This window comes from Streptomyces sp. 4F14 (genome assembly GCF_048159485.1).
Taxonomy (GTDB): domain Bacteria; phylum Actinomycetota; class Actinomycetes; order Streptomycetales; family Streptomycetaceae; genus Streptomyces.
This window is the reverse complement of record NZ_JBLRVY010000040.1, coordinates 1-105,040: the sequence shown is the minus strand read 5'-3', so window position 1 is coordinate 105,040 and position 105,040 is coordinate 1. Positions and strand designations below refer to the sequence as shown.

Annotated in this window: 104 protein-coding genes, 5 tRNA genes and 1 pseudogene; 51 read left to right on the top strand and 59 right to left on the bottom strand. The window is 70.8% G+C overall.

The annotated features are described in order from the left end of the window. Window positions 1-129: 129 nt before the first annotated feature. Complete coding sequence (locus tag ACLZOT_RS44670) at window positions 130-1,005, top strand: DUF4429 domain-containing protein (RefSeq protein WP_416974989.1); 876 nt, start codon at window positions 130-132, stop codon at window positions 1,003-1,005. Window positions 1,006-1,077: 72 nt separating this feature from the next. On the opposite strand, the gene ACLZOT_RS44665 is transcribed toward ACLZOT_RS44670, so the two are convergent. Beyond that, window positions 1,078-2,643: a purple acid phosphatase family protein gene (locus ACLZOT_RS44665; RefSeq protein ID WP_416974988.1), complete on the bottom strand. Its 1,566-nt coding sequence runs from the start codon at window positions 2,641-2,643 to the stop codon at window positions 1,078-1,080. Window positions 2,644-2,829: 186 nt separating this feature from the next. Between ACLZOT_RS44665 and ACLZOT_RS44660 the strand changes: the two genes are divergently transcribed. Both ACLZOT_RS44660 and glmS read left to right on the top strand, forming a co-directional pair. Beyond that, window positions 2,830-3,087 (top strand): hypothetical protein, encoded by a 258-nt coding sequence (locus ACLZOT_RS44660; RefSeq protein ID WP_416974987.1) that lies wholly within the window; start codon window positions 2,830-2,832, stop codon window positions 3,085-3,087. Between the two features lie 13 nt (window positions 3,088-3,100). After that, on the top strand, window positions 3,101-4,918 hold the full coding sequence (glmS, locus tag ACLZOT_RS44655) for a glutamine--fructose-6-phosphate transaminase (isomerizing) (protein WP_416974986.1): 1,818 nt from the start codon (window positions 3,101-3,103) through the stop codon (window positions 4,916-4,918). A gap of 182 nt (window positions 4,919-5,100) precedes the next feature. On the opposite strand, the gene ACLZOT_RS44650 is transcribed toward glmS, so the two are convergent. Both ACLZOT_RS44650 and ACLZOT_RS44645 read right to left on the bottom strand, forming a co-directional pair. Further along, the gene (locus ACLZOT_RS44650) at window positions 5,101-5,676 is read right to left on the bottom strand and encodes a GPR1/FUN34/YaaH family transporter (protein WP_416974985.1); all 576 of its coding nucleotides are present in this window, start codon (window positions 5,674-5,676) and stop codon (window positions 5,101-5,103) included. A 148-nt stretch (window positions 5,677-5,824) separates the two neighbouring features. Continuing rightward, window positions 5,825-6,352 carry a universal stress protein gene (locus tag ACLZOT_RS44645; protein WP_416974984.1) on the bottom strand — a complete coding sequence of 176 codons (528 nt, stop codon included), beginning with the start codon at window positions 6,350-6,352 and terminating at the stop codon, window positions 5,825-5,827. A gap of 324 nt (window positions 6,353-6,676) precedes the next feature. Between ACLZOT_RS44645 and ACLZOT_RS44640 the strand changes: the two genes are divergently transcribed. From ACLZOT_RS44640 to ACLZOT_RS44625, 4 genes are all read left to right on the top strand, one after another. Next, on the top strand, window positions 6,677-7,012 hold the full coding sequence (locus ACLZOT_RS44640; RefSeq protein WP_416974983.1) for a hypothetical protein: 336 nt from the start codon (window positions 6,677-6,679) through the stop codon (window positions 7,010-7,012). Window positions 7,013-7,389: 377 nt separating this feature from the next. Beyond that, window positions 7,390-8,634, top strand: coding sequence for a helix-turn-helix domain-containing protein (locus ACLZOT_RS44635; RefSeq protein WP_416974982.1), 1,245 nt, complete (start codon window positions 7,390-7,392; stop codon window positions 8,632-8,634). A 163-nt stretch (window positions 8,635-8,797) separates the two neighbouring features. Beyond that, a complete protein-coding gene (orn, locus tag ACLZOT_RS44630; RefSeq protein ID WP_416974981.1) occupies window positions 8,798-9,400 on the top strand; it encodes an oligoribonuclease in 603 nt (200 codons plus the stop codon). A gap of 111 nt (window positions 9,401-9,511) precedes the next feature. Further along, window positions 9,512-9,584: transfer RNA gene (locus tag ACLZOT_RS44625), tRNA-His, on the top strand. A gap of 556 nt (window positions 9,585-10,140) precedes the next feature. On the opposite strand, the gene ACLZOT_RS44620 is transcribed toward ACLZOT_RS44625, so the two are convergent. Continuing rightward, entirely contained in the window at window positions 10,141-10,926 is a 786-nt protein-coding gene (locus tag ACLZOT_RS44620) for a serine/threonine protein kinase (protein WP_416974980.1), read from the bottom strand. Between the two features lie 234 nt (window positions 10,927-11,160). Here ACLZOT_RS44620 and ACLZOT_RS44615 point away from each other — a divergent pair, with 234 nt between their 5' ends. Continuing rightward, the gene (locus ACLZOT_RS44615; protein ID WP_416974979.1) at window positions 11,161-11,400 is read left to right on the top strand and encodes a hypothetical protein; all 240 of its coding nucleotides are present in this window, start codon (window positions 11,161-11,163) and stop codon (window positions 11,398-11,400) included. Window positions 11,401-11,413: 13 nt separating this feature from the next. On the opposite strand, the gene ACLZOT_RS44610 is transcribed toward ACLZOT_RS44615, so the two are convergent. Next, on the bottom strand, window positions 11,414-12,460 hold the full coding sequence (locus tag ACLZOT_RS44610; RefSeq protein ID WP_416974978.1) for a LacI family DNA-binding transcriptional regulator: 1,047 nt from the start codon (window positions 12,458-12,460) through the stop codon (window positions 11,414-11,416). Between the two features lie 349 nt (window positions 12,461-12,809). Between ACLZOT_RS44610 and ACLZOT_RS44605 the strand changes: the two genes are divergently transcribed. From ACLZOT_RS44605 to ACLZOT_RS44590, 4 genes are all read left to right on the top strand, one after another. Continuing rightward, window positions 12,810-14,147, top strand: a complete 1,338-nt coding sequence (locus tag ACLZOT_RS44605; RefSeq protein ID WP_416974977.1) for an ABC transporter substrate-binding protein — start codon at window positions 12,810-12,812, stop codon at window positions 14,145-14,147. A gap of 5 nt (window positions 14,148-14,152) precedes the next feature. Beyond that, the gene (locus tag ACLZOT_RS44600) at window positions 14,153-15,166 is read left to right on the top strand and encodes a carbohydrate ABC transporter permease (RefSeq protein ID WP_416974976.1); all 1,014 of its coding nucleotides are present in this window, start codon (window positions 14,153-14,155) and stop codon (window positions 15,164-15,166) included. Window positions 15,167-15,176: 10 nt separating this feature from the next. Then, window positions 15,177-16,085: a carbohydrate ABC transporter permease gene (locus ACLZOT_RS44595; RefSeq protein ID WP_416974975.1), complete on the top strand. Its 909-nt coding sequence runs from the start codon at window positions 15,177-15,179 to the stop codon at window positions 16,083-16,085. A gap of 200 nt (window positions 16,086-16,285) precedes the next feature. Then, the gene (locus tag ACLZOT_RS44590) at window positions 16,286-17,731 is read left to right on the top strand and encodes a GH1 family beta-glucosidase (protein WP_416974974.1); all 1,446 of its coding nucleotides are present in this window, start codon (window positions 16,286-16,288) and stop codon (window positions 17,729-17,731) included. A gap of 90 nt (window positions 17,732-17,821) precedes the next feature. Here the strand turns inward: ACLZOT_RS44590 and ACLZOT_RS44585 are convergent, their stop codons facing one another. Together ACLZOT_RS44585 and ACLZOT_RS44580 are read right to left on the bottom strand one after the other, a co-directional pair. Continuing rightward, window positions 17,822-18,685, bottom strand: coding sequence for a spermidine synthase (locus ACLZOT_RS44585; RefSeq protein ID WP_416974973.1), 864 nt, complete (start codon window positions 18,683-18,685; stop codon window positions 17,822-17,824). 163 nt (window positions 18,686-18,848) lie between these two features. Further along, window positions 18,849-19,238, bottom strand: a complete 390-nt coding sequence (locus ACLZOT_RS44580; protein ID WP_416974972.1) for a hypothetical protein — start codon at window positions 19,236-19,238, stop codon at window positions 18,849-18,851. Between the two features lie 284 nt (window positions 19,239-19,522). Between ACLZOT_RS44580 and ACLZOT_RS44575 the strand changes: the two genes are divergently transcribed. Beyond that, entirely contained in the window at window positions 19,523-20,983 is a 1,461-nt protein-coding gene (locus ACLZOT_RS44575) for a hypothetical protein (protein WP_416974971.1), read from the top strand. Between the two features lie 188 nt (window positions 20,984-21,171). Here ACLZOT_RS44575 and ACLZOT_RS44570 read toward each other — a convergent pair whose 3' ends face one another. After that, complete coding sequence (locus tag ACLZOT_RS44570; RefSeq protein WP_416974970.1) at window positions 21,172-21,765, bottom strand: histidine phosphatase family protein; 594 nt, start codon at window positions 21,763-21,765, stop codon at window positions 21,172-21,174. Window positions 21,766-21,954: 189 nt separating this feature from the next. On the opposite strand from ACLZOT_RS44570, the gene ACLZOT_RS44565 reads away from it, so the two are divergent. From ACLZOT_RS44565 to ACLZOT_RS44530, 8 genes are all read left to right on the top strand, one after another. Continuing rightward, window positions 21,955-22,896, top strand: a complete 942-nt coding sequence (locus ACLZOT_RS44565; protein WP_416974969.1) for a phosphatase PAP2 family protein — start codon at window positions 21,955-21,957, stop codon at window positions 22,894-22,896. Continuing rightward, on the top strand, window positions 22,847-24,019 hold the full coding sequence (locus tag ACLZOT_RS44560) for a hypothetical protein (protein ID WP_416974993.1): 1,173 nt from the start codon (window positions 22,847-22,849) through the stop codon (window positions 24,017-24,019). The genes ACLZOT_RS44565 and ACLZOT_RS44560 overlap by 50 nt, the downstream gene beginning before the upstream one ends. Next, on the top strand, window positions 24,010-25,599 hold the full coding sequence (locus tag ACLZOT_RS44555) for a hypothetical protein (RefSeq protein ID WP_416974968.1): 1,590 nt from the start codon (window positions 24,010-24,012) through the stop codon (window positions 25,597-25,599). The genes ACLZOT_RS44560 and ACLZOT_RS44555 overlap by 10 nt, the downstream gene beginning before the upstream one ends. Then, complete coding sequence (locus ACLZOT_RS44550; RefSeq protein ID WP_416974967.1) at window positions 25,596-26,930, top strand: AAA domain-containing protein; 1,335 nt, start codon at window positions 25,596-25,598, stop codon at window positions 26,928-26,930. The genes ACLZOT_RS44555 and ACLZOT_RS44550 overlap by 4 nt, the downstream gene beginning before the upstream one ends. Beyond that, on the top strand, window positions 26,927-27,100 hold the full coding sequence (locus tag ACLZOT_RS44545) for a hypothetical protein (protein WP_416974966.1): 174 nt from the start codon (window positions 26,927-26,929) through the stop codon (window positions 27,098-27,100). Before ACLZOT_RS44550 ends, ACLZOT_RS44545 begins: the two co-directional genes overlap by 4 nt. Window positions 27,101-27,229: 129 nt before the next feature. Further along, window positions 27,230-27,610, top strand: a complete 381-nt coding sequence (locus tag ACLZOT_RS44540; RefSeq protein WP_416974965.1) for a hypothetical protein — start codon at window positions 27,230-27,232, stop codon at window positions 27,608-27,610. Between the two features lie 178 nt (window positions 27,611-27,788). Next, window positions 27,789-28,373 carry a bifunctional DNA primase/polymerase gene (locus ACLZOT_RS44535; protein WP_416974964.1) on the top strand — a complete coding sequence of 195 codons (585 nt, stop codon included), beginning with the start codon at window positions 27,789-27,791 and terminating at the stop codon, window positions 28,371-28,373. Beyond that, window positions 28,364-28,437, top strand: a tRNA-Lys gene (locus ACLZOT_RS44530). Before ACLZOT_RS44535 ends, ACLZOT_RS44530 begins: the two co-directional genes overlap by 10 nt. An 89-nt stretch (window positions 28,438-28,526) precedes the next feature. On the opposite strand, the gene ACLZOT_RS44525 is transcribed toward ACLZOT_RS44530, so the two are convergent. Then, window positions 28,527-29,801, bottom strand: a complete 1,275-nt coding sequence (locus tag ACLZOT_RS44525) for a M6 family metalloprotease domain-containing protein (RefSeq protein WP_416974963.1) — start codon at window positions 29,799-29,801, stop codon at window positions 28,527-28,529. A 330-nt stretch (window positions 29,802-30,131) separates the two neighbouring features. Between ACLZOT_RS44525 and ACLZOT_RS44520 the strand changes: the two genes are divergently transcribed. Continuing rightward, window positions 30,132-32,006, top strand: a complete 1,875-nt coding sequence (locus tag ACLZOT_RS44520; RefSeq protein WP_416974962.1) for a putative bifunctional diguanylate cyclase/phosphodiesterase — start codon at window positions 30,132-30,134, stop codon at window positions 32,004-32,006. Between the two features lie 1,294 nt (window positions 32,007-33,300). Here ACLZOT_RS44520 and ACLZOT_RS44515 read toward each other — a convergent pair. From ACLZOT_RS44515 to ACLZOT_RS44505, 3 genes are all read right to left on the bottom strand, one after another. Then, on the bottom strand, window positions 33,301-34,383 hold the full coding sequence (locus ACLZOT_RS44515) for an LLM class flavin-dependent oxidoreductase (protein ID WP_416974961.1): 1,083 nt from the start codon (window positions 34,381-34,383) through the stop codon (window positions 33,301-33,303). A 115-nt stretch (window positions 34,384-34,498) separates the two neighbouring features. Then, on the bottom strand, window positions 34,499-34,702 hold the full coding sequence (locus ACLZOT_RS44510) for a hypothetical protein (RefSeq protein WP_416974960.1): 204 nt from the start codon (window positions 34,700-34,702) through the stop codon (window positions 34,499-34,501). Window positions 34,703-34,837: 135 nt separating this feature from the next. Beyond that, window positions 34,838-35,491, bottom strand: coding sequence for a decarboxylase (locus ACLZOT_RS44505; protein WP_416974959.1), 654 nt, complete (start codon window positions 35,489-35,491; stop codon window positions 34,838-34,840). Window positions 35,492-35,749: 258 nt separating this feature from the next. Here ACLZOT_RS44505 and ACLZOT_RS44500 point away from each other — a divergent pair, with 258 nt between their 5' ends. The 3 genes from ACLZOT_RS44500 to ACLZOT_RS44490 all read left to right on the top strand — a co-directional run bounded on the left by ACLZOT_RS44500 (window position 35,750) and on the right by ACLZOT_RS44490 (window position 37,873). Further along, window positions 35,750-36,697, top strand: coding sequence for a D-2-hydroxyacid dehydrogenase (locus tag ACLZOT_RS44500; RefSeq protein ID WP_416974958.1), 948 nt, complete (start codon window positions 35,750-35,752; stop codon window positions 36,695-36,697). A 264-nt stretch (window positions 36,698-36,961) separates the two neighbouring features. After that, on the top strand, window positions 36,962-37,720 hold the full coding sequence (locus ACLZOT_RS44495; RefSeq protein ID WP_416974957.1) for an IclR family transcriptional regulator: 759 nt from the start codon (window positions 36,962-36,964) through the stop codon (window positions 37,718-37,720). Between the two features lie 79 nt (window positions 37,721-37,799). Continuing rightward, a tRNA-Lys gene (locus ACLZOT_RS44490) sits at window positions 37,800-37,873 on the top strand. Here the strand turns inward: ACLZOT_RS44490 and ACLZOT_RS44485 are convergent. The 4 genes from ACLZOT_RS44485 to ACLZOT_RS44470 all read right to left on the bottom strand — a co-directional run bounded on the left by ACLZOT_RS44485 (window position 37,839) and on the right by ACLZOT_RS44470 (window position 42,748). Beyond that, entirely contained in the window at window positions 37,839-39,488 is a 1,650-nt protein-coding gene (locus ACLZOT_RS44485; protein ID WP_416974956.1) for an AMP-binding protein, read from the bottom strand. The two genes, ACLZOT_RS44490 and ACLZOT_RS44485, sit on opposite strands and share 35 nt — an antisense overlap. Before the next feature lie 40 nt (window positions 39,489-39,528). After that, window positions 39,529-40,047, bottom strand: a complete 519-nt coding sequence (locus ACLZOT_RS44480; protein ID WP_416974955.1) for a DUF3592 domain-containing protein — start codon at window positions 40,045-40,047, stop codon at window positions 39,529-39,531. A gap of 166 nt (window positions 40,048-40,213) precedes the next feature. After that, window positions 40,214-41,392: an SPFH domain-containing protein gene (locus ACLZOT_RS44475; RefSeq protein ID WP_416974954.1), complete on the bottom strand. Its 1,179-nt coding sequence runs from the start codon at window positions 41,390-41,392 to the stop codon at window positions 40,214-40,216. Between the two features lie 72 nt (window positions 41,393-41,464). Continuing rightward, window positions 41,465-42,748 carry a peptidoglycan-binding protein gene (locus ACLZOT_RS44470; protein ID WP_416974953.1) on the bottom strand — a complete coding sequence of 428 codons (1,284 nt, stop codon included), beginning with the start codon at window positions 42,746-42,748 and terminating at the stop codon, window positions 41,465-41,467. A gap of 185 nt (window positions 42,749-42,933) precedes the next feature. Here ACLZOT_RS44470 and ACLZOT_RS44465 point away from each other — a divergent pair. Beyond that, window positions 42,934-43,007, top strand: a tRNA-Lys gene (locus ACLZOT_RS44465). Window positions 43,008-43,124: 117 nt separating this feature from the next. Further along, on the top strand, window positions 43,125-43,925 hold the full coding sequence (locus ACLZOT_RS44460) for a GAF and ANTAR domain-containing protein (RefSeq protein WP_416974952.1): 801 nt from the start codon (window positions 43,125-43,127) through the stop codon (window positions 43,923-43,925). Window positions 43,926-44,229: 304 nt separating this feature from the next. Here the strand turns inward: ACLZOT_RS44460 and ACLZOT_RS44455 are convergent, their stop codons facing one another. The 5 genes from ACLZOT_RS44455 to ACLZOT_RS44435 all read right to left on the bottom strand — a co-directional run bounded on the left by ACLZOT_RS44455 (window position 44,230) and on the right by ACLZOT_RS44435 (window position 48,872). Then, window positions 44,230-44,886, bottom strand: a complete 657-nt coding sequence (locus ACLZOT_RS44455; protein WP_416974951.1) for a class F sortase — start codon at window positions 44,884-44,886, stop codon at window positions 44,230-44,232. Between the two features lie 3 nt (window positions 44,887-44,889). Beyond that, entirely contained in the window at window positions 44,890-45,648 is a 759-nt protein-coding gene (locus ACLZOT_RS44450; RefSeq protein WP_416974950.1) for a hypothetical protein, read from the bottom strand. A gap of 95 nt (window positions 45,649-45,743) precedes the next feature. Then, the gene (locus tag ACLZOT_RS44445) at window positions 45,744-46,523 is read right to left on the bottom strand and encodes an HAD-IIA family hydrolase (RefSeq protein ID WP_416974949.1); all 780 of its coding nucleotides are present in this window, start codon (window positions 46,521-46,523) and stop codon (window positions 45,744-45,746) included. A gap of 230 nt (window positions 46,524-46,753) precedes the next feature. Further along, window positions 46,754-47,587, bottom strand: coding sequence for a hypothetical protein (locus ACLZOT_RS44440; protein WP_416974948.1), 834 nt, complete (start codon window positions 47,585-47,587; stop codon window positions 46,754-46,756). 217 nt (window positions 47,588-47,804) lie between these two features. After that, a complete protein-coding gene (locus ACLZOT_RS44435; RefSeq protein WP_416974947.1) occupies window positions 47,805-48,872 on the bottom strand; it encodes an ROK family transcriptional regulator in 1,068 nt (355 codons plus the stop codon). A gap of 56 nt (window positions 48,873-48,928) precedes the next feature. Here ACLZOT_RS44435 and ACLZOT_RS44430 point away from each other — a divergent pair, with 56 nt between their 5' ends. After that, a complete protein-coding gene (locus tag ACLZOT_RS44430; RefSeq protein ID WP_416974946.1) occupies window positions 48,929-50,008 on the top strand; it encodes a Gfo/Idh/MocA family oxidoreductase in 1,080 nt (359 codons plus the stop codon). Beyond that, entirely contained in the window at window positions 50,008-50,499 is a 492-nt protein-coding gene (locus tag ACLZOT_RS44425; protein ID WP_416974945.1) for a heme-degrading domain-containing protein, read from the top strand. Before ACLZOT_RS44430 ends, ACLZOT_RS44425 begins: the two co-directional genes overlap by 1 nt. Before the next feature lie 4 nt (window positions 50,500-50,503). Here ACLZOT_RS44425 and ACLZOT_RS44420 read toward each other — a convergent pair whose 3' ends face one another. From ACLZOT_RS44420 to ACLZOT_RS44405, 4 genes are all read right to left on the bottom strand, one after another. After that, window positions 50,504-51,361 (bottom strand): fumarylacetoacetate hydrolase family protein, encoded by an 858-nt coding sequence (locus ACLZOT_RS44420; RefSeq protein ID WP_416974944.1) that lies wholly within the window; start codon window positions 51,359-51,361, stop codon window positions 50,504-50,506. A 135-nt stretch (window positions 51,362-51,496) separates the two neighbouring features. Further along, window positions 51,497-52,204 carry a YidC/Oxa1 family membrane protein insertase gene (locus ACLZOT_RS44415; protein WP_416974943.1) on the bottom strand — a complete coding sequence of 236 codons (708 nt, stop codon included), beginning with the start codon at window positions 52,202-52,204 and terminating at the stop codon, window positions 51,497-51,499. 134 nt (window positions 52,205-52,338) lie between these two features. Beyond that, on the bottom strand, window positions 52,339-52,653 hold the full coding sequence (locus ACLZOT_RS44410; protein WP_416974942.1) for a DUF6412 domain-containing protein: 315 nt from the start codon (window positions 52,651-52,653) through the stop codon (window positions 52,339-52,341). A gap of 158 nt (window positions 52,654-52,811) precedes the next feature. Beyond that, complete coding sequence (locus tag ACLZOT_RS44405; protein ID WP_416974941.1) at window positions 52,812-53,585, bottom strand: class E sortase; 774 nt, start codon at window positions 53,583-53,585, stop codon at window positions 52,812-52,814. 294 nt (window positions 53,586-53,879) lie between these two features. Here ACLZOT_RS44405 and ACLZOT_RS44400 point away from each other — a divergent pair, with 294 nt between their 5' ends. The 5 genes from ACLZOT_RS44400 (at window position 53,880) to ACLZOT_RS44380 (ending at window position 61,660) form a co-directional block, all read left to right on the top strand. Then, on the top strand, window positions 53,880-55,355 hold the full coding sequence (locus ACLZOT_RS44400; protein WP_416974940.1) for a beta-1,6-galactanase: 1,476 nt from the start codon (window positions 53,880-53,882) through the stop codon (window positions 55,353-55,355). A gap of 102 nt (window positions 55,356-55,457) precedes the next feature. Then, window positions 55,458-56,480: an SEC-C metal-binding domain-containing protein gene (locus tag ACLZOT_RS44395; RefSeq protein ID WP_416974939.1), complete on the top strand. Its 1,023-nt coding sequence runs from the start codon at window positions 55,458-55,460 to the stop codon at window positions 56,478-56,480. A gap of 139 nt (window positions 56,481-56,619) precedes the next feature. After that, a complete protein-coding gene (locus ACLZOT_RS44390; protein WP_416974938.1) occupies window positions 56,620-58,182 on the top strand; it encodes an ATP-binding protein in 1,563 nt (520 codons plus the stop codon). Window positions 58,183-58,270: 88 nt separating this feature from the next. After that, a complete protein-coding gene (locus ACLZOT_RS44385; RefSeq protein ID WP_416974992.1) occupies window positions 58,271-61,165 on the top strand; it encodes a Z1 domain-containing protein in 2,895 nt (964 codons plus the stop codon). A 30-nt stretch (window positions 61,166-61,195) separates the two neighbouring features. Further along, window positions 61,196-61,660 carry a very short patch repair endonuclease gene (locus ACLZOT_RS44380; protein ID WP_416974937.1) on the top strand — a complete coding sequence of 155 codons (465 nt, stop codon included), beginning with the start codon at window positions 61,196-61,198 and terminating at the stop codon, window positions 61,658-61,660. Here ACLZOT_RS44380 and ACLZOT_RS44375 read toward each other — a convergent pair. The 4 genes from ACLZOT_RS44375 to ACLZOT_RS44360 all read right to left on the bottom strand — a co-directional run bounded on the left by ACLZOT_RS44375 (window position 61,589) and on the right by ACLZOT_RS44360 (window position 67,110). Continuing rightward, the gene (locus tag ACLZOT_RS44375; RefSeq protein ID WP_416974936.1) at window positions 61,589-62,935 is read right to left on the bottom strand and encodes a DNA cytosine methyltransferase; all 1,347 of its coding nucleotides are present in this window, start codon (window positions 62,933-62,935) and stop codon (window positions 61,589-61,591) included. The genes ACLZOT_RS44380 and ACLZOT_RS44375 overlap by 72 nt on opposite strands. A 181-nt stretch (window positions 62,936-63,116) precedes the next feature. Continuing rightward, entirely contained in the window at window positions 63,117-64,922 is a 1,806-nt protein-coding gene (locus ACLZOT_RS44370) for a DEAD/DEAH box helicase (RefSeq protein WP_416974935.1), read from the bottom strand. Further along, the gene (locus tag ACLZOT_RS44365) at window positions 64,919-66,364 is read right to left on the bottom strand and encodes a hypothetical protein (RefSeq protein ID WP_416974934.1); all 1,446 of its coding nucleotides are present in this window, start codon (window positions 66,362-66,364) and stop codon (window positions 64,919-64,921) included. Before ACLZOT_RS44365 ends, ACLZOT_RS44370 begins: the two co-directional genes overlap by 4 nt. Window positions 66,365-66,411: 47 nt before the next feature. Continuing rightward, a complete protein-coding gene (locus ACLZOT_RS44360; RefSeq protein WP_416974933.1) occupies window positions 66,412-67,110 on the bottom strand; it encodes a hypothetical protein in 699 nt (232 codons plus the stop codon). 344 nt (window positions 67,111-67,454) lie between these two features. Between ACLZOT_RS44360 and ACLZOT_RS44355 the strand changes: the two genes are divergently transcribed. Then, window positions 67,455-68,468 (top strand): hypothetical protein, encoded by a 1,014-nt coding sequence (locus tag ACLZOT_RS44355; protein ID WP_416974932.1) that lies wholly within the window; start codon window positions 67,455-67,457, stop codon window positions 68,466-68,468. On the opposite strand, the gene ACLZOT_RS44350 is transcribed toward ACLZOT_RS44355, so the two are convergent. Then, the gene (locus tag ACLZOT_RS44350) at window positions 68,438-69,049 is read right to left on the bottom strand and encodes an ATP-binding protein (RefSeq protein ID WP_416974931.1); all 612 of its coding nucleotides are present in this window, start codon (window positions 69,047-69,049) and stop codon (window positions 68,438-68,440) included. The two genes, ACLZOT_RS44355 and ACLZOT_RS44350, sit on opposite strands and share 31 nt — an antisense overlap. 230 nt (window positions 69,050-69,279) lie before the next feature. On the opposite strand from ACLZOT_RS44350, the gene ACLZOT_RS44345 reads away from it, so the two are divergent. The 4 genes from ACLZOT_RS44345 (at window position 69,280) to ACLZOT_RS44330 (ending at window position 71,490) form a co-directional block, all read left to right on the top strand. Beyond that, complete coding sequence (locus ACLZOT_RS44345) at window positions 69,280-70,125, top strand: helix-turn-helix domain-containing protein (RefSeq protein ID WP_416974930.1); 846 nt, start codon at window positions 69,280-69,282, stop codon at window positions 70,123-70,125. Then, window positions 70,126-70,311: a DUF397 domain-containing protein gene (locus tag ACLZOT_RS44340; RefSeq protein WP_416974929.1), complete on the top strand. Its 186-nt coding sequence runs from the start codon at window positions 70,126-70,128 to the stop codon at window positions 70,309-70,311. It begins immediately after the preceding gene. A 37-nt stretch (window positions 70,312-70,348) separates the two neighbouring features. Further along, on the top strand, window positions 70,349-71,248 hold the full coding sequence (locus tag ACLZOT_RS44335) for an arginase family protein (RefSeq protein ID WP_416974928.1): 900 nt from the start codon (window positions 70,349-70,351) through the stop codon (window positions 71,246-71,248). Between the two features lie 74 nt (window positions 71,249-71,322). Beyond that, complete coding sequence (locus tag ACLZOT_RS44330; protein WP_416974991.1) at window positions 71,323-71,490, top strand: hypothetical protein; 168 nt, start codon at window positions 71,323-71,325, stop codon at window positions 71,488-71,490. On the opposite strand, the gene ACLZOT_RS44325 is transcribed toward ACLZOT_RS44330, so the two are convergent. The 3 genes from ACLZOT_RS44325 to ACLZOT_RS44315 all read right to left on the bottom strand — a co-directional run bounded on the left by ACLZOT_RS44325 (window position 71,453) and on the right by ACLZOT_RS44315 (window position 73,177). Next, window positions 71,453-71,707, bottom strand: coding sequence for a hypothetical protein (locus ACLZOT_RS44325; RefSeq protein ID WP_416974927.1), 255 nt, complete (start codon window positions 71,705-71,707; stop codon window positions 71,453-71,455). The genes ACLZOT_RS44330 and ACLZOT_RS44325 overlap by 38 nt on opposite strands. Next, window positions 71,704-72,528: an alpha/beta fold hydrolase gene (locus ACLZOT_RS44320; protein WP_416974926.1), complete on the bottom strand. Its 825-nt coding sequence runs from the start codon at window positions 72,526-72,528 to the stop codon at window positions 71,704-71,706. Before ACLZOT_RS44320 ends, ACLZOT_RS44325 begins: the two co-directional genes overlap by 4 nt. A gap of 151 nt (window positions 72,529-72,679) precedes the next feature. Beyond that, window positions 72,680-73,177 carry a DUF2267 domain-containing protein gene (locus tag ACLZOT_RS44315; RefSeq protein WP_416974925.1) on the bottom strand — a complete coding sequence of 166 codons (498 nt, stop codon included), beginning with the start codon at window positions 73,175-73,177 and terminating at the stop codon, window positions 72,680-72,682. Window positions 73,178-73,334: 157 nt separating this feature from the next. Between ACLZOT_RS44315 and ACLZOT_RS44310 the strand changes: the two genes are divergently transcribed. After that, window positions 73,335-73,640 (top strand): hypothetical protein, encoded by a 306-nt coding sequence (locus tag ACLZOT_RS44310; protein WP_055724870.1) that lies wholly within the window; start codon window positions 73,335-73,337, stop codon window positions 73,638-73,640. 146 nt (window positions 73,641-73,786) lie between these two features. Here the strand turns inward: ACLZOT_RS44310 and ACLZOT_RS44305 are convergent, their stop codons facing one another. After that, window positions 73,787-74,767 carry a GlxA family transcriptional regulator gene (locus ACLZOT_RS44305; RefSeq protein ID WP_416974924.1) on the bottom strand — a complete coding sequence of 327 codons (981 nt, stop codon included), beginning with the start codon at window positions 74,765-74,767 and terminating at the stop codon, window positions 73,787-73,789. A gap of 49 nt (window positions 74,768-74,816) precedes the next feature. Beyond that, a complete protein-coding gene (locus ACLZOT_RS44300) occupies window positions 74,817-75,266 on the bottom strand; it encodes a hypothetical protein (RefSeq protein WP_416974923.1) in 450 nt (149 codons plus the stop codon). Between the two features lie 221 nt (window positions 75,267-75,487). On the opposite strand from ACLZOT_RS44300, the gene ACLZOT_RS44295 reads away from it, so the two are divergent. After that, a complete protein-coding gene (locus tag ACLZOT_RS44295; RefSeq protein ID WP_416974922.1) occupies window positions 75,488-76,993 on the top strand; it encodes an alginate lyase family protein in 1,506 nt (501 codons plus the stop codon). 96 nt (window positions 76,994-77,089) lie between these two features. Here the strand turns inward: ACLZOT_RS44295 and ACLZOT_RS44290 are convergent, their stop codons facing one another. From ACLZOT_RS44290 to ACLZOT_RS44270, 5 genes are all read right to left on the bottom strand, one after another. Beyond that, on the bottom strand, window positions 77,090-78,418 hold the full coding sequence (locus ACLZOT_RS44290) for a DUF445 domain-containing protein (protein WP_416974921.1): 1,329 nt from the start codon (window positions 78,416-78,418) through the stop codon (window positions 77,090-77,092). 91 nt (window positions 78,419-78,509) lie between these two features. Continuing rightward, entirely contained in the window at window positions 78,510-79,283 is a 774-nt protein-coding gene (locus ACLZOT_RS44285) for a DUF1707 SHOCT-like domain-containing protein (protein WP_416974920.1), read from the bottom strand. Between the two features lie 32 nt (window positions 79,284-79,315). After that, window positions 79,316-80,311 carry an ABC transporter ATP-binding protein gene (locus ACLZOT_RS44280; protein ID WP_416974919.1) on the bottom strand — a complete coding sequence of 332 codons (996 nt, stop codon included), beginning with the start codon at window positions 80,309-80,311 and terminating at the stop codon, window positions 79,316-79,318. Between the two features lie 3 nt (window positions 80,312-80,314). After that, complete coding sequence (locus ACLZOT_RS44275; RefSeq protein ID WP_416974918.1) at window positions 80,315-81,205, bottom strand: ABC transporter permease; 891 nt, start codon at window positions 81,203-81,205, stop codon at window positions 80,315-80,317. Further along, a complete protein-coding gene (locus tag ACLZOT_RS44270; protein ID WP_416974917.1) occupies window positions 81,198-82,004 on the bottom strand; it encodes an ABC transporter permease in 807 nt (268 codons plus the stop codon). Before ACLZOT_RS44270 ends, ACLZOT_RS44275 begins: the two co-directional genes overlap by 8 nt. 318 nt (window positions 82,005-82,322) lie before the next feature. Between ACLZOT_RS44270 and ACLZOT_RS44265 the strand changes: the two genes are divergently transcribed. Then, a complete protein-coding gene (locus ACLZOT_RS44265) occupies window positions 82,323-84,761 on the top strand; it encodes a transglycosylase domain-containing protein (protein ID WP_416974916.1) in 2,439 nt (812 codons plus the stop codon). Window positions 84,762-84,794: 33 nt separating this feature from the next. Here the strand turns inward: ACLZOT_RS44265 and ACLZOT_RS44260 are convergent, their stop codons facing one another. From ACLZOT_RS44260 to ACLZOT_RS44250, 3 genes are all read right to left on the bottom strand, one after another. Further along, window positions 84,795-85,115, bottom strand: coding sequence for a DMT family transporter (locus tag ACLZOT_RS44260; protein WP_416974915.1), 321 nt, complete (start codon window positions 85,113-85,115; stop codon window positions 84,795-84,797). A 162-nt stretch (window positions 85,116-85,277) separates the two neighbouring features. Continuing rightward, entirely contained in the window at window positions 85,278-85,580 is a 303-nt protein-coding gene (locus ACLZOT_RS44255; protein ID WP_416974990.1) for a GroES family chaperonin, read from the bottom strand. A 98-nt stretch (window positions 85,581-85,678) separates the two neighbouring features. Continuing rightward, complete coding sequence (locus ACLZOT_RS44250; RefSeq protein ID WP_416974914.1) at window positions 85,679-86,017, bottom strand: DUF3618 domain-containing protein; 339 nt, start codon at window positions 86,015-86,017, stop codon at window positions 85,679-85,681. Between the two features lie 110 nt (window positions 86,018-86,127). Here ACLZOT_RS44250 and bcp point away from each other — a divergent pair, with 110 nt between their 5' ends. Further along, window positions 86,128-86,595: a thioredoxin-dependent thiol peroxidase gene (gene bcp, locus ACLZOT_RS44245; RefSeq protein ID WP_416974913.1), complete on the top strand. Its 468-nt coding sequence runs from the start codon at window positions 86,128-86,130 to the stop codon at window positions 86,593-86,595. A gap of 104 nt (window positions 86,596-86,699) precedes the next feature. Continuing rightward, window positions 86,700-86,783 (top strand) — tRNA-Leu (locus ACLZOT_RS44240). A 48-nt stretch (window positions 86,784-86,831) separates the two neighbouring features. Here ACLZOT_RS44240 and rdgB read toward each other — a convergent pair. The 4 genes from rdgB to ACLZOT_RS44220 form a co-directional block, all read right to left on the bottom strand. After that, the gene (rdgB, locus tag ACLZOT_RS44235) at window positions 86,832-87,434 is read right to left on the bottom strand and encodes an RdgB/HAM1 family non-canonical purine NTP pyrophosphatase (RefSeq protein ID WP_416974912.1); all 603 of its coding nucleotides are present in this window, start codon (window positions 87,432-87,434) and stop codon (window positions 86,832-86,834) included. Between the two features lie 392 nt (window positions 87,435-87,826). Beyond that, a complete protein-coding gene (locus ACLZOT_RS44230) occupies window positions 87,827-88,231 on the bottom strand; it encodes a hypothetical protein (RefSeq protein ID WP_416974911.1) in 405 nt (134 codons plus the stop codon). 150 nt (window positions 88,232-88,381) lie between these two features. Then, a complete protein-coding gene (rph, locus tag ACLZOT_RS44225; RefSeq protein WP_416974910.1) occupies window positions 88,382-89,119 on the bottom strand; it encodes a ribonuclease PH in 738 nt (245 codons plus the stop codon). 102 nt (window positions 89,120-89,221) lie between these two features. Beyond that, window positions 89,222-89,455 carry a glucose PTS transporter subunit EIIB gene (locus tag ACLZOT_RS44220; RefSeq protein ID WP_416974909.1) on the bottom strand — a complete coding sequence of 78 codons (234 nt, stop codon included), beginning with the start codon at window positions 89,453-89,455 and terminating at the stop codon, window positions 89,222-89,224. Between the two features lie 127 nt (window positions 89,456-89,582). Between ACLZOT_RS44220 and ACLZOT_RS44215 the strand changes: the two genes are divergently transcribed. Both ACLZOT_RS44215 and ACLZOT_RS44210 read left to right on the top strand, forming a co-directional pair. Next, a complete protein-coding gene (locus ACLZOT_RS44215; protein ID WP_416974908.1) occupies window positions 89,583-90,869 on the top strand; it encodes a PTS transporter subunit EIIC in 1,287 nt (428 codons plus the stop codon). Between the two features lie 117 nt (window positions 90,870-90,986). After that, window positions 90,987-92,243, top strand: coding sequence for a PTS transporter subunit EIIC (locus ACLZOT_RS44210; protein WP_416974907.1), 1,257 nt, complete (start codon window positions 90,987-90,989; stop codon window positions 92,241-92,243). Window positions 92,244-92,319: 76 nt separating this feature from the next. On the opposite strand, the gene ACLZOT_RS44205 is transcribed toward ACLZOT_RS44210, so the two are convergent. Next, window positions 92,320-93,072: an MBL fold metallo-hydrolase gene (locus ACLZOT_RS44205; RefSeq protein WP_416974906.1), complete on the bottom strand. Its 753-nt coding sequence runs from the start codon at window positions 93,070-93,072 to the stop codon at window positions 92,320-92,322. A gap of 349 nt (window positions 93,073-93,421) precedes the next feature. Here ACLZOT_RS44205 and ACLZOT_RS44200 point away from each other — a divergent pair, with 349 nt between their 5' ends. Beyond that, the gene (locus ACLZOT_RS44200; RefSeq protein ID WP_416974905.1) at window positions 93,422-93,823 is read left to right on the top strand and encodes a type II toxin-antitoxin system PemK/MazF family toxin; all 402 of its coding nucleotides are present in this window, start codon (window positions 93,422-93,424) and stop codon (window positions 93,821-93,823) included. Window positions 93,824-93,845: 22 nt separating this feature from the next. On the opposite strand, the gene ACLZOT_RS44195 is transcribed toward ACLZOT_RS44200, so the two are convergent. The 7 genes from ACLZOT_RS44195 to clpS all read right to left on the bottom strand — a co-directional run bounded on the left by ACLZOT_RS44195 (window position 93,846) and on the right by clpS (window position 99,705). After that, window positions 93,846-94,796 (bottom strand): PLP-dependent cysteine synthase family protein, encoded by a 951-nt coding sequence (locus ACLZOT_RS44195; RefSeq protein ID WP_416974904.1) that lies wholly within the window; start codon window positions 94,794-94,796, stop codon window positions 93,846-93,848. Window positions 94,797-94,803: 7 nt separating this feature from the next. Continuing rightward, window positions 94,804-95,091 carry a MoaD/ThiS family protein gene (locus tag ACLZOT_RS44190; RefSeq protein ID WP_416974903.1) on the bottom strand — a complete coding sequence of 96 codons (288 nt, stop codon included), beginning with the start codon at window positions 95,089-95,091 and terminating at the stop codon, window positions 94,804-94,806. A 275-nt stretch (window positions 95,092-95,366) separates the two neighbouring features. Next, window positions 95,367-96,383, bottom strand: a complete 1,017-nt coding sequence (locus ACLZOT_RS44185; protein ID WP_416974902.1) for a LacI family DNA-binding transcriptional regulator — start codon at window positions 96,381-96,383, stop codon at window positions 95,367-95,369. A gap of 57 nt (window positions 96,384-96,440) precedes the next feature. After that, the gene (locus ACLZOT_RS44180) at window positions 96,441-96,863 is read right to left on the bottom strand and encodes a Mov34/MPN/PAD-1 family protein (RefSeq protein WP_075734909.1); all 423 of its coding nucleotides are present in this window, start codon (window positions 96,861-96,863) and stop codon (window positions 96,441-96,443) included. Window positions 96,864-96,965: 102 nt separating this feature from the next. Continuing rightward, window positions 96,966-98,396: an amino acid permease gene (locus ACLZOT_RS44175; protein WP_416974901.1), complete on the bottom strand. Its 1,431-nt coding sequence runs from the start codon at window positions 98,394-98,396 to the stop codon at window positions 96,966-96,968. A 371-nt stretch (window positions 98,397-98,767) separates the two neighbouring features. Further along, window positions 98,768-99,355, bottom strand: a complete 588-nt coding sequence (locus tag ACLZOT_RS44170; protein ID WP_416974900.1) for a DUF2017 domain-containing protein — start codon at window positions 99,353-99,355, stop codon at window positions 98,768-98,770. Window positions 99,356-99,387: 32 nt separating this feature from the next. After that, window positions 99,388-99,705 (bottom strand): ATP-dependent Clp protease adapter ClpS, encoded by a 318-nt coding sequence (clpS, locus tag ACLZOT_RS44165; protein WP_010356283.1) that lies wholly within the window; start codon window positions 99,703-99,705, stop codon window positions 99,388-99,390. A 56-nt stretch (window positions 99,706-99,761) separates the two neighbouring features. Here clpS and ACLZOT_RS44160 point away from each other — a divergent pair, with 56 nt between their 5' ends. From ACLZOT_RS44160 to ACLZOT_RS44145, 4 genes are all read left to right on the top strand, one after another. After that, a complete protein-coding gene (locus tag ACLZOT_RS44160; RefSeq protein WP_416974899.1) occupies window positions 99,762-101,108 on the top strand; it encodes a nicotinate phosphoribosyltransferase in 1,347 nt (448 codons plus the stop codon). A gap of 68 nt (window positions 101,109-101,176) precedes the next feature. Then, the gene (locus ACLZOT_RS44155; protein WP_416974898.1) at window positions 101,177-101,764 is read left to right on the top strand and encodes a nicotinamidase; all 588 of its coding nucleotides are present in this window, start codon (window positions 101,177-101,179) and stop codon (window positions 101,762-101,764) included. A 107-nt stretch (window positions 101,765-101,871) separates the two neighbouring features. Continuing rightward, window positions 101,872-102,078, top strand: a complete 207-nt coding sequence (locus ACLZOT_RS44150; RefSeq protein WP_416974897.1) for a cold-shock protein — start codon at window positions 101,872-101,874, stop codon at window positions 102,076-102,078. 103 nt (window positions 102,079-102,181) lie between these two features. After that, window positions 102,182-102,829, top strand: coding sequence for a dihydrofolate reductase family protein (locus tag ACLZOT_RS44145; protein WP_416974896.1), 648 nt, complete (start codon window positions 102,182-102,184; stop codon window positions 102,827-102,829). A 25-nt stretch (window positions 102,830-102,854) separates the two neighbouring features. Here the strand turns inward: ACLZOT_RS44145 and ACLZOT_RS44140 are convergent, their stop codons facing one another. The 4 genes and pseudogenes from ACLZOT_RS44140 to ACLZOT_RS44125 all read right to left on the bottom strand — a co-directional run. After that, entirely contained in the window at window positions 102,855-103,886 is a 1,032-nt protein-coding gene (locus ACLZOT_RS44140; protein WP_416974895.1) for an alpha/beta fold hydrolase, read from the bottom strand. A gap of 16 nt (window positions 103,887-103,902) precedes the next feature. Beyond that, on the bottom strand, window positions 103,903-104,253 hold the full coding sequence (locus ACLZOT_RS44135) for a hypothetical protein (protein ID WP_416974894.1): 351 nt from the start codon (window positions 104,251-104,253) through the stop codon (window positions 103,903-103,905). 13 nt (window positions 104,254-104,266) lie between these two features. Beyond that, complete coding sequence (locus tag ACLZOT_RS44130) at window positions 104,267-104,767, bottom strand: TetR/AcrR family transcriptional regulator (RefSeq protein WP_416974893.1); 501 nt, start codon at window positions 104,765-104,767, stop codon at window positions 104,267-104,269. Between the two features lie 85 nt (window positions 104,768-104,852). Further along, window positions 104,853-104,969, bottom strand: a pseudogene (locus tag ACLZOT_RS44125) (aminoglycoside phosphotransferase family protein); the annotation flags it as partial. Window positions 104,970-105,040: the final 71 nt, after the last annotated feature.

Sequence of the window (105,040 nt, the reverse complement as noted above, 5' to 3'; positions counted from 1 at the left end):
CCCCCGGCTCCCCCCCCCCCGCTGGGGTGCCCCGGCGAAAGCCGGGCGGGGGGGTAGTTTCCACCCGGGGGGGCCCCCCCGGCGGGGGCCGGGGGGGCCCCCCGCCCACTTCTGATGGACAATCATGGCATGGCGGAAATCATCCAGAAGGACGGCACCTGGGTCTTCGACGGCGACCGGCTGCGGCTGACGCCCGGCCATGACAAGAACGTGAGCCTGCTCCGCAAGGAACTGGGTGAACTCACCGTCCCCCTGGAGGCGTTGGCCGGTGTCTCCTTCGAACAGGGCAAGAAGAACGGCCGGTTGAGACTGCGTCTGCGCGACGGCGCCGACCCCCTGCTGCTGGCCGCGGCGGGCCGGCTCGCCGAACCCCACGACCCCTATCAACTCGTCGTCGAGTCCGACCGGTACGGCGTCGCCGAGTACCTGGTGGACGAGGTCCGCAACGCGCTGCTCCTGGAGCAGGTGCCGGGCACCCCGGTGGACGCCTTCCTGCTGCCGGGTCCCGCCGTACCGCTCTCGGTGTCCGCCGGGGACGGCAGCGCGAGCTTCGACGGGGACGTCGTACGGCTGGAGTGGAACTGGAAGACCGAGGACGCCAAGTCGGCTTCCGGGACACGGCAGTTGGCGATCGGTGACGTCCTCGGCGTGGAGTGGCAGCCGGCCGCCGGGCTGGAGAACGGGTATCTGCGCTTCACGGTCCGGGGCGCCGCCACGAAGGCGCCGCCGAAGTACGACCCCAACGCCGTCGAGCTGTGGGGGTTCAAGAAGGACCCGCTGATGGCGCTGGTCGCGGCGGCGGTCCAGGCGCGGCTGCCGCATCCGGCGGCGGGGCCGGTTGCCGCGCCTGCCCCTGACGCACCATCAACTCCCTCTCGGCCCAGTGGTGATGACCACGACGCGCTGCTGCGGCGGCTTCGGGAGCTGGGCGAGCTGCACCGGGACGGCGTGTTGACGGAGGAGGAGTTCACCATGGCCAAGCAGGCGATTCTCAAACGACTCTGACGTCCCGTCATGCCGTAGAAGAACCGCCTGCCGCTCAACTCACCTGTGCGCCCCGCCTTCTGGGCACACAGCTCACTTCGCGCGACGCGCCACCGTGAAGTGGTCGACCTGCTCGCCGGTCTCGGCGATCCCGCGCACGGTCAGCGTCGCCGTACGGCCCTTCGCGGCCGGGGTGACATCGACGCGCAGGAACGAGTAGTCGAGGTAGCGCACGCGCGACCAGGTGACCGTCTCGTCGACCTTGCCGTCCTTGGTGTTGATGAAGGAGGCGACGGAGTCGACCTCGTTCTCGTGGCCCTCGTAGGACAGCGGCGCGGTGAACGCGTACAGGCTGCGGCCGGCCGCGCCCGCGGTGACGTAGACGACGCCGTCGGTCTCGGGGTAGGCCGTACCGCCGATCGGGAGCTTCTTGGTGACCGCGCCCTTCTTGATGACGTCGGTGCGCTCGTACTGGTGGTTGTGGCCGTTGATGACCAGGTCCACGGTGTACTTCTCGAACAGCGGCACCCACTCCTGCCGGACCCCGCCCTCGGAGGCGTGCGCGGTGGAGGTGCAGTAGGCGCAGTGGTGGAAGAAGACGACGACGAAGTCGATGTCCTTCGAGGCGCGGTACTTCTTCAGCTGCGCCTCCAGCCATTTGGTCTGAGTCCCGCCGGAGATACCGAGGTTGGCCGGGATCTCGAACGAGATGTCGTTGGCGTCGAGGGAGATGATCGCCGTGTTGCCGTAGGTGAAGGTGTAGACGCCCGGCAGGTTCTTCTTGTCGGGGCCGTTGTCGGGGAGGTTCCAGCGGGCCTCCTCGCCGCCGTAACCGTTGGGCGAGTACCAGGCTTCCATGTCGTGGTTGCCGTAGGCCGGCATCCACGGAACGGACTTGGCGACCGACTCGGTCTGCGCGAGGAACTGGTCCCACACGCGCGAGTCGAAGCCGGTGTCGGCGCTCTTGCCGGCGCCGGTCGGGTCGGCGTACGCGATGTCGCCGGCGTGCAGGTGGAAGGCCGGATTCTGGCCCAGGAGAAGGGAGTTGTTGGCGAGGCCGTGGTAGCTGACGCCCTCGTCGCCGAACGCGGTGAAGGTGAACGGCGCCTTGTGGGCGGGGGCGGTGGTGAACGTGCCCAGGGTGCCCAGGAGATGGGGCGCGGCCGGGTCGAAGCCGGCGTGGCCGACGCCGTAGTAGTACGTCTTGCCGGGGCGCAGGTGGGTCAGCTTGGCGTGCAGGTAGTACTGGGTGTGGTCGCCGCTGGCGCCGACGCCGGCCGGGGTGTACAGCGTGCGGACCTCGGCGTCGATCTTGCGGGAGAGGTCCCAGGGGTGGGCGCCGATGCGGATGTACGGCTTCTTGACGGCGACCGGGACCTGCCAGGAGACGGTGATCTCGGTGCGGGGGTCGTTGCCGTAGGCGAGGTGGCGGCCGAAGGGGGCGACGAGCGAGCCGTCGACCTTCTCCGTAGCTCCCTGGTACGACGGGGTGCGGGGTGCGGCCTGGGCGGTGGCGCCCGGCACGAAGACGCCGCCGGCGACGGCGCCGAGGGTCACGGCGCCGCCTCTCATCATCGACCGGCGGGAGAACTTGGCGCGCAGGTACTCGTGCTGCTCCGCCATCGTCATGCGGGCGGCGAGCTGCTCGGGTACGCCCATGCGAGGAGTGTCCATGAGGTCTGAAATTCGTCCTTCTGAGCGACGGGCCGCAAGACACCGGATGGATGAATCCCGAACAAGGGCTCATGAGACCTTCAACGTTCGCCTATGAATCACCCATCAAGGCGTGCCCGAAATCGGGCAGGTTTCTTGCGAAAGGCGCTTCCTTACCCCAGGATCTACCGGGTGCACGACGAACTCGTTGATCATCTGACGCGGTCCACCCCCCTGAGCCGGGGCGAGGCGCTGCGGGTGATCCAGGACGTGCTCGCCTACTTCGACGAGACGACGGGGGACTACGTCCGTCGCCGCCACCGCGAGCTCCAGGCGCAGGGCCTGGTGAACGCGGAGATCTTCGAGCGGATCGAGGCGGACCTGAAGTACAGGGCGGTCGCGCCGCCGGAGCTCTCCCTCCGGCAGTTGCGCCGCATCATCTACGGCTGAGGAATACCTGTATATGTGCGGAATTGTCGGATACATCGGCAAGCGTGATGTGGCCCCTCTCCTCCTGGAGGGCCTCCAGCGGCTGGAGTACCGGGGGTACGACTCGGCGGGCATCGTCGTCTCCTCCCCGAAGTCGGCCGGTCTGAAGGTCGTCAAGGCCAAGGGCCGCGTCCGTGACCTGGAGGCCAAGGTCCCGGCGCGCTTCAAGGGCACCACCGGCATCGCGCACACCCGCTGGGCCACCCACGGCGCCCCCTCCGACGTGAACGCGCACCCGCACCTCTCGGCCGACCTGAGCGTCGCCGTCGTCCACAACGGCATCATCGACAACGCCTCCGACCTGCGGCGCAAACTGGAGGCGGACGGCGTCGAGTTCCTCTCCGAGACCGACACCGAGGTCCTCACCCACCTGATCGCCCGCTCGCAGGCCGAGAAGCTGGAGGACAAGGTCCGCGACGCCCTGCGCCTGGTCGAGGGCACGTACGGCATCGCCGTCATGCACGCCGACTTCCCCGACCGCATCGTCGTCGCCCGCAACGGCTCCCCGGTCGTCCTCGGCATCGGCGAGAAGGAGATGTTCGTCGCCTCGGACATCGCCGCGCTGGTCGCGCATACCCGTCAGGTGGTAACGCTGGACGACGGCGAGATGGCCACCCTGAAGGCGGACGACTTCCGTACGTACACCACGGAGGGGACCCGTACTACTTCAGAGCCGACGACCGTCGAGTGGGAGGCCGCCTCCTACGACATGGGCGGCCACGACACCTACATGCACAAGGAGATCCACGAGCAGGCCGAGGCCGTCGACCGCGTCCTGCGCGGCCGGATCGACGACCGCTTCTCCACCGTCCACCTCGGCGGCCTCAACCTCGACGCGCGCGAGGCCCGGCAGATCCGGCGCGTGAAGATCCTCGGCTGCGGCACCTCGTACCACGCGGGCATGATCGGCGCCCAGATGATCGAGGAGCTGGCCCGCATCCCCGCCGACGCCGAGCCGGCTTCCGAGTTCCGCTACCGCAACGCGGTCGTCGACCCCGACACCCTGTACATCGCCGTCTCCCAGTCCGGCGAGACGTACGACGTCCTCGCGGCCGTCCAGGAGCTGAAGCGCAAGGGCGCGCGCGTCCTCGGCGTCGTCAACGTCGTCGGCTCGGCGATCGCCCGCGAGGCCGACGGCGGCATCTACGTGCACGCCGGCCCCGAGGTCTGCGTCGTCTCCACCAAGTGCTTCACGAACACGACGGTGGCGTTCGCGCTGCTGGCCCTGCACCTGGGCCGCACGCGTGACCTGTCGGTGCGCGACGGCAAGCGGATCATCGAGGGGCTGCGCAAACTCCCGGGCCAGATCGCGGAGATCATGGCGAACGAGGCCGAGTACGAGAAGCTGGCGGCCGAGTTGGCGGAGGCCCGCTCGATGCTGTTCATCGGGCGCGTGCGCGGTTACCCCGTCGCCCGGGAGGCGTCCCTCAAGCTCAAGGAGGTCTCCTACATCCACGCCGAGGCGTACCCCGCCTCGGAGTTGAAGCACGGGCCCCTCGCGCTCATCGAGCCCGCCCTCCCGACGGTCGCCATCGTCCCCGACGACGACCTGCTGGAGAAGAACCGCGCCGCCCTGGAGGAGATCAAGGCCCGCAGCGGCCGGATCGTCGCCGTCGCCCACCGCGACCAGGAGAAGGCCGACCGCACGATCGTCGTCCCGAAGAACGAGGACGAGCTGGACCCGATCCTGATGGGCATCCCGCTCCAACTCCTCGCGTACTACACGGCGAAGGCCCTGGGCAGGGACATCGACAAGCCGCGCAACCTGGCGAAGTCGGTGACGGTCGAGTAGAGATTTTTTCGCCCCCGACCGCCGAAGCGATAATTGAGGAACCCCCGCGGCGAGCAACCAGGTCCGCGAGAGCGGCGCCGGTTTAGGCGCAAAGGCAGGAACGGGTCCCCGGTGATGCCACCTTCACCGGGGACCCGTTCATAGGTGCCGGGGACGCCCAACTCCCCGGCTGCGGCTGCCTTTTAGCCGGTGGCCGTCACCCCCCGGCCGGCAGCGCGTCCACGTCGGGGCAGGGCGGTGGGCCAGTGGGCCAACGCAGCTGTCGCGGCGTACCAGGCGACCGCGCCCGCCGCTACGGCGAACCAACCGCCCACCTTCGCAAGGGAGTCGGGGCCCCACAGCCGCGCTACGGCCATCAGGACCAGCGCGACGAGGAACAACCCGTAGGTCCCCTGGGTGAGTTGGTCCCCGCCGGAGACCGTGAGGGACAGGGCGATGAGCGCGAACAGCAGCAGGAACAACCCGGCCGCGTTGTCGGAGACCTGGTTGCCGGCGGACACGGCCCAGGTGAACCAGAACGCCCCGACGGCCACGAACCCGGTCCCGTTCAGGGTGTCGTGGTCCCGGAAGGCGAAGAGTCCGGCGACGAAGAGGGTGACGCCGCCGACGTAGTGGGCGACGGAGACGGCGTCGGCCGCCGAGACCCCGTCGATGACATCGGCGTACCCGAGCCCGAAGGCCAACAGGGTGACGGCGAGGGCGAGTCGGCCGGCGATCGTGGAGGTGCCTGTGATTCCCGCAGAGACGTCGTTGGCCACGGCGGGGCTCCCTTCAAGCATGTGCAGTTGTGCGGTGTGCGATATATGCCCTTCACAAAGGCACGAACACCTCTACGCGCCGGTAGCTTCATGCCTCCGCACAAGCCTGACCTCAGGAGTCACCCGTCCCTCAAAAGGCTTACGGGTCCTACGGGATGACGACCACGGGCCGCTGCGCGCGCTTCGCGAGCCGCCCCGCGACGGAGCCGAAGATCCGGCCCACGATGCCGTGCGTGGAGCCGACGACGATCGCGTCCGCCTCGTACTCCCGCCCCACCTCTTCGAGTTCGTGGCAGATGTCACCGCCGCGCTCGACGAGGATCCACGGCACCTCCGACAGGTACTCCGCGCAGGCGAGTTCGAGGCCGAGGACCTCGGTGCGGTGGTCGGGGACGTCGACGAAGACCGGGGGCTCGCAGCCCGCCCACACGGTCGTGGGCAGCCGGTTGGCGACGTGGACGATGATCAGACCCGCACGGGAGCGGTGGGCCATGCCGATGGCGTACGCGAGGGCCCGCTCGCTCGACGTGGAGCCGTCGAAGCCGACGACGACGCCGTGCTTGAAGGCGGGATCGCAGGTGGGACGTGCTTCTTCCGCCGCCAGGGGCTCGGCCGCCGTAGGGTCGGCGACGGGCCGCTTGCGGTCTGCGGGTTCGAAGAATTCGTGACCGGCCATGACTGTCTCGGCGTATCGATCCTTGTGATGGGAGGGCGACAGGAGCGGCGGAGCTGTTGTCCGGGAATCATCTTCCCAACCCCATACCCCCAAGGGTACGGCGGCACGCCTCCTCAGCCCATATCCCGCGCCCGTCCGGTGGGGGGTTCCAGGGAGCATGCACGAGGTGGCGCCCGTAACGCAATGGTTGCTGCCCCGTACAGGCGGTTTGCACAGGAATCACTGACGCGGCCCCTACACCCGAGTGACCGACCGGTCGAACAGGCGTTGAACCCGGTGACCGGCCGCCCCCACCGACCGCACCCGGGAGACAGGAAGACCGCCATGCCCGTACCCCGTAGTACCTCCGAGGGACCCCCGGGGTCCGCCGAGGACCGGACGACCGATCTCATCCGTTGGGCGGTCTTCTCCTGTCTCCTCGTACCCGTAGTACTCCTTTGGTACGGCACCTCGCTCGGCGGCACCGCCGGCACCGCGCTGGGGCTGGCCGCCGTGACCGCCGTGTGCCGGGTGCTGCTGCGGCAGTCGGAGCGCTGCGAGGCGCGTGTGCTCGCCGAGGAACGCGCCCCGCACACGCACCACCACAGGCGCCCCCCGCGTGCGGGCGCGGGCGCGCACCGAGGCGGACGTCACACCGGGGGAGGGTCACCGGTCGGTTGACCGGTTTCCGCGCACAACCACATCGCTTTTCAGCCAACTTCCCGTACCTGTGCATCAGGTGCGCCAAACACCCCCTACCCCCCGTTTGACCTGCACGGAAAGGGTCTCAGAGACCCCCCGCACCCTACGCAGATTGGCCACTGCCCCGAGGCGCACTTCCCTACGCGTCGTCCTAGTGCAACGCTTCGTGATCGAATGCTTCACGCCAAGTTGCCATGTCGACAATGCGCCGGGTGGAGAACTGGCCACCGCGGCACGACGCGACACAGTAGATTCGATCTTGACTGTCTACGGCGGGGGACTCGTGCAGGACCGAGGGGAAACGTGCAGGAGCGACACAACCGAGGAGCCGCGACCACCGAGGGGGGCTTAGCAGGATGAGCCACGACTCCACTGCCGCGCCGGAAGCCGCTGCCCGGAAGCTTTCCGGGCGCCGCCGCAAGGAGATCGTCGCGGTGCTGCTGTTCAGCGGCGGCCCCATATTCGAGAGTTCCATACCGCTGTCGGTGTTCGGCATCGACCGCCAGGACGCCGGCGTACCGCGCTACCGCCTGCTGGTGTGCGCCGGCGAGGACGGCCCGCTGCGGACCACGGGGGGCCTGGAACTCACCGCGCCACACGGTCTGGAGGCGATCTCCCGCGCCGGGACGGTCGTCGTACCGGCCTGGCGCTCGATCACCGCGCCACCGCCCGAGGAGGCGCTCGACGCGCTGCGCCGGGCACATGAGGAGGGAGCCCGCATCGTCGGGCTCTGCACGGGCGCCTTCGTCCTCGCGGCCGCCGGGCTGCTGGACGGCCGTCCGGCGACCACCCACTGGATGTACGCGCCGACCCTGGCGAAGCGTTATCCGTCGGTGCACGTCGATCCGAGAGAGCTGTTCGTCGACGACGGCGACGTCCTCACGTCCGCCGGTACGGCGGCCGGGATCGACCTGTGCCTGCACATCGTGCGCACGGACCACGGCAACGAGGCGGCCGGCGCGCTGGCTCGCCGGCTCGTCGTCCCGCCGCGCCGCTCGGGCGGTCAGGAGCGCTATCTCGACCGGTCTTTACCCGAGGAGATCGGAGCCGACCCGCTCGCCGAGGTCGTCTCCTGGGCGCTGGAACACCTCCACGAACAGTTCGACGTGGAGACGCTCGCCGCCCGCGCGTACATGAGCCGGCGCACGTTCGACCGCCGGTTCCGCTCGCTGACCGGCAGCGCGCCGCTGCAGTGGCTGATCACCCAACGGGTGCTCCAGGCACAGCGGTTGCTGGAGACGTCCGACTACTCGGTGGACGAGGTCGCGGGCCGCTGCGGCTTCCGCTCACCGGTGGCGCTGCGCGGGCACTTCCGCCGCCAGCTCGGCTCCTCGCCGGCCGCGTACCGCGCCGCGTACCGGGCCCGCCGTCCGCAGAGCGAACGCCAGCTGGACAGCGATCCCGCCCCGGCCCCGCTGGGCCCGCCGTCCCCGGGGCTGCACCCCGAGCCGCCGGTCCCGCTCCAGGCCCGCCGTACGGCGTCCGTCGGGTCCCCGGCGGGTGCCGGGCTCTCCCCGGACCACGCGGTCTCCCGCGAACGGGACCGGGATCCGTACGCCACCGCCCGCGCGGCCCTGCCGGGGCAGCGCAGCGGAACGTGAGCCCGGCGGCCGGTCGACCGGTCTGATGCCTGGCCCGGAAGGGGTAGTCCTTCCGGGCCAGGCTTCTGTACGTCTCGGGAGGTACCTCTCAAGGGGTACTACCGGGGAGCTGCCCCAGGTCGGGGTACACCCGATCGGTGGATGTCAGCCTTAGGGTGGACGCATGAACGATCGCATGGTGTGGATCGACTGCGAGATGACCGGCCTCTCGCTGTCCGACGACGCTCTCATCGAGGTTGCCGCCCTCGTCACCGACTCCGAGCTGAACGTGCTCGGCGAGGGGGTCGACATCGTCGTCCGCCCGCCGGACGCGGCGCTGGAGACGATGCCGGAGGTGGTGCGTCAGATGCACACCTCGTCCGGACTGCTCGCCGAGCTCGCGGGCGGTACGACGCTGGCGGACGCCGAGGCGCAGGTCCTCGCGTACATCCGCGAGCACGTGAAGGAGCCCGGCAAGGCGCCGCTGTGCGGCAACTCCGTCGGCACCGACCGCGGCTTCCTCTCCCGGGACATGCCCGCGCTGGAGTCCTACCTCCACTACCGCATCGTCGACGTCTCCTCCGTCAAGGAGCTGGCCCGGCGCTGGTACCCGCGCGCCTACTTCAACAGCCCGGAGAAGAACGGCAACCACCGCGCCCTCGCCGACATCCGCGAATCCATCGCGGAACTCCGCTACTACCGCGACGCGATCTTCGTCCCCCAGCCCGGGCCCGACTCGGACACCGCGAAGTCCATCGCCGCACGGCACGTCCTACCTGCGAGCTAGTCCTCAGGTCCCCTTCGAAGGGGCGCCGCGAAACCCGTGCGCGAGCACCCCTTCGGACCCTGTACACTTTTTCTCGGCCGGTAGGAGAGAAACACTCCGACGCCGGACATGGTGGGTGTAGCTCAGCTGGTAGAGCACCTGGTTGTGGTCCAGGATGCCGCGGGTTCGAGTCCCGTCACTCACCCTGAAGTATTGAGGGCCGATCCGCTCAGGCGGGTCGGCCCTCAGTCGTATGCTCCCCCGCGAGGCTCTGGCCCGGGTCGCGCCCGCCGGACAGGCGGCCGGCTCCGCGTTCGAGGTGGAGGTCGCCCGGCTGCTCGCCGTGGCCGGTGCTCCGGTGAGTGAGCTCGATCACCGGGTCGAACCGCGCGTCCGGGTACGTGACGGGTTCGCCGTCTCGCCCTGGACGTACTACGAGCCCACGGGCGCGGAGATCGCGCCGGACGCCTACGCCGACGTCCTCATCCGGCACCACACCGCCCTGCGCCGGATCACCCTGGACGTGCCCCACGTCACCGAGCGCGCCGCCACGGCGTTGCGGGAGGTGACCCAGGGGTGTCCCGAACTCCCTCACGCCGAACGGGAGTTCCTGGTCGGTGCGCTGCGTGGACTGGGCGCTGTTCTCGGCGTGGCGCTGGCGGCCGGACGACCGGATGCCCGATCGGGAACGCCTGCGGGTGGAGGGGCTGGAGAAGGTGCGAGCGGCTCTCGATCGCTGTGGAACGGCGGGGAGTTGAGCATCAGGCTGCCTGGGCCGAAGCCCTCCGCCACTCCCCCGCCAGCTCCCGTACGTCCGCGAACCGCTCCCCCGGCTCCTCGTGGGTCGCCCGCTCGACCACCGCGAACTGCTCCGCCGTCCCCCGCCATCCGCGCTCGTCCTCGCCCGCGTCCAGCAGGAGGCGTACGGCTCTGCCGAGGACGTACACCGTCGTGCGGGAGTCGATGCGGGCGCCTCGGTGCCATTCCTCGGGGGCCATGAAGCGGCGGGAGCCGGGGAGGCGGGCGGCGGTCAGGCGGAGGGGGGACGGGCGGTACTCGTCGAGGTCGATGAGGTGGAGGGCGGCGCCGTCGAAGTCGTAGAGGAGGGCGCCGTCGTAGAAGTCGACGGGCTGCCAGCCGGCCGACTCCACGGCGAGGTGGGCGTCCAGGAGGGTGTCCAGGGCCCGGTGGACCTCGGGGAGCGGCAACCGGCGGAAGCGGGTGCGGTGTTCGGGGGTGTAGAGGAGGCCGCCGTCCCGCCAGGGCATCACCGCCGCCGGGCCCAGCCGGTGGAGCTGGGGGACTATCGCGGGGTGACGTACGGCTCGGTGGAAGCGCCAGGCCCGGGCCAGGGTGCGGTGGGCCTCGGGGGTCGTGAGGGTCTTCACGAACCAGCGTTCGCCGCTCGGGAGGCGTACCCCGTAGGAGGTACATCCCGAGTCCTGTTCCGGGGCGGTGAAGCGGCGGAAGACCTCGCCGATACCTGAGAGGTAGCTCTCCAGGGGGACGGGGAGATCGTCGAGGTCCAGGAGGGGGTGCGGGGGCATGGCGGGGAGTGTTCCAGGGGCCCGACGGGGTCGTCCAGCGAGAAACTGCCGGGTCACGGCGGGGGTCGTATCGTCGAGGTAGGAGCCGTTCGTGTGGTTGGGAGGCTCGCCATGTCGTACCAGGGATGGACCAGTCCTACGCCGCCACCTGCCGCACCCCGCGGGCGTGCCCGTCGTAGACGCCGGCCCCGGTGGCGGGCGCTCACGTGGGTGATCCTGGGGTTCAACGCACTGATGCTCGTATGGCTCGTCAACGGGATCGACGACGCGTCCGATGAGGGCAAGGACTGCGGGGCCGATGAGCTGTGTCAGAACGCCAACGACCTCGGGACCGCCATCGGCGCCGGGTTCATCCTCTTCATCTGGGTCGCCGGAGCCGTCATCCTCGGCGTCATCTGGCTCGTCACCAACAAGTCCTCCGGCCGACCGGCACGACGCCCGCCGGACTCCCCGCCACCACCCGCGCGCTGGTGAATGAACCCCGCCCTCAGGAAGACGCCCGCACCACCAGCTCCGTAGCCACCACGATCTGCCTCCGCTCCAGCCCCCGCGACACCGCCGGGCGCCGGTCCGCGATCTCGGTCAGGAGGAGGTCCAGCATGTGCCGGCCCATCTCCTCGATCGGCTGGCGGACGCTGGTGAGGGGCGGCTCCATGTGCCGGGCGATGGCGGAGTCGTCGTACCCCACGAGAGCTACGTCGTGAGGGGTACCGCGGCCGGCCTCGCGCAGCGCCTGGCGGGCGCCGGCGGCCATGACGTCGGAGCCGGCGAAGACGGCGTCCAGGAGAGGGGCGCGGGCGAGGAGGCGCTGGGCGGCGCGGTAACCGCTCTCCTCCGTGAAGTCCCCGGCCTCGATGAGCGGCTCCCGGCCCGCGTCCTCCATCGCGTCCCGGTAGCCGTCGACGCGCCGCTGCGCGCCGTACACGTCCGGCAGGCCGGTGATGTGGGCGATGCGTTCGCGGCCCCGCGAGAGCAAATGCTCGACGGCGGAGCGGCCGCCGCCGTAGTTGTCGGAGTCGACGGACGGCAGGGTCTCGGCGGCGGAGCGGGGGCCGCTGATGACGGAGGGGATCTCCAGCTGGGCGAGCAGGTCGGGGAGGGGGTCGTCGGCGTGCACGGAGACGAGCAGGACGCCGTCGACGCGGTGCGCGGCGAGGTACTGCGCGAGGCGTTTGCGCTCCCGGTCGTTGCCCGCGAAGATCAGTAGCAACTGCATCTCGGTGTCGGAGAGTTCGGCGCCGACGCCGCGCAGGATGTCGGAGAAGTACGGCTCGGAGAAGAACCGCGTCTCGGGCTCGGGGACGACGAGCGCTATCGCGTCGGTGCGGTTCGCGGCGAGCGCGCGGGCGGCGGTGTTCGGGACGTACCCCAGCTCCGCGACGGCGGCCTCGACGGCGGCGCGGGTGGCGTCGGAGACCCGGGGGGAGCCGTTGATCACCCGGGAGACGGTGCCCCGGCCGACGCCCGCGCGGGCGGCCACCTCCTCAAGGGTCGGGCGGCCACCGCTGCGGCCCCGCGCTCCGTGGGTTGCCATGGGCCCCGCCTTCCCTCGATCGCTACGCACTGGCCTGGAATCTAACAGCCCTGTCCTGACATGAAACGGCCCGCACCGCACCCTCGCCAGCGGGACCCGCCCGGCCGAAAACCGACGGGTCCCGCTTCCAGTTAACGTCCCGATAACTGAACGCATCTCTCCGCGTCGACTCCCTTGACACCCCCGCCGGAACCGACGACTCTTCAACACATCACTTGTGGGAGCGCTCCCACACTACCTGACACATACACATCCCGCACGTTCCCCACCCGAGCCGCAGCGAGAAAAGTACGGGTCCAACCATGCAAGTTGGCCGGGGGTCGGCACGTCAGGGCAACAGGAGGACGCAATGCGAGCACGTTCCCGAACCTCCCGTCGGGTGGTGGTCCTGGCGGCTGCCGTGTCGTTGGGCGCCGGGCTGCTGGCCGGCTGTGCAGACGACGGCGACAACGCATCCAGCGATCCGTCGGCGTCGTCCGGCGGCGGTGGCGGCAAGGGGCAGACGACGATCACCCTCGGACTCTTCGGCACCCAGGGCTTCAAGGAGGCCGGTCTCTACACCGAGTACGAGAAGCTCCACCCGGACATCAAGATCCAGGAGAACGTGGTCGAGCGGAACGAGAACTACTACCCGGCGCTGCTCAACCACCTCACCACCAACGCCGGTCTGATGGACGTCCAGGCCATCGAGGTCGGCAACATCGCGGAGATCGTCGCGACGCAGGCCGACAAGTTCGAGGACATCGGCAAGGCCGAGGGCGTCGTCAAGAGCAACTGGCTGGACTGGAAGTGGGCGCAGTCCACCACCAAGGACGGCAGGACGATCGCCCTGGGTACGGACGTCGGCCCGACCGGCATCTGCTACCGCAAGGACCTCTTCGCGGCGGCGGGGCTGCCCACCGACCGCGCCCAGGTCGCCCAACTGTGGGCGGGGGACTGGAAGAAGGTCATCAGCGTCGGCGAGCGGTACAAGTCCAAGGCCCCGAGCGGGACTTACTTCATGGACTCGCCCGGCGGACTGTTCAACGCCATCACCGGCAGCCAGAAGGAGAAGTTCTACAACACGTCCGGCGAGGTCGTCTACAAGACCAACCCCGCGGTGCGCGCCGCGTTCGACATCGCCGGAGAGGCCGCCCAGAAGGGCCTGGTCCAGCCGGTGACCCAGTTCCAGACCGGGTGGGACCAGAGCATCGCCAACAACAAGTTCGCGGCGATCACCTGCCCGCCGTGGATGCTCGGCTACCTGAAGGGCAAGTCGAAGCCCGAGGCGGTCGGCAAGTGGGACGTCGCGCAGGCGCCGCAGGCCGGCAACTGGGGCGGCACCTTCCTCGGCGTCCCCAAGACCAGCAAGAACGTCAAGGAGGCCGAGGCGCTGGTGACTTGGCTGACCCAGCCCGCGCAGCTCGCCAAGCTCTTCGCCATCCAGGGCAGCGTCCCGAGCACGCCCGCGGCGTACACGATGCCCCAGGTCATCGCCGGCAAGAACGAGATGACCGGTGACGCCCCGATCGGCCAGATCTTCACCGAGGCCGCCAAGAACATCCCGGTCCAGCCGATCGGCCCGAAGGACCAGATCATCCAGCAGGGCATGACCGACAACGGCGTGTTCCTGGTGACGAAGGGCAAGTCGATCCAGGAGGCATGGGACACCGCCACCAAGACCATCGACAACAACCTGGACAAGTGACCCGCATGGCCAGTCATGACACCGCCGCGCCCCCCGCGAAGGGGGGCGCGGCCCCGGGCCGCCCCGCGCCCGGTGAGCTCTCCGAGGCGGAGAAGAAGCGCCGGGCCCGGCTCTCGCGGCGCTGGCAGCGGGACATCAAGTGGAGCCCGTACACGTTCGTCTCGCCGTTCTTCCTGCTCTTCCTGGCCTTCGGGCTGTTCCCGCTGATCTACACCGGCTGGGCCTCGCTGCACCAGGTGGAGCTGACCGCGCCCACCGACATGAAGTGGGTGGGGCTGCGCAACTACACGCGGATCTTCGACGACGACTTCTTCTGGAACGCGGCGAAGAACACGCTGACGATCGGCATCATCTCGACCGTCCCGCAGCTGCTGATGGCCCTGGGGATCGCGCACATCCTCAACTACCGGCTGCGCGCCTCGACTTTCTACCGTGTGGTGATCCTCGCGCCGTACGCGACGTCGATCGCCGCCGCCTCGCTCGTCTTCGTGCTGCTCTTCGGGCGCGACTACGGGATGATCAACTGGGCCCTGGATCTGGTGGGTTTCGGCCCGGTGGACTGGCAGGGCGACAAGTGGCCCTCGCAGATCGCCGTTTCGACGATCATCATCTGGCGGTGGACCGGCTACAACGCGCTGATCTACCTGGCCGCGATGCAGGCGATCCCCAACGACCTCTACGAATCGGCCGCGTTGGACGGCGCGAGCCGCTGGCAGCAGTTCATCCACGTGACGCTGCCGTCGCTGCGGCCGACGATCCTGTTCACGGTCGTCGTCTCCACGATCGGCGCGAGCCAGGTCTTCGGCGAGCCCCTGCTGTTCGACCCGAACAAGGGAGCGTCGGGCGGCGGGGAGCACCAGTTCCAGACGCTCGGCCTCTATCTGTACGAACAGGGCTGGGTCAACCAGCACTTGGGCCGCGCCTCGGCGATCGCCTGGACGATGTTCCTGATCCTCATCGTGATCGGCATCGTCAACTACGTCATCTCGCGCCGCCTGCGCGCCAGCAGTGGCAGTTAGGAGTACGACGGTGACGACGACGTTGCCCAAACCCGTCCCGGAGGAGACGGCACCCAGGCCGACGCGCCGCCGACTCGCCAAGTCGGGCCGCGCGGGAGGGCAGTTGCACGGCGGCCCGATCGCCTACATCATCCTCGGGCTGTTCACGTTCGGCTCGCTGGCCCCGCTGATCTGGACCGCGATCGCCGCCTCCCGGGACACCAACCGGCTGGCCCAGACGCCGCCCCCGTTCTGGTTCGGCTCGAACCTCTTCAAGAACCTCGACAAGGCGTGGACGGACGCCAACCTGGGCAAGGCGTTCCTCAACACCACGATCGTGGCCGGGACTTCAGCGATCACCATCGTGATCCTGTCGACGATCGCCGGGTTCGCGTTCGCCAAACTCCGCTTCCGGGGGCGGGGCGCGATGATGCTGATCGTCATCGGCACGATGATGGTGCCGCCCCAACTCAGCATCATCCCGCTGTACATGATGGTCGCGAAGCTGGAGTGGACCGACCAGCTCCAGTCCGTGATCCTGCCCTCGCTGGTGAGCGCCTTCGGGGTGTTCTTCATGCGGCAGTACCTGATCCAGGCGCTGCCCGACGAACTCATCGAGGCCGCGCGGGTGGACGGGGCGAGCAGCTGGCGGATCATCTGGCACGTCGTGTTCCCCGCGGCGCGGCCCGCGATGGCCGTGCTCGGCATGCTGACGTTCGTGCAGTCCTGGAACGACTTCCTGTGGCCGTTCCTCGTCCTGAGCCAGACCGGCAACCCCACGGTCCAGGTCGCCCTGGCCGGTCTCGGCCGCGGCTACACCCCCGACCAGTCCCTCATCATGGCCGGCGCCTTCCTCGGCACGGTCCCCCTGCTGATCGTCTTCGCCGTCTTCGGCAAGCAGATCGTGGGCGGGATCATGCAGGGGGCGGTCAAAGGCTGAGCGGGCGCAGGGAGTCGACGGAGTCGGCCGTACCCCGTACCGAACCGGATACGGCCGACTCCCCCGGCTCCCGGGCCTGTTGCCCCCGGCAGGCCCGACTCCTCTTCCCTGTCCCCCACTTCAGTCCCCCAACAGGCTCACCCCCACCATCCCCCCGCCACTCTCCGTCGGTCTCGACGACCACCTATGGGAGCGCTTCCATGTCTGAGCCCATTACACCTGTCACCTTCCCCTCCACCTTCCTCTGGGGCGCCGCCACCTCCGCGTACCAGATCGAGGGGGCGGTACGGGAAGGCGGCCGCACCCCGTCGATCTGGGACACCTTCAGCCACACACCGGGGAAGACCGCCGCCGGTGAGACCGGTGACATCGCTGTCGACCACTACCACCGCTACCGCGACGACGTGGCGCTGATGGCGGACATGGGCCTCACCTCGTACCGCTTCTCCGTCTCCTGGTCGCGGGTGCAGCCCACCGGGCGCGGGCCCGCCGTCCAGGTCGGCCTGGACTTCTACCGGCGGCTCGTGGACGAGCTGCTCGCGGCCGGGATCAAACCGGCGCTCACGCTCTACCACTGGGACCTGCCGCAGGAGCTGGAGGACGCGGGCGGCTGGCCGGCCCGGGACACGGCGCTGCGGTTCGCGGAGTACGCGCAGATCGTCGGCGAGGCGCTCGGCGACCGGGTGGAGCAGTGGATCACCCTCAACGAGCCCTGGTGCAGCGCCTTTCTGGGGTACGGCTCCGGGGTCCACGCGCCCGGGCGCACCGACCAGGCGGCGGCGCTGAAGGCGGCCCACCATCTCAACCTCGGCCACGGGCTTGCCACTTCGGCGCTGCGGTCGGTGATGCCGGCCCGCAACTCGGTGGCGCTCAGCCTCAACTCCCATGTCGTACGGTCCCTTTCGCAGGATCCCGCCGATCTCGCGGCGGCCCGCAAGATCGACGACCTGGCGAACGGGACCTTCCACGGGCCGATCCTGCACGGCGCCTACCCGGAGAGCCTGATCGCGGCGACCTCCTCCGTCACCGACTGGTCCTTCGTGCAGCACGGCGATCTGCGCACCGCGAACCAGCCGCTGGACGCGCTCGGGCTCAACTACTACGCCCCGACGCTGGTCTCGGCGGGCGGGACGCCGACGAAGGCGCGGCGGGCCGACGGGCACGGGGCCAGCGAGCACACGCCCTGGCCGGGCGCCGACGACGTCGCCTTCCACCAGACGCCGGGCGAGCGGACGGAGATGGGCTGGACCATCGACGCGAGCGGGCTGCACGAGCTGATCATGCGCTACACCCGGGAGGCGCCCGGGCTGCCCCTCTACATCACCGAGAACGGCGCGGCGTACGACGACAAGCCCGACCCCGAGGGCCGCGTCCACGACCCCGAGCGGATCTCCTACCTCCACGCCCACCTCGCCGCGATCCGCCACGCCCTCGCGGACGGGGCGGACGTCCGCGGGTACTACCTGTGGTCGCTGCTGGACAACTTCGAGTGGTCCTACGGGTACGGGAAGCGGTTCGGGGCGGTGTACGTGGACTACGCCACGCTGGGGCGGACGCCGAAGTCGAGCGCGCGGTGGTACGGGCAGGTCGCCCGGACCGGGGTGCTGCCGGGGCTGGAGGCGGTGTCCGGGGAGGGCGGGGTCTAGTACCCGGGCTACCTGAGCGGTAGTCCGGAGGTACTACGGGTACGCGGGGTGCGGCGCGTGGAGGGGACGCGCCGTGCCCCGTCCGTGCCGTCAGGTGAACGCCGACGCGGGTGGGGCCGGGGAGGGGACCGCCGACGCGTCCGTGACCGGCGTCGCGCCGCCCGTGAAGTCCGTGAGGGCGCGGCCGTGCTCGACGCGGACGGGGTGGGGGTCGGTGGCGGCCCGGCGGGTGAGTTCGGGGACCGGGAGCGGGGCGTCGCAGGCGGCGAGGATCGCGTTGCCGAAGCGTCTGCCGCGCAGGACCGTGGGGTCCGCGAGGAGGGCCAGGTGCGCGAAGCGGGAGGCCGCGGTGGCGACCTGGGCGCGCAGGTGGGCCAGCGGCGGGCCGTCCGCGAGGTTCGCGGCGTAGACCGCGCCCGGGCGCAGCGTACGGCGGACCTCGTCGAGGAACTCCGCCGACGTCAGGTGCGCCGGGGTGCGCGCGCCGCTGAAGACGTCGGCGATCACCAGGTCCGCCCAGCCGTCGGGGACCTTCGCGAGCCCTTCGCGCGCGTCGGTCGAGCGGATCCGGATCCGGGCCGCCGGGTCCAGCGGGAGCTGCCTGCGCACGAACTGGACGAGGCGCGCGTCCCGCTCGACGACCTGCTGGGTGGACCGGGGGCGCGTCGCGGCGACGTACCGCGCGAGCGTGAGCCCGCCGCCGCCGAGGTGTACGGCGTGGATCGGCTTGCCCGGCGGTGCGACGAGGTCGATGACGTGCCCCAGCCTGCGCTGGTACTCGAACGACAGGAACCCGGGGTCGTCGAGGTCGACGTGCGACTGCGGGGCCTCGTCGATGAACAGCGTCCACGCGCGCGCCCGGTCCCGGTCGGGCACCAGCCGCGCCAGCCCGCCGTCGACCTCCTCGGCCACTCCCGCGACGTCCGCCCGCCGCCCGCCCTTGCCCTTCGCCATGGCCCCATCCTCGCAGCCCTGGCCGACATGTGCCGCTGCCGCCTTCCGGCCTGTGGATAACTCAGGCCGGAAGGGGTGAGGTACCGGGTGCACCAGCGCCTTTCCCCTGAGGTTTCCGCTGAGGTTTCCCCTGAAGGACCGTTTCCGCTCCCCCAGGGTGAAGTCAGCGGCAGTTGTCCGCCGCCTCGATGAGGCGGGCCGCCTCGCCCAGGGCCCGGCGCAGTTGCGCGGGGTCGGTGGCGAGGTCGGTGTCGCCGGGTGGGAGGAGCCAGTCGGAGCCTTCCACCGGGGGATCGGGGGCGAGCCGCAGGCCGCGGCCGTCCGTCTCCGTGCAGGTGCTGCCGGGGACGTCCCAGGCGGCGGCCGTGCCCGGGGGGACGAGGAAGCCGAGGGTGCGGCCGTCGTCGTCGTGCAGGACGGGCCCGACCGCGTCGCGGGCGCCGCGGCGGAGGATGTCGACCGCCTCCAGGCCCTGGCGCGTCGGCACCGTCACGAGATCGCACGGCGCCGCCGACGGCGTCGTACAGGGGTCGTTGCTCTGGCTGGTCTCCATGCCGGCCTCCACCGCGCAGCCCGATTGCAGTCCACAGCGTTCAACGCGCCACCGCGTCAACGGCTACGGCGGAAGTCAGCCGCAAAGGATGGCACTTCATGGCAGATCGCGCATGAGATATCCGGTTTGTAGCCAAATCCTGTGTGGCGACCCCGGAACAGCAGGTACGTTCTTGCCCGCCGGAAACAGTTGGATACGGCCGTTACAGCCTGATACAGGGCTTTACTCGGCCAATTCTCCCTGAAACCGGCATGGTTCGACGGTTCGCACGAGAGGACCCGGCCATGGCGTCGTCAACGGTGACCCCACCCCGTCCCGACCGGCCCGCACGCCCCAATCACGCCTTCCGGCGCCTGCGCGGACAGCGCTCGCCCGCCGAGTTCGCCGCCCTGGTGCGGCGGGCCGCGCGGGAGATCGGGGAGCGGGTCAGTTGTGACGCGCGCTACATCGGGCGGGTCGAGGCGGGCGAGATCCGCTGCCCCAACTACGCGTACGAACGGGTGTTCCTGCACATGTTCCCCGGCCGCACGCTCACCGACCTGGGTTTCGCCCCCCGCGCGTCCGTACGCGGCCGCGGGGCGCGCGCCCCCGAGAACGCGCCCCGCGCGCACATCCCGTCCCCCGCACGCACCACCGCGTACGCGCGGGGGACGGATGAACCGCGCGCGACGGGTCACCCGTATGACACGCAGGACCCGTACGACACGCACCACGACCACGAGGAGAGCGACGTGCTGCGTCGCGCATTCATGACCGGCGGGGGCGCCACCGTGGCGGCCGTCTCGCTGGGCTCCCTGGGCCTCGCCACCGACGCGTACGCCTCCGGACGGCCCCCGCGCCGCGCCGGAGCGGGCGAGGCGGGCGCCCTGGAGGAAGCGGTCCGCAGAATCCGCCTGCTGGACGACCGGCACGGCGCGGACAGCCTGTACCGGCGTGCCGCCGAGCCGCTGCGCGCCGCGTACGCGCTGCTGGACGCCGGCACCACCCGCCGGACGACCGCGGACCGGCTGTACTCCGGCGCCGGGGAACTGGCCATCTCGGTGGGCTGGCTGGCCCACGACTCCGGGCGGTACGAGGAGGCCCGCTCGCACTACGCGGAGGCGCTGGCGACCGCCCGGATGACCGGCGACCGCGCGCTGGAGGCGCACGCCTTCTGCAACACGGCGTTCCTCTCGCGCGACACCGGGCGCCCGCGCGAGGCGGTGCGCGCGGCGCAGGCCGCCCAGCGTGTCGCGCGCCCGCTGGGCTCCGACCGGCTGCTGTCCCTGCTGGCCCTCAGGGAGGCCGGCGGCTGGGCCGGGCTCGGGGACCTGACGGGCTGCACGCAGGCGCTCACGCGTGCGCACGCCCTGTACGAGCGAGGCCCCTCGGACGCCGACCCCGAGTGGATGAGCTTCTACGGGGCGGCGGAGCTGGCGAGCCTGGAGGCGCAGTGCTGGTCCGCCCTGGGCGACTGGTCCCGGGCCGCCCGGCGCGCGCACGACGCCGCCGACCTCCAGGACGCCGACTTCAGCCGGAACATGGCCCTGTACACGGCCGAGCTGGCCGACGACCTCGCGCGCGACGGGCGTCCCGACGAGGCCGCGCGCGCGGGCCTGCGGGTCCTGGACCTGCTGGGCAACGTCCAGTCGTCGCGGATCCGGGCGATGCTGGGCGACACCGCGCGCGTGCTGCTCCCGCACCGCAGGACGCCGGACGTCTCGGAGTTCCTGGAGCGGCGGGTGCCGCGTCCCAGGAGGCTGTGACACGCGCGCGGGGGTGGCGTCCTCAGCGGCGGCGGGCTCGGCGGCCGTCGGGCTGTGACGCGCGGGGGGGGTGGCGGCGGTCTGCGGCCTGTCGACGTCGGCCTCGCCCTTGCGGCACGCGCGCGGGGTGGCGCCTTTGCGGTGCCCCGCGCGCGGGTGGCGTGGATGATCGGGCGGTGCCGGGGTACCTACGAGAGGTGTCCCAGGTCGTTCCAGCTCTCGATCGCCGGCTCCCCGTAGGCCCAGCCCAGCACCGACAGAGAGGTCGGGTTCAGCCGTATCCGGGCCGCGAAGTCCAGCGGCAGCCCGAGCCAGCGGGCCCCTATGGAGCGAAGGATGTGCCCGTGGGCGAAGACCAGGACGTCCCGGTCGGCCTCGCGCGCCCAGGCGACGACGTCGTCCGCGCGCGCGGTCACCTCGGCGAGGCTCTCCCCCTCGGGCACGCCGTCGCGCCAGATGAGCCACCCGGGGCGGACGGCCTGGATCTCGGCGGGCGTGAGGCCCTCGTACGCGCCGTAGTCCCACTCCATGAGCGTGTCCCACTCGCGCGCGCGGTCCCCGAACCCGGCGATGTCGCACGTCTCGCGCGCGCGGGCCAGCGGGCTCGTGCGGATCTCGGCCCCGGCGAGAGCGTCGTACGGCGTCCTGTGGAGCCGTTCACCGAGCAGCTTGGCGCCTCGGCGGCCCTCCTCCAGGAGGGGGACGTCGGTCCTGCCGGTGTGCTTCCCGGACAGCGACCAGGCGGTCTGCCCGTGCCGGGCCAACAGGATGCGCGGTGCCATGAGGGACCTTTCCGGGAGAAAAACAGAGGCGGAACTTCTCCATCATCGCGCACCGTGGATCAGGGCAACCCGGCGGGCGATCTCGACGTCTTCACTGGCCGAGGGCGCCCGGTCCGGGCGCGCACATACGCCGTAAAGTGACACGTCCGCACGGCATGGCCGCCACGAATCGGAAGGGGAGGCGATCGGATGCCGAAGACCAAGACACCGGGCACCCAGGAGGCCCCTCCGGGGCGGCTGCGCTGGTGGACGGAGCTGCCGCTGATCCTGCTGGTGTACGCCTGCTACTCGGGCGGCCGCCTCCTCGCGCGCGGGGACGTCTCGACGGCCGTGGACCACGGCCTGACGATCCTCAGGATCGAGAAGGCGCTGCACCTCAACGCGGAGCACCCGCTGAACCGGCTGTTCACGCGCGAGGCGTGGATCGGCGTCCCGGCGGACTTCTGGTACGCGTCGCTGCACTACGTGGTGACCCCGGTGATCCTGGTCTGGCTCTTCCGCTCGCGCGCGGTGCGCTACCGGGCGGCGCGCACGTGGCTGATGACGTCCACGTTCATCGGCCTGATCGGCTTCACGCTGCTGCCGACCTGCCCGCCCCGGCTGCTGGACGCGGGGCACGGCTTCGTGGACACGATGGCGCAGTACAGCTCGTACGGCTGGTGGGGCGGCGAGGCGAGCGCCCCACGAGGGCTCGGCGGCATGACGAACCAGTACGCGGCGATGCCGAGCCTGCACGTGGGCTGGGCGCTGTGGTGCGGGGTCATGCTGTGGCGGTTCGGCGGGTCTCGGTGGACGAAGGCGGCCGGCGTGGCCTACCCGCTGATCACGACGATCGTGGTCATGGGCACGGCCAACCACTACTTCCTCGACGCGGTCGCGGGGGCCGCCGTGATGGGCGTCGGGCTGCTGCTGACGCCGTTCGTGACGCGCGGCGCCAACCGCCTCAAGTCCCGTTTCCTGCCGGTCGGGACGCGTGTCGCACCGGCCTCGCAGGCACCACGGACCCCGATTGTCAGTGCTGGATGCCAGACTTCGACGGGTGAGCACTTCTCCCGGCCCCGCGACTCCCGAGCCGAGCCGAGTGCCTCCCCCGCGGACGCGGGGGACGGCGCTCCGGCACCAGCTCGCTGAGCTGCGCGGACCCGATGTCCCGGCCAAGGCGCTGGACGCCCGAGCCCTCGCGGCGCTCGCCGCGAACCCCGGGTGCGGGCGGCGCGCGCTCCTGGACGGCGCGGGGGTGGACAAGACGGCGCTGGCGAGCGCGCTGGGTTCGCCCGCGGTCTTCGGCCAGTCCCAGTTCGCGCTGACGCGCGGGAACGCGTTCGAGGCGAAGGTCAAGGCCGACGGCGGCGCGGAACTCCTGCGCCTGGCGCACGCGGCGCTGGACGCGTCCGCCGAGCCGCCCGTCTCGGCGGCCGTCCCGGACCTGACGGCCGCGGGCCCCGAGGGGCGTACGGCGCGGACGGCGCTGGCGCTGCGGGAGGCGTACACCGCGCGGGGAACGCCAGGAACCTGGACGCTGCTGGACCACCCGATGCTCGCGCTGGACGTCGCCGGTTCGCCGGCCTTCCTGGAGCCGGACGCGGTGGTCGTGCACCCGGACGGGACGTGGACGGTCGTCGAGATCAAGTCGTTCCCGATGCTGGACGGTTCGGCGGACCCGGCGAAGGTGGGCGCGGCGGCCCGGCAGGCGGCGGTGTACGTACTGGCGCTGGAGCAGGTCGCCGCACACCTGCCGGTGCCCCCGCGCGTGCGCCACAGCATCCTGCTGGTCTGCCCGAGGAACTTCTCCAACCTCCCGACGGCGTCCGCGGTCGACGTCCGCAAGCAGCGCGCGGTGACGGCCCGCCAACTGGCCCGCCTCACGCGCATCGAGGAGATCGCCGCCGGCCTCCCCGAGGGCACCTGCTTCGCCCCGGGCCTGCCCGCCGAGCAGCTCACGGCGGCCGTCGAGTCGGTCCCCGCGACGTACTCGCCGGAGTGCCTCGCCACCTGCGAGCTCGCCTTCCACTGCCGGGCCCGCTCCCGCGAGGCGGGCGCCGTCACGACGCTGGGCCGGTCGATCCGGGCGGAGCTGGGCGGGCTGAGCCGGGTGGAGGACGTCCTGGCCGCCGCGCGCGGCGAGGAGGGCGACCCCGGGGATCCCGCCGTGGCCGCCCGGCGCCGGGCGGCGGAGCTGCGCGCCGAGGCGCTGGCGGGAGCGGTCGCCGGCGACCCGGTGAACCTCCCTCGCGAGGTGACCCCATGTCCCTGATCTCCACCCTCGCGCGCCTGGAGGCCGACTCCACGGGCCGCGCGCAGCCGACGGCGACCGTCCGGCACCGGCACCTGTCCGACCGCCCCATGGTGCTGGTCCCGTTGATCACGGGCGGCGAGGCGGGGGCGCCGCTCGGCGCGCTGGTGGGGACGGACCGCGACGCCCCGCACCTGCTCGCCGTACCGCAGCCGCGCAACCCGGAGCTGCGGTTCGCGTTCCTGACGCGGCTCGCCGACGTCGTCCTGCCGTACATCGACGGGTACGGCGACCTGGTGGAGGCAGCCGAGCGGAACGAGACCGACCCGGAGACCGGCAAGCGCGTCAAGGTCGAGGTCGAGCTGTGCGCGGACGCGCCGCAGCTGATCGTGCCGAGCCGGGGCGGCGTGGACCTGCTGCGGCTGCTGGGGCGGTCGATGCGGTTCCGGCGTACGGCGGAGCAGGATCCCGAGGCGCCCTATCCGGCGCCCCCGTACGTGCCGTTGCTGGGGCGCTGGCTGACGCACTACGCGGAGCGCGCGCGGGTGCCGGGGTCGTCGCTGCTGCTGGCGCTGACGGACGTCCTGGCGCTGCACTGGGCGACGGGGCAGTCCTCGCTGGAGGACCAGCACCTGGGGTCGCTGCTGGCGTGGATCGACCCCCCGGAGGGCGGCTCCGGCGCGCGGGAGGCGCTGCGGGTGGAGCTGGCGCGCGACGCGGACGGCCAGTTGGCGCACCCCCCGGCGGGGCCCGCGACCGACCCGGCGTTCGACAACAAGCTGCTGGCGCCGGCGATCGAGCGCTACGACCGCGCGCGGACGGCGTTCGTCGTCGCCGAGGACGGCGTGGAGGCCGACGACCGGCTCGGCGCGCTGGCCGTCGCCGAGGAGCGGGTCCGGGAGCTGGTGCTGAGCCGGACCCTGCCGACCTGGGAGCGCGTGTGGCGGGGCCTGGACCTGCTGCGGGAGCTGCCGCCGGGGGCGCACGTCGAGGAGCGGTGGACGCGCGACCGCTGGTCGTTCACCGGCCACCGCGACCGCGTGCGCGCGGGCGAGCCGCCGCAGCCGCGCCGGGACGACGCGGTGACGGCCGCGAACAAGCTGGCCACCCGCGAACGCGAGCAGGCCCGCCTGGACGCGCAGGAGGCGCTGGACGACCCGCTGGTGATGGCCGGCCGGCGGCTGTCCGGGGAGGCGTTCGCCGGGGAGGTCGTGGACGTCGAGATGGCGTACAGCGAGGGCCGCTCCCCGCGCCCGCGCCCGCTGGTGACCGTCCGCACCGACGACCGTCCGTATCTGGGCGAGCGCGCGAAGGTGTACCGCTCCCTCGCGGGCAAGCCCCAGTCCGCCGAGTTCGTCGGCGCCGAGGCGGACGGCGTCCTGACGCTGCGCCTGCTCGACAGGATGGGCCGCGGCAAGGAGCCCGACCAGGGCTCCGTGCCCGAGAAGGGCGACCGCCTCTGCTGGACCACGTTCGAGCACGAGCAGCGCGGCGGAGCCAAGCTTCCCGACCCCGAGGACACGCCGTGGACCCACGGCGGCCCGCCGGGCGAGCCGGTGCTCGAAGCGGCCGACCCGGTGACCGAGGAGGACGTCCTGTGACCACCGTCTTCGACCCCGGTACGGCCGCCGCCCAGGCCACCGACGCGATCCTGCGCGACACCCTGCACGGCACCGCGCGCGGGGTCGTCGTCGACTCGCCCCCGGGCGCCGGGAAGTCCACGCTCGTCGTGCGCGCGGCGCTCGAACTCGCGGACGCCGGCCGCCCCTTGATGGTCGTCGCGCAGACGAACGCGCAGGTGGACGACCTGGTCCTGCGGCTCGCGGAGAAGGCGCCGGAGCTGCCGGTGGGCCGGCTGCACAGCAGTGACACGGACGCGTACGACAAGGCGCTGGACGAGCTGCCGTACGTACGGACGTCGGCGAAGGCGGCGGACCTCGCGGGGCTGCCGGTGGTGATCTCGACGGCCGCGAAGTGGGCGCACGTGAAGGTCGACGAGCCGTGGCGGCACGCGATCGTGGACGAGGCGTACCAGATGCGCTCGGACGGGCTGCTGGCCGTCGCCGGGCTGTTCGAGCGGGCGCTGTTCGTGGGCGACCCGGGCCAGTTGGACCCGTTCGCGATCGTCGGCAGCGAGCAGTGGGCGGGGCTGTCGTACGACCCGTCCGCATCGGCCGTGACGACCCTGCTGGCGCACAACCCGGGGCTCCCCCAGCACCGCCTGCCGGTGTCCTGGCGGCTCCCGGCGTCGGCCGCGCCGCTGGTGTCGGACGCGTTCTACCCGTACACGCCGTTCCGCAGCGGCACCGCGCACGCGGACCGGCGCCTGACGTTCGCCGTGCCGTCCGACGGCTCGGGCCCCGACCGGGTCATCGACGAGGCCGCGGAGTCCGGCTGGGGCCTGCTGGAGCTGCCCGCGCGCCACACCCCGCGCACCGACCCGGAGGCCGTCCGCGCGGTCGCCACGGTCGTACGGCGCCTGCTGGACCGGGGCGGCGCGGCGACGTCCGAGCGCTCGCCGGACCCGGCGCCCGTGACGGCCGCGCGGATCGCCGTCGGGACGGCCCACCGCGACCAGGCGGCGGCCGTCCGCGCGGCCCTCGCGGACCTGGGCGTGAGCGACGTCACGGTGGACACCGCGAACCGCCTCCAGGGCATGGAGTTCGACGTCACGGTCATCCTCCACCCGCTCTCCGGCCGCCCCGACGCGACGGCCTTCCACCTGGAGACGGGCCGCCTGTGCGTACTGACGTCCCGTCACCGGCACGCGTGCGTGGTGGTGTGCCGGGAGGGCGTGAGCGACCTGCTGGACGACTACCCGTCCACGGAGCCGGTGCAGTTGGGGACGCTGGTGAAGTTCCCTGATGGCTGGGAGGCGAACCACGCGGTGCTGGGGCATCTCGCGGAGCACCGGGTGCGCTGGCGGCCATGACCGGCACGCCGTCTCCCGCCCGTCCCGCGGCGAGCACCACGCCGCCCAACTGCCGGACGGAGTCCGGCACGCCGCCGGAGGCGGCCATGGGAAACAGCCCTGATGGCTGGGAGGCGAACCACGCGGTGCTGGGGCATCTCGCGGAGCACCGGGTGCGCTGGAAACCCTGACCGCACGCGCGCGGGAACACCCGTCGCTTCTCGCGCGTTGGTTCTCGGGGTCATCGTCCGAGTGCCTCTTGCGGAGGCGGGGGACAATGGAGGGTGGTCCGGAATCGCACCGTACGAGGAGGAGAAGACATGGCGGAGCCCACGCCGCGTCGGAACGAACCGCGGCGACGCCCCGCGCCCCTGCTCTTCGAGCCCGCGGCGGCGGCCGGGGACCCGGAGCACTTCTTCGACCTGGAGTCGATCGACGACCCCGCCGCGCTGTTCGCGCGCGCGAGCGAGCTGGCACAGGCGTTCCGGGCCGCTGCGGACCGGGCGTCGGAGTTCCAGGCCATGGCCGCGGCACAGCTCGCCGATCCCCGGCGGTTCGACCGGCTGACGCCGGCGGACATCGCGGAGCGGGCGGAGTGGACCGAGGACTACGCGCGCAAGGTCGTGGAGTTCGGGCGGGACCTGCTGCGCGGGGAGGGCGAGAGCGCCGGGGAGAGCCACAGCCGGGTGGAGCCCATCTGAGCGGGCCGCTACGTCGGTACGGCATCGAGCCGTCGGTACGGCATCGTCCCGGCGTACCCCGCAGCTCCAGCCGTCCGGCATATGCCAGGCGCGCAAGATACCCCCTGTCCCGCCGCCGCGTCCCGGTTTCCCGCAACTCTCCGAGATCTCCCGCTCACCCCCGGTAGATCTTTTCTCCATGAGCGGCTCTTGGGACGAAGACGACGGGATCGGCGGGGTCACCCCGGACGGCGCGGCGTGGCTGGCCTCGGCGGGGGCGCACCCGCGCAGCCTGCTGTCCTTCTGGGAGGAGCGGCCGGACGCGCCGGTCGTACTGTCGTGCGGCGCGGTGTTCGACGTCGTGAGCACGGCGGCGGTGTTCGGCAGACGGATGCTGGACCGCCTGTGGGGCGAGGGGGAGGGCACGGGCCCGGTGGCGGTCTTCCGTGGCCGGATGCTGCTGTTCGCGGCCCCGGGGACGGCCCAGCGCCTGCCGTCGCTGCTGTCCTGGGAGGAGTGGGGCGGCGACAGCAGCCGTACGGCATGCCTGCCGCCGCTGCTGTGCCACGGTCCCGGGGACGCGATCACCGTCCCGCCGGTCGCCGGGGAGGCCACCGCGGCGGCCCGCTGGCTGGTCGCGCCGGACACGCGGCACCCCTGGCTGCCGGGGGCGGAGATCCTGCTGTGGGCGGCGGTGCGGGCCGCGCGGGCGGCCGTACGGTTATCGATTTCGCCGCTTCCCGATCAGGGTGCTAAGGTCTACGACGTCAGCAGGCGCCGCTAGCTCAGTTGGTTAGAGCAGCTGACTCTTAATCAGCGGGTCCGGGGTTCGAGTCCCTGGCGGCGCACTTGACGGAAAGGCCCCTCGCGGAAGCGGGGGGCCTTTCGCGTGCCTTCTTGTCCGATTCGCACCCCCTACTTGAGGGGTAGTGCGGGACTACCGTGGCGTGATCCGCACCGTCCACGCCCCGGAAGCCGTACGACCCTCCACCTCAAGTCGTACCGCCCGCTCCCCCGGCAGGGCCGGCACGGTGAAGCTCTCGCCCGTCCCGACCGGCGCGTCGGCGAGCGGCGGGTACACGGAGCGCTCCCAGCACGCCTCGCTGCGCGGGTGCGCGTCGACGACCTCGACGGGGCCGCGCCCGGAGTCCGCCGTACTGCGCACCCGGTAGACGAGCACCCCGGTGCGGCAGGCGGCCGTGTCGTCGCCGACGGGGCCGCGCGCCTCGAAGGCGAGCGCGCTGCCCGCGCCGGTGCGCACCACCGCGAGCTTCGTCCCGTTGCCGAGCCCGAAGGCCGGGGAGCCGGAGGCGCGGGTGATGGGTACGCCGGGGCCGGCGCCCAGCGGTTCCAGGGTGAGGCGGGTCGTCCCGACGTCCCGGACGCAGACCACCTGGCGGGGCTGGAGCCAGCCCAGCTTCCACTTGTGCCAGCCGAACAGGTCCGGCGCCAGCCCGAACTGGCTGCCCATCAGGTCCCAGTCGCCGACGTAGGTGTCCCAGTCGCCCTTGCCGTCGGCGGGCCGGTGGTACAGGTCGGGGAGGTCGAAGACGTGCCCGGTCTCGTGCGCGAGGACCAGCCGGTCCGGGGGGTGCTGCTCGAAGACGGTGACGACCCTCCGGATGTCGACGCCGTCGGCCCTGAGAGGGACGTCGAGGTTGACTACTTTCGTCGCGTCGGAGTCGACGCCGGGCGCGTCGGGGTCGGCGACGAAGTAGACGACGTCGTACCGGGAGAAGTCGGTGCGCGGGTCGGCGGCGGCGAGCGCGTCGCGCAGGTAGGCGGCGCGGTGCTCGGCGTTCCAGTCGCGCTGTATGGCGTACGCGGTGGACGGCTTCGGCATGCGGATCCACCGCTTGAGGGGGTGGGCGCGCAGCGCGAAGCGGCCGTAGGAGGCGCGGCGGAAGAAGTCGGAGGTGGCCGGGAAGTGGTCGGCGGCGAGTTCGGCGGGGGTGGTGAGCGGGCGGCTGTCGGGGAAGGACAGGAAGACCATCACCGCGTCGAGGGAGCGGGCCGGGCGCGGATAGGCGGCGTTCCAGGTGTCGAGGCCCTCGGAGTGGTGGGCGGTGGTGCGGGTGAGGGCGCAGGGGGCGGTGGAGAAGGGTTCGGCCACCGAGGGGGCGCCCGCGAGGGAGGTCGCGGCGAGCGCGCAGAGCGTGGTGCACACGGCCGCCGATTTGCGCAGTCGGGGGCGCGGGAGCGGACGCGGCACGAGGACCTCCGGAGGCGGGCGGTTCTGGGGACACCTCCACCCACCCTGTACGGATTTGTCATACCGCGCCCTGTTTGCCTGCCCCGGAAGAGTGAGCGGTATGACATACCGAGGGACCCTCGACACCCCGGAACACTCACGGAACGTCACATGTGGTCGCAGGTCCGCAGAACCGGTCCCGCTGCGGGCAGAAACGATCTGTCAGAAGAGTGGGTAGGTCATGGACACTTGGCAGTGGCTGCGGTGGTCCGGGCCCAGCCTCTATGATCGGCACACTTTCCTGACACTTTCCTGCGCGGACAGAGATCGAGTGCACTGCGGGAGCGAGCGGTGAGCGGAACGTCCGAAGGGCCGACGCCCGCGGCAGACCTCGACCGGTCCGCCGTTACAGAGAGTGACACTTTGGCATCGGATGGTGCCCGAGGGCTGAACGGCGCCCTCGGCCCGTCCGCCTATCAGGCGGTCTTCGCCGCGTCCCCCTCGGCCATGGCCGTCGTGGGGCGCGACGGGCTGATCGTCTCCGTCAACGCGGCCCTCGGGGAGATCCTCGGGGCCGACCCCGGCGGGCTGGTCGGGCGGGTCGCCGCCGACCTCCTCGACCTCGCGTCCGACGCGCGCACCTGGCACGCGTACCGCGAGGTGCTCTGCGGTCGGCAGGCCGAACTCCGGTGCGCCCGGCGGCTCAAGCAGCCCGACGGGCGGGCCGTGTGGGCGCGGGTCACCGTGTCGCCCCTCGGCGGCGACACGCCCGGGGTGCTGCTGTCGGTCGCCGACATCAGCGCGCGGCGCGAACTCCAGGCGCGGCTGCGCCATCTCCAGATGCACGATCCGGTGACCCGGCTCCCCAACAGGGCTCTGTTCTTCGAGCGGTTGTCGGCCGCACTGGAGCCCGACGCCTACGAACGGGGCGGCACCGGGCGGATCGGGCTGTGCTACCTCGACCTCGACGGCTTCAAGGCCGTCAACGACACACTCGGGCACCGGGTCGGCGACCGGCTGCTCGCCGCCGTCGCCGACCGGCTCAACTCCTGCGCGGAGGAGGCGGGTCGGGCCAGAGCGGCGGCTCCGCTCGTCGCGCGGCTCGGCGGGGACGAGTTCGCGCTCCTCGTCGCGGACTCCACGGGCACCGACCAGCTCGCGGAGTTGGCCGAGGCCGTCCTCAAGTCCCTTCAGGCGCCCTTCGATCTGGACGGGCAGCGGCTCAACGTCACCGCGTCCATCGGGGTCGTGGAGCGGCACGCGGCGGGGACGACGGCAACGGGCCTCGTCCAGGCGGCCGATACGACGCTGTACTGGGCCAAGGTCGACGGGAAGTCCCGGTGGACGCTGTTCGATCCCGAGCGCAACGCGCATCTGATGACCCGTCAAGCCCTCGCCTCCACCCTCCGGCCCGCCATCGAGCGGGGTGAATTCGTGCTGGAGTACCAGCCGTTGGTCGGCATGTCCGACGGACGGCTGCGTGGCGTCGAGGCGTTGGTGCGCTGGGACCATCCGCGGTTCGGCCTGTTGCCGCCGAATCGGTTCGTCGGGCTCGCCGAGGAGGACGGGTCCATCGTGCCGCTCGGGCGGTGGGTGCTCGCCAGCGCCTGCCGGCAGGCCCGGCGCTGGCAGCTCGACCGTCCCGACGAGACGCCCCTGTTCGTCAGCGTCAACGTCGCCGTCCGGCAGGTGTGGGACTCCGACCTCGTCGCGGACGTCGCGGAGATCCTCGCGGAGACCGAACTCGCGCCGGGGCTCCTCCAGTTGGAGCTGACCGAGTCCGCGGTCATGGGGTCCGCCGGGCGTCCCCTCCAGGCCCTCCAGGCGCTCAGCGACATGGGCGTCCGCATCGCCATCGACGACTTCGGGACGGGGTACTCCAACCTCGCCTACCTGAGCCGTCTGCCGGTGTCCGTGCTGAAGCTGGACGGCTCCTTCGTCCGCGGCTTCCAGTACGACGGCTCCGGGGCGCCGCCCAACCCCGCCGACGAGGTCGTCGTCGAGGCCATGATCGACCTCGCCCACCGGCTGGGGCTGACGGTCACCGCCGAATGCGTCGAAACGGCTTCCCAGGCAGCGCGGTTGAGGCGGATCGGGTGCGATACGGGGCAGGGGTGGCTGTACTCCCGGCCGGTGTCGGCGGAACGGATCGCGGAGCTGCACGGGGGTGGGGCGGAGGGGCCGGGGACGAATGGGGAGGTACGGGGGAGGGCTGTGCGGCCGTAGGGGTGGGGAGTTGGGGCGGCCGAGCGAGAGGGGGCAGTGCGGGGAGTTGAGCGGGATGGGTGGCCGGCGTCGGGCGGTCGGGGAGGAAGGCCGACCGGCGTGGGGGTGAGGAATCGGCGTCCGTCTGGTGAAAGGGGGTGGTCGGCGCGGGAGTTGGGGGCTCGGGGTGGTGTCGGTGGGTCGGTGCGGGGGCGGGTCGACGTGCGGGGCTGGGGTTGAGTGGTTGGTGTCGGGCGGGTCGGGAAGAGGGCTGGTCGGTGCGGGAGTTGAGGTGGGGGCGGTGTCGGCCGATCAGGGAAGAGGGTTGGTTGGCGCGGGAGTTGAGGTGAGGGTCGGTGTCGGCCGGCCAGGGAGGAGGGGTAGTCGAGGCGGGCAAGGGGGGCCGGTTCCGGGCTGACAGGGAAGGAAGGGACGCCGCGCGGGCGTCGAGGGTGGAGCTGGTGTCCGCGGGTCGGGGCGGGTGGCTCGTGAGCCGGTCGGTGAAAGGGGCTTGCCTGAGCGGGAGTTGTGCGTGGGCGTGGTCGATGTGGGCGGGCGGGTTCGAGGGGGCGTCGGTGTACGGGTGGGGCGTCGGTGTTCCCTGCCGGTCGGTGGACTTCGGGAGTTATTCGGCCAACCATCCGTGTACGCCCCGCCTCACGCCGCCCGCCTCTCACAACTCACGTTGCTCATCGCGGGGTTGCCGGGCCCTCGCCGCATCACGCTCCGCGATCGGTGCCGCGAACCCAGGGCTCCCGCTCTGCGCCGCCGACCACGTACGCCTCGTACGGCACCGGGTTCCCGCGGACACCTCTCGTCAACTCGCGCCGGGGGCCTTTCCGTTGGCGAACCGCCGGGCACGGCTTCACGCGCACGGCACCGTCTCACGCGCGGCACGCCACTCCCGTACGGCGAGAGCAGCTCTGGCTTCGGGGGATGCCGCTGCACGCAACCCGCCTCGCCGCCAGAGCCTCACCGGCGACGTCCGGGACGGCACGCCTCGCCCCACACCGACCCTGCCTCGCCAGGCACTTCGTCCAGCTACGCACGGCGCGGCGCCTCACGCCTCGTACCGGCCCGGCATCGGCAACACAACGCCGAACGCGACTCCACCCTCGCCCTCCACGCCGTCAACTCACCGGCTCCTGGCTCCCGGCCAGAGGCTCGCCCAGCGGCACGCAACGCAGCGCCGCCCCTCCCCCACACCGGCAACGCAGTTCCGAACGCAACTCCCCCCGGACAACGCGACGCCGAGCGATCACCCCGCCCGGCGCCGCCGACGCCTCTCCCCCGGACCCCGGTGAGCCCGCCCCCTTCACGCCGTAGGCAACCCGTACGCGTCCGCGATCAACTCGTACGACCGCACCCGCAGTTCACCCCGATGCGCATGGCTCGTCAGCATCAACTCGTCCGCTCCCGTGCGCTTCTGGAGGTCGTCGAGGCCGGTGCGGACCTCCTCGGCATGGCCGTGGATGATGTTGGCGTTCCAGGAGTTGATGAAGTCGGCTTCCATGTCGGTGAGTTGGTGGGCCTCGGCCTCCTCGGGGGAGGGGAAGAGCCCGGGGCGGCCGGTGCGGAGGCGGACCATGTTGAGGCCGGCGGCGAGGAGTTGGCGCCGGGCCTCGGCCTCGTCGTCGGCGGCGAGGACGGAGACGCCGATGAGGGCGTAGGGCGCGTCGAGGACCGCGGAGGGTTTGAAGGACTCGCGGTAGAGGTCGAGCGCGGGGACGGTGTTCTGCGCGGAGAAGTGGTGCGCGAACGCGAAGGGCAGGCCGAGGATCCCGGCGAGCCGGGCGCTGAAGCCGGAGGACCCGAGGAGCCAGACGGGCGGCCGGTGGGGGGACTGGACGCCGCCGGGCGCGCTGCCCTGGACGGGCCCGGGGATGGCGTGGATCCGGGAGTAGGGGTGCCCGTCGGGAAAGTCGTCGTCGAGGAAGCGCGTCAACTCGGCGAGCTGCTCGGGGAAGTCGTCCGCGCCTTCGTGGAGCCGGTCGGTGCGGCGCAGCGCCGCCGCGGTGGCCCCGTCCGTGCCGGGCGCGCGCCCGAGCCCGAGGTCGACGCGGTTGGGCGCGAGCGCCTCCAGTGTCCCGAACTGTTCGGCGATGACGAGGGGCGCGTGGTTGGGGAGCATGACGCCGCCGGAGCCGAGGCGGATGCGCTCGGTGTGGGCGGCGAGGTGGGCGAGGATCACGGCGGGCGAGGACGAGGCGACGCCCGGCATGGAGTGGTGCTCGGCGACCCAGTACCGGTGGAACCCGCGCCGCTCGGTGTACTTCGCCAGCTCCACGCTGGTGCGCAGCGCGTCGCTCGCCGTCCGCCCGCTGCCGACGGTCACCAGGTCCAGTACGGAGAGGGGTACGGGCGCCTCGCCCTGAACCGTGCCGCGGATCTCGTCCACCGTTTGCCTCCTGCGTCGCGTCGTCGGCTGCCTTCCCGGCGATAACAGGAGACTGTCCCCGCTTATTCCCGGTTCCGCCCTCCCACTCCCCCTGAGGTACTACCCGGGTACTACCTCAGCCCCGTCCGCCCGAGGACGCGACGAGCCCCTCACCCCCGTACACCGACTCGTACAGCACGAGGTGGACCTCGTGGCCCGCACGTATGACGTCCCCCTGCCGGCACGCCCGTTTCCGCACCGCCGGGTCGGTGACGACGGCGGGACCGAGCCCGGCGTCGATCAGCCGGTATCCGGTGCGGCCGGCCGCGCGGTCGCGCACGCGCCGTATCTCCAGGATGGGCCGCACCGAACGCGTACGGCGCGCGCCCGGTCGCGGCCGACCCACAGCGAGCCGAGCGCGATGACCGCCGCCGCGACGGCCATGACCGTCTCAGCCCGCGAACCGGCCCCCCGCTCAGACCTGCACGACCGGCTCCCGTGTGAACAGGGTGCCCAGCTCGGGCGCGTTGACGCGCCGGTCCGTCAGCCGCAGCGCCTCCCAGGCGGTGACCTGGTGGGCCGTGAGAACGGGCTTGCCCAACTGCCGTTCCAACGCGGCCAGTCGGGACACCGTGCGGGCGGACGTGTCCGGCAGGACCAGCGCCTGCGCGTCCTCGTGCGCGGCGGGGTGCACGGACGCGGCCAGGTCCTCGCCGAGCGGCGCCGTACAGATCACGCTCACCCCGCCCGCCCGCAGGAACGCCGTGAAGGCGGCGTCCTCGTGCGCGGTGACCACGGCGACCCGGGTCACCCCGAGTTCGCGGGCCGCGTGCACGAACCCGAACGCGGTGGACGACGCCGGCAGCCCCGCCGTCCGCGCCAACACCCTGACCTGCCCGTTCGCCCCCTCCCAGCCGGCGGCCACGGCCCCGGTCGTGCTCGCCCACACGACGGAGTCGGCCCCGGCGAGCCGCAGTTCCCCGGTGCGCGCGGCGAGCCGGTCGGGCGGGTCCCCGGCGGGGTCGGCGCGGATCAGGTCGATCCGGACGTCGCTGCCGAGGAGCTGTTCGAGGCGCGGGTAGTCGTCCTCGGCGTCTTCGCCCGGGACGAGCAGTCCGAGTGCGGTCATGGCGGGGTCCTTCCTCGTGGCGGCGGCTTCCGCGGCTTCTCTGCGGCACACCGGCACCGGTACTACCCGTGTAGTACCCGAGTACGACCCCTGCGGGTCACCCGTCCCGTTCCGGCTGCCTCCCTCCGCCGGGTACCCCGTACGGCGCCGACCCCCGCACCGCATCCCCCGCAGCCATCCGTACGGCCCTGTTGACGCCACCCGGCGGCGGTGCCAGCGTGTTCCCACCCACCGGCACGAGCCAGGTCACGAGGTGCCATGCCCGCCCCCACCCTCCTGGTCCTCGACGCCGACCCCCTCCCCCGGCTGGGCCGTCTGACGGGCCGGGCCACGATCGTGCACACCGGCGCGGACGGCCTCGCCGCACGCCTCCCGGAGGCGGACGTCCTGCTGGTATGGGACACCGCTGCCTCCCTGGTACGGGACGCCTGGTCCGGAGCGGGTGCGCGGCCGGGGTGGGTGCATGTCGCCGGGGTGCCCGTGGACCGGGTTTTGGGCCCCGCGCTCACCGCGTCGGACACGGTCGTGACGAACGCGCGGGGGGTCTTCGAGGACGCGGTCGCGGAGTACGTCGTGGCGCTGGTGCTGGCGATGGCGAAGGGGCTGCCGGGGGCATGGGAGGCGCAGCGGGCGCGGGAGTGGCGGCACCGGGAAGTACTACGGGTAGGGGGTACCCGGGCGGTAGTGGTGGGGGCGGGTCCGGTGGGCCGTACCGTGGCGCGGGCGCTGAAGGCGGTCGGGGTGGGGGTGGCGCTGGTGGGGCGGGTGGCGCGGACCGGCATCCATGGTCCCGGTGACCTGGACCGGCTGCTGGCGCGGGCCGAGTGGGTCGTCGCGGCGGCGCCGCTGACGGAGGCGACGTACGGCATGTTCGACGCGCGCCGGTTCGGGGTGATGCTGCCGTCGGCGCGGTTCGTGAACGTGGCCCGGGGCGAGCTGGTGGACGAGGCGGCGCTGGCCGAGGCGCTGCGCCGGCGGTGGATCGCGGGTGCGGCGCTGGACGTGTTCGCGCGGGAGCCGCTCGGCCCGGGGAGCCCGCTGTGGGATGTGCCGGATCTGCTCGTGACGCCGCGGGCGAGCGGTGCCTTCGTGGGGCAGCACGACCGGCTGGCCGCGCAGTTCGTGGAGCTGTGGGAGCGTTGGGAGGCGGGGAGACGGCTGGTGAACGTGGTGGACAAGGCCCGCGGATACGTCCCCGGCCACTGACACCCGCCGCCGATGCCGTAGATATTTCCGCCCGGCGGGTGCGGCGCGGCCGGTCAACGGGTGGGCGTGTCCACGCCAAGCATGCAGGTCCAGGCTCCGGTTCATGTCAAAGGCATATGCCATCCGAACGTTGCCGCACGTGAGAGGCCCTACGATTACCCCACGTTCTCGTCAACACCCCCTCCGTATCCGGCGGTTGGCGGCTATCGTGGAGGAGATCCGCTACCCGGATCACGGCCTGAAAGCGACCGCAGGGGGAAAACCGTGGCGCTGAAGCACGAGCCGACCACGCCGTACCACTCCGCGCGGGAGGCGCTCTGGGTCCTGGAGACCATCGCCAGGCACTCCGACGGCGTCACCGACACCGCGCTGGCCCGCCGCACCGGCCTCGGCGGCCGCAGACTGACCCCGCTGCTGCGGATGCTCCGCCGCGAGGGGTACGTCGAAAGGACCACCGACGGTGCGTATGTGACGGGCGCCGTCCTCACCCGCCTCGGTTCCGCGCAGGACCGGGAGAGCGCCCTGCGCGAGAAGCTCCAGCAGACCCTGGACCGGCTGCGGGACTCGGTCGGCGCGGCGGTCTACATCAGCCGGTACGTCGACGGTGAGATAAAGGTCGACCAGTACGCCGACGGACCTACCACTCCCGTGGTGCACGAGTGGGTGGACTTCCGGTACTCCGCGCACGCGACCGCGATCGGCAAGAGCCTGCTGGGGCAGCTCGACCGCGACGGGCGCCGGGACCACCTCTCCCGCCACAAGATGGCCCGCCTCACCTCGCGCACGATCACCAGCGACAAGCTGCTGCTGTCCCGGCTGGAGGCCCAGCCCCCGAGTAGTCCGGTACTAGACCTCCAGGAGTACGCGGTGGGCACGGTCTGTGCGGCCGTCCCGATCACCGACGGATCCTCCGTGGGGTGCCTCGCGCTCTCCCTGCCGGTCGCGGACGCGCACCGGCTGAGGCAGGCGGCGGACCGGCTGCACCGGCACGCGGCGCCGCTGCTGCTGTCACTGGCGATCTGAGGGTGGTCGGGAGCACCCCTCCGGACCAGGTAGTATTTTCTCTGTCGCCGGGAAAAGCAGGACAAACCCGGCGAGAGTCGCGCCGCTAGCTCAGTTGGTTAGAGCAGCTGACTCTTAATCAGCGGGTCCGGGGTTCGAGTCCCTGGCGGCGCACGTTCGGAAAGCCCTCCACTGCGGTGGAGGGCTTCTCTGTTGCCAGCAACCTGAATTCGCCGCCTGACCGCTCCCACACCGGATCCCCGCACCCCACTCCCTCCCTCCGCAGCCGCGCCCGCTGGATCTTGTTCGTCGCCGTCACCGGCATCCGCTCCAGGACCCGCACGAACCGGGGCGCCATCTTCGTCCCCAGATCGGGCTGGGCGCGCAGGAACGCCGCGAACGACTCCGGCTCGAACCTCCCGGCGAGCGCCGCCATGACCTGGTCCCCGGTCACCGGATCGGGCACCGCGTACACGGCGACGGCGTCGGCACCGTCGTACCGCGCGAGGATCGCCTCGATCAGCGCCGCCGCCAGGTTCTCCCCGTCCACCCGGATCCGGTCGTCGCCGCGGCCGGCGAAATAGAGGTAGCCGCTCGCGTCGCGGTAGAAGAGGTCGCCCGTCCAGTACGCCCCGCCCCGCCGGCGCTCGGCCTCGGCGGCGGGGTTGCGCCAGTACCCCTCGAAGGGGTTGGGGCCGTGGTTGACCAACTCCCCTATCGCCTCGGTGCCGTTGAGGAGTTCCCCGGCCAACCCGAAGACGGCGGGCGGGCATTCGGCGTGCGTCTCCGGGTCCCGTACGACGAGCCCGGGCACCGCGGGACCGATCGCCCCGGTCGGCGTCCCGGGCGCCCACTGGATCGCCGCCCCGCCCTCGCTGGAGCCGTACCCCTCCAACAGCCGTGTCCCGAACCGCCGTTGGAACGCCGCCGCGTCGACGGCGCCCGCCTCGGTGCCGAAGCCGAGCCGCAGCCGGTGGTCGCGGTCCTCGCCGGGGCGGGGCGGCGTGGCCAGGACGTACTGGATGGCCCGGCCGACGTAGGTGAAGTACGTGGCCCGGTAACGGCGTACGTCGTCGAGGAAGCCGGAGGCGGAGAAGCGGGCGCGCAGGGCGAGGCCCGCGTGGGCGGCGAGGGCGGGGGCCCAGCCGGCGATGACGGCGTTGCCGTGGAACATCGGCATGCACAGGTAGTGGACGTCGTCCTCCTCGACGGCGAACTGCTCGGCGAGGCGGCGGCCGGCCGCGGTGAGGCGCCCTTGGGTGCAGATCGCCGCCTTGGGGGCGCCGGTCGAGCCCGAGGTGAAGTAGAGGAGGAAGCGGTCGGTGGGCTCGGCGGCGCTTCGATGGAGGGCGGTCGCCGCGAACTGCCCCAGGAGAGCGGCGTATTCGTCCGTCCCGGCGGTCAGGATGCGGACGCCCGGGAGGTCCAGGCCGCGCAGGAGCGGGAGTTGGGCCGGTTCCGTGATCAGGAGGGCGCAGTCGGTGTGGAGGATGTCGCGGGCGAGATCGGGGCCGCGGTGGGTGGGGTTGATGCCGGCGACGGCGGCCCGCGCGAGGGCTGCGGCCGAGAGCCAGTGGACGAACTCCGGTGTGTTGTCGAGGAGTACGCCGATGTGCGGGGGCGCGTCCGGCGGGAGGAGGGCGGTGAGCAGGGCCGCGCGGGTGGAGGCTTCGCGGGCGAGGTCGTGGTGGGTGAGGACGGTGTCCCGCCACCACAGGGCCGGGCGGTGGTCGGCCCAGCCCCGGGCGACGAGTTCGGCGGCCGTGGTGGCGTGCTCCGTGGACTCCATGGCGGAGCACGGTAGTTGACGCACCGTCAGATGAGGATGGTCACGGCGTGGGGAAGTCGGTCGGGAAGTCGGCGGGGAGGTCGTCCGTGCCGCTGCCGAAGACTCCGTCGGCCAGGTCGAAGAAGGTGTGCACGCCGATCATGAAGGCGACGCAGAACGCCGCGAACACCCCGAGGAAGACGAGCAGGACGCCGGACTCCGCCATGAGCCGGCCCCGCATGGGCGGCCGCGCGGTCGCCCGCTCCGGGTGCTCGGGGACGTAGTGGACGGTGACGAAGTCGCCCTCGATGACGGTCCCCGGGCCGTTCTCCTCCTCGAAACGGACGGGGCGGCCGTCGCGGGTCGTGAACTCGTAGACGTGGTGCAGGGTCGTACGGGTGTGGTGGTGCTCGCCGGCCGAACCGCTGGTCGTGGTGTACGTGCGCAGGCAGCGGGCCTCGGCGGTGAGGCCACTGTTCCAGGCGGCGGCGAGGCGCCGGGAGCGGTGGATCACGACGGCGGCCATGGCGAGGGCGCCGGCGAGCATGAGCGACGGGACGAGGTAGAAGATGACGTCCATGGCGGTTCCCCCGGGTGTGCTGGTCGGTGCACGGGCGTGCTGGTCGGTGCACGTGCCGGGAACGTACCCCTGAGGTACGACGTGGCGCCTCAGGGGAAGCTCAGAGTTCCGGCTGTACCGCAGAGCTACCTCTCCGGAGCCGCCTCCAGGGCTCCCCCAGAAGTAGTCACCCTCCGGTCTCCCCCCGCCCCGCGCAGAACGCCACGGTGAGGTCCTTCACCAGCGCCTTGCGCTCGTAGTCGTCCAGTTCGACCAGGCCGCGCATGGTGAGCCGGGTGACCGTGTCCTCCACCGAGTCGACGACCGACGTGAGGACCGAGGCCCGGTGCTGCGCGTCGAGCGCGGCGATCCGGCGGCGGTGCATGGCGGCGGCGACCTCGGGGGCGTACTCGACGCGGACCGGCTGAACGGAGTACACCTCAAGGCCGATGGCCCCGGCGTCCGCCACGACCAGCCGGGTCAGCGCGTCCCCGGCGGTCTCGACCGGCCCGCGCCCCGCGCCCGGCATCTCCACCGGCACCCTCGCGAGCGCCGCCTCGACGCATTCGCGCAGGTAGGTCTCGTGGTCCTCGACCCCGAGCGTGGCCCGCGCGGTGTCGCGCACCCGCCACACCACGAGGACGACGGCCCGCAGCGCGACCCCGCTGCCGTCGGCGGCCGGCATCGGCTCGCTGCGCCAGTGCCGCAGCCGTACGTCGACCCGGCGGCGCAGCAGCAGGGGGTTCACCCACATCAGCCCCGTACGCCGTACGGTCCCCCGGTACCGGCCGAACAGCCCGAGCACCCACGCCCGTCCGGTCCGGCCCCGGGCGAGTCCGCCGAACCCGAACAGGCCGAGCGCCCCGGCCCCGGCGTACGCGGCCCACTGCGCGAGGCCGAGTCCCGTCCCCGCGTACACCGGAAGGTGGAGTGCCTGGGCCGCGAGGTGCGGAAGGACGCCGGCCCACCAGGAGGTCGCGACACAGCCGGCGGCGCCGCAGGCACCGGCGAGGACACCGACGGTCCCGGGCAGGACGCGGGCCGGGCGTTCCACCAGGGCGGGGTCGACCTGGGCGGCCGGGCGGGGGGTGCCCTGGCCGGGGCGTCTGAAGCGGGGGGTGGGGGGTTGTAGTCCTTGGGTACTACGGGGACCGCCGCCCGGGGTGCGGCCGGGCCGTACCTGGTCCACCGCTACCTGAGGACCAGGCCCGGGGTCGTCCCGGAAGAGGAGGTGTACGGGGATCTCGGTGGTGGCCTCGTTCTGGATCAGCCGGGTGGGACGGGGAGCCCCCTCGGGCGTCCCGTCCGGCCGTTCCTCGGCCGACCCTCCGGAGCCCGGTGTCGGTGAAGTGGTCGTCCTGCTCATGTCTGCCTCCAGCCTCCGCGCCAGATGCGTCACGTCCGTCCGGTTGGCGCGTCGTCCGCGCCCACGCCAGGGTCAGGAGAAGAGGCGCCTCCAGGTCTCGGGTCCGGGGTAGCCGTCGGCGGCGGCGCCCCGCCAGCCCTGGGCGCGCTGGAACGCCTCGACGGCACGCCGGTCGGCGTCACTCCAGCGGGGGGTGGGTCCGGTGCCGTAGTACCTCCCGTACCCCTTGCGTACGAGCTGTTCGCCCAGCCGGGTGACGTGCGGGTTCTCCACGCCCGGCCGGAAGAAGGCGCGGCCCGGATAGGCGGGCGCGGCCGCCGCGGGGGCGGGCGGGCCCGGGGTGCCGGTGACGATGTCGCGGCCCTTGCCGGCGATCAGCAGCGCCCAGGTGTCGGGGCCGGGGATGCCGTCCGCGTCGGTGCCCCGCCACCCCTGGGCCTGCTGGAACGCCTGGGTGGCACGCCGGTCGGCGTCGGACCAGCGGGGGCCCGGACCCGTCGTATAGAAACGTTTCGCCCCGCGCTCGACGAGCATCTGGCCGAGCGCCGTGACGTGGGCGTTGTTCGCGCCGGGGCCGAAGTACGCGCGCCCCGGGAAGGGGGTGGTGGTCGCGTCGGTCTCGGCGCCTCCCGTACCCGTGGTACCCGTCACTCCTGAGTATCGGTAGGCGAGGTACCGGTCGGAGTGGGTCCAGTAGGCGTAGGGGGTGGCCTGGCGGCGGGTGCCGGGGCGGGTCTGCTCGTAGGCGATGTAGTAGCTGTGGGTGTAGTCCGTCCAGCCGCCGAAGATCACCACGTGGGACCCCTTCTGGGGGTCGACCGGGTTGTGGAAGAGGAGGATGTCGCCGGGCTGGAGGTCCTCCTTGGCGATGCGGACGCCGTACCGGTCGAGGGTGCCCGTCCATTCGTTGCCGGGGAGGTTCCAGGCCATCGAGACGAACCCGGAACAGTCCTGCCGGTAGCCGTCCGACCAGTACGCGGTCATGCTGTACGGCACTTTCGCGGTGACCCACTTCTTCGCCCGCTTGATGATGTCGGCGCGGGTGGTGGCCGGGGTCTTCAGCGGGGCCGCCGGGCGGCCGGGCGGTCCGTGCAGCGGGGCCGCGCCGCCCTGGGGGGTCTCGGGCTCGCCACCTGCGCGAACGGTGCGGGCGGGGCTCTGGGGCGCGGCCTGGGCGGGGGGTGCGTGCGCGGCGCCGAGGGCCGCTGTGGCGGCCGACGCGGTGGCCACGACGATCACCGCGCGGGGGGTGACGGCGAGCGCCGGGCGGCCGGGACCGATCGGTCTGCGCCGTACGCAGCCGGTGCAGCCGCAGTCGTTCGCGGGATCGATCTCCTCGAATACCGGAGTCTCCATGAGACGCCCCTCACACTCCGCCGGACATATCCACTTCCGTGCACATTCGCCAGCTTCTCAACTGTCGCCCGGGCTCGCATGTTGACGGTCCGAATGATGTAACCGGGTAGTACTCCGGCGTTCGACCGGGCGTTCGGGCGGTCGGGATCACCCCCGGTCGTCCTGTAGAGTTACGACGTCAGCAGGCGCCGCTAGCTCAGTTGGTTAGAGCAGCTGACTCTTAATCAGCGGGTCCGGGGTTCGAGTCCCTGGCGGCGCACAGACCGGAGGAGCCTCCCGAGCGATCGGGGGGCTTTTTCGCGTTCCCGGGCTGTTACGGCCCCTCCCGCCGGGGTAGGTGCCGCGCCAGGGGGGTGGCCGGAAGGGGAGCGCGGGCATGCAACACACCACCTGGGAAGGCCGGTTGGCGGCGGCGCTGCTGGAGGCCGCCGACACCCTCACCGACGGCTTCGAGGTCGCCGCCCACCTCCGGCTGGTCTCCGGCCGGTGCGCGGAGCTGCTCGCCGCCAGGGCCGTCGGCATCATGCTGGTCGGCGACGGCGGCGAGACCCTCGCGCTCGGCGGCAGCGACCGGCTCGCGCCCGTCCTGCTGGAGGCCCAGCAGGGCGGCGGGCCCTGCCCGGAGAGCCACCGCACCGGCCGGCCGGTACCGCCCGTCTCCCTGCACGGCCCCGAAGTCACCGCCCGCTGGCCGGAGTTCACGTCCTGCGCACTGCGGCACGGGATCGGTACGACCTTCGCGGTGCCGTTACGGCGCGGCGCCTCCCTCCTCGGCGCGCTCAACGTCTTCGATGCCAACCACCAGTCTCCCGACGGGAGTTCGGCTCCGGTCGGGACGGCCCAGGCGTTCGCCGACGCCACCGCGCTCGGCCTGCACAACCATCGCGCGCACGACGGGTTCCGTACGCTCTCCGGGCAGTTGCAGCACGCGCTGACCAGCCGGGTGCGCATCGAGCAGGCGAAGGGGATCCTGGCCGAACGCCGCCGGACGGGCGTGGACGAGGCGTTCGACGTCCTGCGCGGATACGCCCGCCGCAACCGGCTGCCGCTGGACGCGGTGGCCCGTTCGGTCGTCGAACAGACCCTGAGCGACGCCGAGTTGGACGCTCACGGCACACCCCGGCCGCCCCGTGGGCCGTCGCGCACCTGGCGCGACACCTGCGGGAATGACGGTTAGTCACAGCACCGGGACTTGGCGTCAAAAGAACCTAGGCCACGGACCCCGACCCGTTCTACAGTCTCTCTCGGACGCCTCGGTCATTCAGCTCTACAGCCTTGCGGTGCCGCTCCGTTACTCTTCTCAGACGGCCCCAGCCCCCGGCCGGCACACAACCCACCGAGGTTTCCACGAGCCTCCCGCGCCGGTCGCCGGGTTTCTCCCGCAGCCCGTGCGCGCGCGGTCGAGGACCTGCCCGGTCGGCGGTTTCGGGGGAGCGGGCCGCCGGCCGGGACAGGTGTTCTCCCCGGCCGCGTACGGGAGTTCAGGGTCCCGTGCCCGTGAGGTACGCGGAGACGATCACGTTCGCCGTGTAGCTGCGGCTGACCCGGTCGAAGGTGCCCCCGCAGGTGATCAGCCTCAGCTCCGCGCGGCCCGACTCCCGTGTGCCGTACGCCTGTTGGGCGTCGAAGCGGTCGCGCCGGACGACCTCGACGTCGTCCACCGTGAACTCGGCGACCTTTCCGTCACCGCGCACCACCCGGACCGTCTCGCCCGGCTGCACCGTGCTGAGTTTGTAGAAGACGGCCGGGCGGGTCTCCGTGTCGACGTGCCCCACCAGCAGTGCGGTGCCCCGCGCGCCGGGCGTGACGCCGGCCGCGTACCAGCCGACGACGCCGACCTGGTCGTAGGGCGGCGCGTCGATCGCACCGTGCGCGTCGAGGCCGCGGGCCACCACCGGGGCCTGGACGCCGAGTTCGGGGATGTCGATGCGCTGCGGGAGGGCCGCTGTCAACGGGCGGGCGGCGGGCGGGAGTTGCCGGTCCGGGGGGCGGCCGACCGCCGCTATGTCGCCTGTTGTGGGGGCGGATATACCGCCGCGGACCTCGGTGACCTCGCGGCCCCACAGCCAGAGGCCGAGCAGGAGGAGGGCCCAGGCGATGCCGGTGAGGAGGCGGGTGGAGTGGGGGTGGTCGGACACCGGTCAGGGCTTTCCGGGGGTGGCGTCGGGGGGTGGGGGTACTACGCCGGACGGAGTGGGGGTGACGCCGGACGCGGTGAGGGCGGGCGTGGGGGTGACACCGGACGTGTTGGCCGCCGTGGCTGCTGTGGCCGCCGTGGCTCCGCGTCTGCGCAGGACGCCGCGGAGGGCCAGGACCGCGAGGGCGGCGAGGGCCGTGAGGGTGAGGCCGGTGACGGTGTGCGCGGTGTTGGGCGCGGCGGCGCGGGGCTGGGCCAGGGTCTGGAGGTCGGCCGGGGTCCGTGGGTCGGCCGGAATCCGGTCGTCGGGCCGGGTCTCCGCCTGCCGCCGCGCCCGGTCCGCGAGCAGGGCCGCCGCTCCGCCGCCGCCCGCGTGGACCGGGGCGACCGGGGTGGCGTACGGGGTCGCGCCGGGGCCGGCGACCGTGATCCTGCCCTTGATCTCGGCATCCGCGCAGGTGATCGTCACGTCGTAGGCGCCGGGCCGGGTCGTCGAGCGGATCTTCGTCTCGCCGACGAGGGTGCCGCCGGTGCCGATCAGGCGGGCGTCGGAGACGAAGGCGCCGGACACCGCCTTCGCCGTCTTGCCCGCGCAGCCGCTGACCTTGAGCGCGACCTCGCCGCCGGCCAGGGGGGTCGACGGGACCACCGAGACGCCCCGGCCCTCGTCCGCCGCGTACGCCGCTGGTATCACCAGGGTGACGACTGCGCCGAGGGCGGCGGCCAGGACGCCGGTACAGAGTGTGGTGCGGGGTGAACCCATCGTGAAACCTCCAGATATCTGGAGGCTCTCTCACGGGGCCGTCGCGTGCACCCTCAGTAGGGGTGAGCTACTCCGTACGAGTGGGGCCCTCCGGGTCAGATCCGCTCGACGAGGTCGGCGATCGAGTCGACGATCTTCGAGGGGCGGTACGGGAAGTTCTCCACCTGCTCGGGCCGGGTCAGCCCCGTGAGGACGAGGTACGTCTGCATGCCCGCCTCGATGCCGGCCAGGACGTCCGTGTCCATCCGGTCACCGATCATCGCGCTGCTCTCGGAGTGCGCGCCGATCGCGTTCAGCCCGGTCCGCATCATCAGCGGGTTCGGCTTGCCCGCGAAGTACGGCTGCTTGCCGGTCGCCTTCGTGATCAGCGCCGCCACGGCGCCGGTCGCGGGGAGGGGTCCCTCTGTGGAGGGACCGGTCTCATCCGGGTTGGTGCAGATGAAACGGGCGCCGTCGTTGATCAGCCGGACCGCCTTCGTCATCGCCTCGAAGGAATACGTCCGGGTCTCGCCGAGGACGACGTAGTCCGGCTCGTGGTCGGTCAGCACGTACCCGATGTCGTGCAGCGCGGTCGTGAGCCCGGCCTCGCCGATCACGTACGCCGTGCCTCCCGGACGCTGGTCGTCCAGGAACTTCGCGGTCGCGAGCGCCGAGGTCCAGATGTTGTCGACCGGCACGTCCAGACCCATCCGGCTCAGCCGGGCGTGCAGGTCACGGGGCGTGTAGATCGAGTTGTTCGTCAGCACCAGGAACGGCTTGCCCGACTCCCGCAGCTTCTTCAGGAACGCGTCGGCCCCCGGGATCGGGACACCCTCGTGAATGAGCACACCGTCCATGTCGGTGAGCCACGACTCGATGGGCTTGCGGTCTGCCATGTGCGGGGTCTCCTGCCGTGCCGTACACGATCGCACCGTGAGTACGTCGTGGGGCCCACCCTAAGCACAGGTCGGATCTTGAGGGAATGGGTGGATTTCCCGGGGATGACCGGTGGGTTGCCGAGCGGGTCGGGTAGCGGGCCCGGAGGTAGGGGGTACCTGGGCGGGAGGGGTGAGCCGTAGTACCGGAGAGGGACGGTCGCACGGTACGACGCACTGGGCCCGCTCCCCTACTGGTAGTACCTCCGGCGTACGACGACCAGTCCCGCCCCCACCACGACGAGGCACCCGGCGACCGCCGCCATCCCCGTGCCCGCCGCCCCCGACCCCGTTCCGGCGAGTTCCCGGGCCTCCTCGCCGCGGCCCTCCGTCTCCCCCGGACCGGAGGTGGCGGAGGCGTGGGCCGGCCCCTCGACGGTGAACCGGTAGGCGTTGGACCGGCCCACCCACTCCCCGTCGCCACCTTGGCGCTGGACGACGGCCGCGTGGGCGGTGACGTCGTTCGCGACGGCGTCGGAGGTGAGGGAGAGGCGGAGCTTCACGGTGAGGGTGCGGTGCGCGGGGACGGAGAACCCGGCGAAACCAGCGTCCCCGGTACCCGGTTCGCCCTGCTCCCCCGCGTCCGTGTCGCCCTCCCCGAACGGCCCGACCAGTTCGTCCGCGTCGGTCTCCTCGAACCGCACCGTGCGGGGGCGCGGACCGTCGTAGTACTCCAGCCGGACCTGGTCCGCCGTCAACTCCCGCCGCCCGTCGACCAGGACGACCACGGGGTGCACCCCGGCGCAGTCCCGCCCGGTGCCGTTCACGAGGTCCAGGTACCAGACCCCGTACCCGCCCCCGGAGGCGTAACTCTCAGGTCCACCCCGCAGCCGGGCGGTGAGTGGGAATTCCCGGGCGTCGGGGGCGGCGCAGGCGGGCAGCTCGGCGGCGTGCGCGGGCGGGGCGCCGACGCCCACGACGAGGGCGGCCGGGACGAGGGCCGCGGAGGGGGCGCACAGCAGGGCGGGGCCGAGGACTGCCCCGGCGAGGCGGCGGGCGAGGGACAGGCAGGGTCGCATGGTCATGTGAGCCTGCCGGAGCACGCCGGGTGCAGGGCCTCGCCGCTCCGGCGGGGCTGCGGAGTCCGCCCGTTCAGCTCATATGACGTACACATGGGCGGCGCCGCAGGTACTAACCGGGTACACCCCTGGAGCTACGGCTCCTTGTGGCCCCGGCATCCCCACCGCCGTCACTCCGTACCCCCGTACCCGCGCACCCCCGTACCCCCGTACCCCGCAAGTACTACCCTCTCCCGAACACCGCCCCCAACCACAGCTGAGCCGCCCCCACCGCGACCCCCCAGACCCCGCCGTCGGCGACCCGCACCGGCACCTCCCCCACCTCCGCGGAGACCCCCCGGACGAACACCTCCGGCGTCTGCTCGACCCTGCGTCCGCCGAGCAGGACCCGGTCGATGTCGAGCAGCCCGACGAGGTTCGCGGCGCCCACCCCCAGGACGCGGGCCGCCTCCCGCGGATCTCCCCGGTCGAGGGCCGCGAGGCACAGCACCTCGACGCAGCCGGACTTCCCGCAGGGACAGCGGGGGCCGTCGAGGAGGATCACCTGGTGGCCGAACTCCCCGGCGCCCGTCCGTGCCCCCCGGTGGACCGTCCCGCCGATGACCAGGCCCGCGCCGAGGCCGGTGCCGAGGTGGAGGTAGGCGAAGGAGCCGCCCTCTCCGGCGACGGCGAGGCCGAGGGCAGCGGCGTTGGTGTCCTTGTCGACGACGACGGGGACGTCGAGGGCGCGGGCGAGCACGTCGCGCAGGGGGAAGCCGTCCCAGTCGGGGAAGCCGGTGACGCGGCCGAGTACCCCGTACGTATGGTCCAGCGGCCCCGGAAGGGCTACCCCCGCCCCCAGGAGTCCTACGACCCCCTCCGCGAGCAGTCCCCGCACCTCACGTACTAGACCGTCTACGACCTCGGAGGTACCCGCCCCCAGATCCAGCGGGGTACACCTCTCCGCGACGACCCGGCCGTCCAGCCGGACGAGGACCGCGCGCAGCTCGTCCCGGTCGAGGTGTACCCCCACGGCATGGCCGACCCCGGGGACGAGCCGCAGGACGGTGCGGGGCTTGCCGCCGGTGGAGGCTCGGTGGCCGGCCTCCGCCGCGTACCCCTCCTCCCGCAGCCGTGCGGTGATCTTGCTGACGGCCTGCGGGGTGAGGCCGGTCCGCTCGGCGAGTTCGAGGCGGCTGATCCCGTCGGCGCCGGCCGTGCGCAGCAGGTCGAGCACGAGCGCGGTGTTGTGCCCGCGTACGGCGAGGAGGTTGGTGCCCGTCGTGCGCCCCGGGTCGTTCGTCCTGTTCACGCCTCCATTCTCGCCCGCGCTTGCACTTTGGCAACAGCGTTGCCAAAGTGGACGCCATGAGTACTGGCGCTGCTGCGAACCCCCTCCGCGTGGGCCTGGTCGGCTACGGCCTCGCGGGCTCCGTCTTCCACGCCCCGTTGATCGGCACGACGAAGGGCCTGACCCTCGACACGGTCGTCACCGCGAACCCGGACCGCCAGGCGCAGGCGCGCGCCGAACACCCCGGTGTCGCGGTCGTGCCGACGCCGGACGAACTCCTCGCGCGGGCGGGCGAGTTGGACCTCGTGGTGATCGCCTCCCCGAACAGGACGCATGTCCCGCTGGCGACCGCCGCGCTCGACGCGGGGCTCCCGGTCGTCGTCGACAAGCCGATCGCGGGGACGGCGGAGGAGGCCCGCGCGCTCGCGACGCTCGCCGAGGAACGCGGGCTGCTGCTGTCCGTCTTCCAGAACCGCCGCTGGGACAACGACTTCCTGACCCTGCAAAAACTGCTGGCCGACGGCGAACTCGGTGACGTGTGGCGGTTCGAGTCGCGCTTCGAGCGCTGGCGTCCGCTGCCGAAGGGCGGCTGGCGCGAGTCCGGCGACCCCGCAGAGATCGGAGGTCTGCTGTACGACCTGGGCAGTCACCTCGTGGACCAGGCGCTGGTGCTGTTCGGTCCGGTGGCCTCCGTGTACGCGGAGGCGGACGTCCGCCGGCCCGGCGCCGAGACCGACGACGACACGTTCATCGCCCTGACGCACGTGAGCGGTGTCCGCACCCACCTCTACGCGTCCGCGACAACCGCTCAACTCGGGCCGCGTTTCCGGGTGCTGGGGTCGAAGGCGGGATTCGTGAAGTACGGGCTCGACCCGCAGGAGGCGGCGCTGCGCGAGGGCGCTCGGCCGGGGTCCGGATGGGGCGTGGAGCCCGAGGAACTGTGGGGGCGGGTCGGCGCCGGGGAATCGCCGGTGATCGGGGGCGGCCGGGCCGTGCGGACCCTACCTGGGGACTACCCCGCCTACTACGCTGCGGTGAGCGAGGCGCTGATCGGGGGCGGCCCGAACCCGGTGCCCGCCACCGAGGCGGCCGCCGCCCTCGACGTCCTGGAGGCGGCCCGCCGTTCGGCACGAGAAGGATCGACGGTGACCCTGTGATGGTGAACAACAAGCCCGCCCCGGAAATCACGCCCACGCTCGATGAGCTGAAAGCCCAGGAACGGCGTCTGGTGTTCCGGCAATTCACGTACGACGACGCCTGGACGCTGGGTTCTCTGCTGGTCGGACTGGCCCGTGAGCGCGAGGCTCCGGTGGCGATCGACATCCACCGCTCCGGACAGCAGCTGTTCCATGCCGCCCTGCCCGGCTCGTCCCCCGACAACGACGCCTGGATCGCCCGGAAACGCCGGGTCGTGGAACGGTACGGTTCCGCCTCCTATCTGGTGGGAGCGGAATTCAGGGCGAAGGGAACGACATTCGAGGAATCGTCCCGCCTCGACCCCGATGAATACGCGGCGCACGGCGGATCGTTCCCGATCACCGTCGAGGGAGTGGGCGTGATCGGGTCCGTGACGGTGTCGGGACTTCCCCAGCTCGAAGATCACAGGTTCGTGGTCGAAGCGCTGGAGGAATTCCTCCAGAAGGGCTGACCGCTCAGGCGTCCTTGAATTCCTGCCGTTGCCGCCCGAGCCCCTCGATCTCCAGTTCCACCACGTCACCGGCCCGGAGATAGGGCTTGGGCTCGGGCCTGCCCAGCGCGACCCCGGCGGGCGTACCCGTATTGATGACGTCGCCGGGGTAGAGCGTCATGAACTGGCTGACATACCGCACGACCTCGCCCACCGGGAATATCTGTTCGGCGGTGGTCCCGTTCTGCTTCAGCTCGCCGCCGACCCAGAGTTTCAGGGCGAGATTCTGCGGGTCGGGAATCTCGTCGGCGGTCACCAGCCACGGCCCGAGCGGGTTGAACGTCTCGCAGTTCTTCCCCTTGTCCCAGGTGCCGCCCCGCTCGATCTGGAATTCCCGCTCCGAGACGTCGTGCGCCACCGCGTAACCGCCGACATGTGCGAGCCCTTCCTCGGCGGATTCCAGATAGCGGGCGGTACGGCCGATGACGACCGCCAATTCGACTTCCCAGTCCGTCTTCACGGAACCGCGCGGCACGAGAACCGTGTCATAAGGCCCTACGACGGTGTCGGCGGCCTTGAAGAAGATCACCGGTTCCGCGGGCGGCTCGGCGCCGGTCTCGCGGGCGTGGTCGTGGTAGTTGAGGCCGATGCACACGATCTTCCCGATCCGGGCGACCGGCGCTCCCACGCGCGTCGTGCCGGCGTCGATCACGGGCAGTTCACCGCCGGCGACGGCGTCCCTGACCCTCGCCAGGGCCGCCGCGTCCGCGAGGAGGGTGCCGTCGATGTCGTCCACGAGTCCGGAGAGGTCCCGTAGTACTCCAGCGGTATCCAGCGCCGCGGGGCGTTCCGCCCCCGCCGTGCCGACGCGCAGCAGCTTCATCGTCGTAGTACCTCTCACTCGCTGGTGGTACGTCTCCGGTGACCCCAGCCATCCGATGTCTGCTCGATCCTCCGACCTATCCGTTCAGTCCGCAATACCCCGTTCACGTACTGGACCTGACTCTCGCAGGGTGCGTCACCGGTAGAGCAGCGCCCGCTCCGCCGTCCCCCACGCCGCGCTCGTCACGAGGTACAGCGCGGCGGCCAGCGGTACGACGGCGACGCTGACCAGCGTGAAGAACGACATGAACGGCATCACCCGGGTGACCGCGCCGAGCCCCGGCACCTCGCCGCCCGCGCCGGCCGGCATGCTCGTGTTCATGGTGCGGCGGCTCTGCCGGTACCCGAACCAGGCGACGACCGCGACGAGGGCGAACAGGCCCAGGTAGACGAGGCCCGCGGGGCCGAACAGGCCGCCGTCGCCCAGCGCGTCGGTCCACCGCTTCCCCAACGGGGCGGCCAGCAGCTCGTGTTCGAGCAGGCTGTTGGCCTCGCCGCCGATCGTCGGGCGGGAGAAGAGGGAGAACAGGGCGAAGAACACGGGGAGTTGGAGCAGGCTCGGCAGGCATCCCGCGAGCGGGGACACCTGTTCCTTCGCGTGCAGCTCCAGGACCGCCTTCTGGAGTCGCTCCGGGTTCTTGCCGTGCTTCTTGTTCAGTTCGGCGATCTTCGGTTGCAGTGCCTGCCGCGCCTTCTGGCCGCGCGCCGACGCGCGGGACAGGGGGTGGACCAGGAGGCGTACCAGCGCGGTCAGCAGGATGATCGCGGCGGCTGCGGCGGAGGCGTGGAAGAGGGGTTCGAGCAGCGCGGCGAACCGCTCGACCAGGGACGCGAGGACGGACATGGTGGGTGAGCCCTCCGGGGGGTCTCGTCGTGCCGGGGTGGGGGTGGTGCGGCATGACGACTCACGCGGGCAGGCGTGTCCCACCGGAGAGGCCGGGGTGTCCTTACGCGGCCCGGTCGTGACCTGGGGGTGCCCTACGCGGTGGTCGTCCGGAGGGCGAGTCCGGGCGCTCGGGGCCGGGAGCGGCCCGAGGCGTCGGGGTCACGCTGGGGGAGGAAGGCCGTACGGCGGGCCCGGTCCCGGATCGCCGTACGGATGCGCGTGCCCGGGACGGGGGGCGCGCAGCGGGCGGCGAGGAGGCGGACGAGGGCGAACGCCGAGCCGATCGCGGCGGCCACGGCGAGGGCGGTGAAGAAGGGGGCGGTGTCGAGGAGGAGAGTGCCGGCGAGGAGTACGAGGAGGGCGCCGAACGCCCGTACCGGGAAGCGGTCTTGGAGACGTTCCCTCATGCCGCTCCCCCCTCTTCCGCTCGGTCCGGTCGCTGCCTGTGCCCTGAAGACGAACGGGCCCGGCCGGTGGTTCCCGCTCCCGGCGATCTTTTCCGCCGGCCCCGGGACGGCCCACGATCTCCGCCGGCCCCGAGACACCGGCCCGGCCCGCGCCCCGCTCAGCCCCGGCGCTCGCTCGACACCAGCTTCCCCCACACCACCAGCCGGTAGCGGGACGTGTACGCCGGGGTGCACGTGGTCAGCGTGATGTACGCCCCAGGTATGTCGTACCCGTACCCGGGGTGAACGATCGAGCGGGGTACGACCCGTAGTACTCCGGAGTCACGGGCCGAGGTCTGCGGAAGGATCCGGTCGACGACGTACGTGTGGACGGTGGACGCGGTCTCCACCCGGAGGGTGTCTCCCCGCCGGAGCCGGTCGAGGTGGCGGAAGGGCTCGCCGTGGGTGTTGCGGTGGGCGGCGAGGGCGAAGTTGCCCTGGCGGCCGGGCTGCTGGGTGCCGGGGTAGTGGCCGGCGTACCCCTTGTCGAGGACGCCCCGTTTGCCGATACCCTCGGCCACGGGGACGCGGACGCCGAGCCGAGGCAGGACGAGGACGGCGTACGCCTGGGAGTCTCGGGGGGTAGTACCTCCGGACGACCGGCCCGGGTTCCCGTCGGTGGGGCCGGGGTCGACGGAGGGGTCCTCCTCGGGGGAGCCGCCTCGGGACGGCTGCCCCGCGTTCTCCCACTGCCGCTCCAGCGCCTGGACCTCGCGTTCGGCGCCCTGTCTGGCCGCCTGGTTGGTCCACCAGAGCTGGTGGACGACGAGCAGCAGCACCAGCACCCCGGCGGTGACGAGGAGTTCGGCGCCGGTCCACAGGAACCGGCGGCGTCGGGCGCGGCGGCGCAGGGCTCGGTGCAGGGAGTGGTGTTGGACGACGGGGTTCGGCACGCGGGACCACCTCCGCCACGTCGGGCTCGTTCCCGGGGTTCCCGTCGCGGGGGTTCCCGTTCCCGGGGTGCCCGGACGATAAGGGATGCGGACCAAACTCTCCAGACCTGCCCATTCACGGCGTCGCGTTCGTCCGGTCGAACCCTTCTTCCATCGGTTTGTGAAAGGGCTGTCGTATGTCTCGACAACACGGCACGACACCCCTGATGCTTCCTGTCGCACCCCCCACAAGGCCGGTTGGACGACCGGCCCTCCCCACAACCGTCGATCGACGACGATCGAAGCGGAGTAGCCATGATCCGACGCAGGACACTGCTCGCGGCCGGCGGCGGCGCGTTCCTCGGCACCGCCCTGGCCACCGGCACGGCCCGAGCCGACGCGACGATTGCCGTCAACCCCGGCTCCACGTACGGCACTTGGGAGGGCTGGGGCACGTCCCTGGCCTGGTGGGCGAACGTCTTCGGCGCCCGGGACGACTTCGCCGACATCTTCTTCACCACCAAGTCGACGACGTACAACGGCACTTCGCTCCCCGGCCTGGGCCTGAACATCGCCCGCTACAACCTGGGCGCGTGCAGCTCGAACTCGGTGGGCGGCGAGTCGATGGTGGCCTCCGCCAACATCCCCGCGTTCAAGCAGATCGAGGGCTACTGGCAGGACTGGAACAACGAGGACCCCACCTCCTCGGCCTGGAAGTGGACGGCGGACGCCAAGCAGCGCGCCATGCTCCAGAAGGCGGTCTCGCGCGGCGCGACGACCGAGCTGTTCGCCAACTCACCCATGTGGTGGATGTGTTCGAACCACAACCCGTCCGGCGCGGCCGGCGGCGGCAACAACCTCCAGACCTGGAACTACCGCCAGCACGCCTCCCACCTCGCGGCGGTCGCCCTCTACGCCAAGAACAACTGGGGCGTGAACTTCGCGACCGTCGACCCCTTCAACGAGCCCTCGTCGTCCTGGTGGACGGCGACCGGCACACAGGAGGGCTGCCACATGGACGCGACCGTCCAGGCCGCCGTACTCCCCTACATGCGCAGCGAGTTGGACAAGCGGGGCCTAACCGGCGTACGGATCGCGGCGAGCGACGAGACCAACTACGACACGGCGCGCAGCACTTGGAGCGCGTTCTCGTCGACGACCAAGGGGCTCGTCAGCCAGGTCAACGTGCACGGGTACCAGGGTTCCGGCGGCCGGCGGGACGCGCTCTACACGGACGTCGTGACGACGTCCGGCAAGAAGCTGTGGAACTCCGAGACCGGTGACAACGACGGTACGGGCATGTCCATGGCCAGCAACCTCCTCTACGACTTCCGCTGGCTGCACCCCACGGCGTGGGTGTACTGGCAGGTCATGGACCCCTCGTCGAACTGGGCGATGATCGCGTACGACGCCGCGACGCTCGCGCCCGGTGCCGTACAGACGAAGTACTACGTGATGGCCCAGTTCAGCCGGCACATCCGGCCGGGTATGACGATCCTCGACACGGGGGTGAGCTACGCGGTCGCGGCCCTCGACCGGTCGGCGAACCGGCTCGTGATCGTCGCGGCGAACACGGCGACGTCCGCGCAGACGCTGACGTTCGACCTCTCCCGGTTCACCTCCGTCTCCGGGGGGTCGGGGGGTGTCGTACCGCGCTGGAGCACGCTGACGACCGGCGGCGGGGACCTCTACACGGCCCGTTCGGACATCCGGGTGTCCGGCAAGACGGTCGCGGTGCCGTTCGCGGCGAAGTCGGTGCAGACGCTGCAGATCGACGGGGTGGTCGTGTAGGGGGTACCCGGGTATGACATACCACCGTAGGCCCGGGGTCCGGACCCACCCCGGCCTGCGGATACCTCACCTTCGTCACCCGCGGGCAGTACCGTGTCGTCCATGCGCCCCGACACGCCCGCCGAGAACGTCGACCACACCGCCGAAGCCGCCCGCCTGGAACGCACCGTCGCCCTCCACCCGGAGGACGCGGAACCGCTCCTGCTGCGGGCGGCGGCCCACCTGGAACTGGCCGGCGACCGCCCCGCGGCAACCGCTCTGTACGACCGCCTGCTGGCGACCCCGGACACCCTGGACGCCCCGCACCTCACCCGCGCCCTGAAGGCGGCCAACCTCTGGGAGTACGGCCACGAGGCCGAGGCCCGCGCGATCATCGACGGCATCCGCGCGACCGCTCCGCGCGACCCCGCGCCGTGGGTGATCGTCGCGGAGGCGCTGGAGTCCCACGACGAACTGGAGGCGGCGGAGGCGACGTTCACGGAAGGTGCCCGCCTGCTCCTGGCGGACGTGGCCGAACCCCCGTACTCCACCCACCCGTTGCTCTTCGGCCGGCACCGTGTACGCCGCATGCTCGGCGCCGCCCACGATGACTGGGACCAGCTCGCCGACACCCTCCACACCTCGCCGGTCTCCCTCGACGAACTCCACGACCCCAAACGCGTCTGGTCGTTGGGCTCGGAGAACCCCGCGGAACTGGCCGCCGAGATCTCCCGCCTGCGCGCCGAACTCGGCGCCTACCGCGAGGCGTTGTCCCGCCCCTTCCCGGTCGCGGTCCTCCACTGGCCGGCCCCCGAACTCACGGAACTCCTCTCGGCATACCCCTCCCTCGGCGCCGAATACCCGTCCCACGAAGCCCACTTGGCGACCATAGAGTCCTCCCTCCGTGAACTCGCCGCGTCCGGCACGCCCAACTTGGGCATCGTCACCGGCACGGTCCCCTCCTACGAGGCGTTCGCCGCGTCCGAGGGCACCTCACCGTCCGATCCGACGCTCCTGCCGCAGTACGCCACGACGTTGGCGGCGCGGGGGCGCGCGGTGGCGTGGCCGCCGCAGCGGGGGGCGGAGTGCTGGTGCGGGTCGGGGAGCGCGTACGGAGAGTGTCACGGAACGGACCGAAAGTCGTAACACCAGGTCACAAGAGTCACTTTCCCACCGCTACCACTACACCTTCACAACTCGCCCACGCTAACGTCGCACACAACCAGTTCAACTGGCGTGCCCGTGCGTGGTCCTGGGTACGTCCCGGTCCGCGAGGAACCCCCGTATGCCTCCTTACCAGCCGTCCTCCGACTGGCAGTTCGACGTACCCACCAGCGGGAGCAAGCAACTCCCCCCGGCGGCACGGTCGTTCGAGTCGCTCGCGCACCAGGGGTACGGCTTCGAGGCGGCGATCGCGGACCTGATCGACAACTCGATCGACGCGGGGGCCCGCAACGTCGTCGTGAGCTTCCTGCGGGACACGGGTGAGCGGGGCGGCCGCGACCGCCTCGTGGGTCTGCTCGTCGTCGACGACGGCGGCGGCATGGACGAGGAGGGGCTGGACACGGCGATGACCGTCGGCGGGCGCGCGGCGTACGCCGACGGCGCGCTGGGGCGGTTCGGCGCCGGTCTGAAGGCGGCCTCCCTCTCGCACGCCGACTCGCTCACCGTCGTCAGCCGCACCAGGCGCAGCCCGTCGGCCGGCCGGCGCTGGCTCACCGCCCACGCGCGGGCCGACTTCACCTGCGACATCGTCGACGCGGTGTACTGCCAGAACCTGGTGGACCGTTACGACGGGGTCATCGGCTGGCACGGCACCATCGTGCGCTGGGACGAGATCCGCGCCTTCGAGACGATCACCGCCGGCCAGACCGACCGCTACCTGAACGACGCGATCGAGCGGCTGGAGACCCATCTCGGCCTCTACCTGCACCGCTTCCTCGCCCGCGAGGGCTTCAACGTGGACATCGTCGTCGAGGACGTCCACACCCGGGAGGAGCTGGACCACCGGGGCGTGGAGCCGATCGACCCGTTCGGCTACCGGGTCCCCGGGAGAGCCGGCTATCCCCGTACGTACGCCGCCCCGGTCGAGGGCGTCGGCGAGGTGACCCTCACGGCGCACGTGTGGCCGCCCAAGTCCCCGCTGGTCGCCTTCCGGGGCATCGGACCGCTCGCCGAGCGCCAGGGCTTCTACCTGTACCGCAACGACCGGCTGGTACAGGCGGGCGGCTGGAACGACACGCGCAGCCCGGAGGGCCATCTCGCGCTCGCCCGGATCTCCGTGGACCTGCCGCCCGAGCCGAACGACGTGTTCGCGCTGACCGTCAAGAAGGACGGCGTCCAGGTCACTCCGGCGTTCGCCCGGGGGCTGGAGCGGGCGCGGGTGCCCGGCACGGACCACACCTTCGCCGAGTACGTCCGTGAGGCCGCGGAGACGTACCGCGAGGCCGCCAAGCGGAACACCGAGGTCAAGCGCGCGGCCGTCGTCCCGCCCGGCAAGGGCATCGACCCGAAGGTGAAGCGGACCCTGCGGGACGAGCTGCCGCAGCTGGAGGGCGACGACCCCGTCTCCTTCGTCTGGGGCAGGGTCGACTCCCCGGAGCTGCTGTTCACGGTCGACCACAAGGAGCGCCTGGTCGTCCTCAACAAGGACTACCGGAACGCCTTCAACGGCGGCCGGCGCGGCGGCTCCAACGACGCGCCCGTCCTCAAGAGCCTGCTCTACCTGATGCTCAACGAGATCTTCCAGAAGGAACGGGTCCGGGCCGTCCAGACCGACAAGGTGGCCCTGTGGAACAGCGTGCTCGTCACCGCCGTCCGGGCCGAACTCGCGCGCGCCGAGGACTAGTTCATCGTTCGTACGGCAGAGAGGCCGACCACCCGCTGTGACCGCCACCGACTCCCTCACCGACCTCCACGGCGAGACTCTCGACGCGATGAACCGGCGCGGCCCGAGACACTTCGCCAAGCTCGCCTTCGCGCTGTCCGACGCCGACGACCCCGACGACGCGGACCTGGTCCTCTTCCACGACCGCATCGTGGCGGCCGCCCCCGACGACGAGTTGCTCGTCCTGTGGCGTCGCCGGCTCACCGCGTGGGACTTCGAGCAGTCCCCCGCGTGGTCGCGGACCCCTCCGCGCACCCCGCAGCGCCGGGCCGAGATCCACGAGAAGCTCGGGTTCGGCGCCGACCTGCGCAAGGCGCTCGACACGGCCGTACCCGTCCACACGGAACCGGGTCCCGTCACCATCAGCCGGGAGTTCCAGCCCTGGTACACCAGGGAGCAGGCGGCGAACCGTTCCTTCTACTGGACCTCGTACGAACGGCTGCTGCGCCGCAAGGGGTGGAGCAGCACGGCGGTGTCCGATCTCGACGAGGCCGCCCACGCGGTCGTCGAGCGGCTCGCCGATCCCACCCGGGAGGACGCCTACGGGGCGCGCGGGCTCGTCGTCGGCTACGTGCAGTCCGGCAAGACCGCCAACTTCACCGGCGTCACCGCCAAGGCCGTCGACGCGGGCTACCGGCTCGTCATCGTCCTGGGCGGCACCCTCAACCTGCTGCGCGGCCAGACCCAGCGCCGGCTCGACATGGAGCTGATCGGCCGGGAGAACATCCTGGGCGCGGCGGACCCGGACGACGCCGACGCGGTCGTAGGGATCGACTACCAGGACGACGAGGACTGGCCGGAGAAGTTCGTCTCGTTCGGCGCCCGTCCGTCCGCCCTCGGCGCCTTCGACATCGAGCGCCTGACCTCCCGCGAACGGGACTACATGTCCCTCGAACGCGGCATCAGCGCCCTGGAGTTCGAGAAGCCGGACCGGACCCGTCCGCTGTACGACCCGGCGAACCTGCACGCGGCCCGCGCCCGCGTCATGGTCGTCAAGAAGAACAAGTCGGTGCTGGAGAAGCTGGTCAAGGACCTCAAGAAGATCGGCCCGATCCTCGGCGAGATCCCGGCACTGATCATCGACGACGAGTCCGACCAGGCGTCGGTGAACACGACGAACCCGAACCGGTGGCAGGACGGCGCGGTCACCCGTACCGCGATCAACGGCCTGATCAGCAGGTTGCTCGGGCTCCTGCCGCGCGCCCAGTACGTCGGCTACACCGCGACGCCGTTCGCGAACGTGTTCATCGACCCGAGCGACGAGGAGGACCTCTTCCCCCGGGACTTCCTGATCTCCCTCCCCCGGCCCGCCGGTTACATGGGGGTGCAGGACTTCCACGACCTGGACGGCGGCGAGGGCGACGCCGAGCGCAAGCACGTCCGGGACATCCCCGACGGCGGCCGGCTCCGGGAAGCCCTCGACGCCTTCGTCCTCACCGGCGCGCTGAAGCTGTACCGCGCCGACCACGGCGTACCGTCCGATCCGTTCCGGCACCACACGATGCTCGTGCACGAATCGGTGCGCATGGCCGAACACGAGCTTCTCGCGCGGGACATCGAGACCCTGTGGCAGAACTCCGCGTACACGGGCCCTGTCGGCCACACCCGCCTGGAGTCCCTCTTCGACCGGGACTTCCGCACCAACGCGGACAACTCCCTGCCCACTCCCCCGGCTTACTCGGACCTCAAGCCGTACGTCCACGAGTCCCGCCGGCTCATCAACCAGGGCGGCAGCCCCGTCCTCGTCGTCAACGGCGCGAGCGAACGCGACTACGCCCAGCCCGCATTGGACTTCGACCGCACCCCGAACGTCTGGAAGATCCTCGTCGGCGGGACGAAGCTGTCCCGGGGGTTCACGGTCGAGGGTCTGACCGTCTCCTACTACCGGCGTACGACCCAACAGGCCGACACCCTCATGCAGATGGGCCGCTGGTTCGGCTTCCGGCCCGGGTACCAGGACCTCGTCCGGCTCTACATCGGCCGCGAGGAGCAGCTCGGCAGCGGCCGTGCCGCGCGGACCGTCGACCTGTACGAGGCGTTCGGGGCGATCTGCCGGGACGAGGAACTCTTCCGCGCGGAACTGGCGCGGTACGCGCCGCTGGTGGAGGGGCGGCCCCAGGTCACGCCGGCGCAGGTGCCGCCGTTGGTGGCGCAGCATCTGGGGTGGGTGCGGCCTTCGGCTCGGAACAAGATGTTCAACGCGGAGTTGGTGGAGGTTCGGTCGCCGGGGATCCCTATCGAACCAACCGTGTACCCAATGGACAGCGCTGCGCTCAGACGGAACACAGAGCGCTGGCGTCCGCTGCTGAACTCGCTCGGTGCGGCCCCGGTCGTGTTCAGCAGCCCGCCGGACGGCACCGGCTCGCGGGCTCGAACCTTCCAAGCGCTGACTGGCACCATCACTCACAGCCGCCTCCTCGATGTTCTGTCCGAGCTGGAGTGGGAGAAAACAGGCCATTTCGACCCCCATCTGGCCTATCTCAGGCAACTCGACGGCACACTCGCCAAGGTGGACGACTGGCTGCTGCTGTCTCCGCGCCTGGCCACCAGCACACGCGCCGAGGCCAGCTTGCTCGGTTCACTGCCGCTGTCTCTCGTACGCCGTACTCGGCAGAGCGGTAAGGCATCCTTCGGCCGTATCGCCAGTGTCGAACACAGCTCGGCGGCCAAGCACTTGATCAACGAGGCAGCCGCAGAGGCTGTCAGCGGCACCGGAATCGGGCCTGCGACGGGAGTGGCAATCCTGTACGCCGTCGTGGAGACAGACAACGACGCCGATGTACACGCGGTCATCCGCGATGGGGCCGCAGATCCGGCCAAGACCGTGATGGCGTTCACCTTGATCCCACCGGCTTCGGCGGTGAGCGCGGACCGTCGGCTAGTGCGTTTCCGTGCCAGGAACTCGCGCACTGACAGCGTGACCATCCCAGCCAACCCGCTCTGACAGACGCCGCCTTGGGTCTAGGCTCTGGACGTGTCCGATCAACCACAATGGGAAGCGCCGGAAGGCTCCTGGGCTTCCTCCGCAGCCCGGCGTCGCAACATGCAGGCGATCCGCAGCCGTGACACGAAGCCCGAGCGGCTGATCCGGAAGCTCGTGCACGCGCAGGGGCTGCGGTACCGCGTGGCCGCCCGTCCCCTGCCGGACCTTCGCCGGACCGCCGATATGGTGTTCCGTCCGGTGAAGGTCGCCGTTTTCATCGACGGCTGCTACTGGCATGGCTGCCCTGAGCATTACGTTCCACCGAAGACGAATTCCGGATACTGGTCGGAGAAAGTCCTCCGCAATGTCGAGCGGGACCGTGACACCGACCGTCGCCTCGAAGAGGCCGGATGGCTCGTGCTCCGTTTCTGGGAGCACGAGTCATCAGCTACTTGTGCCGACCAGATTGCGTCGGCGGTTAGCCGTCGGCGCGCTTCTGCCGCGCGGCGCGTCTGAAACTGACACGTCGAGCGCCATCTGCTCCGTAGCATCGGTTTCTGCGGCCGAGCCGTCGAGGTCCAGGTCGTATCCCTTAAGGAGCTCGTCACGGTACTCCGGCCGGAGTACAGCGGCAATAGCCCTGCCCACCGCCTCGGCGACCGGCGGAGGGAAAGCATTTCCTACCTGCCGGTACTGGGCGGTCTTCCTTCCCTGGAATTTCCATTCCGTCGGAAATCCCTGAATGATCGCGGCCTGCTCAACCGTCAGCATGGGGCCAGCAGGACGGAAGAGGTCACGCTCCGGATCGCACTTCTCGGGATCGTTGGCGACCCCCATCCCGTCCACGCCGAGAACCCCCCAGGCACGCTTGGCCCGGGTCGGCCCAAGATCCGCCCCACCGTGCTTCTTCGAGCCGCCGACCAGCGTCGGAGCAACCCCCTTGCCTTGGGCGGCCGCCTCAGAAGCTTTCTTCAGCCATTCCTGGTAGACCTGCTTGCCCGTACGCTCCCCGGGCTTAGGCCGCTCGCCGAACATGTTCTTCGTCCAGAACTTCCGGCAGCGCGCCTCCATGCTGGCGGAAAGCTCCTCAACTACCGTCGCCTGCTTCCCCAAAGCCTTGACGGGCCAGACGAATTGATTCGGTCCGAGCGCACTCTTGTGGATCACGACCAGAATTGCACGCGGCCGAAGCTGAGGGACACCGAAGTTACTCGCGTCGATCCGGCGCCAGACCTTCCGCATGGCCCGGTCCTGCTCGGCAGCCGACCAGTTCTTCTTGACCTCGGGAACCGCATAGCCAAGCTCCCCCAGTTCGCCAAGGATCTGCCTGCGGTAGTCAATGAAGACCTCCGGGGGTTCCAGGATCCCCCGGACGTTCTCAATCATGACCGCTCTCGGCAGGAGATCACGAATAATCTTGAGCGCGTCCGGAAACAGATCACGTTCGTCCTCCTGACCCAACTGCTTCCCCGCAAGCGAGAAAGGCGGGCAAGGAACGCCTCCGGCAAACAAATCTAGCTCGCCTTTTCCGACCGTGAGATCGCGGCGCATGTCGGACTGAAGGAATTCCTTCACGTCCATAGATTCAAGGCTGTGGGCCCGCGCTTCGTCCCACCCCGGCCAGCCGCCCACATTCGCCCGGAGAGTGTCCACCGCGTTTGGGTCCCACTCCACGAGCCCCAGGTGATCAAACCCCGCGCTGTGCAGACCGACAGCTTGTCCGCCCGCCCCCGCACAGATCTCCAACGAGGTCAGTGGCGAGGTGAACTGCGGGCGCTCGCGGCCGCTCATAGGGTTCCTTCCGGGAGTGACTCAAACCGGCCCCAGTGTTCCAGAGAGCATGATCGCTCGCTGACTCTTAAGGCTCACGGCACGACGAGTGTCCCACCCGCCCCCGCCTCAGCCCCAAACGGGGCCAGGGCAGGATCAGCTAACCCTTGCCCTGGCGCCGGAAAACAAGGCGTTACCCCCGTCAACCCCTAATGTGCCGCAACAGCGCCTCAATGTCGCCAGGCGCGAGCCCCGCTGCCACGGACGGCTCCTCTTCCAGGTCAGCGAGCTGCTGAACCGTCGGATCGTCCAGAATCCGCCCCATGAACTCCAGCTTCTGGTCCATCCTCACCTCGACCACCTCGTCGATGGTGTCGCGCGCCGCCAGCACCGTGACCCTCGTCTCGGTATCGGGAGCCAGGCCCAGACGGTGAATGCGGTCAAGGCTCTGGAGGTACCGGCCGGCCATGAAGTCGCGGTCCACATAGACGGCGTCGTGGCAGACATGGTGAAGACTGATCCCCTCCCCCAGCGTCGCCGGGTTGGAGATCAGGACCATGCAGCTGGGGTCCTCCCGGAAGCGGCGGAGCTGCTCCTCCCGGTCAGGCGTACCGCCGTACACGACGGCCGGGCTGTACTTCTCCAGCATCTGCGCCAGCGTCGTCAGGCTGCGTACGAAGGTCGTCCAGACCAGCGTCTTGCGGCCCTGCGCCGCGTTCTCCGCGATGATCGCCAGCGCCTCCTTGTACTTGGGCGACAGCTCGTAGTCAGGGAGGTTCTGGACCAGCGAGTACAGGGAGCTGCCGACCGGGATCTCCAGCGGAGGCAACTGGTAGGCCAGCGGCTCGTACTTGGTGGCGCCCTCCAGCAGCAGCGCCGGGCTGGTCGCCGCCATCAGCAGGCGCAGCGCCGTCTTGCCGAGCGCGCTCAGGTCCTCCCGGGCGGTGCCCGCGGCCATGCCGCCGACCAGGGAGCTGTAGATCTCGGCGTGCAGGGCAGGCATGTCGACGTAACGCATCCGCAGCGTCATCGGCGGGAGGCCGAGTTCCTGTTTGGTCGTACGCGTGAACAGCGGCCGCAGGACCGTGCTCGCGTAGGCGAGGTCGCCGCCGGCCACCGCGCGGGTCACGGTGCGCTGGCCGTGGCCCGGCCAGACGAAACCGAGCAGGTTCTCCAGATCCTTGGCGCCGTTCGGGGCCGGTGTTCCCGTGAGGATCAGGCGGCGTTCCGCGAGCGGGCCGAGCGCCATGCAGGCGGCGCCGTACGTTCCCCGGGCGCCCAGCTTCATCCGGTGCGCCTCGTCGAGGACGATCATCGAGGGCGCGGACTTGAGCCAGTTCGCCAGCAGGGGCAGCGAGCGGTCCAGGCGTTCGTAGTTGACGATGAGCACCTCCGCCCATTCGTCCAGTGAGCCGTCCAGTACGTGGGTGCGCAGTGGGTAGCCGAAACAGACGACGGTTTCGTAACGCCAGGACTCGTACGCCGACTTGGGGCAGACGACCAGCAGCCGCGTGGCGTTCCCCCGGGCCCGCTGTGCGGCGTACACAGCGAGCGCCACACGCGTCTTTCCGGCTCCGGGCACGCTGAAGTTCGCCCCGTGTCCCAGGGAGAGCAGCTTGGCGATGTCCCGGCGCTGGAAGGTGTTGAGGTCTGCCGCCCAGGTGTCCCCGAGCAGGCTGAGCACCTCGTCGGCGGCGACCTCCGAGGGGGCGGTCGCGGAATGCGACAGCCGTTCCTCGACCAGCCTGGAGTCCTTGACCACGCCGGATACGAGGTTGCGCAGTTCCGGTGCCCACTCCACGCCGGCGTGGTCGGGCCAGCCGCTGAGGACGCCCAGGTCCGCGAGGAGTTCGTCGAGCGCGACCGAGGCGGAGAGCGGGCCCAGCTGACCGCCGGTACGGAACCGGGCGGCCAGCTGGACGAGGTCCTGGCGGTACTGCTCGGTGGTCCGCAGGACCACACGGGTGCGCGTGTCGTCGAACCCCAGGTGCAGAGACGTTTCCGTCACCGGTTGCCCTCCGCCGTGGCGGCGGCGATCAGCCAGGAGACGCCGTCACCGGGGTTGGGGATACCGCGCCCGGCCTGCTGGGCGAGCTTGCGCAGGCTGGTCTGGAGCTTGAGGACGGCCTCGTCGAAGGCTTCCTCGTCCAGGCTGTTGGAGGTGCGGGCCTGGACCACTTCGATGACGCACTGGTCGATGCTGGCGCAGGCGTCCGCGAGACGGGCCGGGGCGAGCTGCTTGCGCTTGCGCAGCCGGGCCTGACGGCCGGCGCTCTCGATCGCCTGGTCGAAGGCGCCCTTGGCCTGGTCAATCACGGACTGGGCCGGAGCCTTCTCGCTGTCGGGCACGCCCGCCGTGGTGTTGCGGACCGTGGCCGCCGCACGGAGGATGCGGTCGTTCAGCGCGCGGGCAGCCGACACCGCCGACGAGGCCGCCGGCACGTCGAGGCCGAGGCCCGGGATGGACACCGACTCGGCCTGTACAGCCGTACCACTGTCCGCCAGCTCCGCCGGCAGCTCCTTCCCCAAGTACCCCTCCTTGAGGAACGCCTCGTCGATGTGGCGGACGTCCGTCTTCGAGAAGCCGAGCAGGATCGCCGCGAGACGCCACTCCTTGAGAATCTCGGCCTGGTCCCGGTCGAGGGTCTCCAGCTTCACGTAGAGCCGCTGGAGTTCCTTCAGCCGCTCCTGCGCGCCCTCCCAGTCGACCAGCCGCAGCGCGACTCCCCCGCCGCTCGCGCTGCGGTCGTTCAGCTCCTTGATGACGCTGAGGATCCACCGTTCCTGGTGGTACGTCGCCGGCTTGATCCGGAAGTCCTTGGCGATCTGCTCGGGCGTACGGCCCCGCCCCGCCTGCTCCTCCATAGCGAGCAGCCGGTTGATGTACGAGTAGTCGCGCCGCTGGTCCTGGCGGAGCTGGAGCGCGAGTTCCACGGCATCGATGTCGGCCTGGGTGAACGACGCGGGGAGTACGCCCACCCGCATCGTCTGCTTGCCGAGTTCCCTCAGGGCGACGGCGCGGGTGTTGCCGTTGACCAGCACACCGTGGTGGGTGACCAGCCCAGGGTCGTTCTGGCCGAACTTGTCCAGATCTTCCTGGAGCTTGTCGAAGTCGGGGTCCCTCAGCTCCGGGTTGGACGGCTGGGCCTTGAGCAGAGCGGTCAGGTAGGTCTGGCCGGCGTCCCCGAAGGGATCCTGGTCCAGGTTCCGGTCCTGGTCAGGCTTGTGGCTGCGCTGGGCACGGATGCGGTGCGTACCCGGGTTGAGGTAGAGGTCGGCCAGCGGGAGGTCGACCACGTCTACGTGGATCTGCTGCCCGTTCCAGTCAACCGTGACGGTCTCCCGGGTACCCCCGGACGACCTGACCTCCTCCAGCCTCTTCTTGATCAGGTCACTGAACTGCTCCGCGCGAGGCGGCGGCGGGAACTCCCGCACCATGGTCTTCCCCATACCTTTCTGTCGCCGGTCCTGCCGAACTCCGTTGCCGGTCGTGGAAATCAGTCGTCCATGTCCTCAATGGCCCCCGCCACCGCGTCACGCGACTCCTGGGGGAGCGTCCGGTAGATCCCCCAGGTCTTCTCGATCGGGCTGAACGAACGCTGGTCGGCGTCCATCCACTTGGCGAAGAGACGCCGCTCCATCGGGGAGAGGTTCTCCACGAGCTCCAGGAAGGCACCGAGGTCGATCTCGCGGTCGGCCCCGCCTCCCGTCCCGCACCTCTTGCACTCGGTGACGAGCTGGAACTCCTCGGTCCCGTCGGAGTGAAGCACCTTACGCCGGGAGACGTTGAGCTTCGACAGTTCGATGCCGCCCTCCTCGTACGTCTCGCCGGCGCCCACGCCACACGAGCGGCACAGGTGGTTGTCGTCCTGGAAGACCTTCGAGCGCTGGGCGGCGGTCAGGCTGGCCTTGTGCTTCGGCGCCTTCGACTTTCCGGGGATCCAGACGTCGGCGCCCCGGGTCACGAACCGCTGCTCCTGCTGGAGCAGGGTGGGGTCATCGCGGCTCGTGTCGATCCGCCAGCCGTGGTCCCGCAGGTCCCGCGCCCGGCGGTCGATCTGCGCGACGTCGGGGAACGCCTCACGGAGCTGGTTCTTGGTGAAGATGTTCCCCTCACCGACCACAGAGACCAGCCACAGCGCGGCCCGCACCATGCTGCCGAACTTCTTGTCCTGGTAGGACGGAACGATTTCCATGAGCGCCTCCTGAACTCGTGCCGACGGCACGCCTATTACTACTTCGGAGAGTGCCGCGACAACGACTGACTGCGCACGGCAGACGAACTCCGCGTTCCCCCGCTCCTCAGCGGCTCATCCAGCTGACACCACCCCCAGGGCAAAAGTCCAGAGCGATTCCCTCTTGCCCGGTAAAGCAATTCAAGAGAGCTGGACTTGCTCTTTGCGAGCAAGTCCAGCTCTTACGGGAAGGCGGGATAACCCAGCTATGGCGGCACCGCTCTTAGGGCACAATTGACGGACCACAGACATGACTTGGAGCGGCCCCGACGCCACACCTGAGGGACCCAGGAAGGCATAACCGCATGTCATCACCAGGAAGCAGCCCGGTCAGGGGCGGTTGGCTGGACCCCTCGAAGGGGTTCCACGCAGACGTTCAGCCCAGGAAGCGGCAACTCGCGTTTGCCTTGCGGTCTCTGTGCCGCCTGCTGAGATCGACAGATCCACACAGACCGGGAGATACCCCGCCTCTGCTGCGTGAGGCGGCGAAACGCCTGGGCTGCACTCAGGATTCACTGTCCCGGTACCTGAACCGCGCGCGGATTCCGCGCGCGGAATTCATTAAGCGCCTGTACGACGAAGCTCGTGCCGACGCCACCGCCAGCGGGCAGGAGGCCGACATCACCCTTGAGGCTTTGCTCGCCCTGCACACCAGCGCTCTGGATGAACAGCGGGGGCGCGACCACCCTGAACTGGACGACCAACTCGACGTGCTCACCGAGCAGATCAAGGCTCCCTGCGCGGCATGCGAGAACCGTCACCAGAAGCAGCAACGGGACGCCTCGCGGCTGAGGTCCGTCCGGAGGGAGATCACGAGGCTGCGTACGGAGGTAGCAGAGCTGAAGGCCGAGCGGTCCGAGCTGCGAGCCACCGAAGCCGGCCTGCGGGCGGATCTGGCAGCGCTCAGAGCGCAGCCTCTGCTGCCGGTCCCCCGTCCGCCACGGGACCGGCAGCAGAGAACGAAGGACACCCGGGCGGCACGACAGCTAGTAGCGCAGGCAACCGAACTGAGCAGCACCGGACGCGAAGACCTGGCATCCACCCTGATCAGACAGACCACGGCAGAGGTCATGACGCCAGCCGAGACCGCGCTGGTGGTGGTGGGACTGAGACAGCATCCCGGGGGAGACCAGCTGGCCGACGATCTGATCCACGTGTACGGCCGGGATCAGGAGAAGGAAGACGTCATGGCAGTAGCAGTGGAACTCCACGACGAAGGAGCGGCGGATGACGCCGGCGCGATACTACGGGCCTCGCTAGGCCACCGCGCCGGCGTCGCGCCCCGAGATCAGGCCGCGTCCGCCTCGTACCGCACCTGAGCCCGGTCCAGGAAGTCGTCCGGGTCATGCCCGCGAGCGGACGTCCAGTGCAACAGATCCGCGATCAGCTCGACTGCGGACGCCTCCATCACCGCACCCACCCGCCACCCACCACAAGCCTCCTGATACCTCTCAACCGCCGCCACAGCCCGAGCGATCCGCAGACACTCACTCCCCCGCTCAACGGCAATCTCGCACCACACCGCCTTACCCACAGCGGTAAGCACCGTCCCCCAGTCCACCGCGAGCGCACCGAGGAGATGAAGCCCCCGCCCGCACTCCTCGTCGCACCCGGCCGCCCTGAGGGACGGCACGGTGCTGCTCTTGTCATGGATCTCGACCCGCAGCCGCTCCGCCCTGCTCTCCAGGACCAGCGTCGCCGCCGCCCCCTCCCCGACGTGCTTGACGACGTTGGTGGCGAGTTCGGTGACGAGGAGTTCGGCCTCCTCGGCGGCGGCCGGCATCCCCCACTGGGAGAGCTGCTTGGCCACCGCCCTCCGCAGCAGGGGTACTTCCGCCGGCGCCGCCTCGAAGGGCAGGACACAGCGGAGTCGAGGTTCGGTGACGTCGTAGCCGGGCACGGCCACTCCTCCCTCCCTGGCCACACGCGCGCTGCGCTCGCCGTGTCCGTACGGCCGCACTGCGTGGCTGACTTGGTGGCCGAGCATGACACGGCCTGGAGGTCCCCCTGTGCAACTTCTCACCAGAAGTAATTCCATCGAGTGAACTCGGCGTCACTGAACACCACTTCACCTCCCGGCCTGGAAGGGTGCGCCACACGACATCCCAACTCGCCTGGACGGAACGCCACATGCGTGAACGGATCACCACCCGCCGACGCCAACTCGGCGCCACGATGCGCAAGTTGCGGGCCCGCAAAGGGTTCACCCTCGAAGAGGCGGGGGAACTCGTCGGCGTCTCCAAGGCCACGGTCAGCCGGTACGAGACAGAGGCCGGACCGGTCAGGTGGATCATCATCGAAGCGCTCTGCCGCGAGTACGGGACAACCGAGGTCGAGCGCAAGGCGATCGTCGCTCTCGCCAAGGACTCGAAGCAGCAAGGGTGGTGGCGTCCTTACGCGGACTCCATCCCCGAAAGCATGGATCTGCTGCTGACGTTGGAGGACGACGCCGTACGGGAGAACCACTTCTCCTGCGTCTACGCTCCTGGACTTCTCCAGACTCGCGCCTACAGCACGGCACTTCAGGTCGCCAACGAGATCCAGCTCGCGCCCGACGAGATCGAACGACTGGTAGACATCCGCATGAAGCGGCAGGAGATCCTGCTCCGCCCGAAGCCTCCCCGTATGTGGGCCATCCTCGACGAGTCCGCCATCCGCAGGGTCGTCGGTTCACCTCAGGTCATGCGGGAACAACTCGACCGGCTCCTCGAAGCATCGGAGTCCTCTCACATCACCCTTCAGATACTGCCGTTCTCCAAGGGCGCGCACACCGCTGCCCTGGGAAGCTTCGTCATCATCGGAGGAATCGAACCAGCGCTGGACGTGGTGTACGTCGACCTCCATACCGGTTCCCTCTTCCTGGAGAAGGACGAGGAACTGGACCGTTACAGGCTTGCGTTCGAATACCTCCAGGCACAAGCATTGGACATGGAGGCGTCCGCCGCCATGATCCGCCGTGCCCGCAAGGAGCTGTAAATGCCCGCCGGTCCCACGCTTGCCTGGTTCAAGTCGTCGTACAGCGGCGGCAACACCACCGAGTGCGTGGAGTGCGCCGGCACCGGCCACGGCACCCTCGTCCGCGACTCCAAGCAGCCCGACACCGCTGTCATAGCCGTCCGGAAGCAGGCGTGGTCGTCCTTCATAACCGCCCTGCGCGGCTGAGCAGACACACGCCGCCCCACCCCGTCAGAATGGCCCGATGCGCCGCCTCGTAGTCATCGACGCCCCCTCCAACCTCGGCCTCCGCCCGCCCACCGAGGGCACCGTGCCCGGCTGTTACAAGCTCGCGGGCGCGCTCCGCGAGCAACGGCTCGTGCAACGCCTCGGTGCGTACGAGGGCGGAGTCGTCGTCCCGCCCCGCTACGACCGGGGCAACTGGCAAGAGGGCGACGGGGTGTTCAACGCCGAGGCGATCGCCGGGTACACCCGTAGGCTCGCCGATCGGATCGAACACCACGTCCGCGCAGGGGACTTCCCGGTCGTGCTGGGTGGGGACTGTTCCATTCAGCTCGGTGCCTCGCTCGCGCTGCGGCGGATCGGGCGGTACGGGCTCGCGGTCGTCGACGGGTCCGCCGACTTCCGGCACCCCGGGAACTCCGACCGGGTCGGTGCGGCGGGCGGTGAGGAGTTGGCCATCGCGACGGGGCGGGGGCAGCGGGATCTGACGGACCTCGAAGGGCTGCGGCCGTACGTCAGGGACGAGGACGTACGGGTCCTCGGGATCCGGGACTACGACGAAGAGCGGGCCGAACTCGCGGAGTTGAGGATCTCGAACGCGACGGTGGGTGAGATCCGGGAGTGGGGGGCCGGGGACATCGCGGGCGCGGTCGTGCAGAGCCTCGAAGTCCCGGTGACCGACGGGTTCTGGGTGCATCTGGACGCCGACGTCCTGGACCCGTCCGTCATGCCGGCCGTCGACAGCCCCGACCCCGGCGGGCTCCTGCCTGCCGAACTCACCTCCCTGCTACGGCCGTTGGTGCAGTCGGAGCGCTGCGTCGGCTTCAACCTCACCATCTACGACCCCGACCTCGACCCCGACGGTTCCTGCGCGGCCCTCCTCGCCGACATCATCCAGGCGGCCTTCGGCCAACCCCGTTGAGTTCAGGGGACATCCAGGACGAGGTCGTCACCCTGTACCGACAGAGCCGCAGCAGCAGGGCGTTCCTGCCGACCATGATCTTGGGCACGCTCCAGACGGAGGCGTACGCGACGGTGATTCTGCGGCAGGTCGTGGAGTTCCTCGGGGTGCCGGACGATGTGCCGGCCGGGGTCGCCAAACGGATGGAGCGACAGGGGGGCAGCTTCAACGGCTGCTGGACGAGATCGAGTTGCCCTCGCTGAAGCTCGGCATTCTTCCCGCGCCGGCGGAGACGGGGGTCGTCCCCATGCCGGGCTTCAACATGTACGACGACAGCCTCGCGTCGTAGGAACTCGTCTCCACCGGCGTCGACATCACCGACCCAGCCGAACTCGCCCTCCACATCGAGGCGTTCGCGGCCATCAGCGGGGCGGCGGTGTACGGGGACGACGCCAAGGCGTTGATCTCCGAGGCTCTCACCCGTTGGAGCGGGGCGAGTTGAGGAATTCCGTGATCGCCCCGTACAGCTCGGCCGGCTGGTCCAGGTGGACGTCGTGGCCCGCGTTCGGAATGACGGTGATGTGGGTGTTGGAGGGGCGGCGGGAGCGCATCTCCGGGGGGTCCGAGGCGGGCATCGTGCCCTGTGCGCCCCGTACGACCAGGGTGGGACAGCGGAGGTGTGTCCACTCCTTCCAGTAGTCCCGGGTGGCCGGTTCGCGGACCGCCGCGGTCATCGTGTCGCGGTCGACGCGGGGGTGGCCGGTTCCGTCGGGGTGCCAGTTCAGGCCGTCGGCCCAGGCCGGGTGGCCCAGGAAGGCTACGGCGTCCTCGTACGAGGGGAAGGGGGACGGCCAACTGTCCAGCCAGGCGCCGATCTTGTCGGGGAGGTCGGGGGCCGCTGCGGCGGGGCCTGCCTCGATGAGGATCAGGGCTTCGACGAGGGCCGGGTGGGCTGCCGCAGTGACGAGGGCGGTCAGGCCGCCGAGGGACTGGCCCAGAAGTACTACGGGTCCTGTTTCCAGGGTCGTCAGGAGGGCCACCGCGTCCGCCGTCGCCGCCTCGCGGGACATGTCCGGTGGGGTGCGGGTGCTGGTGCCGTGGCCCGCGGCGTCGTAGCGGATGACTCGGTGGCCGGCGGAGAGGAGGTGGGTGGCCAGGTCGTTCCATTCGCCCATGTGGCCTGCCAGGCCGTGCAGGAGGAGGAACGGGGGGAGGGGGGCCGGGTGGGGTGGGTGTTCGTCGCGGTAGGCGATTCGGGTGCCGGTGGGGGTGTGGAGGTAGGCGGGCGGGGGTGGGGTCATGGTGGGGGATTCTGGTGCTTCGACACCCCGGCCCGCCTGAGGTTTTCGGCTCCCCGGCCCGCCTGAGGTCTTCGGCTTGCTGACCCACCTGAGGTTTTTGACTCCCCGGCCCGTCTGGGGTTTCGGCTCCCCGGCCCGCCTGGGTCTCCGATCAGAGTTTTCGCATCAGTTCCGCCCTGCCGAACAACAGCGCGTAGCCCTGCGGGAGTTGGGTGATCAGGCGGTCGGTCAGGGTGGGACCCGCGTAGTGGGACAGGGTGGTCAGGACCGAGGTGACGTGCCAACGGGCCGTGTCCGGAGTGGTGTTGCCGAGGCGGGCGGCCACCTTCGATACGAACTCCGCTGCCTTGCAAGGTGGTTGAGGCGAGGCTGCGAGGAGGGCTGTCGCCTCTGACGGGAGGGCGCGGGCCAGGGCCGTTCGCTCCGGGGCGGGGAGGTGGGGGGCCAGGGCCGTCAGGGTGGTGCGGGTGATCTTCTCCGCTTCCGCCGTGGTGGGGTACTGGCCCGTCCGCTTCACCCTCGCCACCAGGTGGGGCCAGGGTTCCGGAGTACGGATCAGGGAGTGTCTCGGTGACGGGACCGCCCTCCCCGAAACCGCGGTGTCCTTGGTCTGCTTCGGGTCGGCCGGGTGAGGCTCCGTCGTCGTCATCTTCTCGTTTCCGCTCGGTCTTCTCTCTGCGCCCCGTCTTCCGCTCCTGCCCCGTTCTCCTCCGGCGACACCTGTGAAGTTGACAGGGGTGGGCTCACGTTCGGGGGTGCCTCAAACCCCTGGGTTAGCCTCGGGAGTAACTCCCAGGAGGTACTCCATGGCCAAGGTTCCCAGCTCGCTCATCGCCGCCGGTGGGCTCGTCGGTGGGTACGGTGTCGCCCGCTGGACCAAGAAGCGCCAGCTCGGCGGGGTCGTGCTCGCCGGTGCGGGGGCCGCTGCCGCCTGGCAGTGGAAGGAGCGGGCCGGCGGGAAGGCCGCGGGAGCGCTCGGGGTCGCATACCTCGCCGCGTTCGCCGGGTCGCATCCTCTGGCGAAGAAGGTTGGGGCCTGGCCGTCCGTGTTCGGGGTCGCGGGGGTCGTGGGGCTCGCGTCGTGGGCGGTCGCGGACCGCAAGGGGGACTGAGGACGCCGTCGTACTTCGGGGCTACCCCGGCAGGGCTAGCAGCACCGTCGCACCTCGGAGCTACCCCGACAGAGGTACCAGCACCGTCGTACTCCGGAGCTACCTCCACAGCGGTACACCCCCCCAGGCGCCGATCCGCAGCCCCGTCACACCCCCACCCCGGCTCCCTCCCCCCGAAACGCCCGCCGATACCCCTGCGGGCTCGTCCCCACCACCCTCCGGAACCGTTCCCGGAACGCCGTCGGTGACCCGAACCCCACCTGCGCCGCGATCCGCTCGACCGGGTACGACGTCGTCTCCAGCAGATACTGGGCCCGCCGCACCCGCGCCCGATGCAGCCAGCGCAGCGGCGTCGTGCCGGTCTGTTCGCGGAAGCGGCGGTTGAGGGTGCGCGCGCTCATGCCGGCCCGCGCCGCGATCTGATCCAGCGTCAAGTCCCTCGCGCACTGGGCCTCCAGCCACTCCAGCAGGGGTTCGAGGGTGGCGCCGGACGGTGCCGGAGGCAGGTCGTGGACGATGAACTGCGCCTGGCCGCCCTCCCGTTCGAGAGGCATGACACACATGCGGGCCGCGTGCGCGGCGACCGCCGAGCCGTGGTCCGTGCGGACCATGTGCAGGCACATGTCCATCGCCGCGGCCGCCCCCGCCGACGTCAGGAACTGGCCGTTGTCGACGTACAACACCTCGGGATCCACGTCGACTTGGGGGTAGCGCTCGGCCAGGTCGGAGGCCGCGATCCAGTGTGTCGTCGCCCGCAGGCCGTCCAGGAGACCGGTCGCCGCGAAGAGGAACGCGCCCACGCAGACCGACGCGATCCGCGTGCCGTTCGCCGCCGCCGCGCGCAGCGCCTCCGCGACTCCCGGCGGGAGCTGCGCCGAGGGTTCGTCCACCCCGGGCAGGATGATCGTGTCGGCCTCGGCGAGGAGTTCGAGCCCGTACGGCGGACGCATCGTGAACGCCTCCGACCGCATCCCGACCCGTACGTCCTCCCCCGCCCGTACGCCGCACACCTTCACGTCGTACGGCGAACGCCCGTCCGGCAGCCGCGCCCAGCCGAAGGTGTCGATCGGCAGGGAGAGGTCGAAGGGGATGACTCCGTCGAGGGCGAGCACGGCAACGGTATGCATGACCGGATATTAGGTGCTCAACGGGTTTCCGCCACACGTCGAGGCCATGTCACGCCCCGGTCGTCGACCCCGGCCGTACGATCATCAGCACCGTCACCGTCGCCCACAGCAGGTTGAACACCCCGGTGAACATGGCGAGTCGGGCAGTCGCCCGCTGATCCCCACCGCCCTCCACCAGCACCTCCTGCCGGGGCAGCACAAGAACGACGAGGACGAGCGCCGCGGCGACCGTCAGCGCCGTCGACACGATCAGCCACGTGTCGCCCATCACCCCCATCGCGCTCGCCGTGGCGAACCCGAGGACGGGCACCGCGATGCCGATGCCCGCGTACACCTGGCAGATCCGGTGCAGCAGCCGTACGGCGGACCCCGCCCGTTCGTCCTCCGGCGCGGCCAGCGCCTTGCGCGCGGCGGGCGGGAACATGCTGGCGGCGACGGTGACCGGACCGACGGCGATGATCGCGGCGAGGACGTGCAGGGAGAGGAGGAGCTTGGTCATGGGGCGACGGTAGGAGGAGGCGGGGATCTTGGAGAAGTGGCGGGATTGTCAGGGGTCGACGGATTCTCGCCAGGACGATGCGCTCCGAAACCCCGGCTCCGAAACCCCAGCCCCGAAACCTCCGCTCCGAAACCTCCGCTCCGAAACCCCGCCACGGAGACCCCCACAACCGCTCACCCCACTTTTCGTTATCGCCCCCTCCCCCACCCCGTCTCCCCCACATGCACCTCACCCGACGCACCCTCCTCAAGGCCACCGCCCTCACCGGAGCCGCCACAGCCCTCCCCGCAACCACAACCACAACCGCGGCCACAGCCGCCCCCGCCGCCTACGCCCACCCCGGCCTCCTCCACACCACCGCCGACCTCACCCGCATGGCCACGAAGGTGAAGGCCAACTCGGCGCCCTACACGGCCGGTTACGCGAAACTCACCGCCAACCGCCACTCCCAGACCGGCTGGAACCCCCGCCCCCAGCAGACGGTGTACCGAGGCGCGGGCAGCCCGCAGAACTACACGCTCCTCTACAACGACCTGCACGCCGCGTACCAGAACGGCCTGCGCTACCACGTGAGCGGCGACGAAGCCCACGCCGACACCGCCGTGAAGATCCTCAACTCCTGGTCCGGCACGCTGACTTCGCTCCAGGGCTCCGCCGACCGCTTCCTCGCGGCCGGCCTGTACGGCTACCAGGCCGCGAACGCCGCCGAACTGGTCCGCGACCACCCGGACTTCGAGCTGGACCGCTTCCGCACGATGCTCACGGAGGTCTTCGCGCCGATCAGCGACAGCTTCCTGCTGCACCACAACGGCGCGGTCGTCACCAACTACTGGCCCAACTGGGACCTCACCGCCGTGGCCTGTGTCCTGGCGACCGGCGTCTTCTGCGACGACCGGGCCCAAGTCGCCCGCGCCGTCGACTACTTCAAGAACGGCGACGGGCTCGGCGCGGTCCGCAACGCGATCCCCGTCGTGCACGACGACGGCCTCGCCGAGTGGCTGGAGGCGGGCCGCGACCAGGGCCACACCCTGCTGGGGATCGGGCTCATGGGCACGGTCTGCGAGATGGCGTGGAACCAGGGCATCGACCTGTACGGGTACGACGACAGCCGGTTCCTGAAGGGCGCCCAGTACGTCGCGAAGTGGTGCCTCGGCGAGCAGGTCCCGTACACGCCCAACACGCGCCAGAAGGGCGCGATCGGCGGCTGGTCCGGCAAGGAGACCGCGTCCGCCGCGGCGTCCGTGGACCCGAACATGACCCGCCCGGTCTGGGCGATGATCGCCAACCACTACACGAAGCGCCGCGGCCTGGACGCCTCGTACGTCACCCGCGTCGCCGCGAAGTCGGCGCCCGAGGGAGGCGGCGGCGACTACGGCCCCAACAGTGGCGGCTACGACCAACTGGGCTTCGGCACACTGGCGTTCACGCGGGACCGGGCGACGGGGAACGGCCGGCTCCCGGGAGCCGGCGCGGGAGCGGGCGCCGCGAGCCCCACCGCGAACGCCTCCGCAGGCACCGGCGCTGACCCCACCACCGGCACGAGCCCCGCCCCCTCGACCGCCCCCAACCACCCCAAGACCCAGAACCTGGCCGCCACCGGCCCCACCGACCTCGCCCCCTGGGCCGCCACCGGCATCACCACCCTCGCCGCCGGCTTCCTCCTCCTACGCCGCCGCAACAGGAACCGCGAACTCCAGCCCCAGGCCCGGCAGACCCCGCCCCAGTAGCCCCGGGCCACCGACACCGGCCCGACCCCGGCACCCCAGCTGGCCCTCACCCCCGCACACCCGGCCCGACCGTCCCGCCCCGGCAGACACCAGCCCTCAAGCCCCCACAGCCCGGGACACCGTATAGATCAGCACCCCCGCCAACGCCCCCACCACCGTCCCGTTGATCCGGATGAACTGCAGGTCCCGCCCGATGTGCGCCTCGATCTTCCGCGTCGTGTGCTCCGCGTCCCACCCGGCGACCGTGTCCGTGATCAGGGACGTGATCTCCTTCCGGTACGTCGTCACCACGTGGACGGCCGCCCCCTCGACCCAGCCGTCCACCTTCCCCTGGACGGAGGGTTCGGCGGCCATCCGCGCGCCCAGTGACAGCAGCGCGGCCCGCACCCGCAGGCGCAGCTCGCTGCGCTCGTCCTCGGCGGCGGCGACGATCATGGAGCGGACGGCCGTCCACGCGGACGCGATGAGGTCCTGGACCTCGCCCCGGCCGAGGACCTCGGTCTTGAGGCGTTCGACCCGCGCGCGGGTGTCCGTGTCGGACTGGAGGTCGGCGGCGAAGTCGGCGAGGAACCGGTCGAGGGCGCCGCGCGCGGGGTGCGAGGGCATGTCCCGCATCTCGGTGACGAACCGCAGCAGCTCCTTGTAGACGCGATCACCGATCCGCTTGTCGACGAACCGGGGCGTCCAGCCGGGCGCCCCGCCCTCGACGGCGTCCATCACGGAGTCGGCGTGCAGCACCAGCCAGTCGTGCGCCCGCGCCACCACCAGGTCGACGGCGCGCTTGTGGCCGCCGTCGGCGACGATCTTCTCCAGCATCTTGCCGATGCCGGGCGCGATCTCCTGCGCGTCCGCGCGCCGGGTGATGGCCTCGCCGACGACCGCCTGGACGTCGGAGTCGCGCAGCACCGCGAGCGCCCCGCGCAACGCCGTGGCCAGCTCCGCGGTGACCCGGTCGGCGTTCTGCGGCTCGGCGAGCCAGTCACCGAGGCGGCTGCCGATGCCGACGGAGCGCAGACGCTCCCGTACGACGTCCTCGGAGAGGAAGTTCTCGCCGACGAACTCGCCCAGGGACACGCCGAGGGCGTCCTTCTTGGTGGGGATGATCGCGGTGTGCGGGATGGGCACGCCCATGGGGTGGCGGAAGAGGGCGGTCACGGCGAACCAGTCGGCGAGCGCGCCCACCATGCCGGCCTCGGCCGCCGCCGCGACGTACCCCGCCCAGGCGCCCGCGCCCTCGTGGGAGGCCCACTTCGCCAGCACGTACACGACGGCCACGAAGAGCAGCAGCCCGGTCGCGGTGAGCTTCATCCGCCGCACCCCGCGCTGCCGCTCCTCGTCGGCGGCGGTGAAGGCGGTCATCGTGCGGTACGAGGGACCGGCGCTCCCGGCGCCATCCGTGTCCGCATCCGCTTCCCTGCGTTCCATAAGCTCCACCCGGTCGCCGATCTCCTCCCCATTGTCCTTCTTGCTCCTGGAACGGAAGAGGCGTCCCCGATGGTTCCCACCACCCCCGCGTTCACTCGCGCGGGTGATCCTCCCGGCGCTTGCGGGACTCCCCCAGCAGGTCCCCCGTCGCACCGTGATGCCCTTCCAGCATCCGGTGCCCGCGCCGCTCCTCCTTCAGCTGGCGCCGCTCCTCGCGCCGGTCCAGCTTCTCCTGCTTCAGCGCCGCCCTGGTCCGCTTGCGCTCGATGTCGACGCCGCCCCAGAACGCGAACCCGGTGATCACGACGCGGGGTGCCCCGGGACCGGCGGGGACACCGCTCTCGCGGTGGTCGAAGCCGCCCATGATCCCGATCCCCTTGGAGGCGATCTCGACGCCGGGCGGGACGGTGATCTGGATCCCGCCCATGATCGCCACGCAGTTGATCTCGACCTCGCCGGACGAGAAGTCGGCCTCGCGCAGGTCGAGTTCGCCGCCTCCCCAGAAGGCGACGCAGTTCAGCCGCCGGGGGACGGTCCAACGCCCCTTGCGCTGGAAGCCGGACATGATCGCGACGGCCCAACTCGGCGAGGAATCCCCGCCGCCGACCACCCGACCCGTCCAACTCCCGTCGGTCGGCGGCTCCTTGACCAGGTTCACCGGCGCCTGCGGCACGCCCCCGGGCGCGGGCAGGTCACGGGTGATCGGCGCCAACTCGCCGTACGTACGCGCTTTGTAGGTCGCTTCGAGGCGTTCCTGGAACTCCTCCATGTCGAGCCGACCCTCCGCGACGGCGTCCCGCAGGACTTCCACGACGCGTTCGCGGTCGGCGTCCGATGCGCGCAGTTCCGGAGCGTTGTCGGTCATACGGCCAGCCTACGAGGAAGCGGCGTGCGGCACTACGCGGTGGCTCTGTCCGACGGGGGTTTGGGGGTGTCCCCCAAAGAACGCAGCATTTTCGCGATCACCGCCTCGATGTCCGGCTCCCTGACCGACAGGTCCACCAGCGGATACTCCGCCGCGATCCGCGCGACCAGCGGCGCCGCCGACTCGGACGCCGGGAACGCGAGCCACTGGCGTACGCCCTCGACGCGTACGACGCGGGCGGCGGGGCCCGCGTCGATGGGCGGGAGTTCGCGTTCGAGGTCAACGACGAGGACGCGTTCGCTCTCGCCCGCCTCGTGCAGGCCGGCCAGCGGGCCGTCGTACATCATGCGGCCGTGGTCGATGACCATCACGCGTTTGCAGAGCTGCTCGATGTCCTGGAGGTCGTGGGTGGTGAGCAGGACCGTCGTGCCGCGTTCGGTGTTCAACTCCCGCAGGAAGTCACGGACCTTGGCCTTGGAGACGACGTCGAGGCCGATGGTCGGCTCGTCGAGGTAGAGGACGTCGGGGTCGTGCAGGAGGGCTGCCGCGATGTCGCCGCGCATCCGCTGCCCGAGGGAGAGTTGGCGTACCGGGCGGTCCAACAGGTCGGCGAGGCCGAGGAGTTGGACGAGGCGGTCGAGGTTCTCGGCGTAACGGGCGTCCGGGATGCGGTACATGCGGTGCATCAGCCGGTAGGAGTCGATGAGCGGGAGGTCCCACCAGAGCGTCGTGCGCTGCCCGAAGACCACGCCGATGCGGTGCGCGAGGCGGACGCGTTCGCGGGAGGGGTCGATGCCCGCGACGCGCAGCCGGCCGCCGCTCGGGGTGAGGATGCCCGTCAGCATCTTGATGGTGGTGGACTTCCCGGCGCCGTTCGGGCCGATGTAGCCGACCATCTCGCCGCGCTCGACGGTGAAGGAGAGGGAGTCGACGGCCCGCACCTGGGAGCGCTCGCGCTTCAGGAAGCCGGTCTTGCGGCGGACGTCGAACACCTTCTCCACGCCGTCCACCTGGATGAATGCGGCCATGGTTCAGCTCCCTGTGCTCCGGTACGACCTGACGCCCGCGCGCCAGACGAGCCCCGCCAGCGCGCAGCACAGCGCGGCGACCAACGGCGCCGCCCACGCGGCCCCTTGGGGCAGTCCCAGCGGGTACGGGCGGCCCAACACGTGGGACGCGGGCACCCAGTTGACGAACGCGAGCGGGAAGACGAACGTCACCCCGCGCACCAGCTCCTTCGCGAACACGGTCGGCGGGTACTGGAGCATCGTCCCGCCGCCGTAGGTGAACGCCGACTGCACCTCGGCCGCGTCCTCGGCGATGAACTGGAACGCGCCGCCCGCGACGAACACCGCCGAGAAGATCGCCCCGCCGGACAGCACGGTGACCGGGACGAGGAGCAGCTTCTCCGGCGTCCAGTGGATGTCCAGCGTGACGAGCGCGTACCCGAGGACCAGCGCGCCCTGGGTGATCCGGCTGAGCCGGCGCAGCGCGAACCGGTCGGCGGCGATCTGGGCGAGTACGGGGGCGGGCCGGACGAGGAGGGTGTCGAGGGAGCCGTCGCGCACGCGCGAGCCGAGGCGGGCCACGGAGCCGATCGCGAGGTCGGCGATGCCGAACGAGATGGCCGCGAGGCCGTACAGGAAGGCCACCTCGGGCAGGGTGTAGCCGCCGAGGGAGTCGACCTGGGAGAACATCAGGGTGATGCCGACGAAGTCGAGGCCGGTCAGCAGGAGGCCGCCGAACAGGGACATCGCGAACGAGGCACGGTAGGCGAGGGTGGAGCGGATCCACATGCCGGCGATCATCCGGTAGGTGCGCAGGGCCTCGGTGAGCCGGTTGCCGACGTGCGCGCCGGCGTCGTACCCCCCGGGTCCGTCGTACCCGTCGTACCCGTCGTACTTCTGGGGTAGCTCAGCCACCTTGCACCACCACCCTGCGGGTCGCGACCGTCACCAGGAGGCGGCCGGCGGCGAGGAGGACCACGGCCCACGCCGCCTGGAAGGCGTACACGTGTAGTACCGAGGTCTTACCCATCAGCAGATCCGCCGGCATCTGGAGCTGCGCGGCCCACGGGAGGGTCTGGACGACGTCGCCGAGGGCGCCCGGGAAGGCGTTCAGCGGGAGGGTCATGCCCGAGCAGAACAGGCCGGCGATCATCATCATCTGGAGGGCGCCGGTGCCGTCCAGGAGCCAGAATCCGGTGAGCGCGACCAGGAAGCGGATGCCGAAGCTCACCAGTGCCGCGAGGACCAGCGCGATCAGGAAGGCCAGCCAGCGCAGGGGGTCGGTCGGCAGGGCCGTGGGGAAGAGGAGGGCCCCGATGACGAACGGGATCACGCCCCGGCCGATGAGCTGGAACGCCGCGCGGCCCAAGTCGGCGGCCAGCCACCAGAGTTGGAGGTCGACCGGACGGTACAGGTCGACCGCGACGTCGCCGGAGCGGATACGCTCCATCAGGTCGACCTCCACTCCGCCGCTCTGCAGCGCGAGAGTCGCGAACAGGGCCTGACCCAGCCAGACGTACGTCACCGCCTCCGCCTGGTCGTACCCTCCGAGATGCGGGCGTTCGTCCCACAGAGCGAGATAGGTATAGACCAGAATCAGACCGAAGACCGTGTTGGTGAACACTCCGGCGGCCGTCGCGATCCGATACGTCGCGTACCGTCGGAAACCCCCCGCGGCAACGGCCGCGTACAACCGCGCCGGACCCACGGCCATCGGCCCCCTGTTCTCTGTGACATTCCTCGCACGACACCGAAGCGCAGGAGCCTAGTGCGCAGGATCGGTGACGTGCCAGGCGTTTTCTCCGCCAACGCGTGCCGATTGCCGGGAACGGTTCGCTTGGTGCGAGAGTCTTCAAACCAGGGGCACGCGAAAATCGAGGTACGACGGGACTCTCGCGTACGCCGCGTACGCCGAGCAGTAACGGGTCGCACGGCCCGCACGCACCACAACCCGCACGAGCCACAGCTCGCCGCGCGAGAATCACGAGACACACGCCAGAGCACCAGGCACGCACAGGAGTCCGAGCAACACATGAGCGACGAGCCGCAGCCGCAGCGACCGGCCCAGGGGTGGGCGCCGAGAGAGCCCCTCGGCGACGCCACGGGCGTCCCGGACGCCCCTGAGGACGGCAAGAAGGCCAAGCGGCCGAAGCGCACCGGGTGGCGGCGGATCATCCCCACCTGGCGGATAGTGCTCGGCACCTTCATCGTCGGTGTCGTCGCGCTCGTCGGCCTCTTCTACCTCGGCTACTCGATGGTCAAGATCCCGCCGGCCAACGCCCTGGCCACCAAGCAGTCCAACCTGTACCTCTACGCGGACGGCACCGAGATCGCCCGCGACGGCGAGGTCAACCGCGAGAACGTCACCCTCGCGCAGATCTCCAAGGACGCCCAGCACGCCGTCCTCGCCGCCGAGGACCGCGACTTCTACAGCGAGTCCGCGATCGACCCCAAGGCGATGCTCCGCGCGGGCATCAACACCGCGATGGGCAAGGGCAAGCAGTCCGGGTCGACCATCACCCAGCAGTATGTGAAGAACTACTACCTCGCGCAGGAGCAGACCGTCTCCCGCAAGGTGAAGGAGTTCTTCATCTCCATCAAACTGGACCAGGAGCAGAGCAAGGACAAGATCCTTGAGGGCTACCTGAACACCTCGTACTTCGGGCGTAACGCGTACGGCATCCAGGCCGCCGCCCAGGCGTACTACGGCGTCGACGCGACCGCCCTCACCCCGGGCCAGGGCGCCTACCTCGCCGCGCTGCTCAACGCCCCCAGCGAGTACGACGTCATCGCGCACCCCGAGAACAAGGCGGCGGCCCAGGCCCGCTGGAACTACGTCCTCGACGGCATGGTCAAGAAGGGCTGGCTGGAGCAGTCGAAGCGGACCGGGATGAAGTTCCCGACCCCGCTGGAGTCCAGCGGCGCCTCGACCGGCATGTCCGGGCAGCGCGGGTACATCGTCACCGCCATCAAGGACTACCTCAAGGACAACAAGATCCTCACCGAGGAGGAGCTCGACGGCGGCGGCTACCGCATCACCACCACCCTGGAGAAGGCCAAGCAGGACGCCTTCGTCAAGTCGGTGAACGACAACCTGATGTCGAAGCTCGACAAGAAGGACCGCAAGGTCGACAACTACGTCCGCGCGGGCGGCGCCGCCGTCGACCCCAAGACGGGCAAGGTCCTCGCGATGTACGGCGGCATCGACTACGTCAAGCAGTACACGAACAACGCGACCCGCCAGGACTTCCAGGTCGGCTCCACCTTCAAGCCGTTCGTCTTCACCTCGGCCGTCGACAACAACTCCGAGACCCAGGACGGCCGTCTCATCACCCCGAACACGGTGTACGACGGCACCAACAAGCGTCCCGTGCAGGGCTGGAGCGGCGGCAGCTACGACCCGGCCAACGAGGACGACGTCAACTACGGCAACGTCACCGTCCGCACCGCCACCGACAAGTCGATCAACTCGGTGTACGCGCAGATGGCCGTGGACGTCGGCTCCGACAAGGTCAAGGAGACCGCCATCGCACTGGGGCTGCCGAGCAATACTCCAGAGCTGACCGCGTCACCCTCGATCGCGCTGGGCGTCGCCACCGGCAGCGTCCTCGACATGGCCGAGTCGTACGCCACCCTCGCCAACCACGGCAAGCACGGCACGTACACCCTGATCGACAAGATCACCAAGGACGGCAAGACCACCATCGAGCTGCCCGTCCAGAAGTCCACCCAGGCCGTCAGCCGCGAGGCCGCCGACACCACCACCGCGATCCTCCAGAGCGTCGTCGAGAACGGCACCGCCACCGCCGCGCAGGCCGTCGGCCGGCCCGCCGCGGGCAAGACCGGCACCGCCGAGGAGGACCAGGCCGCCTGGTTCGCCGGCTACACCCCCGACCTCGCGACCGTCGTAGCCGTCATGGGCCAGGACCCGGAGACCGCCGCACACAAGTCGCTGTACGGCGCGATGGGGCTGCCCCGCATCAACGGCGGCGGGGCGCCCACCGAGATCTGGGCGCAGTTCATGAAGGACGCGCTCAAGGGCACGCCCGCCTCGGACTTCGACCTCCGGCTCCAGGACGGCGCGGACGTCGTCCAGGAGGTGCCGTCGACGCCGACCGACACGGAGAGCACCGGGCCCGAGGACGGCGGCACGACGACCGGCGGGGCCACCGACGGGGGTGCCGACCAGGGGCAGAACCAGGGTGCCACCCAGGGGGGTGCCGCTCAGGGCGGGGCCACCGGAGGTACTACGGGTACTACGGGTGGCGCCACGACCGGGGGTACTACGGGTACTACGGGCGGGGATACGTCCACGGGTGCCACCGGGGGTGATACCTCCGGCGGGAGTACTACGGGTACGACGGGAGGCGATACCTCCGCCGGGACGTCGAGCGGGGATACCTCCTCCGGGACCGGGACGTCGGTGGGACCGGCGTCGGGCGGGGCCAACGGAGGGACACCCGGGACGTAGGAGTACCAGACGCAGGAGTACCAGTGGTGGGGCTCAGTGGCCGGAGGTGGCCTTGAGCCCCACCACTGCTGTCAGCAGCAGGCAGACGAAGAAGATCCGCGCGGCGGTCACGGGCTCACCCAGCACGACCATCCCCACGACCGCCGCACCGGCCGCGCCGATCCCCACCCAGACGCCGTACGCGGTACCGATGGGGAGCGTGCGGACGGCGTACGACAGCAGGACCATGCTGGTGACGATGCCGGCGCCGGTCAGCAGGCTCGGGACGGGGCGGGTGAAGCCGTCCGTGTACTTCATGCCGATCGACCAGGCGACCTCGACCAGACCGGCGACGATGAGCAGGACCCATGCCATGACGGCACCTCCGGAGACGGGACTCGTACGGGGGTGCGTCGTCTTTTCCGAGGTACGGCCGACTGCCCGGTACGGCGCGTCTCGTCGGGCGTTCTCCACGCTAGCAAAGGAATGACAAAGAGGGCCGGTGACGATGGTCACCGGCCCTCTCCCGCTCAAGTCCTACAGGTACAGCCCCGTGGAGTCCTCCGACCCCTCGAAGCGGTCCGCGGCGACCGCGTGCAGGTCGCGCTCACGCATCAGTACGTACGTCGCGCCCCGCACCTCGACCTCGGCGCGGTCCTCCGGGTCGTACAGGACCCGGTCGCCCGGCTCCACGGTCCGGACGTTCTGCCCGACCGCCACGACCTCCGCCCAGGCCAGCCGTCGGCCCACCGCCGCCGTCGCCGGGATCAGGATCCCGCCGCCGGAACGCCGCTCACCCTCTGCGCTGTCCTGCCGTACCAGCACCCGGTCGTGCAGCATCCGGATCGGAAGCTTGTCGTGCTGGGTACCGCGCTCGTTACTGTTGCCGCTCACGCCTCGAACCTACCTGCCTTCCCGAATGGCGTACCTCTCCGGGGCTAGTCCTTGCGGCGCCGGGTGCCCAGGACCAGGAGGCCGACGACGCCGGCCGCCAGGAGGGCGACGGGGACGATGCGTTCGACGCGGGGGGCGCCGTCGTCGTCCGTGAACTTCGCCGTGACGTCGCTCACGACCCGGTTGACCTGGACGTACGCGCGTCCCAGCGTGTGGTCGACGTTGGCGACGACCTTGGCCTTGGCGTCCCCGACGATCGTCTTGGGGTGCACCCGTACACCGATCTCGTCGAGGGTCTCGGCCAGCGTCTCGCGGCGGCGTTTGATGTCCGCCTCGATCTGCGCCGGGGTTCTCGTGTCCGGCGTGTCCGCAGTGTCCGCCACCGTACGGCCTCCGAAGTCTGCTGATGCGTTGTTCCGCACAGTCTGTCAGCTTCTCCGCCCGGCGCACGGGCAGGGGCCGCCGTTGTCGTGCTCCCGGCTACGCTGGCCGGATGAGCGAGCGACTCCAGCCCGGCGATCCGGCCCCCGCGTTCACCCTCTCCGACGCCGACGGCAACGAGGTGTCCCTTGCGGACCACAAGGGCCGCAAGGTCATCGTCTACTTCTACCCGGCGGCCCTGACGCCCGGCTGCACGAAGCAGGCGTGCGACTTCACCGACAACCTGTCCCTCCTGGCCGACGCCGGTTACGACGTGCTCGGCATCTCCCCCGACAAGCCCGAGAAACTCGCCAAGTTCCGCGAGAAGGAGTCCCTCGGGGTGACCCTCCTCGCCGACCCCGACAAGGTCGTACTTGAGGCGTACGGGGCGTACGGCGAGAAGAAGCTGTACGGCAAGACCGTCGTGGGCGTCATCCGCTCCACGATCGTCGTCGACGAGGCGGGCAACGTCGAACGGGCCCTCTACAACGTCAAGGCCACGGGCCATGTGGCAAAGATCATCAAGGACTTGGGGATCTGAGGGACCGTCCCACCAGCCCCTGTGCCGGGCGAGAGCCCTCTCGCCCGGCACCCCGCCAGCCCCGTACACTGAGTGCCGCCGGTCGAGCGCGATGACCGATTTGGGCGGCCGTGATGGAATTGGCAGTCATGCTGGGTTTAGGTCCCAGTGGGGTAACACCCGTGTGGGTTCGAGTCCCACCGGCCGCACCGACAGCACAGAGGGGTCGCCCCGTCAGGCGGCCCCTCTTCCGTGTCTCACCCCAGCAACTCCCGTACCACCGGCACCAGCCCCCTGAACGCCTGCCCCCGGTGGCTGATCGCGTTCTTCTCCTCCGCCGTCAGTTCCGCGCAGGTCCTCGTCTCGCCCTCCGGCTGGAGGATCGGGTCGTAGCCGAAGCCGTTGGTGCCGGTGGGGGTGTGGCGGAGGGTGCCGAGGAGGCGGCCCTCCACGACGCGTTCCGTGCCGTCCGGCAGTGCCAGGGCCGCCGCGCAGGCGAAGTGGGCGCCCCGGTGTTCGTCCGCGATGTCGGAGAGCTGGGCCAGGAGGAGGTCCAGGTTGGCGCGGTCGTCGCCGTGAACGCCCGACCAGCGGGCCGAGAAGATGCCCGGGGCGCCGTTCAGGACGTCGACGCAGAGGCCGGAGTCGTCGGCGACCGCGGGCAGGCCGGTGGCGCGGGCGAGGGCGTGGGCCTTGAGGAGGGCGTTCTCGGCGAAGGTGACGCCCGTCTCCTTGACGTCGGGGACGTCCGGATAGGCGTCGGCGCCGACCAGTTCGTGGGGCAGCCCCGACTCGGCGAGGATCGCACGGAGTTCGGTGATTTTGCCGGCGTTACGGGTGGCGAGGATCAGGCGGGTCATGGCCCCCAGTATTACGGGGGCTACGACCGAGGGGTTACGGGGCGCGGGGCGCCGTGAGCGGCGGGGTGCGGGGACGTCAGTGGCAGGGGGCCGGGGTTGTCGTACTCCGCCGGCCGCGTCGGGGTCGTACCGGCCCGGCATCCACCGCGTCGGCATCGCATCAACCCGGCGCTCGCCGGCGTCGGGGCCGCACCGGCCTGGTTCCCGCCGCGTCGGCGTCGCACCAGCCCGATTTCCGCCGCGTCGGGCCCGTACCGACCCGGCACCCCCGCGCGGGACCCGTACCGACCCGGTTCCCCCTCACCGGCCCCACACCGACCCGTTCCCGCCCGCCCGCCCCCTCTGCCTCATCCGGCCCGGTCCGCCCGGGCCCCGTACTCAAGAGCTACCCCTCACGGCGTACAGACCTTCGTCAGCTCCCCCGCCGCGTCGGTCAGGGGGCTTAGGTCCGGGGTCTTGTCGCCGCTGTCCACCGCCTTGCGGACGTTCGCGACCGCCTCCTGGAGGCCGTCGACCGCCTTGTTGACGTCCGTGTCGTCGGTCTTGTCGCCGAGGCTGCTGAGGTTCTTGTCGATGCTCGCGAGGGATTCGTCGACCTGGGTGGGGTCGGTCGCGGCGTTCTCGACGGCCTGCTGGAGGTCGGTGACGCTGTCGGCGACCGTCTCCGCGGTCTGGACGCAGTCGAGCGCCTTGTTCACGGCGTCGCAGCCGGTGGTGAACCCCAGGGTGAGGGCGGCCGCAGCGGTGACTGCGGCGATGGCGGTTCGACGACCTCGGCGTCGGCGGAGCGCGGCCATGCGGTGAATCCTCCCGTTCGGCAGGCCCCGGCTCGCGCCGCCAGGCCCCCGTCTTCGAGCGCTTCCGGTCGGAAGCCTCCTCTGTACTGCCCAAGACGCGAGGAAAAGCGGCACAGTTGCTCCACCGTACCGCCTTCCTTGGCTCTTTCTTTACCTTTCGAGGGTCTGCTCCAGCGCGGCCCGCTGGAGCGCCGCGAGGTCGGTGCAGCCCGAAACGGCCAGATCCAGCAGGGAGTTGAGCTCGTCGCGGGCGAACGGCTCGGCCTCGGCGGTGCCTTGGACCTCGACGAAGCGCCCGTCGCCGGTGCAGACGACGTTCATGTCGGTGTCGGCGCGGACGTCCTCCTCGTAGCAGAGGTCGAGGAGGGGGACGCCGCCGACGATGCCGACGGAGACGGCGGAGACGGTGCCGGTGACGGGCTGCCGGTTCGCCTTGATCAGCTTGCGGCCCTGCGCCCAGGCGACGGCGTCGGCGAGGGCGACGTACGCGCCGGTGATGGCGGCGGTACGGGTGCCGCCGTCGGCCTGGAGGACGTCGCAGTCGAGGACGATGGTGTTCTCGCCGAGCGCCTTGTAGTCGATGACGGCGCGCAGGGACCGGCCGATGAGGCGGCTGATCTCGTGGGTGCGGCCGCCGATCCGGCCGCGGACGGACTCGCGGTCGCCGCGGGTGTTGGTGGCGCGGGGGAGCATGGAGTACTCGGCGGTGACCCAGCCCTCGCCGCTGCCCTTGCGCCAGCGGGGGACGCCTTCGGTGACGGAGGCCGTGCAGAAGACCTTCGTGTCGCCGAAGGAGACGAGGACGGAGCCCTCGGCGTGCTTGCTCCAGCCGCGTTCCAGGGTGACCGGGCGGAGCTGTTCAGGGGTGCGGCCGTCGATTCGAGACATGGTGACGAGCCTATCCGTACGGCGAAAGGGGCTGCTCCCGGCGTGGGAGTAGCCCCTGAGTACTAGAGCTCTAGTACCCGCGACCCGAGTAGTACTCGGGAGCTACATCATGTCCTCGATCTCGCTCGCGATCGGGTCCGCGTCGGTGCCGATGACGACCTGGACGGCCGTCCCCATCTTGACGACGCCGTGCGCGCCGGCGGCCTTGAGCGCGGCCTCGTCGACGAGGTCGGGGTCGGCGACCTCGGTGCGCAGCCGGGTGATGCAGCCCTCGACCTCCTCGATGTTGTCGATGCCCCCGAGCCCGGCGACGATCTTCTCTGCCTTGGTGGCCATGTCGGTCTCCTCATGCACAGTTGGCCCAACTTCGCGAGCGATTGTGCCGTGTGTACCGAAAGATGGCGTCACAGCATCCCAATCGTCGAGAACTGGTCTACACCACCTGACGGGCGGTCGCCAATCCATGAGTGCCGACAGCGCAGTGAGCCCCACCCGAGCCCGCTGGGGTGCCCTGTTCCAGGGCCTCCAGAAGATGGGCCGCAGCCTCCAGCTCCCCATCGCGGTGCTGCCCGCCGCCGGGATCCTCAACCGGCTGGGCCAGCCGGACATGTTCGGGGACGACGGGCTGGGCTGGACGAACGTCTCGAAGGTGATGGCCGGCGCGGGCGGCGCGCTGCTCGACGGCTCGCTGGGGCTGCCGCTGCTGTTCTGCATCGGCGTCGCGATCGGCATGGCGAAGAAGTCGGACGGCTCGACGGCACTCGCGGCGCTCGCCGGGTTCCTCGTCTACTACAACGTGCTGCGCCAGTTCCCGAAGGACTGCGCGGACGGCGCGAAGGCGGTCGCCACGGGCTGTCAGGGCACCGACGGGACGGTGGCCGCCTTCACCTACCAGAACCCGGGGGTCTTCGGCGGCATCGTGATCGGGCTGCTCGCCGCGTACCTGTGGATGCGGTTCCACCGTACGAAGCTGGTGGACTGGCTGGGGTTCTTCAACGGGCGGCGGCTGGTGCCGATCCTGATGTCGTTCGCCGCGATCGTGTTCGCCGCGCTGTGCCTGTGGGTGTGGCCGCCGATCGGTGACGGCCTGGAGAACTTCAGCGACTGGCTCAACGGCCTTGGCGCGTGGGGCGCCGGGGTGTTCGGGATCGCCAACAGGGCTTTGCTGGTGGTGGGGTTGCACCAGTTCCTGAACGTGCCGATCTGGTTCCAGTTCGGGTCGTACACGAAGCCGGACGGCACGGTCGTGCACGGCGACATCAACATGTTCCTCCAGGGCGACCCGCACGCCGGGCTGTTCACGTCCGGGTTCTTCCCCATCATGATGTTCGCCCTGCCCGCGGCGGCACTTGCGATCGCGCACACCGCAAGACCCGCGCGCCGCAAGGAGGTCGGCGGCCTGATGCTGTCGGTGGCGCTGACGTCGTTCATCACCGGCATCACGGAGCCGATCGAGTACTCGTTCCTGTTCATCGCGCCCGCGCTGTACGCGGTGCACGCGGTGCTGACCGGCGTCTCGATGGCGGTGACGTGGGGGCTCGGGGTGCACGACGGGTTCAGTTTCTCGGCGGGGCTCATCGACTACGTCATCAACTGGAACCTGGCGACGCGGCCGTGGGCGATCATCCCGATCGGGCTCTGCTTCGCCGTCGTCTACTACGTCGTCTTCCGGTTCGCGATCGTCAGGTTCGACCTGAAGACGCCGGGGCGGGAGCCGGAGGAGGAGCGGGAGGACGTCACCAAAGCGTGACGGCGGACGACTTAACAGGGGGCTTAACTCGCCCCTCTCCCCCGTGCTACAAAAGGTCTACACCACACACTGGTGTAGACCTTTTCGCGTCCTCCGCACCCTTTGAAGGAACCCTCTATGAGCACGGCCGGCGCTGCCCCCGCAGCCGAGAAACAAGCCAGGAAGGGGACGGCCGTGATGGCCGTCCTCCAGCGCATCGGCCGCAGTCTGATGCTGCCCGTCGCGGTGCTGCCCGCCGCCGCGCTGCTGGTGCGCCTGGGCAACACCGACATGCTCGGCAGCCCGGACTTCCCCGGCTTCCTGACGAAGATCGCCTCGTTCATGGCGGCCGGCGGGGGCGCGATCCTCGACAACATGGCGCTGCTGTTCGCGGTCGGCGTCGCGATCGGGTTCGCGAAGAAGTCGGACGGGTCGACGGCGCTCGCGGCGGTGGTCGGCTACCTCGTCTTCAAGAACGTGCTCGGCACGTTCACCGACAAGAACCTGCCGAAGGTCGCCACGGCCGTCGACGGCAAGGTCGTCATGGTGGACGCGCCCGTCGACGCGAAGGTGCTCGGCGGGGTCGTCATGGGGCTCGTCGTGGCGCTGCTCTACCAGCGCTTCCACCGCACCAGACTCCCGGACTGGGCGGGCTTCTTCGGCGGCCGGCGGCTCGTCCCGATCCTCTCCGCGTTCGCCGGTCTGCTGATCGGGATCGTCTTCGGTTACATATGGCCGGTGTTGGGCACGGGGCTGCACAACTTCGGTGAGTGGCTGGTGGGTTCGGGCGTGGTCGGCGCCGGGATCTTCGGGGTGATGAACCGCGCGCTGATCCCGATCGGCATGCACCACCTCCTCAACTCGTTCCCGTGGTTCCAGGCCGGCGAGTACCACGGCAAGAGCGGTGACATCGCGCGCTTCCTCGCCGGGGACCCGAGCGCCGGGCAGTTCATGACCGGTTTCTTCCCGATCATGATGTTCGCGCTGCCGGCCGCGTGCCTGGCGATCGTGCACTGCGCGCGGCCCGAGCGCCGCACGGCCGTCGGCGGCATGATGTTCTCCCTCGCGCTGACCTCGTTCGTCACGGGCGTCACCGAGCCGATCGAGTTCACGTTCATGTTCATCGCGCCGGTCCTGTTCGCGATCCACGCGGTGCTCACCGGCGTCTCCATGGCCCTGACCTGGGCGCTCGGCATGAAGGACGGCTTCGGCTTCTCGGCCGGCGTCATCGACTTCGGCCTCAACATCGGCATCGCGACGAACCCGTGGGGGCTGGTCCTGGTGGGCCTGTGCTTCGGCGCCCTCTACTACGTGATCTTCCGCTTCGCGATCACGAGGTGGAACCTGCCGACGCCGGGGCGTGAACCGGAGGGCGAGGACCTGACCAAGGGGTAGTACCTGAGAGGGACAAGAAAGCACCCGGCGCCCTGAACTGCCCCGGGTGCTTCTCTCATACCTCAGAACTCGTACCTCAGATGTCGTACGACGTCCTCGCCGCCGCCAGCTCCACCGGACCGTCGTACGCCGCGCGCGCGTCGGCCAGGTTGACCTGGGGGTCGGTCCACGGGGGGATGTGGGTGAGGACGAGGCGGCGGACGCCCGCCCTGGTGGCCGTCTCACCCGCCTCCCGGCCGTTGAGGTGCAGGTCGGGGATGTTCTCCTTGCCGTGCGTGAAGGCGGCCTCGCACAGGAACAGGTCGGCGCCCTGGGCGAGTTCGTCGAGCACGGGGGTGACACCGGTGTCCCCGGAGTAGGCGAGCGCCTTGCCGTCGTGCTCCACCCGGATGCCGTACGCCTCGACCGGGTGGGCGACGCGTTCGGTGTGGACCGTGAAGGGGCCGATGTCGAAGGTGGACGGCTTGACCGTGTGGAAGTCGAAGACCTCGCTCATCGAGGACGCCGAAGGGGTGTCCGCGTACGCCGTGGTCAGCCGGTGTTCGGTGCCTTCGGGGCCGTAGACCGGGATGGGGTCGCAACGGCCGCCGTCGTGGCGGTAGTAGCGCGCCACGAAGTAGGCGCACATGTCGATGCAGTGGTCGGCGTGCAGATGGGTCAGGAAGATCGCGTCGAGGTCGTAGAGACCGCAGTGGCGCTGCAACTCGCCCAGGGCGCCGTTGCCCATGTCGAGAAGCAGCCGGAAGCCGTCGGCCTCGACGAGGTAGCTCGAACAGGCCGAATCCGCGGACGGGAACGACCCCGAGCAGCCGACGACGGTGAGCTTCATGATGCAGAAACCTCCGCTGGCGGGAACCGAGGGGGACACCGGCGGTCGTCGATGGCGCCGGGGGACCGGATGCCACCGGCGGTGCCGGGTATGGCCGGCACGGCCGGGCCTCGCGAAGGATCCGGAAGGCCGGCAGTGCCGGGTGGACCGGGCCCGAGGAGTGCGTGGGAACGGGCGTCGGGGGTCGTGCGGTCCGTAGAGCGTAAGGCGCAAAACCCCCCTTCGCTCCGTTGCCAGGGGCCGTTGTGGGCGAACTCACCTGCGGTGTCACCGGTTCGGCTGGAAGTGGGGCGTGTGGGGGTCGCGAGAGGGCGCGCGGTGGGTGGCGCGCGCCGGTAACGTCGTCCCCATGGACACGTCCTGGTGGCTGGCGCTCGCGGCGGTGGTGCTGCTCGCGCTGGTCGCCACGCTCGTCGACGGCTGGGGGCGCTCCGGTCGTCCGCCTCGCCGCTCGGCGCGCAGGCACGGCGACGCCGATCCGCGTCCGGCGGAGATCTGGGTGGCGGACAGCCACCGTTTCCTGGTGCTGAGCGTGCACGCGGGGTACGTCACCGTCGCGCGGATCAGCGGGAAGTTCCGCGACGAGCGGTCGGGGGTGATCCCGCTGCCGCCCGGCGCCGTGGGGGACGCGCAGGGGCGGCCGAGTTTCCTGGAGACCGACGAGCTGCTGGACGTACCGGTGGGGGATCTGCGGCACCGGGTGGGGGTGGTGGACCCGGCCCTGTGGGACCAGGTCCGTCACCTGACCTGAGGTACTACGGGTACTACGGGTATTACGCCCAGAGTTGGCCTTGGAGCGTCTCGATCGCTTCCTCGGTCGTAGCCGCCGTGTACACCCCCGTCGAGAGGTACTTCCACCCGCCGTCCGCGACGACGAAGACGATGTCGGCGGCCTCCCCCGCCGCCACGGCCTTCTTGCCGACGCCGATCGCGGCGTGCAGGGCCGCGCCGGTGGAGACGCCCGCGAAGATGCCCTCCTGCTGGAGTAGCTCCCGGGTACGAGTCACCGCGTCCGCGGAGCCGACGGAGAAGCGGGTGGTCAGGACGGAGGCGTCGTACAGCTCGGGTACGAAGCCCTCGTCGAGGTTGCGCAGGCCGTAGACGAGGTCGTCGTAGCGCGGCTCGGCGGCGACGATCTTCACGTCCGGCTTGTGCTCGCGCAGGTAGCGGCCTACGCCCATCAGGGTGCCCGTGGTGCCGAGCCCGGCGACGAAGTGGGTGACCGAAGGGAGGTCCGCGAGGATCTCGGGGCCGGTCGTGGCGTAGTGGGCACCCGCGTTGCCGGGGTTCCCGTACTGGTACAGCATCACCCAGTCGGGGTGCTCGGCGGCGAGTTCCTTCGCCACGCGTACGGCGGTGTTGGAGCCGCCGGCCGCCGGGGACGGGATGATCTCGGCGCCCCACATCGCGAGGAGTTCGCGGCGTTCCCGGGAGGTGTTCTCGGGCATCACGCACACCATGCGGTAGCCCTTGAGGCGGGCCGCCATGGCGAGCGAGATGCCGGTGTTGCCGCTGGTGGGCTCCAGGATCGTGCAGCCGGGGGTGAGCCGGCCGTCCTTCTCCGCCTGCTCGATCATGTGCAGCGCGGGCCGGTCCTTGATCGAGCCGGTGGGGTTGCGGTCCTCCAGCTTGGCCCAGATCGAGACCTCGGGGGACGGCGACAGCCGCGGCAGGCGCACCAGGGGGGTGTTGCCCACCGCGGCCAGCGGGGAGTCGTAGCGCATGCCGGTATCAGGCCATGCCGCCGGCGACGGCCGGCAGGATCGTCACCGTGTCGCCGTCGGCCAGCTTGGTGTTGATGCCGTCCACGAAGCGGACGTCCTCGTCGTTGAGGTAGACGTTGACGAAGCGGCGCAGCTTGCCGTCGTTCGACTCGTCGATGAGGCGGGCCTGGATGCCCGAGTGCCGCGTCTCCAGGTCGGAGAACAGGTCGGCGAGGGTCTCCCCGGCGCCCTCGACGGCCTTCGCGCCGTCGGTGTACTGGCGGAGGATGGTGGGGATGCGGACCTCGATGGCCATGGCTCAGGGCTCCTGTCGGAAGGTGGGCGGCGCAGGGACGTGCGAGTGAGGCGCCTAGCCCTCAAGGACTACGGCGCGTGCGGGGCCGACGTCAGATGGCGGCGGCGCACCTGCACAGGTCGACGTGCAGCCGCGCCACGAGCAGCTCGCCCGGCGTCCTCGTGCTCACGTCGTTCACAACCATGGGCTCATCGTATCGATTCCCGTCCCGCCTTCCGGAAGACGCTTCCACATGCCGGACGGTTTGCGACCAGTACCTGAGATGTACCCGGGTACTACGCCGACTCCCGCACCACCAGCCTCGTCGGCACCACCACCGAGCCCGGGGTAGTCCCCTCGTACACCGCCCCGCACAGCAGCTCCGCCATCAGCCGGCCCATCCCCTCGACGTCCTGGTGGACGGTGGTCAGGGGCGGGCTCGTCGCCTCGGCGATCTGCGTGAGGTCGTCGAAGCCGACGACGGCGACGTCCTCGGGGACGCGGCGGCCCCGTTCGTGCAGGGCCTGGAGGGCGCCGGCGGCCATCAGGTCGGAGGCGGCGAACACGCCGTCGAGGTCGGGGCACCGGTCGAGGAGCGCGTGCAGGGCGCGGGCCGCGCCGTGCAGGGTGTAGTCGGCTCGTTCGGTGAGCGCGGGGTCGGCGCCGGGCAGGACGTCGCGGTAGCCGGCGAGGCGGTCGTCGGCGGAGGGCTCCTGGTCGTAGGGGCCGGTGACGGTGGCGATGCGGGTGCGGCCGAGGGCGCGCAGGTGGGTGACGGCCTGCCGGGCGCCGCCCCGGTTGTCGCAGTCGACATGGACGTACGCGGTGTCGTCGGCGCCCGCGCGCGAGCGGCCCCCGAAGACGGCGGGCAGGCCGGTGCGGGCGATGAGGGCGCCGAGGTGGTCGTCGGGGCGCAGCGAGAAGAGGATCGCGCCGTCGACGTGGCCGCCGCCGAGGTAGTCGGCGACGCGGGCGTGGTCGTCGGGTTCGTCGAGGAACAGCAGGACGGCCTGGGCGCCGTGCCGGGTCAGTTCGCGGCGGACGCCGCGCAGGAGGCAGTCGAAGAAGGGGTCCATGAACAGGCGGTCCTGCGGCTGGGTGGCCACCACGGCGACCGCGCCGGTGCGCCGGGTGACGAGCTGGCGGGCGGCCTGGTTCGGGACGTACCCGAGGTCCGCGATCACCTCGCGGACCTTCTCGATCACCTCGGCGCGGACCTTCGGCGCTCCGTTGAGGACTCTCGACACGGTGGTCCTGGAGACCCCGGCCCGGCGTGCTACGTCCTCGATCGTGGGGCGCCTTGATTGCGTCAACACCGTCTCCGACAGGGTGAGTTGGGCTGCGTACGGCTCAACTCCGGCCGTACGGGCTCAGTATGACGCGACGACCGTGACGTCTTCCTCGGTGATCTCGCCGTCCACGATGCGGAACGAGCGGAACTGGAAAGGGCCGTTGCCGTCGGTGTCGGCGGTGGAGACGAGGACGTAGTGGGCGCCGGGTTCGTTGGCGTACGTCACGTCCGTGCGGGAGGGGTACGCCTCGGTGGCGGTGTGGGAGTGGTAGATCACGACGGGTTCCTCGTCGCGGTCGTCCAGCTCGCGGTACAGCTTGAGCAGGTCGCCGGAGTCGAACTCGTAGAACGTGGGCGACATGGCCGCGTTCAGCATCGGGACGAACCGCTCAGGGCGGTCCGAGCCCGCCGGGCCCGCGACGACTCCGCACGCCTCGTCGGGGTGGTCCTTGCGGGCGTGGGCGACGATCTGGTCGTGGAGGGCCTGGGTGATGGTCAGCATGGTGGCCAGGATAAGCAGAGGACCCCGTAGTACCGAGGGGTGGTACTACGGGGTCCGTATGCCGGACTCGGGGGCTACCTCTCAAGGTCTACCCCTCAGGTATCAACCGACCTTGTCGTACGTCCGCTGTGTGACCTCCGGGCTCGCCTTCTTCAGCGCGGCCCAGCCGATGCCCAGCGCGAGCACCCACCCGGCCATGACGTACAGGCAGATCCGCGCGTCGGCGTCGTACGCGATGATCCCCGTCACGAACAGCAGGAAGACGATGGCGATCCAGCTGCACACCGAGCCGCCGGGGGCCGGGAAGGACGAGGCCGGGAGACGGCCCGCGACCACGGCGCGGCGGTACAGGACGTGGCTGATCAGGATCATCAGCCAGGTCCAGATGCCCGCGGCGGTCGCCACGGACGTCACGTACCCGAACGCCTTCTCCGGGACGACGTAGTTGAGGACGACGCCGATGCCCATGAAGAGCACGGAGACCGTGATACCGAAGGCCGGGGTCTTCGTGGACGACAGCTTCTTGAAGACGGCCGGGGCCTCGCCGTTGTCCGCGAGGTTACGCAGCATGCGACCCGTGGAGTACATACCGGAGTTGCAGGACGACAGGGCGGCCGTGAGGACCACGAAGTTGACGATGCCGGCACCCGCCGGGATGCCGATCTTCGCGAACGCCTCGACGAACGGCGAGACGCCGGGCTGGAACTCGGTCCACTTGACGATGCACAGGATGACGGTGAGCGCGCCGACGTAGAAGAGGGCGATGCGCCAGGGCAGGGTGTTGATGGCCTTGGGGAGGGTCTTCTCGGGGTCCTCGGACTCACCGGCCGTGACACCGACCAGCTCGACGGCGAGGTAGGCGAACATGACGCCCTGGAGGGTCATGAGGGAGGAGCCGATGCCCTTGGGGAAGAAGCCGTCGAAGGCCCAGAGGTTGGAGACGGCGGCGGTGTCGCCCGCGCTGCTGAAGCCGAAGGTCAGGACGCCGAGGCCGATGACGATCATGCCGATCAGGGCGGTGACCTTGACCATGGAGAACCAGAACTCCAGCTCGCCGAAGAGCTTCACGGAGATCAGGTTGACGCCGAAGAGGACCACCAGGAACACCAGCGCCGTCACCCATTGGGGGATCGCCGGGAACCAGTAGTTGACGTAGATCGCGGCGGCGGTCAGCTCGGCCATGCCGGTGACCACCCACATCAGCCAGTACGTCCACCCGGTGAGGTAGCCGAAGAACGGGCCGAGGAACTCGCGGGAGTACTCCGCGAAGGAGCCCGAGACGGGCCGGTAGAGCAGGAGTTCGCCGAGCGCCCGCATGATGAAGAAGATGATCACACCGGCGAGGGCGTACATCAGGATGAGGCTGGGGCCGGCCTTGGCGATATTGGCCCCGGCGCCGAGGAAGAGGCCGACGCCGATGGCGCCGCCGATGGCGATCATCTGCACCTGTCGGCTGCCGAGCCCGCGCTCGTAGCCTTCCTCGGGTGCCTTGTCCGTGCCGCCGTTCTCTGTGTCGACCTGAGCGGAGGTCATGTGTGTGGTGCGCCTTTCTCCATGCCGATCCGGGCCCTGGTCGACCACGGATCGGGTTTCGATCCCCCCGGAACTGCTGGAGCGGGCGGGCCTCACGGCCCCGCCCTTGCCTGGCCGGCGATCGACCGGCTCGGTGGCGCACCCGGCGGCGCATACGGGTGGTGCGCGCCGGGCGGTCGTGAAGATTTATCACGACTGCAATATCAGTTGCCGGTGCTAGATGTGGCGCACCGCACAGGAAGAAGCGGACGAACGGCTCACTCGACGGCCAAAACCGGCTGGACCTTTGACGTGATCGTTATCCGGATTTGAGGGCCTTCTGAGCCTGACGTCGTACTTCGGATGCAACCGGTTACATCCGAAGTACGACGTCAGCGCATCAGGGTGCCGACCAGCGTCTCCTGGAGTCCCCCGAGCCACAGGTACGCCATGACCATCGGCTTGCGCGGGTCGTCGTCGGGGAGGTGGTAGAGGACGTCGGTGTCGTCCTCGGCGGTGATGTCGAGGCGCGAACCGATCGCCAGGCGCAGGTCGTTGAGGGCGCCGAGCCATTTGCGGGAGTCGTCGGTCGACAGCTTGAGGACGGCGCCGTCCGCGTCCAGCGCGTCGAGGGAGCGGACGACGGCGAGGGCGTTCTCCCGCTTGCCGGCGCGCAGGTCGTTCTCGGTGAACCGGCGGAACTCCGCCGAGTGCTCCCGCTGCTCCGCCTTCTGCCGCTCGGTCGCCTCCGGGTCGGTGTAGGCGTCCGGGAAGAGGCGCAGCAGCACCGGGTCGGACGGCGGCTCGCTCGGGCCCTCGGCGAAGAGCTCGGCGAGCGGGTCGGCGGAGGCGTCCTCGGCGGGGCCGGGGCCGATCAGCTCCAGGAGCTGGACCGCGAGCGAGCGGATGATCGAGATCTCGACGTCGTCGAGCGCGACGGCCGCGCCGCCGCCGGGGAGCGGTTCGAAGATGCCTGGCATGAAACCGGTCGTAGCACTTTCGGTGTAGGGGCTTACTTGCGGTCCTGCTGGAGCGTCGCCCACAGCCCGTAGCCGTGCATCGCCTGGACGTCGCGCTCCATCTCCTCGCGGGTGCCGTTGGAGACGACCGCGCGGCCCTTGTGGTGGACGTCGAGCATGAGCTTGGTGGCCTTGTCCTTGCTGTAGCCGAAGTACGTCTGGAAGACGTACGCGACGTAGCTCATGAGGTTGACGGGGTCGTTGTGCACGATCGTGATCCAGGGGACGTCGGGCTCCGCCACGGCGAAGACCTCCTCCACCGTTTCGGTGCGTTCGATCTCTGCGGGAGCGGGTGACGTCACAGGGCCCATGCTGCCACGCGACCCCGAAATCGTCACACTGACGAAATGGGAGTACGATCCGCTGCATGAACCCTGCGGACCTTGGGCTGCCGGTCGACGTCCCGTCCACGGCGCTCTTCACCGACCAGTACGAGCTGACGATGTTGCGGGCCGCCCTGAAGGCGGGCACCGCCGAGCGGCGCAGCGTGTTCGAGGTCTTCACCCGGCGTCTGCCTGAGGGCCGCCGCTACGGCGTCGTCGCCGGCACCGGCCGGGTCCTGGACGCCGTCGAGAACTTCCGCTTCGACGCCGGGGTCATCGGCTTCCTGCGGGAGCGGAACATCGTCGACGACGAGACCCTCGACTGGCTGGCGTCGTACCGCTTCTCCGGGGACATCTGGGGCTACCCCGAAGGTCAGGTGTACTTCCCTGGCTCTCCGGTACTACGGGTGGAGGGCTCGTTCGCGGAGTGCGTGCTGCTGGAGACGGTGATCCTCTCCATCCTCAACCACGACTCCGCGATCGCCGCCGCCGCGTCCCGCATGTCCTCGGCGGCCGGGGACCGCCCGCTGATCGAGATGGGCGCGCGCCGCACGCACGAGCTGGCCGCCGTCGCCGCCGCCCGCGCCGCGTACGTCGGCGGTTTCGCCACCACCTCCGACCTCGCCGCCGGTTTCCGCTACGGCATCCCGACCGTCGGCACCAGCGCCCACGCCTTCACCCTCCTGCACGACACCGAGCGCGACGCCTTCCGCGCCCAGATCGACTCCCTCGGCAGGGGTACGACCCTCCTCGTCGACACGTACGACGTCGCCGAGGCCGTCCGTACCGCCGTAGAGGTAGCCGGACCCGAACTCGGCGCCGTCCGGATCGACTCGGGTGACCTGCTCCTCGTGGCCCATCGTGTACGACAGCAGCTGGACGCGCTGGGTGCGACGGATACGCGGATCATCGTCACCTCCGACCTCGACGAGTACGCCATCGCGTCGCTCGCGGCGGCTCCGGTGGACGCGTACGGGGTCGGGACGCAGCTCGTGACCGGGTCGGGGCACCCCACCTGTTCCATGGTCTACAAGCTGGTCGCGCGCGCGGAGTCCGCCGACCCGAAGGCGCCTCTGGTACCCGTAGCGAAAAAGTCCTCCGGGGGGAAGACCTCGCTCGGGGGACGGAAGTGGGCCGCACGCCGGCCCGACGGGTACGGGGTCGACGAGGCCGAGGTCGTCGGTACGGGGCCGGTCCCCGCCGAACTCGCCGAGCACCAGCTCCTCGTGGAGCTCGTGAAGGGCGGCGAGGTCGTCGCGCGTGAGCCTCTGGACGTAGTACGTGAGCGCCACATGGCCGTACGCGCGCGGCTGCCCCTGTCGGCGACGCAGCTCTCGCGAGGGGAACCGGTTCTTCCGACGGAGTACCTCGTGGGGAGGTCGGGTAGTTAGGCCGGTGTGCCGCCCCCGCACACAGGAATTCCCCCACAGCCGCTTCCCGTGACCGAAGGACACCGACCATGCGCCGCGCACTGATCGTCGTAGACGTGCAGAACGATTTCTGCGAGGGGGGCAGCCTCGCGGTCTCCGGTGGCGCCGATGTCGCCGCCGCCATCACCGAGCTGATCGGCCAGGCAGGCGGCGCCGGCTACCGGCACATCGTCGCCACCCGTGACCACCACATCGCGCCCGGCGGGCACTTCGCCGACGACCCCGACTTCGTGAACTCCTGGCCCGCGCACTGCGTCGCGGGCACCGAAGGGGTCGGGTTCCACCCCAACTTCGCACCCGCCGTCGCCTCCGGGGCCATCGACGCCGTCTTCGACAAGGGGACGTACTCGGCCGCGTACAGCGGGTTCGAGGGGGTCGACGAGAACGGGGTCTCCCTCGCGGACTGGCTGCGCGAGCGGCGGATCGACGAGGTCGACGTCGTCGGGATCGCCACGGACCACTGCGTGCGGGCCACCGCGCTGGACTCGGCGCGGGAGGGGTTCCGTACCCAGGTGCTGCTCGACCTGACGGCCGGGGTCGCGAAGGAGACGACCGAGCGGGCGGTGGAGGAGCTGCGGGGGGCCGGGGTGGAGCTGACGGGTAAGCCTGTGGTGTGAGGGGCCGAGGGGGTACCTGCGGTGTAGTACCTCGGTCCGGTTTCCCCGGTGGAGCGGCTGGGCATGCTCGGCTCGACCTCGTAGACATGATCCGGAAGGAACAGCCGATGGCGCAGCAGGGGACCGTCAAGTGGTTCAACGGGGAGAAGGGGTTCGGGTTCATCTCTCCGGACGGTGGCGGCGCGGACGTCTTCGTGCACTACTCCGCGATCCAGGGGAGCGGGTTCCGGAACCTGGACGAGAACCAGCGGGTCGAGTTCGAGGTGACCCAGGGGCAGCGCGGGCCGCAGGCCGGGGAAGTACGCGCGCTCTAGTTTCTTCTCCGCAGCCTTTCTGGGCCTTCTTGGGCCGACCGATGAGTTTTCATCATCCGGTGAGTCTTCATCGGTGTTGTCGTCGTCGGCCCAGGAGGAACCCATGCCCCAGCTACTGCGCGTCCAGAACTTCAACATCTCCAGCGACGGGGTGGGCGCGGGCGAGAACCAGTCACTGGAACGTCCCTTCGGTGACGCCGTCGATCCCTCTCGCCTCTTCGCCTGGGCCGGCGCGACGGCGAGCTGGCCGAACCGTACGGACCCCGGCGGCACGCGCGGCCTCGACGACTACCTGACCCGGGACTTCAGGAACAACATCGGCGCCGAGATCATGGGCCGCAACAAGTTCGGCCCCCAGCGCGGGCCTTGGACCGACCACGAGTGGCAGGGCTGGTGGGGCGACGAACCCCCGTTCCGTACACCGGTGTTCGTGATGACCCACCACCCGCGCCCCTCGATCACCCTCTCCGACACGACGTTCCACTTCGTGTCCGGCGACCCCGCCTCCATCCTCGCCCAGGCCCGCGAGGCCGCCGCCGGCCAGGACGTCCGCCTCGGCGGCGGCGTCTCCACGATCCGCCAGTTCCTCGACGCCGATCTGGTCGACACCCTCCATGTCGCCGTGTCCCCCGTGAAGTTGGGCTCGGGGCTACGCCTGTGGGACTCGCCGGACGACCTGCTGGACCGCTTCCACCTGGAGGTCGTACCGAGCCCTAGCGGGGTCGCGCACCACCTGTTCTGGCGGAAGTAGGGCGCACCGGGACGGCTCGCCTGCGTCAGCGCCGGGTCAGCCGGTGCAGGGCGTCGAGCAGTGACGGCGCGAGCGTGTCCGGGTGGCCGCTGTCGTGCATCAGATGGTCCACCGCCGGCAGCGTCACGCGGCCCGGCCGTCCCGCACGCGCCTGACGCAGGGCGGCCGTCAGTGCGTCCGTCGTGGCACAGGGAACCTGGGCGTCGTTCGTACCGCACGTCAGCAACACCCGGGTTCCCGGCCGGAGTTGGGCGGCGGTGTCCGGTGGATAGACGGCGTCGTCGCTTCGCACGAACCGGGCGATCGGGCCCTGGAACGCCTCGAAGAGCTGGGCGATCGGGCGGGGCAGATCGGTGGTGTCGACCGGCCGGTGCGCTCGCAGGGCGGTGACGGCGGCGGCGACGGCCGCGTTGACGGTGCGCTGCTGCTCCGGCGTGAACTGGCCCTGCCGGGTCGCTTCGGCGATCTGCGCTTCGAGTTGGAGCTCGACCAGGTCCAGCATGCGGATCGCCTGGGGTTGCAGCAGCGCCAGGCCGGCGGGGCGCGGGCGGACGGTGCCGCCGAGCAGCAGCGCCGTCATCGCGCCCTCGCTGTGTCCGACGATCAGCAGGGCGTGCGGGTCGGTCTCCGGCTGGTCGCGCAACTCCTCGTAGGCGGCCCGGGCTTGGCGGACGAACGCCGGGTAATCGAGGCGTTCCGGGTGGTCCCGGTAGGCGCCGAGTCCGGTGCGGCCGGTGCCGTACTTGTCGAACCGCAGCGTGACGATGCCGTCGCCCGCGAGCGCGTCGGCCAGTTGGGCCAGGGTGTCCGGTGAGGATGCGGGCGGCTGGTTGCCGTCGCGGTCGGTGGGGCCGCTGCCGGGGAGCAGGAGTGCCGCCTTGAGGCGTTGTCCGGCGCGGTGTTCGGGAACGTGCAGGGTGCCGTGGGCAGTTGTGCCGTCGGCCGTGAAGACGACCTCGCGGTCGGCGGCGGGCACGAGGGCGGGCGCTGCCTCGGCCGGGGTGGCGGTGACGGCGGCGGCGAACGCCAGTACGGCTGCCGCTAAGTGGCGGAGCATCGGCCCAACTCTCCTTCTACACAAGGGCGTTCTCGACCAGGGCGACAGCCGCGCGCGGGTCCTCGACCTGGAGCACCAGGCGGGCGTACCGCTCGTCGGCGAGTTCGATCACGACGGCCTTCGACGGGTCCCGGACGTCCCAGAAGACCTTCTCGCCGTCCTGGTGGAAGGTGCCGGCGATGATCACGCCGGGGAGGTGGGAGCCCGGCGCGCGGACCCCCTTGGGGTCGGCGGCGATGCCCGGATCGGCGGTCGCGCCACGGACGTTGGCCAGCGGGATGGTCAGGCTGCCCTTGAAGGACCAGAGCTTGTCGAGACCCTCCATCACTACGACGAGGTCGTCACCGTCGATACGTATCAGCGCCATGTCGGTTTCCCTTTCAGGGGAGTTGGGCGAGGTGCCGGGTCAACGCGGTCGTGGCGTCGCCGGGGTTGCCGCGCAGGAGGATGCCCAGCGCGGCGGCGGTGAGGGCGGCGGCCAGGTCGGCGGGGACGCCGAGCGCACCGGCGATCGCCCCGTCCAGCGTGGCCAGCGCGGCCGTCACCTCGGAGGCGACCTCCTCGTCGGCCGGCGCGCGCTCGATCATCGCGAGGAGCAGCAGGCGCAGGTCGGCCGCCGCGACAAGTCTCAGGGCGGTCTCGGTGTCCGATGCGGTGGCCAGTTCATCGACCAACGGGCCTACCGCGTCGGCGAGATGGCGGCGCAGCGCGATCAGGTAGAGGCCGCGTTTGCTGCCGAACGTCTTGTACAGGCTGTTGCGGTGTACGCCGAGGTGGTTGACGAGGTCGTCGACGGAGACGCCGTCGTACGCGCGCTCGGCGAACAGGTCCACGGCGGCGTGTACCGCCTCGTCCTCGTCGAATGCTCTTGGCCTGCCCATGAGTTGGAGAGTAGGCGGTTGGGGAACGATCGGTCAAGAACGATCGTTCCTTAATCTCTGGGTCGCTTCGGGGTGCGGCGCCACGTCAGACCTCCAGGAGGAGAAGAGTGTCGGCGAGGTGGCGGCGTACGGCCTTGATGTACGCGGGGTCGGTGGCCGGATCGTCGATCCACCGGACGGCCTGGTCCATGAACCAACGGAGACGCCGTCGTACGCGCGCTCGGCGAACAGGTCCACGGCGGCGTGTACCGCCTCGTCCTCGTCGAATGCTCT

Bases quoted from the DNA above. Each gene is read 5' to 3' on its own strand.
- ACLZOT_RS44670 (WP_416974989.1), top strand. From the start codon at position 130: ATGGCGGAAATCATCCAGAAGGACGGCACCTGGGTCTTCGACGGCGAC.
- ACLZOT_RS44665 (WP_416974988.1), bottom strand. From the start codon at position 2,643: ATGGGCGTACCCGAGCAGCTCGCCGCCCGCATGACGATGGCGGAGCAG.
- glmS (WP_416974986.1), top strand. From the start codon at position 3,101: ATGTGCGGAATTGTCGGATACATCGGCAAGCGTGATGTGGCCCCTCTC.
- ACLZOT_RS44645 (WP_416974984.1), bottom strand. From the start codon at position 6,352: ATGGCCGGTCACGAATTCTTCGAACCCGCAGACCGCAAGCGGCCCGTC.
- ACLZOT_RS44640 (WP_416974983.1), top strand. From the start codon at position 6,677: ATGCCCGTACCCCGTAGTACCTCCGAGGGACCCCCGGGGTCCGCCGAG.
- ACLZOT_RS44635 (WP_416974982.1), top strand. From the start codon at position 7,390: ATGAGCCACGACTCCACTGCCGCGCCGGAAGCCGCTGCCCGGAAGCTT.
- orn (WP_416974981.1), top strand. From the start codon at position 8,798: ATGAACGATCGCATGGTGTGGATCGACTGCGAGATGACCGGCCTCTCG.
- ACLZOT_RS44620 (WP_416974980.1), bottom strand. From the start codon at position 10,926: ATGCCCCCGCACCCCCTCCTGGACCTCGACGATCTCCCCGTCCCCCTG.
- ACLZOT_RS44615 (WP_416974979.1), top strand. From the start codon at position 11,161: ATGCTCGTATGGCTCGTCAACGGGATCGACGACGCGTCCGATGAGGGC.
- ACLZOT_RS44610 (WP_416974978.1), bottom strand. From the start codon at position 12,460: ATGGCAACCCACGGAGCGCGGGGCCGCAGCGGTGGCCGCCCGACCCTT.
- ACLZOT_RS44605 (WP_416974977.1), top strand. From the start codon at position 12,810: ATGCGAGCACGTTCCCGAACCTCCCGTCGGGTGGTGGTCCTGGCGGCT.
- ACLZOT_RS44600 (WP_416974976.1), top strand. From the start codon at position 14,153: ATGGCCAGTCATGACACCGCCGCGCCCCCCGCGAAGGGGGGCGCGGCC.
- ACLZOT_RS44590 (WP_416974974.1), top strand. From the start codon at position 16,286: ATGTCTGAGCCCATTACACCTGTCACCTTCCCCTCCACCTTCCTCTGG.
- ACLZOT_RS44585 (WP_416974973.1), bottom strand. From the start codon at position 18,685: ATGGCGAAGGGCAAGGGCGGGCGGCGGGCGGACGTCGCGGGAGTGGCC.
- ACLZOT_RS44580 (WP_416974972.1), bottom strand. From the start codon at position 19,238: ATGGAGACCAGCCAGAGCAACGACCCCTGTACGACGCCGTCGGCGGCG.
- ACLZOT_RS44575 (WP_416974971.1), top strand. From the start codon at position 19,523: ATGGCGTCGTCAACGGTGACCCCACCCCGTCCCGACCGGCCCGCACGC.
- ACLZOT_RS44570 (WP_416974970.1), bottom strand. From the start codon at position 21,765: ATGGCACCGCGCATCCTGTTGGCCCGGCACGGGCAGACCGCCTGGTCG.
- ACLZOT_RS44565 (WP_416974969.1), top strand. From the start codon at position 21,955: ATGCCGAAGACCAAGACACCGGGCACCCAGGAGGCCCCTCCGGGGCGG.
- ACLZOT_RS44555 (WP_416974968.1), top strand. From the start codon at position 24,010: ATGTCCCTGATCTCCACCCTCGCGCGCCTGGAGGCCGACTCCACGGGC.
- ACLZOT_RS44545 (WP_416974966.1), top strand. From the start codon at position 26,927: ATGACCGGCACGCCGTCTCCCGCCCGTCCCGCGGCGAGCACCACGCCG.
- ACLZOT_RS44540 (WP_416974965.1), top strand. From the start codon at position 27,230: ATGGCGGAGCCCACGCCGCGTCGGAACGAACCGCGGCGACGCCCCGCG.
- ACLZOT_RS44535 (WP_416974964.1), top strand. From the start codon at position 27,789: ATGAGCGGCTCTTGGGACGAAGACGACGGGATCGGCGGGGTCACCCCG.
- ACLZOT_RS44505 (WP_416974959.1), bottom strand. From the start codon at position 35,491: ATGACCGCACTCGGACTGCTCGTCCCGGGCGAAGACGCCGAGGACGAC.
- ACLZOT_RS44500 (WP_416974958.1), top strand. From the start codon at position 35,750: ATGCCCGCCCCCACCCTCCTGGTCCTCGACGCCGACCCCCTCCCCCGG.
- ACLZOT_RS44485 (WP_416974956.1), bottom strand. From the start codon at position 39,488: ATGGAGTCCACGGAGCACGCCACCACGGCCGCCGAACTCGTCGCCCGG.
- ACLZOT_RS44480 (WP_416974955.1), bottom strand. From the start codon at position 40,047: ATGGACGTCATCTTCTACCTCGTCCCGTCGCTCATGCTCGCCGGCGCC.
- ACLZOT_RS44475 (WP_416974954.1), bottom strand. From the start codon at position 41,392: ATGAGCAGGACGACCACTTCACCGACACCGGGCTCCGGAGGGTCGGCC.
- ACLZOT_RS44470 (WP_416974953.1), bottom strand. From the start codon at position 42,748: ATGGAGACTCCGGTATTCGAGGAGATCGATCCCGCGAACGACTGCGGC.
- ACLZOT_RS44460 (WP_416974952.1), top strand. From the start codon at position 43,125: ATGCAACACACCACCTGGGAAGGCCGGTTGGCGGCGGCGCTGCTGGAG.
- ACLZOT_RS44450 (WP_416974950.1), bottom strand. From the start codon at position 45,648: ATGGGTTCACCCCGCACCACACTCTGTACCGGCGTCCTGGCCGCCGCC.
- ACLZOT_RS44445 (WP_416974949.1), bottom strand. From the start codon at position 46,523: ATGGCAGACCGCAAGCCCATCGAGTCGTGGCTCACCGACATGGACGGT.
- ACLZOT_RS44440 (WP_416974948.1), bottom strand. From the start codon at position 47,587: ATGACCATGCGACCCTGCCTGTCCCTCGCCCGCCGCCTCGCCGGGGCA.
- ACLZOT_RS44430 (WP_416974946.1), top strand. From the start codon at position 48,929: ATGAGTACTGGCGCTGCTGCGAACCCCCTCCGCGTGGGCCTGGTCGGC.
- ACLZOT_RS44425 (WP_416974945.1), top strand. From the start codon at position 50,008: ATGGTGAACAACAAGCCCGCCCCGGAAATCACGCCCACGCTCGATGAG.
- ACLZOT_RS44420 (WP_416974944.1), bottom strand. From the start codon at position 51,361: ATGAAGCTGCTGCGCGTCGGCACGGCGGGGGCGGAACGCCCCGCGGCG.
- ACLZOT_RS44415 (WP_416974943.1), bottom strand. From the start codon at position 52,204: ATGTCCGTCCTCGCGTCCCTGGTCGAGCGGTTCGCCGCGCTGCTCGAA.
- ACLZOT_RS44410 (WP_416974942.1), bottom strand. From the start codon at position 52,653: ATGAGGGAACGTCTCCAAGACCGCTTCCCGGTACGGGCGTTCGGCGCC.
- ACLZOT_RS44400 (WP_416974940.1), top strand. From the start codon at position 53,880: ATGATCCGACGCAGGACACTGCTCGCGGCCGGCGGCGGCGCGTTCCTC.
- ACLZOT_RS44395 (WP_416974939.1), top strand. From the start codon at position 55,458: ATGCGCCCCGACACGCCCGCCGAGAACGTCGACCACACCGCCGAAGCC.
- ACLZOT_RS44390 (WP_416974938.1), top strand. From the start codon at position 56,620: ATGCCTCCTTACCAGCCGTCCTCCGACTGGCAGTTCGACGTACCCACC.
- ACLZOT_RS44385 (WP_416974992.1), top strand. From the start codon at position 58,271: ATGAACCGGCGCGGCCCGAGACACTTCGCCAAGCTCGCCTTCGCGCTG.
- ACLZOT_RS44375 (WP_416974936.1), bottom strand. From the start codon at position 62,935: ATGAGCGGCCGCGAGCGCCCGCAGTTCACCTCGCCACTGACCTCGTTG.
- ACLZOT_RS44365 (WP_416974934.1), bottom strand. From the start codon at position 66,364: ATGGGGAAGACCATGGTGCGGGAGTTCCCGCCGCCGCCTCGCGCGGAG.
- ACLZOT_RS44360 (WP_416974933.1), bottom strand. From the start codon at position 67,110: ATGGAAATCGTTCCGTCCTACCAGGACAAGAAGTTCGGCAGCATGGTG.
- ACLZOT_RS44355 (WP_416974932.1), top strand. From the start codon at position 67,455: ATGTCATCACCAGGAAGCAGCCCGGTCAGGGGCGGTTGGCTGGACCCC.
- ACLZOT_RS44345 (WP_416974930.1), top strand. From the start codon at position 69,280: ATGCGTGAACGGATCACCACCCGCCGACGCCAACTCGGCGCCACGATG.
- ACLZOT_RS44340 (WP_416974929.1), top strand. From the start codon at position 70,126: ATGCCCGCCGGTCCCACGCTTGCCTGGTTCAAGTCGTCGTACAGCGGC.
- ACLZOT_RS44335 (WP_416974928.1), top strand. From the start codon at position 70,349: ATGCGCCGCCTCGTAGTCATCGACGCCCCCTCCAACCTCGGCCTCCGC.
- ACLZOT_RS44330 (WP_416974991.1), top strand. From the start codon at position 71,323: ATGATCTTGGGCACGCTCCAGACGGAGGCGTACGCGACGGTGATTCTG.
- ACLZOT_RS44320 (WP_416974926.1), bottom strand. From the start codon at position 72,528: ATGACCCCACCCCCGCCCGCCTACCTCCACACCCCCACCGGCACCCGA.
- ACLZOT_RS44315 (WP_416974925.1), bottom strand. From the start codon at position 73,177: ATGACGACGACGGAGCCTCACCCGGCCGACCCGAAGCAGACCAAGGAC.
- ACLZOT_RS44310 (WP_055724870.1), top strand. From the start codon at position 73,335: ATGGCCAAGGTTCCCAGCTCGCTCATCGCCGCCGGTGGGCTCGTCGGT.
- ACLZOT_RS44305 (WP_416974924.1), bottom strand. From the start codon at position 74,767: ATGCATACCGTTGCCGTGCTCGCCCTCGACGGAGTCATCCCCTTCGAC.
- ACLZOT_RS44300 (WP_416974923.1), bottom strand. From the start codon at position 75,266: ATGACCAAGCTCCTCCTCTCCCTGCACGTCCTCGCCGCGATCATCGCC.
- ACLZOT_RS44295 (WP_416974922.1), top strand. From the start codon at position 75,488: ATGCACCTCACCCGACGCACCCTCCTCAAGGCCACCGCCCTCACCGGA.
- ACLZOT_RS44290 (WP_416974921.1), bottom strand. From the start codon at position 78,418: ATGGAACGCAGGGAAGCGGATGCGGACACGGATGGCGCCGGGAGCGCC.
- ACLZOT_RS44285 (WP_416974920.1), bottom strand. From the start codon at position 79,283: ATGACCGACAACGCTCCGGAACTGCGCGCATCGGACGCCGACCGCGAA.
- ACLZOT_RS44280 (WP_416974919.1), bottom strand. From the start codon at position 80,311: ATGGCCGCATTCATCCAGGTGGACGGCGTGGAGAAGGTGTTCGACGTC.
- ACLZOT_RS44270 (WP_416974917.1), bottom strand. From the start codon at position 82,004: ATGGCCGTGGGTCCGGCGCGGTTGTACGCGGCCGTTGCCGCGGGGGGT.
- ACLZOT_RS44265 (WP_416974916.1), top strand. From the start codon at position 82,323: ATGAGCGACGAGCCGCAGCCGCAGCGACCGGCCCAGGGGTGGGCGCCG.
- ACLZOT_RS44260 (WP_416974915.1), bottom strand. From the start codon at position 85,115: ATGGCATGGGTCCTGCTCATCGTCGCCGGTCTGGTCGAGGTCGCCTGG.
- ACLZOT_RS44255 (WP_416974990.1), bottom strand. From the start codon at position 85,580: ATGCTGCACGACCGGGTGCTGGTACGGCAGGACAGCGCAGAGGGTGAG.
- bcp (WP_416974913.1), top strand. From the start codon at position 86,128: ATGAGCGAGCGACTCCAGCCCGGCGATCCGGCCCCCGCGTTCACCCTC.
- rdgB (WP_416974912.1), bottom strand. From the start codon at position 87,434: ATGACCCGCCTGATCCTCGCCACCCGTAACGCCGGCAAAATCACCGAA.
- ACLZOT_RS44230 (WP_416974911.1), bottom strand. From the start codon at position 88,231: ATGGCCGCGCTCCGCCGACGCCGAGGTCGTCGAACCGCCATCGCCGCA.
- rph (WP_416974910.1), bottom strand. From the start codon at position 89,119: ATGTCTCGAATCGACGGCCGCACCCCTGAACAGCTCCGCCCGGTCACC.
- ACLZOT_RS44220 (WP_416974909.1), bottom strand. From the start codon at position 89,455: ATGGCCACCAAGGCAGAGAAGATCGTCGCCGGGCTCGGGGGCATCGAC.
- ACLZOT_RS44215 (WP_416974908.1), top strand. From the start codon at position 89,583: ATGAGTGCCGACAGCGCAGTGAGCCCCACCCGAGCCCGCTGGGGTGCC.
- ACLZOT_RS44210 (WP_416974907.1), top strand. From the start codon at position 90,987: ATGAGCACGGCCGGCGCTGCCCCCGCAGCCGAGAAACAAGCCAGGAAG.
- ACLZOT_RS44205 (WP_416974906.1), bottom strand. From the start codon at position 93,072: ATGAAGCTCACCGTCGTCGGCTGCTCGGGGTCGTTCCCGTCCGCGGAT.
- ACLZOT_RS44200 (WP_416974905.1), top strand. From the start codon at position 93,422: ATGGACACGTCCTGGTGGCTGGCGCTCGCGGCGGTGGTGCTGCTCGCG.
- ACLZOT_RS44195 (WP_416974904.1), bottom strand. From the start codon at position 94,796: ATGCGCTACGACTCCCCGCTGGCCGCGGTGGGCAACACCCCCCTGGTG.
- ACLZOT_RS44190 (WP_416974903.1), bottom strand. From the start codon at position 95,091: ATGGCCATCGAGGTCCGCATCCCCACCATCCTCCGCCAGTACACCGAC.
- ACLZOT_RS44180 (WP_075734909.1), bottom strand. From the start codon at position 96,863: ATGCTGACCATCACCCAGGCCCTCCACGACCAGATCGTCGCCCACGCC.
- ACLZOT_RS44175 (WP_416974901.1), bottom strand. From the start codon at position 98,396: ATGACCTCCGCTCAGGTCGACACAGAGAACGGCGGCACGGACAAGGCA.
- ACLZOT_RS44170 (WP_416974900.1), bottom strand. From the start codon at position 99,355: ATGCCAGGCATCTTCGAACCGCTCCCCGGCGGCGGCGCGGCCGTCGCG.
- clpS (WP_010356283.1), bottom strand. From the start codon at position 99,705: ATGGGCCCTGTGACGTCACCCGCTCCCGCAGAGATCGAACGCACCGAA.
- ACLZOT_RS44160 (WP_416974899.1), top strand. From the start codon at position 99,762: ATGAACCCTGCGGACCTTGGGCTGCCGGTCGACGTCCCGTCCACGGCG.
- ACLZOT_RS44155 (WP_416974898.1), top strand. From the start codon at position 101,177: ATGCGCCGCGCACTGATCGTCGTAGACGTGCAGAACGATTTCTGCGAG.
- ACLZOT_RS44150 (WP_416974897.1), top strand. From the start codon at position 101,872: ATGGCGCAGCAGGGGACCGTCAAGTGGTTCAACGGGGAGAAGGGGTTC.
- ACLZOT_RS44145 (WP_416974896.1), top strand. From the start codon at position 102,182: ATGCCCCAGCTACTGCGCGTCCAGAACTTCAACATCTCCAGCGACGGG.
- ACLZOT_RS44140 (WP_416974895.1), bottom strand. From the start codon at position 103,886: ATGCTCCGCCACTTAGCGGCAGCCGTACTGGCGTTCGCCGCCGCCGTC.
- ACLZOT_RS44135 (WP_416974894.1), bottom strand. From the start codon at position 104,253: ATGGCGCTGATACGTATCGACGGTGACGACCTCGTCGTAGTGATGGAG.
- ACLZOT_RS44130 (WP_416974893.1), bottom strand. From the start codon at position 104,767: ATGGGCAGGCCAAGAGCATTCGACGAGGACGAGGCGGTACACGCCGCC.